The organism is Paenibacillus durus ATCC 35681 (assembly GCF_000993825.1).
Lineage (GTDB): Bacteria > Bacillota > Bacilli > Paenibacillales > Paenibacillaceae > Paenibacillus_AQ > Paenibacillus_AQ durus_B.
The window spans coordinates 806,604-921,946 of sequence record NZ_CP011114.1; the positions used below are offsets into that span (position 1 = coordinate 806,604).

The 115,343-nt window shown below is 50.3% G+C and carries 102 protein-coding genes and 4 pseudogenes (2 of these 106 cut by a window edge); 82 read left to right on the top strand and 24 right to left on the bottom strand.

The features are described from left to right. The 11 genes and pseudogenes from VK70_RS03655 to VK70_RS03700 form a co-directional block, all read left to right on the top strand. Nucleotides 1–313: the end of an ABC transporter permease gene (locus VK70_RS03655; protein ID WP_025694027.1), read on the top strand. It extends 617 nt beyond the left edge of the window; 313 of the gene's 930 nt are visible here — the last part of the coding sequence; the start codon falls outside the window, past its left edge; the stop codon is at nt 311–313. Nucleotides 314–378: 65 nt separating this feature from the next. After that, the gene (locus tag VK70_RS03660) at nt 379–612 is read left to right on the top strand and encodes a hypothetical protein (protein WP_025694026.1); all 234 of its coding nucleotides are present in this window, start codon (nt 379–381) and stop codon (nt 610–612) included. A gap of 24 nt (nt 613–636) precedes the next feature. Beyond that, a pseudogene (locus tag VK70_RS26980) lies at nt 637–753 on the top strand (2Fe-2S iron-sulfur cluster-binding protein); the annotation flags it as partial. Between the two features lie 48 nt (nt 754–801). After that, nucleotides 802–1,272 carry a 2-oxo-4-hydroxy-4-carboxy-5-ureidoimidazoline decarboxylase gene (gene uraD / locus VK70_RS03665; RefSeq protein WP_233277757.1) on the top strand — a complete coding sequence of 157 codons (471 nt, stop codon included), beginning with the start codon at nt 802–804 and terminating at the stop codon, nt 1,270–1,272. 194 nt (nt 1,273–1,466) lie between these two features. Next, a complete protein-coding gene (gene uraH / locus VK70_RS03670) occupies nt 1,467–1,844 on the top strand; it encodes a hydroxyisourate hydrolase (RefSeq protein WP_025694024.1) in 378 nt (125 codons plus the stop codon). A 55-nt stretch (nt 1,845–1,899) separates the two neighbouring features. Beyond that, nucleotides 1,900–3,294: an allantoinase gene (locus tag VK70_RS03675; RefSeq protein ID WP_025694023.1), complete on the top strand. Its 1,395-nt coding sequence runs from the start codon at nt 1,900–1,902 to the stop codon at nt 3,292–3,294. Then, nucleotides 3,291–4,580 (top strand): Zn-dependent hydrolase, encoded by a 1,290-nt coding sequence (locus tag VK70_RS03680; RefSeq protein WP_046722812.1) that lies wholly within the window; start codon nt 3,291–3,293, stop codon nt 4,578–4,580. Before VK70_RS03675 ends, VK70_RS03680 begins: the two co-directional genes overlap by 4 nt. Continuing rightward, a complete protein-coding gene (locus tag VK70_RS03685) occupies nt 4,577–5,803 on the top strand; it encodes a pyridoxal-phosphate-dependent aminotransferase family protein (RefSeq protein WP_025695111.1) in 1,227 nt (408 codons plus the stop codon). The genes VK70_RS03680 and VK70_RS03685 overlap by 4 nt, the downstream gene beginning before the upstream one ends. A 171-nt stretch (nt 5,804–5,974) precedes the next feature. Beyond that, nucleotides 5,975–7,804, top strand: a complete 1,830-nt coding sequence (locus tag VK70_RS03690) for an adenine deaminase (RefSeq protein WP_046722822.1) — start codon at nt 5,975–5,977, stop codon at nt 7,802–7,804. Between the two features lie 464 nt (nt 7,805–8,268). Continuing rightward, nucleotides 8,269–8,721, top strand: a complete 453-nt coding sequence (locus VK70_RS03695; protein WP_025694641.1) for an IDEAL domain-containing protein — start codon at nt 8,269–8,271, stop codon at nt 8,719–8,721. A gap of 213 nt (nt 8,722–8,934) precedes the next feature. Beyond that, entirely contained in the window at nt 8,935–9,891 is a 957-nt protein-coding gene (locus VK70_RS03700; protein WP_025694640.1) for a 3'-5' exoribonuclease YhaM family protein, read from the top strand. 96 nt (nt 9,892–9,987) lie between these two features. On the opposite strand, the gene VK70_RS03705 is transcribed toward VK70_RS03700, so the two are convergent. The 4 genes from VK70_RS03705 to VK70_RS03720 form a co-directional block, all read right to left on the bottom strand. Next, entirely contained in the window at nt 9,988–10,707 is a 720-nt protein-coding gene (locus VK70_RS03705; protein ID WP_233277758.1) for a 3'-5' exonuclease, read from the bottom strand. Nucleotides 10,708–10,793: 86 nt separating this feature from the next. Continuing rightward, entirely contained in the window at nt 10,794–11,696 is a 903-nt protein-coding gene (locus VK70_RS03710; RefSeq protein ID WP_025694638.1) for a copper amine oxidase N-terminal domain-containing protein, read from the bottom strand. A 144-nt stretch (nt 11,697–11,840) separates the two neighbouring features. After that, nucleotides 11,841–12,530 carry a PspA/IM30 family protein gene (locus VK70_RS03715; protein ID WP_025694637.1) on the bottom strand — a complete coding sequence of 230 codons (690 nt, stop codon included), beginning with the start codon at nt 12,528–12,530 and terminating at the stop codon, nt 11,841–11,843. Nucleotides 12,531–12,551: 21 nt separating this feature from the next. Then, nucleotides 12,552–12,770 (bottom strand): PspC domain-containing protein, encoded by a 219-nt coding sequence (locus VK70_RS03720; protein WP_025694636.1) that lies wholly within the window; start codon nt 12,768–12,770, stop codon nt 12,552–12,554. Nucleotides 12,771–13,024: 254 nt separating this feature from the next. Between VK70_RS03720 and moaA the strand changes: the two genes are divergently transcribed. Together moaA and VK70_RS03730 are read left to right on the top strand one after the other, a co-directional pair. Next, nucleotides 13,025–14,059 carry a GTP 3',8-cyclase MoaA gene (gene moaA, locus VK70_RS03725; RefSeq protein ID WP_025694635.1) on the top strand — a complete coding sequence of 345 codons (1,035 nt, stop codon included), beginning with the start codon at nt 13,025–13,027 and terminating at the stop codon, nt 14,057–14,059. Nucleotides 14,060–14,215: 156 nt separating this feature from the next. Continuing rightward, a complete protein-coding gene (locus tag VK70_RS03730; protein WP_025694634.1) occupies nt 14,216–14,920 on the top strand; it encodes a GntR family transcriptional regulator in 705 nt (234 codons plus the stop codon). Nucleotides 14,921–15,015: 95 nt separating this feature from the next. Here VK70_RS03730 and VK70_RS26270 read toward each other — a convergent pair whose 3' ends face one another. Next, on the bottom strand, nt 15,016–15,888 hold the full coding sequence (locus VK70_RS26270) for a LysR family transcriptional regulator (protein ID WP_144415172.1): 873 nt from the start codon (nt 15,886–15,888) through the stop codon (nt 15,016–15,018). Between the two features lie 448 nt (nt 15,889–16,336). On the opposite strand from VK70_RS26270, the gene VK70_RS03740 reads away from it, so the two are divergent. From VK70_RS03740 to VK70_RS03805, 14 genes are all read left to right on the top strand, one after another. Next, nucleotides 16,337–17,191 carry a carbohydrate ABC transporter permease gene (locus tag VK70_RS03740; RefSeq protein ID WP_036639115.1) on the top strand — a complete coding sequence of 285 codons (855 nt, stop codon included), beginning with the start codon at nt 16,337–16,339 and terminating at the stop codon, nt 17,189–17,191. Beyond that, entirely contained in the window at nt 17,191–18,024 is an 834-nt protein-coding gene (locus VK70_RS03745; protein ID WP_025694631.1) for a carbohydrate ABC transporter permease, read from the top strand. Before VK70_RS03740 ends, VK70_RS03745 begins: the two co-directional genes overlap by 1 nt. 85 nt (nt 18,025–18,109) lie before the next feature. After that, entirely contained in the window at nt 18,110–19,411 is a 1,302-nt protein-coding gene (locus VK70_RS03750) for an ABC transporter substrate-binding protein (protein ID WP_025694630.1), read from the top strand. Between the two features lie 205 nt (nt 19,412–19,616). Further along, a complete protein-coding gene (locus tag VK70_RS03755; RefSeq protein ID WP_025694629.1) occupies nt 19,617–20,309 on the top strand; it encodes a GntR family transcriptional regulator in 693 nt (230 codons plus the stop codon). Between the two features lie 34 nt (nt 20,310–20,343). Next, nucleotides 20,344–21,609, top strand: coding sequence for an FAD-dependent monooxygenase (locus VK70_RS03760; protein ID WP_036639112.1), 1,266 nt, complete (start codon nt 20,344–20,346; stop codon nt 21,607–21,609). A 22-nt stretch (nt 21,610–21,631) separates the two neighbouring features. Further along, nucleotides 21,632–22,447, top strand: coding sequence for a DUF3891 family protein (locus VK70_RS03765; RefSeq protein ID WP_025694627.1), 816 nt, complete (start codon nt 21,632–21,634; stop codon nt 22,445–22,447). Nucleotides 22,448–22,733: 286 nt separating this feature from the next. Next, a complete protein-coding gene (locus VK70_RS03770) occupies nt 22,734–23,105 on the top strand; it encodes a DsrE family protein (protein WP_025688393.1) in 372 nt (123 codons plus the stop codon). 12 nt (nt 23,106–23,117) lie between these two features. Continuing rightward, on the top strand, nt 23,118–23,813 hold the full coding sequence (locus tag VK70_RS03775; protein ID WP_025694626.1) for an isochorismatase family protein: 696 nt from the start codon (nt 23,118–23,120) through the stop codon (nt 23,811–23,813). Between the two features lie 54 nt (nt 23,814–23,867). Next, entirely contained in the window at nt 23,868–24,302 is a 435-nt protein-coding gene (locus tag VK70_RS03780; protein ID WP_025688391.1) for an SRPBCC family protein, read from the top strand. 21 nt (nt 24,303–24,323) lie between these two features. Then, a complete protein-coding gene (locus VK70_RS03785; RefSeq protein WP_025694625.1) occupies nt 24,324–25,196 on the top strand; it encodes an FAD binding domain-containing protein in 873 nt (290 codons plus the stop codon). 26 nt (nt 25,197–25,222) lie between these two features. After that, nucleotides 25,223–25,732: a (2Fe-2S)-binding protein gene (locus tag VK70_RS03790; RefSeq protein WP_046722824.1), complete on the top strand. Its 510-nt coding sequence runs from the start codon at nt 25,223–25,225 to the stop codon at nt 25,730–25,732. Nucleotide 25,733: 1 nt separating this feature from the next. Further along, a complete protein-coding gene (locus tag VK70_RS03795; protein WP_025694623.1) occupies nt 25,734–28,028 on the top strand; it encodes a xanthine dehydrogenase family protein molybdopterin-binding subunit in 2,295 nt (764 codons plus the stop codon). Nucleotides 28,029–28,038: 10 nt separating this feature from the next. Continuing rightward, nucleotides 28,039–30,312 (top strand): beta-glucosidase family protein, encoded by a 2,274-nt coding sequence (locus tag VK70_RS03800; protein WP_025694622.1) that lies wholly within the window; start codon nt 28,039–28,041, stop codon nt 30,310–30,312. A 17-nt stretch (nt 30,313–30,329) separates the two neighbouring features. Continuing rightward, on the top strand, nt 30,330–32,672 hold the full coding sequence (locus tag VK70_RS03805) for a xanthine dehydrogenase family protein molybdopterin-binding subunit (protein WP_025694621.1): 2,343 nt from the start codon (nt 30,330–30,332) through the stop codon (nt 32,670–32,672). Nucleotides 32,673–32,803: 131 nt separating this feature from the next. Here VK70_RS03805 and VK70_RS03810 read toward each other — a convergent pair whose 3' ends face one another. Further along, a complete protein-coding gene (locus tag VK70_RS03810) occupies nt 32,804–33,799 on the bottom strand; it encodes a LacI family DNA-binding transcriptional regulator (RefSeq protein WP_051505003.1) in 996 nt (331 codons plus the stop codon). 329 nt (nt 33,800–34,128) lie between these two features. Here VK70_RS03810 and VK70_RS03815 point away from each other — a divergent pair, with 329 nt between their 5' ends. The 4 genes from VK70_RS03815 to VK70_RS03830 all read left to right on the top strand — a co-directional run bounded on the left by VK70_RS03815 (nt 34,129) and on the right by VK70_RS03830 (nt 37,977). Continuing rightward, a complete protein-coding gene (locus VK70_RS03815) occupies nt 34,129–35,805 on the top strand; it encodes a glycoside hydrolase family 13 protein (protein WP_025694619.1) in 1,677 nt (558 codons plus the stop codon). A gap of 35 nt (nt 35,806–35,840) precedes the next feature. Next, nucleotides 35,841–36,698, top strand: coding sequence for a molybdate ABC transporter substrate-binding protein (modA, locus tag VK70_RS03820; protein ID WP_046722825.1), 858 nt, complete (start codon nt 35,841–35,843; stop codon nt 36,696–36,698). 163 nt (nt 36,699–36,861) lie between these two features. Further along, nucleotides 36,862–37,332: a MarR family winged helix-turn-helix transcriptional regulator gene (locus VK70_RS03825; RefSeq protein ID WP_025698982.1), complete on the top strand. Its 471-nt coding sequence runs from the start codon at nt 36,862–36,864 to the stop codon at nt 37,330–37,332. A gap of 69 nt (nt 37,333–37,401) precedes the next feature. Then, nucleotides 37,402–37,977 (top strand): NAD(P)H-dependent oxidoreductase, encoded by a 576-nt coding sequence (locus tag VK70_RS03830; RefSeq protein WP_025698980.1) that lies wholly within the window; start codon nt 37,402–37,404, stop codon nt 37,975–37,977. Between the two features lie 62 nt (nt 37,978–38,039). Here VK70_RS03830 and VK70_RS27720 read toward each other — a convergent pair. Then, a protein-coding gene (locus VK70_RS27720; RefSeq protein ID WP_144415158.1) for an IS630 family transposase occupies nt 38,040–39,180 on the bottom strand; the annotation gives its coding sequence in 2 pieces (ribosomal slippage) (nt 38,040–38,742 and nt 38,741–39,180; 1,143 coding nt in all). 181 nt (nt 39,181–39,361) lie between these two features. Here VK70_RS27720 and VK70_RS03845 point away from each other — a divergent pair. The 9 genes from VK70_RS03845 (at nt 39,362) to VK70_RS03885 (ending at nt 48,402) form a co-directional block, all read left to right on the top strand. Then, nucleotides 39,362–39,607 (top strand): hypothetical protein, encoded by a 246-nt coding sequence (locus VK70_RS03845; protein ID WP_233277760.1) that lies wholly within the window; start codon nt 39,362–39,364, stop codon nt 39,605–39,607. 118 nt (nt 39,608–39,725) lie between these two features. Continuing rightward, the gene (locus tag VK70_RS03850) at nt 39,726–40,520 is read left to right on the top strand and encodes a DeoR/GlpR family DNA-binding transcription regulator (RefSeq protein ID WP_201778743.1); all 795 of its coding nucleotides are present in this window, start codon (nt 39,726–39,728) and stop codon (nt 40,518–40,520) included. A gap of 27 nt (nt 40,521–40,547) precedes the next feature. Next, nucleotides 40,548–41,369 carry a Cof-type HAD-IIB family hydrolase gene (locus VK70_RS03855; protein WP_025694991.1) on the top strand — a complete coding sequence of 274 codons (822 nt, stop codon included), beginning with the start codon at nt 40,548–40,550 and terminating at the stop codon, nt 41,367–41,369. Between the two features lie 57 nt (nt 41,370–41,426). Then, nucleotides 41,427–42,056 carry a YfbR-like 5'-deoxynucleotidase gene (locus VK70_RS03860; RefSeq protein ID WP_025694990.1) on the top strand — a complete coding sequence of 210 codons (630 nt, stop codon included), beginning with the start codon at nt 41,427–41,429 and terminating at the stop codon, nt 42,054–42,056. 292 nt (nt 42,057–42,348) lie between these two features. Continuing rightward, nucleotides 42,349–43,368: a LacI family DNA-binding transcriptional regulator gene (locus VK70_RS03865; protein WP_025694989.1), complete on the top strand. Its 1,020-nt coding sequence runs from the start codon at nt 42,349–42,351 to the stop codon at nt 43,366–43,368. 75 nt (nt 43,369–43,443) lie between these two features. Then, entirely contained in the window at nt 43,444–44,793 is a 1,350-nt protein-coding gene (locus VK70_RS03870) for an ABC transporter substrate-binding protein (RefSeq protein ID WP_046722830.1), read from the top strand. 97 nt (nt 44,794–44,890) lie between these two features. Further along, nucleotides 44,891–46,198 (top strand): carbohydrate ABC transporter permease, encoded by a 1,308-nt coding sequence (locus tag VK70_RS03875; RefSeq protein ID WP_025694064.1) that lies wholly within the window; start codon nt 44,891–44,893, stop codon nt 46,196–46,198. Between the two features lie 11 nt (nt 46,199–46,209). After that, the gene (locus VK70_RS03880) at nt 46,210–47,037 is read left to right on the top strand and encodes a carbohydrate ABC transporter permease (protein WP_025694063.1); all 828 of its coding nucleotides are present in this window, start codon (nt 46,210–46,212) and stop codon (nt 47,035–47,037) included. Nucleotides 47,038–47,061: 24 nt separating this feature from the next. Next, on the top strand, nt 47,062–48,402 hold the full coding sequence (locus VK70_RS03885; RefSeq protein WP_025694062.1) for a sulfatase family protein: 1,341 nt from the start codon (nt 47,062–47,064) through the stop codon (nt 48,400–48,402). Between the two features lie 67 nt (nt 48,403–48,469). On the opposite strand, the gene VK70_RS03890 is transcribed toward VK70_RS03885, so the two are convergent. Then, entirely contained in the window at nt 48,470–49,333 is an 864-nt protein-coding gene (locus VK70_RS03890; RefSeq protein WP_025694061.1) for an AraC family transcriptional regulator, read from the bottom strand. A gap of 116 nt (nt 49,334–49,449) precedes the next feature. On the opposite strand from VK70_RS03890, the gene VK70_RS03895 reads away from it, so the two are divergent. Together VK70_RS03895 and VK70_RS03900 are read left to right on the top strand one after the other, a co-directional pair. Then, nucleotides 49,450–51,087, top strand: coding sequence for a glycoside hydrolase family 13 protein (locus tag VK70_RS03895; protein WP_282724603.1), 1,638 nt, complete (start codon nt 49,450–49,452; stop codon nt 51,085–51,087). 16 nt (nt 51,088–51,103) lie between these two features. After that, complete coding sequence (locus VK70_RS03900; RefSeq protein ID WP_025694059.1) at nt 51,104–52,552, top strand: sucrose-specific PTS transporter subunit IIBC; 1,449 nt, start codon at nt 51,104–51,106, stop codon at nt 52,550–52,552. 39 nt (nt 52,553–52,591) lie between these two features. Here VK70_RS03900 and VK70_RS03905 read toward each other — a convergent pair whose 3' ends face one another. From VK70_RS03905 to VK70_RS03925, 5 genes are all read right to left on the bottom strand, one after another. Then, entirely contained in the window at nt 52,592–53,746 is a 1,155-nt protein-coding gene (locus VK70_RS03905; protein WP_025694058.1) for an MFS transporter, read from the bottom strand. Beyond that, nucleotides 53,743–54,144, bottom strand: coding sequence for an STAS/SEC14 domain-containing protein (locus VK70_RS03910; protein WP_025694057.1), 402 nt, complete (start codon nt 54,142–54,144; stop codon nt 53,743–53,745). The genes VK70_RS03905 and VK70_RS03910 overlap by 4 nt, the downstream gene beginning before the upstream one ends. Nucleotides 54,145–54,273: 129 nt before the next feature. Continuing rightward, entirely contained in the window at nt 54,274–54,870 is a 597-nt protein-coding gene (locus tag VK70_RS03915; protein ID WP_025694056.1) for an NADPH-dependent F420 reductase, read from the bottom strand. 52 nt (nt 54,871–54,922) lie between these two features. Further along, complete coding sequence (locus VK70_RS03920; RefSeq protein ID WP_025694055.1) at nt 54,923–55,672, bottom strand: 3-oxoacyl-ACP reductase family protein; 750 nt, start codon at nt 55,670–55,672, stop codon at nt 54,923–54,925. Nucleotides 55,673–55,891: 219 nt separating this feature from the next. Continuing rightward, nucleotides 55,892–56,479 carry a TetR/AcrR family transcriptional regulator gene (locus tag VK70_RS03925; RefSeq protein WP_025694054.1) on the bottom strand — a complete coding sequence of 196 codons (588 nt, stop codon included), beginning with the start codon at nt 56,477–56,479 and terminating at the stop codon, nt 55,892–55,894. A 324-nt stretch (nt 56,480–56,803) separates the two neighbouring features. Here VK70_RS03925 and VK70_RS03930 point away from each other — a divergent pair, with 324 nt between their 5' ends. The 21 genes from VK70_RS03930 to sigK (VK70_RS04030) all read left to right on the top strand — a co-directional run bounded on the left by VK70_RS03930 (nt 56,804) and on the right by sigK (VK70_RS04030) (nt 81,093). Beyond that, nucleotides 56,804–57,544, top strand: a complete 741-nt coding sequence (locus VK70_RS03930) for an IclR family transcriptional regulator (protein WP_025694053.1) — start codon at nt 56,804–56,806, stop codon at nt 57,542–57,544. A gap of 317 nt (nt 57,545–57,861) precedes the next feature. Next, nucleotides 57,862–58,503: an ABC transporter permease gene (locus VK70_RS03935; RefSeq protein WP_025694052.1), complete on the top strand. Its 642-nt coding sequence runs from the start codon at nt 57,862–57,864 to the stop codon at nt 58,501–58,503. A 33-nt stretch (nt 58,504–58,536) separates the two neighbouring features. Further along, the gene (locus tag VK70_RS03940; protein WP_025694051.1) at nt 58,537–59,469 is read left to right on the top strand and encodes a glycine betaine ABC transporter substrate-binding protein; all 933 of its coding nucleotides are present in this window, start codon (nt 58,537–58,539) and stop codon (nt 59,467–59,469) included. Nucleotides 59,470–59,633: 164 nt separating this feature from the next. Next, nucleotides 59,634–60,602, top strand: a complete 969-nt coding sequence (locus VK70_RS03945) for an ABC transporter ATP-binding protein (RefSeq protein WP_233277762.1) — start codon at nt 59,634–59,636, stop codon at nt 60,600–60,602. Beyond that, the gene (locus tag VK70_RS03950; protein ID WP_046722832.1) at nt 60,583–61,260 is read left to right on the top strand and encodes an ABC transporter permease; all 678 of its coding nucleotides are present in this window, start codon (nt 60,583–60,585) and stop codon (nt 61,258–61,260) included. The genes VK70_RS03945 and VK70_RS03950 overlap by 20 nt, the downstream gene beginning before the upstream one ends. A 126-nt stretch (nt 61,261–61,386) precedes the next feature. Further along, a complete protein-coding gene (locus VK70_RS03955) occupies nt 61,387–63,051 on the top strand; it encodes a thiourocanate hydratase (RefSeq protein ID WP_025694048.1) in 1,665 nt (554 codons plus the stop codon). Nucleotides 63,052–63,441: 390 nt separating this feature from the next. Further along, nucleotides 63,442–64,548: a thiohydantoin desulfurase gene (locus tag VK70_RS03960; RefSeq protein WP_025694047.1), complete on the top strand. Its 1,107-nt coding sequence runs from the start codon at nt 63,442–63,444 to the stop codon at nt 64,546–64,548. Then, a complete protein-coding gene (locus VK70_RS03965; protein WP_046722834.1) occupies nt 64,541–66,082 on the top strand; it encodes an HAL/PAL/TAL family ammonia-lyase in 1,542 nt (513 codons plus the stop codon). The genes VK70_RS03960 and VK70_RS03965 overlap by 8 nt, the downstream gene beginning before the upstream one ends. Before the next feature lie 347 nt (nt 66,083–66,429). Then, nucleotides 66,430–67,797 carry an FAD-dependent oxidoreductase gene (locus VK70_RS03975; protein WP_046724067.1) on the top strand — a complete coding sequence of 456 codons (1,368 nt, stop codon included), beginning with the start codon at nt 66,430–66,432 and terminating at the stop codon, nt 67,795–67,797. Beyond that, on the top strand, nt 67,794–68,735 hold the full coding sequence (locus tag VK70_RS03980) for a carbohydrate ABC transporter permease (RefSeq protein WP_025700108.1): 942 nt from the start codon (nt 67,794–67,796) through the stop codon (nt 68,733–68,735). Before VK70_RS03975 ends, VK70_RS03980 begins: the two co-directional genes overlap by 4 nt. Before the next feature lie 39 nt (nt 68,736–68,774). Beyond that, nucleotides 68,775–69,611, top strand: coding sequence for a carbohydrate ABC transporter permease (locus VK70_RS03985; protein WP_025700106.1), 837 nt, complete (start codon nt 68,775–68,777; stop codon nt 69,609–69,611). A 139-nt stretch (nt 69,612–69,750) separates the two neighbouring features. Then, nucleotides 69,751–71,109, top strand: a complete 1,359-nt coding sequence (locus VK70_RS03990) for an ABC transporter substrate-binding protein (protein ID WP_025700104.1) — start codon at nt 69,751–69,753, stop codon at nt 71,107–71,109. Nucleotides 71,110–71,280: 171 nt separating this feature from the next. Then, nucleotides 71,281–73,029, top strand: coding sequence for a sensor histidine kinase (locus tag VK70_RS03995; RefSeq protein ID WP_046722837.1), 1,749 nt, complete (start codon nt 71,281–71,283; stop codon nt 73,027–73,029). After that, nucleotides 73,004–74,584, top strand: coding sequence for a helix-turn-helix domain-containing protein (locus VK70_RS04000; protein WP_025695469.1), 1,581 nt, complete (start codon nt 73,004–73,006; stop codon nt 74,582–74,584). The genes VK70_RS03995 and VK70_RS04000 overlap by 26 nt, the downstream gene beginning before the upstream one ends. Nucleotides 74,585–74,614: 30 nt before the next feature. After that, a complete protein-coding gene (locus tag VK70_RS04005; protein ID WP_046722838.1) occupies nt 74,615–76,708 on the top strand; it encodes a 3-keto-disaccharide hydrolase in 2,094 nt (697 codons plus the stop codon). Nucleotides 76,709–76,791: 83 nt separating this feature from the next. Then, entirely contained in the window at nt 76,792–77,541 is a 750-nt protein-coding gene (locus VK70_RS04010; protein ID WP_046722840.1) for a hypothetical protein, read from the top strand. Nucleotides 77,542–77,839: 298 nt separating this feature from the next. Next, nucleotides 77,840–78,508, top strand: coding sequence for a helix-turn-helix transcriptional regulator (locus VK70_RS04015; protein ID WP_025694479.1), 669 nt, complete (start codon nt 77,840–77,842; stop codon nt 78,506–78,508). A gap of 95 nt (nt 78,509–78,603) precedes the next feature. Beyond that, nucleotides 78,604–78,771 carry a tautomerase family protein gene (locus VK70_RS26990; protein ID WP_081754751.1) on the top strand — a complete coding sequence of 56 codons (168 nt, stop codon included), beginning with the start codon at nt 78,604–78,606 and terminating at the stop codon, nt 78,769–78,771. Between the two features lie 182 nt (nt 78,772–78,953). Then, nucleotides 78,954–79,652 carry an N-acyl homoserine lactonase family protein gene (locus VK70_RS04020; RefSeq protein ID WP_025694478.1) on the top strand — a complete coding sequence of 233 codons (699 nt, stop codon included), beginning with the start codon at nt 78,954–78,956 and terminating at the stop codon, nt 79,650–79,652. 34 nt (nt 79,653–79,686) lie between these two features. Next, nucleotides 79,687–80,235 carry a flavin reductase family protein gene (locus VK70_RS04025; RefSeq protein ID WP_025694477.1) on the top strand — a complete coding sequence of 183 codons (549 nt, stop codon included), beginning with the start codon at nt 79,687–79,689 and terminating at the stop codon, nt 80,233–80,235. A 156-nt stretch (nt 80,236–80,391) separates the two neighbouring features. Then, nucleotides 80,392–81,093: an RNA polymerase sporulation sigma factor SigK gene (gene sigK / locus VK70_RS04030; protein WP_025694476.1), complete on the top strand. Its 702-nt coding sequence runs from the start codon at nt 80,392–80,394 to the stop codon at nt 81,091–81,093. A gap of 200 nt (nt 81,094–81,293) precedes the next feature. On the opposite strand, the gene VK70_RS04035 is transcribed toward sigK (VK70_RS04030), so the two are convergent. Together VK70_RS04035 and VK70_RS04040 are read right to left on the bottom strand one after the other, a co-directional pair. Next, nucleotides 81,294–82,520, bottom strand: a complete 1,227-nt coding sequence (locus VK70_RS04035; protein ID WP_025694475.1) for a CynX/NimT family MFS transporter — start codon at nt 82,518–82,520, stop codon at nt 81,294–81,296. Nucleotides 82,521–82,661: 141 nt separating this feature from the next. After that, nucleotides 82,662–83,459, bottom strand: coding sequence for a dihydrodipicolinate synthase family protein (locus VK70_RS04040; protein WP_025694474.1), 798 nt, complete (start codon nt 83,457–83,459; stop codon nt 82,662–82,664). Nucleotides 83,460–83,727: 268 nt separating this feature from the next. On the opposite strand from VK70_RS04040, the gene VK70_RS04045 reads away from it, so the two are divergent. After that, nucleotides 83,728–84,642, top strand: a complete 915-nt coding sequence (locus VK70_RS04045) for a LysR family transcriptional regulator (protein ID WP_025694473.1) — start codon at nt 83,728–83,730, stop codon at nt 84,640–84,642. A gap of 73 nt (nt 84,643–84,715) precedes the next feature. Here the strand turns inward: VK70_RS04045 and pdxR are convergent, their stop codons facing one another. Further along, nucleotides 84,716–86,131: a MocR-like pyridoxine biosynthesis transcription factor PdxR gene (gene pdxR / locus VK70_RS04050; RefSeq protein WP_025694472.1), complete on the bottom strand. Its 1,416-nt coding sequence runs from the start codon at nt 86,129–86,131 to the stop codon at nt 84,716–84,718. Nucleotides 86,132–86,287: 156 nt separating this feature from the next. Between pdxR and VK70_RS04055 the strand changes: the two genes are divergently transcribed. Continuing rightward, on the top strand, nt 86,288–86,920 hold the full coding sequence (locus VK70_RS04055; protein WP_025694471.1) for an MOSC domain-containing protein: 633 nt from the start codon (nt 86,288–86,290) through the stop codon (nt 86,918–86,920). A gap of 54 nt (nt 86,921–86,974) precedes the next feature. On the opposite strand, the gene VK70_RS04060 is transcribed toward VK70_RS04055, so the two are convergent. Next, a complete protein-coding gene (locus VK70_RS04060; protein ID WP_025694470.1) occupies nt 86,975–88,369 on the bottom strand; it encodes an aminotransferase-like domain-containing protein in 1,395 nt (464 codons plus the stop codon). Between the two features lie 108 nt (nt 88,370–88,477). Between VK70_RS04060 and VK70_RS04065 the strand changes: the two genes are divergently transcribed. The 7 genes from VK70_RS04065 (at nt 88,478) to VK70_RS04095 (ending at nt 93,441) form a co-directional block, all read left to right on the top strand. Beyond that, the gene (locus tag VK70_RS04065) at nt 88,478–88,855 is read left to right on the top strand and encodes a RidA family protein (RefSeq protein ID WP_025694469.1); all 378 of its coding nucleotides are present in this window, start codon (nt 88,478–88,480) and stop codon (nt 88,853–88,855) included. A gap of 17 nt (nt 88,856–88,872) precedes the next feature. Continuing rightward, on the top strand, nt 88,873–89,646 hold the full coding sequence (locus VK70_RS04070; protein WP_025694468.1) for a PhzF family phenazine biosynthesis protein: 774 nt from the start codon (nt 88,873–88,875) through the stop codon (nt 89,644–89,646). Between the two features lie 93 nt (nt 89,647–89,739). Further along, a complete protein-coding gene (locus VK70_RS04075) occupies nt 89,740–90,621 on the top strand; it encodes a DMT family transporter (protein WP_025694467.1) in 882 nt (293 codons plus the stop codon). 49 nt (nt 90,622–90,670) lie between these two features. Beyond that, a complete protein-coding gene (locus VK70_RS04080; RefSeq protein ID WP_025694466.1) occupies nt 90,671–90,976 on the top strand; it encodes a YciI family protein in 306 nt (101 codons plus the stop codon). Between the two features lie 18 nt (nt 90,977–90,994). Then, a complete protein-coding gene (locus VK70_RS04085) occupies nt 90,995–91,690 on the top strand; it encodes an aspartate/glutamate racemase family protein (RefSeq protein ID WP_025694465.1) in 696 nt (231 codons plus the stop codon). A 172-nt stretch (nt 91,691–91,862) separates the two neighbouring features. Beyond that, entirely contained in the window at nt 91,863–92,276 is a 414-nt protein-coding gene (locus tag VK70_RS26995; protein ID WP_081754748.1) for a MerR family transcriptional regulator, read from the top strand. 181 nt (nt 92,277–92,457) lie between these two features. Beyond that, a complete protein-coding gene (locus VK70_RS04095) occupies nt 92,458–93,441 on the top strand; it encodes an SDR family NAD(P)-dependent oxidoreductase (RefSeq protein ID WP_025694463.1) in 984 nt (327 codons plus the stop codon). 258 nt (nt 93,442–93,699) lie between these two features. On the opposite strand, the gene VK70_RS04100 is transcribed toward VK70_RS04095, so the two are convergent. Continuing rightward, the gene (locus tag VK70_RS04100) at nt 93,700–94,296 is read right to left on the bottom strand and encodes a hypothetical protein (protein WP_025694462.1); all 597 of its coding nucleotides are present in this window, start codon (nt 94,294–94,296) and stop codon (nt 93,700–93,702) included. A gap of 574 nt (nt 94,297–94,870) precedes the next feature. Between VK70_RS04100 and VK70_RS04105 the strand changes: the two genes are divergently transcribed. Together VK70_RS04105 and VK70_RS04110 are read left to right on the top strand one after the other, a co-directional pair. Next, nucleotides 94,871–95,668 (top strand): SDR family NAD(P)-dependent oxidoreductase, encoded by a 798-nt coding sequence (locus VK70_RS04105; RefSeq protein ID WP_046722842.1) that lies wholly within the window; start codon nt 94,871–94,873, stop codon nt 95,666–95,668. A 275-nt stretch (nt 95,669–95,943) separates the two neighbouring features. Continuing rightward, on the top strand, nt 95,944–96,345 hold the full coding sequence (locus VK70_RS04110) for a VOC family protein (RefSeq protein WP_025696483.1): 402 nt from the start codon (nt 95,944–95,946) through the stop codon (nt 96,343–96,345). Nucleotides 96,346–96,730: 385 nt separating this feature from the next. On the opposite strand, the gene VK70_RS26275 is transcribed toward VK70_RS04110, so the two are convergent. The 5 genes from VK70_RS26275 to VK70_RS04140 form a co-directional block, all read right to left on the bottom strand. Beyond that, nucleotides 96,731–97,705, bottom strand: coding sequence for a polysaccharide deacetylase family protein (locus VK70_RS26275; protein ID WP_025696481.1), 975 nt, complete (start codon nt 97,703–97,705; stop codon nt 96,731–96,733). Between the two features lie 13 nt (nt 97,706–97,718). After that, nucleotides 97,719–100,217, bottom strand: coding sequence for a glycosyltransferase family 4 protein (locus VK70_RS26280; RefSeq protein ID WP_158454046.1), 2,499 nt, complete (start codon nt 100,215–100,217; stop codon nt 97,719–97,721). A gap of 177 nt (nt 100,218–100,394) precedes the next feature. Continuing rightward, nucleotides 100,395–102,155 (bottom strand): CgeB family protein, encoded by a 1,761-nt coding sequence (locus VK70_RS29310; protein ID WP_025696477.1) that lies wholly within the window; start codon nt 102,153–102,155, stop codon nt 100,395–100,397. Continuing rightward, nucleotides 102,148–103,458, bottom strand: a complete 1,311-nt coding sequence (locus VK70_RS04135) for a nucleotide sugar dehydrogenase (RefSeq protein ID WP_025696475.1) — start codon at nt 103,456–103,458, stop codon at nt 102,148–102,150. The genes VK70_RS29310 and VK70_RS04135 overlap by 8 nt, the downstream gene beginning before the upstream one ends. 193 nt (nt 103,459–103,651) lie before the next feature. Beyond that, nucleotides 103,652–103,993 (bottom strand): hypothetical protein, encoded by a 342-nt coding sequence (locus VK70_RS04140; RefSeq protein WP_025696473.1) that lies wholly within the window; start codon nt 103,991–103,993, stop codon nt 103,652–103,654. A 233-nt stretch (nt 103,994–104,226) separates the two neighbouring features. Between VK70_RS04140 and VK70_RS04145 the strand changes: the two genes are divergently transcribed. The 3 genes and pseudogenes from VK70_RS04145 to VK70_RS29640 form a co-directional block, all read left to right on the top strand. Continuing rightward, nucleotides 104,227–108,144, top strand: a complete 3,918-nt coding sequence (locus tag VK70_RS04145; protein WP_179945324.1) for a serine-rich family protein — start codon at nt 104,227–104,229, stop codon at nt 108,142–108,144. 266 nt (nt 108,145–108,410) lie between these two features. Continuing rightward, nucleotides 108,411–108,753: pseudogene (locus VK70_RS29635) on the top strand (transposase); the annotation flags it as partial. A 54-nt stretch (nt 108,754–108,807) separates the two neighbouring features. Further along, nucleotides 108,808–109,387 (top strand): annotated as a pseudogene (locus VK70_RS29640) (transposase); the annotation flags it as partial. 172 nt (nt 109,388–109,559) lie between these two features. Here the strand turns inward: VK70_RS29640 and VK70_RS04160 are convergent. Next, the gene (locus tag VK70_RS04160) at nt 109,560–109,847 is read right to left on the bottom strand and encodes a hypothetical protein (protein WP_025693970.1); all 288 of its coding nucleotides are present in this window, start codon (nt 109,845–109,847) and stop codon (nt 109,560–109,562) included. 281 nt (nt 109,848–110,128) lie between these two features. Here VK70_RS04160 and sigK (VK70_RS04165) point away from each other — a divergent pair. From sigK (VK70_RS04165) to VK70_RS04185, 5 genes and pseudogenes are all read left to right on the top strand, one after another. Next, nucleotides 110,129–110,644, top strand: a pseudogene (gene sigK / locus VK70_RS04165) (RNA polymerase sporulation sigma factor SigK); the annotation flags it as partial. Nucleotides 110,645–110,965: 321 nt separating this feature from the next. Next, nucleotides 110,966–111,673, top strand: a complete 708-nt coding sequence (locus tag VK70_RS04170) for a DNA alkylation repair protein (RefSeq protein ID WP_025699990.1) — start codon at nt 110,966–110,968, stop codon at nt 111,671–111,673. Nucleotides 111,674–111,966: 293 nt separating this feature from the next. After that, nucleotides 111,967–113,802, top strand: a complete 1,836-nt coding sequence (locus VK70_RS04175) for a sensor histidine kinase (protein WP_025699992.1) — start codon at nt 111,967–111,969, stop codon at nt 113,800–113,802. A gap of 10 nt (nt 113,803–113,812) precedes the next feature. After that, nucleotides 113,813–114,988: a response regulator gene (locus VK70_RS04180; RefSeq protein ID WP_025699994.1), complete on the top strand. Its 1,176-nt coding sequence runs from the start codon at nt 113,813–113,815 to the stop codon at nt 114,986–114,988. 235 nt (nt 114,989–115,223) lie between these two features. Next, nucleotides 115,224–115,343: the start of an extracellular solute-binding protein gene (locus VK70_RS04185; RefSeq protein ID WP_025699996.1), read on the top strand. 1,233 nt of this gene lie beyond the right edge of the window; 120 of the gene's 1,353 nt are visible here — the first part of the coding sequence; it begins with the start codon at nt 115,224–115,226; its stop codon lies off the right edge, out of view.

The following is a 115,343-nucleotide window of genomic DNA, read 5'->3' on the forward strand; positions in this document are numbered from 1 at the left end:
GGTTCTGACCGTTGCTCCGACCTGGAACGAAGGGCTGACGGCGGGCAGAGGCTGGATCGCGGTTGGTCTCGTTATTTTTGCCAGATGGAATCCGGTAAGGGCGCTGCTGTGCGCCTACTTCTTCGGAGCACTGGATTCGCTGGGCTTCCGGATGCAGCTGCTTGGCAGCGCCATTCCGCCGTACTTCTTGAAAATGATTCCTTATGTTGTAACCATCCTTGTCCTCATGTATTTGGGGTACCGCAACCGCAACAAGCCTTCCGGCACGCCGGAATCGCTAGGTGTTCCGTACATCCGGGAGCAGCGGTTCTAGGACGGTAAGATGGCTTTTAGACTGCGGACAACTGCAATGGGGTGAGCAAATGAAACCTTTTCACGATGAACCACTGGGTACGCCGGCCGCAGCAGCTGAGTATGGCCGAAGCGGTTCAGGAAGGCGCCTGTATCGGCAAGGAGATGCTTGCTCCATTGTACAAGGCGGTTGTCACGCAGTTTGAAGCCTATGGAGATCCTTTTGCAACCGTAGAATACAAGAAGAGGGCAGCGGGCGATCTTGCCGCTACCGAACTGTGGAAGGCATTGGAAGGAAACGCTGGAAAAAGCGGACATTAATGTAATGGGGAATGGGGGAGTTTTCCGAACCCAGCGCCCGAAGAGGTGGAAGAAGCGCTGTCTGGCAATTTATGCCGGTGCATAGGCTATGGTGGCATTATGCGGGCCGTAAACAAGGTGATTGAAAAAGGAGTGGGATAAACCATGGCAACCCCAGCTTCACCTATAACACTGTCTGAGATAAACGAAATGAGCAAGGAAGAGTTTGTGGCGACGCTTGGCGGTATTTTTGAGCATTCGCCATGGGTTGCCGAATCAGCCTACGCCTCCCGTCCCTTCGGATCGGTTGGAGAACTGCACGAAGCGATGACGGAGGCAGTCCGAAGCGCAGACCGGGAGAAGATTTTGTCGCTGCTGCGGGCCCATCCCGATCTGGCGACGAGGCTCCAGGTTACACCGCTGTCGGCGGCGGAGCAGAAAGGGGCAGGGCTTGACCGGCTGACCCCGGAGGAATTCGAATGGTTAAACGACCTGAACAAGAAATATACGGACAAATTCCAGTTTCCGTTCATTCTGGCAGTCCGGGGTAAAAACAAAGACGACATCATCGAATCCGTCAGTGAGCGGGTAAATCTATCGCCTGAGGAAGAATGGAACCGGGCCCTATTTGAAATTGGCAAAATTACGAAGTTTCGCTTGGAAGATCTCCTGTCGGAGTAAAAACATCCTTCAATTCAATCATTCTTGTTAACGGGGGTGCCAGCCATAATCATACTGAAGACTTCCAAAGGCCGATTATCGATTCGGAAGACAGAAATAGCCAGCATAATTATGAATATTCTCTACAAAAATTACGGGACACGCAATGATATATCGCACGTTCCGACCCACAATTTGTCCAGGGAGGTGGCTGCATGAGCGGACGTTTGACTACCCATGTGCTCGATCTGGTACGGGGGATTCCCGCTTCGGGAGTTTTCTTGCAGCTGAGGCGGCTGGAGAACGGGGAGAGTCTGCTGCTCCGCGAGGCGGCTACGAATGCGGACGGGAGGCTGGATGCTCCACTGCTGGAAGACGCGGAAATGAAGCCCGGCGAGTATGAGCTGCTGTTCCACGCGGGAGATTATTTTCGAAAAATGGATGCGGAAAGCTCGGAGACATCTTCGGCCCCTGAACCAATTGGATTTCTCGATCTGATTCCGATCCGTTTCCATATCGGCAGTGAGGGCGGTCATTATCATGTTCCGCTTCTGCTCGCTCCTGGAGGATACAGCACTTATCGCGGAAGCTGACAACCGGGTATAACTTATTGTAGAAGAAAACTAACGACGTCGGGAGGGAACCTATGTGAGCGATTCTTATGAACTGGTAATTAAAAATGGTCTGGCGGTACTCCCCGGGGAAGTCGTAAAGCTTGATATCGGCATTGCCGACGGCAAAATCGCCGCGCTGGAAGCCGGGATAGAAGCCGGTTCGGATACAACCGTCATTGATGCCGAAGGACAGTATGTGCTGCCTGGCATGATCGACATGCACGTCCATTTTAACGAGCCGTCGTTTGGGCACTGGGAAGGCTTTCCAACCGGGTCGGCGTCGCTGGCGGCGGGAGGCTGCACCACCTATGCCGATATGCCGCTGAACGGCAATCCGCCGACGGTGAATTTACCCGCTCTCGGTCTGAAAGCCGAAATGGCCGCCGGTCATTCTGCTGTCGATTATGTGCTGTGGGGCGGCCTTGTTCCGGGCAATCTGGATAATTTGGAGGAGCTCTGGTCGGCGGGCGTCACGGGCTTCAAAGCCTTTATATCGAATCCGGGCGGCGAAGGCGAAGGACGCTTTCGCGAGGTAGACGATGAGACCCTGTACCAAGGGATGAAAAAGATCGCTTCGTTCGGCGGCATTCTCGCACTGCATGCGGAGAGCAACGAGATGACGGCGATGCTCGGGGCGGAAGCGGTGCAAAGCGGACGGACAGGAGCTCGCGATTTTGCGGCTTCCCGGCCGGCGCAGGCAGAGCTGGAGGCCGTCGCCCGGGCGCTGCTGTACGGGGAGCGGACGGGATGCCGGCTGCATTTTGTCCATATCAGCACGGCCACTGCAATTGACATGATTCATGCAGCCAAATTGCGGGGCCAGGACGTATCGGCGGAAACCTGCCCGCACTATTTGATATTGACGGAAGACGATATGGAGAAAATGGGCCCGGTTGCCAAATGCGCGCCGCCGCTGCGGAGTGCCGAGGAGCAGGAAAAGCTGTGGAAGGCGCTGGCTGATGGGAAAATCGATCTCATTGCCTCCGACCATTCGCCCTGTCCTCCCGAGTTGAAGCTTGCCTCCGGACTGAGTTTCTTTGATGCCTGGGGCGGCATCTCCGGGGCTCAGAGCAGCATGGAACTGATGTTCCATGAAGGAGTGAACAAGCGGAAGCTTCCGGTAACGCTGGTTTCACAGCTGCTGTCGGGGCTTCCAGCGGAGCGTTTCGGGTTATCCGGCCGCAAAGGTTCAATTGCACTTGGCATGGACGCCGATCTGGCGGTGCTGCATCCGGATATGCCCTATACCCTTGCCGCTTCGGATTTGCTCTACCGCCACAAGCATAGCCCATATGCCGGAATGAATCTCTCCTGCAGGGTGACTTCCACCATCTGCCGCGGCAATCTGGTCTATACCCGTGAACAGGGCGTGATCTCTCCGGAAGGCGGGCAGTGGGTAAAAATCGGTGAAGGGCAGCTGGTATTATGAGTGCGTCTTATATTCAAGCTCCCGCCGCTGAAATGATGGAGCTGCTTGAAGAGTTGTCCGCGTTCAGCGCGCCGGGAGACGGAGTTACCCGGCTTCTGTATACGCCGGAATGGAAGAAGGCGCAGCAGCATTTGCTGAACCGGGCCGGGGAGAGCGGCCTGACGGCTTATGCAGACAGCGTCGGCAATGTCTATGGCAGATTGACCGGCACGCGCCTTGACGGCAAAGTCGTATTGACCGGTTCGCATATCGATACCGTTGTAAACGGCGGAAAATACGACGGGGCTTACGGTGTAGCAGCAGCCTTTACAGCGCTGCGCTACCTAAGCAGCGTGTACGGCCCGCCGCTTCGGACACTGGAAGCCGTCTCGTTCGCCGAAGAGGAAGGCAGCCGGTTTCCGCTGACCTTCTGGGGGTCGGGCAACGTGACCGGAGTGTATGACGGGAGCGAAGCAAAAGACTACCGCGACGGTGAAGGTGTGACGCTGCAAGAAGCGATGGAAGGCTGCCGCCTGGGCGATCAGAAGGCGGATACGCCCAGAAGCGACATCTCCGCTTATGTAGAGCTTCATATCGAGCAGGGGATCGTGCTTGAGCGGACGGGGATGCAGATCGGCGTTGTGTCGGCGATTGTCGGACAGCGGCGCTTCGCCGTGACCGTCAAAGGTACGGCCAATCATGCCGGAACGACACCGATGGGCCTGCGCAGCGACGCTCTTGCTGCGGCGGCCGAGATGATGCTGCAGATGGAGCGCCTTGCGGTGGAAGCGGGAGATCCGCTGGTAGCCACCACGGGGCGGCTGGTTGTAACCCCAAATACGCCAAATGTGATTCCCGGCGAAGTGGCGTTCACGCTGGACATCCGCCATAGCCGGGAAGATGAGCTGGAAGCGTTCTGCGCATCGGTTGTGTCCGCGTTTGAGGAAATAGCAGGGCGCCGAAACGTTGCCCTCGACATGGCGCTCCGTCTCAGCGCCTCGCCCGCGCCGATGGACGGGGGGCTGAGCGCCGAGCTTGAGGCTATATGTCTTCAGCAAGGCAGGACATACAGGTCGATGGTCAGCGGGGCGGGTCACGACGCCCAGCTCCTTGCGCCCCGCTGCAGGACGGCGATGATTTTTGTGCCTAGCCAAGGCGGCATCAGCCACTCCCCGGAGGAATATACTCCGCCGGAAGAGCTGGCTGCCGGTCTTGAGGTGCTGATCGCGCTATTATATAAGCTAGGATATGAAGAATCGGATGAAGACGGCCTTGTGCCGCAAAACACGAAGGAGAGATGGACATGAAGCGGTTCGAAGACTTGTCACCGTCACTGCGGTGCATTATGACTCCGGGACCGGTGGAGGTTGACCCGCGTGTGCTGCGGGCGATGTCTTATCCGGTGCTGGGCCAGTTCGACCCCGAGTTTACGGATATTATGAATGAAACGATGGGCATGCTGCGGGAGCTGTTCGCTACAAGCAATCAGTGGGCCTTTCCCGTGGACGGCACCTCCCGTTCGGGGATTGAGGCGGCCATGGTCAGCCTGATTTCTCCAGGGGACCGTGTGCTGATTCCGATTTACGGCCGTTTTGGGCATTTGCTGCATGAAATCGCCGACCGCTGCGGCGCGGAGGTGCATACGATTGAGAAGGAGTGGGGAAAGGTCTTCGCTCAGGAGGAGATCATTGCCGAGATGCGCAGGGTAAAGCCCGATGTGGTCGCAATGGTTCACGGCGAGACATCCACCGGCCGCCTGCAGCCGCTCGAAGGGATTGGGCAGGCTTGCCGGGAAATGGATGCCCTGCTGATTGTCGATGCGGTGGCAACGATCGGCGGCGTGCCGGTCGAGACGGACGCCTGGCAGCTTGATGCTGTCATCGGCGGCACGCAGAAATGCCTGTCTGTTCCATCGGGCATGGCCCCGATCACGTACAACAAACGCGCCGAAGACAAGATCATGTCGCGCAAACGGGTGGAGCGCGGACTACGCACAGCCGATGCCGGAGACGAGGATATCGCAGTCGTTCGCAGCAATTATTTTGATCTGGGGATGCTTCAAGACTACTGGAGTCCATTGCGGCTGAACCATCATACGGAAATGACCTCCATGCTGTACGCGCTGCGTGAAGGTCTGCGGCTCGTATTGGAAGAGGGGCTTGAGGAGCGATTTGCAAGGCACCGCCTGCATGAGCGTGCGCTTGTCACCGGGCTCGAGGCGATGGGACTTCAGCTTTACGGCGACCCCGGCTGCAAAATGCCGATGGTAACCTGCGTGGTGATTCCGGAAGGAATCAACGGGGAATCGGTACGCTCCATGCTGCTGGACAGCTTTGGCATCGAAATTGCCAGCTCTTTCGGACCGCTTAAAGGGAAAATCTGGCGGATTGGAACGATGGGCTTCAGCTGCCGCGGGAACAATGTGCTGCGGGTGCTGGGCGCGCTGGAGGCGGCGCTGCTCCGTCAAGGCCATCCGCTGCCTGCAGGACTTGGCGTTCAGGCGGCGCTTGATATCTACGACCAGGTATAGGATAATTTCGAGAAACGAACTAAGCAAGGCGTTCGGGAGGCACACCTGCCGGATGGAACCTCGGGAAAAACGGCTACCGGACCTGCGGGGAAGGCAGAGCCGTTTTTTCTTAAACTGCCGCTTGGCGAAGCTGCTGCGGTTAACTATTTTGTGCGAAGGGAGCGGGAAAATATGGTCTTTGCAAGAAAACCTCTCGCCGACTGCGTTCCGGCGCTTGTAGCTACGGCGCGCGGCGATATGCCGGCAACGCTGGTCATTACCGGCGGCAAACTGGTCAATGTGTGCTCCGGTGAAATACTGGAAGGCATATCCGTCGGCATTCAGGAAGGACGCATCGCCTATGTAGGCAAGGACGTATCGCATATGATCGGGGAGAATACCAAGGTCATTGATGCGGCGGGAAAATATATCGCTCCCGGCCTGCTCGACGGCCACTGCCATATCGAGAGCACGCAGCTGACTGTCACCGAATTCGCGCGCGCCGTTCTTCCACTCGGAACGACCGGCGGCTTCTTCGACGCTCATGAAATCGCCAATGTGTTCGGACTAAAAGGAATCAAGCTGATGCTGGACGAAATGCGGACGACGCCGCTTGCCGCCTATATGCAGGTCGCTTCCTGCGTTCCGTCGGCGGGTCCTGAATTCGAAACGACCGGGGCGGCCATCGGGCCGGAGGAAGTGGCGGAGGCGTTCACCTGGGGAGACGATGTCATCGCGCTCGGTGAAGTGATGAATTTTCCCGGCGTCGTCTACGGCGACGATAAAATGCTCGGAGAGATTCAGGCGACCCTTCGCGCCGGCGGTTATGTCGACGGGCATTTCACCTGGCCCGCGAGCGACTGGAGGCTGCCTGTATACGCGGCCGCCGGTGTAACCGGCGATCATGAGTGCGTGACCGCCGAGGATGTGATCGAGCGCGTACGGCTGGGCATGTACGCGAAGATGCGCCGCGGCTCCGCCTGGCATGATGTCGCCAAGACGATAACGGCGCATACCGAGCATGGCCTCGACCCGAGGCGGATGATGCTCGTCACCGACGACCGCAGCTCGGAATCGCTGCGGGACGAAGGCCATATGGACTTCGTAGTCCGGCATGCCATTGCCCAGGGGGTGAAACCGGTGACCGCCTTCCAGATGGCTACGATCAACACCGCCGAACGCTTTGGCGTTGCCCGCGATATCGGTTCCATTACTCCCGGCTCGATCGCCGACATCATTCTGCTGGATGGCAATCTCGCGGACGTCAACGTCGTGATGACGATTGCCGCCGGGACCGTAGTGGCCGAGAATGGAGCTATGACGGTATCCCTGCCTTCATTTGCCTATCCTCAGGAAGTGCTGGCTTCCGTTCATCTGCCTAAGCGTCCGACGGCTGGGGATTTTGTCATCAAGGCGCCGGTGGAGTCCGGTAATGTGAGCACCCGGGTGATCAAGGTGCTGGAAAACCATGTGGAGACAATGGAACGCATTCTGTCCCTCCCCGTATCGGAAGGGAACCTTCAGGTAGGGGACGGCTTATGCAAAATCGCCGTTCTGGAGCGCCACAAAGGAACGGGCAATATGGCGGTAGGCGTGGTGGAGGGAGTCGGGTTCCATGAACCCGCGGCCATTGCCATGACTGTGGCGCATGACAGCCATAATGTGCTTGTGATCGGCAGCGACGACGAGCTTATGGCGGGGGCGGTAAATGCCGTTGCCGACGCGCAGGGCGGAGTTGCGGTTATCACAGGGTCCGGCACGACTTTGTTCCCGCTCGCCATTGCCGGACTGATGTCCGCCGAGCCGTTTGAAGTCGCCGCCGCCCAGTCTGCTGCAATCAGCAAGGCGCTTTACGATGCAGGCTGCACCCTTAATTATGCCTTTATGACGCTATCGCTGCTCGCGCTTGCGGTTATTCCGACCCTTCGCCTTTCCGACAAAGGTCTGGTACGGATTACGCCGGAGGATGGCATTCAGCTGGTGCCGTTGTTCATCGAGGAGAGCGTTAACGCGCCTGTATAAAGCCTGGCTGGCCGGGCGGCTTGTCCCGGCACGCCACGGGCAGGCAATCTGACGGGCAGGCCGCTTGATACCATGCGCATAATGAGATTCTTTCGTGCATCGGCCAGACGCACTCACCATTTACAATGTAAATCCGCTGTCCAGAATGGAACAGCGGATTTTTGCTGCCGATTATAGTAAAGCGCCTTCTTTTAAATGGATTATCATTATAAAATTAATAATATTTTACATTTTTTATTTTGAAAATTTGAATTTTAAATGAAATTTTAGCGTTTAGGGGCTAAAAGCATTAACCAAATGGAATGGTGATGAAACATTTTTTCAGAAAAGATGCTAATATAATATTAATTAAGGGCAATCCATAGACGATATAACAATAAATGAATCATTCCTGATGTGATAGATCTACTGTTCTAAGCTTAACGCAAAGCCCAAAATAAATTTTTAGGATGGGGGAACAAGAGATGATTAGATTGGAAACGAATGAGATCGTGAGTATCGCCAAGAAGCAAATCGCCAGTATCTTTAAGATGGAGCCGCTTGAGCTGAAATTTGTCAATGATTTTCAAGGTGAGAAGAGTCTTTTAAATGATGACAAGCTGCATCTGACCAACCGTCACTATTGGGCAAAAGTAATGGACTGCGTTTTTAAAGATCAGGTTAGGCCGATTCTGATGTGTGAAGTGCTGTATTTTCTCCGCAATGAGTATCTGGAAAGCGACATCGACCTGGAGTTCTCGTTTGATTTTTCTGAAGGATCAATAGTTGAAGCCTGTGCCGTGGCAGAGGTTAACTTTAACGATAAGACGGACCTTGGAAAGAATGAAATCGCCGAGCTGATCGATTTTGCGCTGGCGCTGCAGGACAGACAATGGTTCGAAGAGCTTACCGAGAAGTATAAAGAGCTGAGCGCCTAAGCGCCGTGCACCGTATAGACCCTTGCCGATTATTACCGTCTGAAGCAGACCGCCTCTATCAATCCATAACGCCGATTGTGGATTGATAGAGGCGGTCTTTTTGCGTAATTTTTCATGAGGGGATACGGTTTTATTCCGTGGTTTGAAGGGATTGAAGCGGCCAGTGTCAAAGTTATTGTGGGAAGAAGGTTTAAGATAAGTAGGAGGCTCATCATGAAGCAAATCAACCAACTGGCACCGCAGGATGAATTCATCGGCTTTTATCTGATTAGGGAATTGACGGTCAAGCAAACGAATGGTAATCCGCCGAAGGATTATTTCGATATCGTGCTCAGTGATTCCAGCGGCCAACTGACCGCGAAGTATTGGGATGTGTCGACTGCGGACAAAGAGACTTTTTTTCCGATGGGTCTTGTCAAAGTTCAAGGTAACGCCCATTTATACCGGGAGAAGCTGCAAATCAAGATTAGCAAAATGCGTTTGGCTACGGAAAAGGATGGTGTGTCTTTAACGGATTTTATCCGCTCCGCGCCGATCCGTCCGGTCGATTTAATCTATACGATCAAGCAGGCGATGGGCTCCATAAGCGACCCGGAGATCCGGACCATTGTTGCGTATTGTGTGGGCAAGGTGGAGGAGAAGCTGATGCATTATCCGGCGGCCAAGACCCATCATCATGCCTATTTCGCCGGGCTTGCCTATCATATGGCGCGGATGCTGGAGATTGGCGACTTTTTGTGCAAGCAGCGGCCGTTCCTGAATCCCGATCTGCTGAAAGCGGGCATTATCCTGCACGATATCGCCAAACCGGAGGAGATGATCGCCGAGCTTGGCATTGTATCGGATTACAGTGTCCAGGGCAAGCTGCTCGGACATATCGCGATGGCTTCAAGCTGGATTACGGAAGCGGCCATACGCTCCAATATTGATCTTTCGTCCCCGAAGGTACTCGGGCTTCAGCATCTGGTGCTGTCGCATCACAACCTTGGCGAATGGGGGAGTCCGGTTCAGCCTCAGACGGCGGAAGCGGTGGCGCTCCATCATATCGATGCCATGGACGCCAAGCTTCAAATGGTTGAGGACGCGCTGGATACGACGCCGGAGAGTGAGGAGTGGACGCCGTTTATTCGCGGGCTAGAGAATAAAGCGGTTTATCGGATGAAGCTGTAAATCCAGGGCGGCAAAGAAAGCCGGGCGAACGCCATGATCTTGCGAACACCGGCCATAGAAGGGGAGGTATATCCTTAATAGGGGTATGCCTCCCCTTTATTTCTGGTCCGTTCTCTCTCGGGCGGCTGCCGTTTCAGTCGAGTTCGGAAGAAGAGCTTCGGCCAATTCCGCCGAGACGGCAGCGGACTTGTTTCCGGCTGCTTGTTGTACCTTGCTGCGGGATGGCTTGCGCGCGGGAATCGAGAAGGGAGTGTAGCCGCCAGTATGCAGCGTGCCAATCCGGCAGCCCAGATCTTCCGCCAGCGCCAGCAGGCCGGAATGCCCGGCTCGTTCCGCGAGCTTTACCAGGATGAGCGCCGCGGTGCGGGCGTCCTCGAGCGCGTCGTGATGCCGCAGGGGGATGCCGAAATATTCGGCCAGTATATTCAGCCGGTAGGAGCCGAGATCGGCCAGCATTTTTTTGGACAGCAAGTAGGTGCACCAATATTGAAACGACGGATAGGGCAGGGAGCACTGATCGAGTCCGTAACGGAGTACGCTCATGTCGAAGGAAGCGTTGTGCGCCACGATATTTTTTCCGTGAATAAGCGGTTCAATGATGGGCCACAGCTCGCGGAAGGGCGGCTGCCCGGCGACCATTTCGGGTGTTATCCCGTGGATGGCGATATTTCTGCGGTCGAAGCGCTGCTCCGGATTAATCAGCCATGCCTGCTCGGACACGATGATCCCGCCCTTCACTTCAACCAGTCCCAGCGCGCAGGCGCTGGCCCGTCCGGCATTCGCCGTCTCAAAATCGATTGCCACAAAATCCATCATACGAGCTCCTGTCTTTCCTTGGCGGTAGATTCATAGTATTCCTATCTATTAGTATAGCAAAGGTCACGCTTGAAAAAAGAGCGGATTTACTTCAACTCTTCCGGAATATCGACGATTTCCTCGTTCATAGTGACCTCCTTGGTGCCTAGCTCCGTCACCGTTCCGTCCGGGCCGATAAAGCCATAAGAGGCTGCGCCGATATGGGGCATGACATGAAAGTAGACGAGCCGGCTATTCAGTACGGGCCGGACGCCGCTCTCCTCGGACGCCATCGTTTCCTTGAAGAACAGGACGCTGTCCGTCTTTGCGCTGTCAGCCAGTTTTGCCGTCCACATCAGGTGGCTTCGTTCATTCACCACTTCATAATAAGAGACGACGTCGCCGCCTTCGATTAAGAACCTCTTATATTCGCCTTCCGGAAAATAGTAGGTGAAGTTCTGGCCCTCTAGAGAGGATGGAGCCGGTTTAAGATTCCGGATCATGCTTACGCGTGGCAGCTGCAGAGCCGCTCTGCGCGCCTCGGTCAGATTGCCGGACGCCAGGCGTTCCTTCAGTCTGTTGTCGGCCTTGGCCACATACACCGTGCGGGATTGGGAATTCCAGGTTACATAAGCGCCCGAGACTTCGGCGATAAAACGCAGAGGGACCAGGATGCGCCCTTTTTGCAGGGTAGCCGGCATGGAGAGCGTAATTTTACCGGAATCGGCGAAGGCCGTCTTCTGACCGGCAACCAAACTAATCACTTCACTGCCGCTCATAACCGTTACTGTCTTGGTCTGGTTATCCCAGCTTACCGATATTCCCGGAATCTGCCGCACAACGTTCAAAGGTACCATAGTCGTTCCATTCGCCAGATAGGCGGATGTTTCCTGCCCGACTGTACTGTTGTTCACGATCACTTCAATTTCTCCAGCCGCGAAGGATGTCCCGCCCGAAACTATGGATAAAGCAAGGATTGATGCGCAGCCCAGACTTGCCAGCTTCTTCATTAGATACATTCCTCCCTGAAAAAGAATTCTCTCAATCTTAGACGCAAAAGCGTCTAGTAAGTTACAGAATCTTACAATAAAAATGGGTACTCTCCCTGCTCAGCAAGGAAAGTACCCATTTTGTTCAGTAAATTCGATATAATCTTACTGCTCGCTGCCCTTCGTCCGCTCACGCAGGCGTTCCAGCTCGGCTGCGGCCTGTTCCTTCACGCGGGCGTCTACGCTGCCTTCTGTGTCAGCAGCAGGAGAGACATACCGGCCCGGCAGAGTCTGTCTCGCTTCCCATTCCTGGATTTTTTCTTCCATTCGCTCGAATCCCCGGGCGGCGGAATGTGTATTCAGGCCGGAGAAGGCGGCGCGGGAAGGGGCTGGGGTGACGCTATCTGGAACCTTGCGGAGACGCTCGGCCCGTTCAGCGAGCTCGGTCCTTTTGGCTTTCAGCCGGACCCGCTCTTCCTTGGCCGCTGCGATCTCGTACCCGAGTCCGGCCAGCACCTGCCGGGTCTCCTCCAGACCGGTGGCGCATTCCTTCTCGCTCTCCGTATAGGTGAGCTTGGCCATAACGGCCTGCTGTGCTTTAGCTTCGTCGCCGCTTTCCAGCGCCTTTAAGGCATCGCCTTCGCTAAGCTCCGCCAGCATGTGGTATTCCTTCTGCCGGCGTTCCAGCAGTCTGGCCGCCGCCTGCAAATCACGGCTACGCTGCTCCGCCTCGGCGATCTTGTCTTCAAGGTCGCGCAAATATTGTCCGGTCATCATGACCGGGTCCTCCAGCCGGTTCAGGCCCTCATGCAAGGCCGCCTTCGTTAATGTCGCAATTCTCTGCAATATGCTCATTGATCTCTCTCCCTTTTCTTTTTAGTAATAATGATGTCCATTCATGAAGCTCCCGGTCCGGTCGCTTGGAACGATGAGGCTGGCGATCAGATAAAAAAGAATGAACGTGCCGACGCTGCCTAAAGCGACGATTACGGCGACCAGCCGGATAAGGGTGGAGTTGATGCCCAGCCACTCAGCCAACCCTCCGCACAGGCCGCTGATTTTCTTGTCTCTTTCGGAACGGTAAAGTTTTTTCATAGTGTCATTTCTCCCTTTCGTCATATCCGTGATCTATGGCTTTATTCTATTATTTTCACGTACACCGCAAAACGGGCTGGGGACGGTTTTGCAATCTCGACCTAAGGCGGGGAAGGCTTCAGCAATTGGACGGGGGGATGGAGGAGAGTGTTCAAGTATTCAGTATATTTATTTAGCCATAAGCAATTGGTATTTTAAAAGTTATGCATAATGCTGTATAGTATAGAATCACAATATGATATTTATCATTGTATATGCAGATTCGGGAGGAGCTTATGATCAATGACCTGCTTCAACGCCCGCTTACAGATTTGAGAATTTCCGTCACGGATCGTTGTAATTTTCGCTGCGTATATTGTATGCCAAAGGAAATTTTCGGCCCGGATTATCCCTTTCTTCCCAAAGCGGAATTGCTCAATTTTGAAGAAATAACGAGGCTTGCGCAAATATTTGCGGCTCTAGGAGTGACCAAGATACGTCTCACTGGCGGCGAACCGCTGCTCAGAACCGATCTTCCGCTGTTATTAGACAAGCTTGCTTCCATAGAGGGTATTAAGGACATCGCTCTGACAACAAACGGCGTGTTGCTCCCTAAATATGCCGCGAGCTTGCAGGCTGCGGGACTGAGGCGCGTATCGGTAAGCCTTGACTCATTATCGGACGAGCGATTCGGTCATATTAACGGCAGAGGGGTCGGAGTCGAGCCGGTGCTTAAGGGAATTGAAGCGGCTTCACGGGCCGGGTTGAAAGTGAAGATCAACATGGTTGTTCAGAAAGGCGCCAATGATCAGGATATTGTTCCAATGGCGAAGTATTTCAAAGACGCTGGACATACGATCCGCTTCATTGAATATATGGACGTGGGAAACACCAACGGATGGAATCTTAACAAAGTCGTAACCAAACAGGAGATCATTGACAGGATTGACCGTCATGTGATGCCGCTTGAGGCTATTCCCGGCCAATACTACGGAGAAGTGGCTTCCCGTTACCGGTATAAAGGAACGGAGCAGGAAGTCGGTATTATTTCGGCGGTTTCGGATGCCTTTTGCGGAACATGCACAAGAGCAAGGATTTCAGCGAACGGCTCCTTGTATACGTGTCTCTTTGCCACGGAAGGAACCGACCTCCGGGAACTTTTGCGGTCCGATCTGTCGGATGAAGAACTGACGGCCAGGATAGCGTCCGTCTGGATTAACAGGGACAATCAGTACAGCGCGAAGCGAGGGCGGGATACGCATGAAGCAAGCGGCAAACAGAAGATTGAAATGTCCTATATCGGAGGATAGATGCTCATAAATCCCGGGCTTTTACGAGAAAACCAGAATCTGCTATCATAAAGGCAGGATGCTTCAATTATCGTCTTATACTCGCGCAGAAGCCGAACCCGCTCTTATGAATAAGGGCGGGTGAAGCTGTTCTTATCACCTGGAGGGAAGACTCTGATGGACTTAGCTAATAAGCTTATTAAAGAAACGACGACCATGGCTGTATACAGACGGTTGTATGATCTGGTGCTGAGCGGGAGATTTCCGCCGGGTGAATGGATCAGGGAACGCGAACTGAAGGAGATGCTCGGCGTAAGCAGTACACCGATTCGTGAAGCGATGCGCATGCTGGTGCAGGAGCGCATTCTGGAATCTGTTCCCCATCACGGTGTTCGAGTCAAGGAGCTGTCGCTGAAAGAGTTGAAGGATTTGTATGAGCTTCGCGCCGAACTGGAGGGAATGGCGGCCAGGCTTGCCGCCGAGCGGGGGAACAGCTCGCATTTCAAGCAGATGGAGAATCTCTTAAATCTGGAGCAGGCTCATCGCGAGAGTACCGGCCACGCCGTAGATGCCATTGAATTAAATAACCGGTTTCATGATCTTGTTGTGGAGGCCGGCGGAAATCTGGCGCTGAAGAACACCCTGCACCATTTGCGCGCAGGAATTAACTGGATACAGGTGATGGCGTGGAACCGGAATAAAGAACGCCATGCGCTTACCGACTACCAGCACCGGGGGATTTGGGAAGCGCTTGTTAATAGGGACCCCCAGCTAGCCCATGCCAGAATGCACGAGCATGTATGGGATACGATCAGCTTGATGCTAAATTCCCGGCAAGAAGAAGCAAGCGAGCAAGCGGAAGAATCGGATCAAGCCGATTGAACGAGTTAGACATGTCTTCAATACAAAAGGCCATGTTTCTACTTTGTAGAGGCATGGCCTTTTATAATACCTATTGTTACGTATATCTTGATCAGCTAGACAACCTCTTCGAAGGTCCAGTTCTCCTGATTCAAACGAATCCCTTTTTTCAATAAATTCTCTTTATTGCAGGTTAAATAATAGTTGATTTTATTCAGTTGAATATTCTCCGATAACGGAATGCTGACCATTTCGTTATTTTTGATTTCCTTCTCAAGAATCATGGGGGGAAGAATGCTGATTCCGTGCTGTTCATGGATCAGGCTTTTGATTACTTCGAACTGGTTCGAGTAAAGCTTCTTTTTAAAATTCAGCTCCGACAAATCCTTGATGCTGTTCTTGTAGGGTTCATAGAAGATGATATTCTCTTCTTTCATGCATGTGAAGTTCTCCAGCAAGGGCTGATTCGATAACGGGTGCTCGGCGGGGAGGATCAGGTTGAACTCCTCAGAGCCAAGCGGATAAGTCTGATAGCAGGTGCTCATCATCAAATCGGTTGTAAAAGCGACGTCTATTACATTATCAACCAATGCCTTCAAAATGTTGGAGGATTCCAGGGAGATCAAATGGATATTCAAATGCTCGTTCAGATTGGAAAGATCCTGAATGACATTATAGATGAGAGGGTGGCTGAGGGGAACCGAGCTTCCAATCGACAACGAGGTGGTGTGAGTAATCTCCTGCTTGGCCATCTTAAGCGTTTCAACAACGGATTGGGCATGAGGCAGAAACCTTTCTCCAGCACGCGTAAGCTGAACATTTCGCTTTCCTGACTTTCCTCTGGCAAAAAGCTCTTGACCGAGCTCATCCTCCAACTGATTGATGCGGTTGGTTACGGTTGGTTGAGGAACATAAAGATGCTTGGCCGCCTCTGTAAAATTACCGTAAGTACACACGATGATGAAAGTCTCCAGATGCACGATGTTCATGGTCAAGATTCCCCCCTGATAATACAAAATGGAAATTTTATCAACAAAATCCACACACTTCAAATCCTCCACGACTGCCTCGAAACCTTCTTCTATGTAACAATATATATCATATATAATATTTAGTCCACGATTTATTCATATTTTTAGCGGATAAAATGCTTATTGCGTCATAATAAGTGACATTTATCATAGTTTTATGTCAGGAAACCGTACCTAACATGCTTAATATTTATATGGAAATAAGAGATTTATATTTAACATTATATATAATGCATTTTATAATCCCCTTAACAAAGAATATTAAAATTTAAATCTATTTTACACAGACAGGAGGAGATTGAACATGGAAAATGACCGGGCTTCAATAAATATGCATCCTGTTCTCGAAAGATCTTCCAAGCTGGAAAGGGGATCAAGTGTGAAGAGATGGATAACCTCGCAATGGATGCAGCAAGCCTTTTTTATTGGTCCGGCAATATTATTCTACTCCATCGTCATTGCAATCCCGTTCTTTTTCGGCATTTATTATTCGATGACAAGCTGGGATGGTGTATCCGGCAATGCGGTTTGGGTCGGATTAAACAATTTTTCAACGATTTTTTTAAAGGATCCGGAATTTGGCCAGTCGTTCTGGTTCACCACCCGGTTTACCTTAACCGCAGTAATTCTGAACAATGTAATCGGATTTGCTCTGGCTTATCTGCTGTCGTTGCCGCTGAAAAGCCGGAGTGCGATCCGAACGATCTTTTTTCTGCCAAATGTGTTAGGTGGACTTGTTCTTGGATTTATCTGGCAGTTCATACTGGTACAAGGCTTTCCCGGCATTGGAAAACTCACGAACTTGTCTTTCTTTACTCTCCCCTGGCTGGGAACCGAAGCTACGGCATACTGGGCCCTTATCATCGTAAGCGTGTGGCAGGGAGCGGGTTACCTGATGGTTATCTATATTGCGGGCCTGGCGAACGTGCCAAAGGATCTGATTGAAGCTTCTGTAATTGACGGGGCGGGCAAGTGGCAAATTCTGAAGAATATTATCATTCCGCTGATTATGCCGACTGTGACGGTATGTTTGTTTATCTCCATTTCGTGGACATTCAAAATGTTTGACTTGAACTACTCTCTGACCAGCGGAGGGCCTTACGGTTCCACCGAATCCGTTGCAATGAACATTTATAATGAAGCATTCGGGAATAACCGTTATGGCTTAGGTACGGCAAAGGCGCTGATCTTCTTCGTGGCCGTCACCTTTATCACTTTGATTCAGGTCAAGCTTACGAAAAGCCGGGAGGTGGAAATGTAATGATCGGAAGATCGTATTCATTCAAATGGTTTGGCATCGAGCTGCTGGCATTCCTGCTGGCGCTGGTGTTTCTCTCTCCGTTCTATTTTGTCATCGTTAACTCGTTTAAAAGCTTCGCGGAGCTGCTCACGGACACAGCGGGTCTTCCGGGGGTCCTGCATGTTGAAAACTATCTGAATGCCTGGAAAGCATTGAACTACCCTCAGGCTTTTAAAAATACGCTAATTATTACCATTTTCAGTAATTTGGGCTTGATTATTATTTCTTCTATGGCTGCGTACCGCCTGGTCCGCAATAAGAGCCGGATGAATCGCATCTTGTTCTCCATGTTCATGCTGGCGATGGTCATTCCTTTTCAGTCGATTATGATTCCGATGGTGAAGATGTTTGGCTGGGTTAACCTGATGAACACTTTTACCGGAGTGGTGATTGCTTACATGGGGATGGGGGTTTCCTTTACGCTGTTTCTGTTCAGCAGCTTCATTATAGCGATACCCAAAGAAATTGAAGAATCGGCGGTTGTTGACGGCTGTACGCCTTACGGCACCTTCTTTCGAATCATCGTTCCGCTGCTGAAGCCGATGACCGTTACCGTTCTCGTGCTTAACAGCTTGTGGATTTGGAATGATTTCCTGCTGCCGATGCTTGTGCTGCAAAAACCTGGTCTTCAAACGATACAGACAGCCACCAGTTCCTTGTTCGGACAATACATGACCCAATGGGATTTAGCGCTTGCGGTACTGGTTATGGGGATGGTCCCTGTCATGATCCTGTTCTTTATGGCGCAGCGTCATGTCATCCAGGGCATTGCCGATGGAGCGGTAAAAGGATAACCGCTTGTAAAATGTGAGTGTCATCCGACACCTTCATATATGCATCGTAACGAGAAAAAACAATTACAGGAGGGTTTAACAGATTATGAAGCGTTCGTTCATCATTTCATGCGTCCTAGTGTTGATGTGTTGCTTGTTGGCCGCTTGCGGGGCCAATTCAAACAGCGGGGCCAATACCGGCGCCGATGCTGCCGGTAACGGGGAATCGAACGCGCAGAAGGAAGTTACGATTAAGCTGTTCCAGCAGAAGGTGGAAATAGCCGAACAGCTTAAAGTATTGAAGGCCGAGTACGAGAAGACCCATCCGGGTGTCAAGATTGAGATTGAGTCTGTTCTGTCCAGCCAATATGGCACAAAACTGAAGGCTAAACTGGCGGCGAATGAAATGCCGGATATTTTCAATAACGGTGGATACAGCGATATGGATGTGTGGGCCGATCATCTTGAGGATCTGACGGATCAGCCTTGGGTGAGTGATGCTGTCGATTCCGCCAAGGCGCCGATGATGAAAGACGGCAAGCTGTACGGCTTCCCGTTGTCGCTGGAAGGGTCCGGACTTGTCTACAATAAAGAAATGTTCGCCAAAGCCGGAATTACCGAGCTGCCGAAGACGCTGTCCGAACTGGAAGAAGCGAGCACCAAGCTTAAAGCGCAAGGCTTTACGCCGTTTGTAAATGACTACGCCAGCGTATGGGATCTCGGGATTACAATATTTGATTCCTTTATGGCCAAGGTGCCGGATACGGATAAATTTATCGCGGACCTCAATAGCGGGGCGGCAACGTTTGCAGGCAACGATGTGTTCAAGGGGCTGCCGAAATATCTCGATATTGCAATGAAGTATGGCAATGCCAATCCGTTGACCACGGACTACAACACGTCGATGACCTTGTTCGCCACCGGCCAGGGAGCCATGATTCCGGCGGGCAACTGGATTCAGCCGCTTATTGATAAAATCAATCCGAATATCCAGGCCGGACTAATGCCGATGCCGGTCAGCGATGATGCGGATTTTAACAAAAATGCGGTATTTACTTCGCCTACCATTTGGGTAGTGAATAAAAATTCACCGGTTAAGGAGCAGGCGAAGGAATTTTTGAACTGGCTCGTTACGTCCGATATTGGAAAACAATATGTAGCCAAGGAATTCAAGCTGGTTCCCGCTTTCAAGAGTATTAAGGCCGACCCGGCTGATGTGGGAAGTATCGGCGATGATCTGACGAAGTTTTCGGAGGAAGGAAATTCACTTCCGATGCAAGCGTCGAAAATGCCTGAAGGTCTATACACGGAAATTGCGCAGTCGATGCAGAAATACGTGGCCGGAAAATCGACTCCCGATCAAATGCTGGCCGAATTCCAGGCCTCCTGGAACAAGCTGAAAAAATAGTTTTATAAAACATAAGGCTGGAGCATCCAAGATTGTAAGGGATGCTCCAGCTCTATACCAGAAGATGAAAAAATGCCGGATTATATCTAACATTCATCAACTTTATCGGAACATAAGCAATTGATATTTAACAATATATATTATATATAATATAGTTTTTTTAGGGACAGGAAACCGAACCCGGACAGGCAAGGAGTGAATACAAATGACGCAGCAGCCCGACAAGCTAGTTAAAGAAACAACAACCATGGCCGTTTATAAAAGATTGTTTGACTACGTAATGAGCGGCCAGTTTGAACCGGGCATATGGATCAGGGAGCGCCAGCTCAAGGAGATGCTTGGTGTCAGCAGCACACCGATCAGGGAAGCGCTGAGAATGCTTGTACAGGAGCAGGTGCTTGAATTGGTTCCCCATCACGGCGTCCGTATCAAAGAATACTCTACGAAAGAAATTCAGGATTATTACGAGCTTCGAGCCGAGCTCGAAGGCCTGGCTGCGGAGCTCGCGGCCGAGCGGGGAAGCAAGCTTATGTTCGGCAAGATGGAGGAGATTCTCTACCTGCACCGGACCTTTGAGACGGAACGCTCGGATGAAGCGATTGTGCTAAATAACCAGTTCCATGATCTCATTGTGGAGGCCAGCGGAAATCTCTCATTAAAAAATACGCTCCAGCATTTAAGAGTGGGGATTAACTGGATTCAAGTCATGGCATGGAGCCGCAATAAGGACCGGCATTTCAGCACCTTCCATCAGCACCAGGGCATTCTGGATGCGTTGACGGCCCGGAACCCGAAGCTGGCCCGTTACCGGATGCAGGAGCATGTATGGGATTCCATTAAACTCATTATAGAGCCGCCAGGCACGCTGCAAATGGCAGGAGAACTTCGAAAAAGTTAAACGGATGGTACGGAAGGGAGAGGTGATTGCATCTATGGAGACGCCTAAGAACGAAGTGAAGACAGACGTATGCATTGTTGGAGCCGGTCCTGCCGGAATGCTGCTCGGCTTGCTGCTCGCCAAACAGGGAATTAACGTGATCGTACTGGAGAAGAATGCGGACTTTCACAGGGAATATCGCGGGGAAATTACCCAGCCGCGTTTTGTCCAGATGATGAAGCAGCTTAACCTGCTTGACTATATTGAGAGCCACGACCATGTGAAGATCAATGAAGTGGTTGTATTCCACGATCATAAGGAAATCATGCAGCTTTCCTTTGATACCTTAATTGACGAGGAGAGCTACTGTGCCAGACTGACCCAGCCGACAATGCTTGCAGCCCTCTTGGAGAAGGCCCGGCACTACCCGAACTTTAAGCTGCTGTTTAATACGAAAGTGAAAGACCTGATTAAAGACGGCGATAAAATCATCGGCGTTCATGCGGTGAGAACAGCAGGGGATTCTACAAACGCGGAGGAGCTGGCAGAGGAAGGGGATTTCGATATTCGCGCGGCGGTAACGGTTGCCGTGGACGGCCGGAATTCAACGATGGAAAAGCTCGCCGGCTTCGAACTGGACCTCGACTATTATGTGAATGACCTGCTGTGGTTCTCGTTTGAGAAGCCGGAGTCATGGGACTATAACATTTACCACTTCTACTTCCAAAAAAACTACAATTATCTCTTCCTTCCCAAGCTGGGCGGACTCATCCAATGCGGAATTTCGCTCACAAGGGGCGAGTTTCAGAAGATCAAGGAAGAAGGCATTGAAGCCTTCAAAAGCCGGATTCTCGAAGACCTGCCCATTCTTAAACCTTATGTGGAGCCGATGGAAGACTTCAAGTCCTTTGTTCTGTTGTTATGCAAAATGCGGTATGTCAAGGACTGGGCCAAGGACGGCTGCCTGCTGATCGGCGATGCCGCCCACTGCGTCACTCCCTGGGGAGCGGTTGGCAGCACACTGGCGATGGGGACCGCAATTATTGCGGCGGATGTGATTTATAAAGGGTTCCGTACCGGCGATCTGTCGCTCGAAACGCTGAAGCAGGTTCAAGCAAGACGAAAGGATGAAGTGAAGATGATCCAGAATCTTCAGGTAACCCTGGAAAGATTCCTGACCCGGGAACCTGTCAAGAAGGATCTGGCCCCTCATATTTTCAGCATTTGCACCAAGCTCCCGGACATCACGGATACGTACAAGCGCCTCTATACGCGGGAGAAGCCGCTGGATATTGATCCTTCGTTCGTTTTTACCGACTAATCGCCGAGAGGGAGAGGCATTTATGTTCATTACAAAATATGACGGGCATCTGCACATTGTCAATCAATACGATCACTCCGTTCAGGCTGGACAGGTTGCGCGCCGCTGGGGAAATGGGCAGTTCCGGCGTCCGGATCATTTTGAGTCGATGTGTCTCGCCGTTGAGAAGCACGACATCGGCTGGGTCGAGTCGGACACGAAGGTACTGTTCAACCCGGAAACCGGACAACCCGTTCCGTTCTTAAGCGTCAATCTGCTCCAGCATGTCGAGTTCTACGGCAAGGGATTTGAGCAGGTCAGGGATGAAGACCCGTATGCCGGACTGCTCGTGGGCATGCACTGGATCGGACTGTACACCAACCGGTTCGGGTATGATCCGTCGTTTACATTCAAAATTCCAGGTGAACTGGCTTCGCTTATTGACGAGAATACGATCAGACAGCAGAAGGAATGGGTCGATCTGAAGATGGCCCTGTGGAACCGCGCGGAGCGAAGAAGCCTGTTCGAAGATAACCTGTGGATGAACTATGAATTGGTACAGATGATGGACCGCTTGTCCCAGTACGTATCTATGCTGACTCAGGATACGAAGGAGAAGTGGGTTCTTGGTCCGGTTCGCCAGACGCTTGGTTCCGAGGGTGAAATGATTACGGTTCAGGGGCAGGGGAACGGCGTTGTTGCCGTCGATCCGTTCCCGTTCGATTCGGTTGTGGAAACGACCGTGCTGCGGCGCAAAATTCCCGATACCCGCTACGCTTCGCATGAGGAGCTTTACGAAGTGATGGAGAAGGCCGAGACCGAGGAGGTTGTCTGGAAGCTGGTTCCGGCTGAGACTTGATCATGGATTCCATACCGGATTACGCATATCGGCATTTTGTAAAATGCCCATCTATATAAGATGAACTTGAAAATGACATCAGGGTAAGGAGTTGCGAAGGGGAAGTTTGGAACTGTAGGAGCGACAGCGACCGCCTTTGTCTCCGGATTTCATCCGCGAAGAGCGGTTTAAATCAAGAAATCTGGAGACAACAGCGGCCGGAAGTCCAAACATTCCTCGTAGTTACGACTGATATGTGATGGAAAATCTTAAGTTCATCTTAAATAACTAACGGGAGGGAAATGACATGGCCAAAATTTTAATTCATCTTACGCATGGACCTGAAGCGCCGACTCAGGCCGATCGGGCGTTTCTTATCGCCAAGACCGCCATTCAGGAAGGACATTTCGTCTCCATGTTTCTTGCAGGGAGCGCCGTTCAGCTTCTGCGTGACGATATCCTGGACAGTGTGATCGGAGTGGGAGACGGCGTGACGACCGTACGTGAATCCTATGATGCAATTATTGGAGGCGGAGGGGCCATTTATCTCTCCCGGATATCCTGCGGCGCGCGGGGGATGACGGAGAAGGAGCTGAGTGGCAAGCAGGTCCAGCTTGCAGAACCGAATGTGCTGGTGCGTCTGACCGTCGATCATGACCGGGTTATTACCTACGGATAAGGAGGATTGCTCGTGGCGCGAATCTGGGACAACTATCTGGATGAACGGGACAAGAGGGTATATGCAAAGGCCGGTCTAGGCCATGCAATGGGCATCGGCAGCCGTCCGGCCCTGATTATTGTGGATGTGCAGTACGGATTCACCGGCGATTCACCGGAGAGTATCGAGGAATCCATTCAGAAATACCCGACGAGCTGCGGGGAAAGCAGCTGGGAAGCGATTACGCATATCAAGGAACTGCTGACGGCCGCAAGACAGGCCGGAATTCCGGTGTTCTTCACGATTATTGAGGGCAGCAGGTCCGCTCCGAATGACCGGATCGCCATTAAAGGCAACATTTTCGATCACCCCGAGCTGCTTGAAGGCGCAAAGGGAGCGCAGGTGGTCAGCGAGCTTGAGCCGCAATATGGCGAAATCGTCATCTCCAAAAAGAAGCCGAGCGCGTTCTTCGGAACGCCGCTGATATCATACCTGACGGCCCGCCATGTCGATTCGGTCATCGTGACGGGCTGTACGACAAGCGGCTGTGTGCGCGCTTCTGTCATTGATGCTTTTTCCAATAATTTTAAAGTCATTGTCCCGGAGGAATGCGCGTTTGACCGCGGCATTGCCTCTCATGCAATCAATCTCTTCGATATGCAGCAGAAATATGCGGATGTCGTGCCGGTAGCCGAAGTAATCGCGGAACTGAAACCATTGAGCGTTTAATAGGACAAGCAGCCGTTTAACCAAAAACTTGGGCAGCAGAAATGGAGGATACTTATGGAGGTTCAAGGTGAAGTAAAGGTGAAAGCGGGAAAAGAAGCGGTGTGGAAGGCGCTTAACGATCCTGACGTACTGAAAAAGGCCACGCCGGGCTGCAATTCGATTACGGAGACGGAGCCGGATACGTACAAGGCCGATATTACGATCGGCATTGCAGCGGTGCGCGGCAGCTATGAGGCGGAGATTAAAATTCTCGACAAGGATGAGCCGGAGAATTACCGCCTTGTTATGAAGGCGAACAGTCCGGCCGGATTCATCGAAGGCGACGCCCGCGTTGAGCTTCAGTCCGAGAGCGATTCGGTGACGATTATCAAATATGACGGAACGGCCCAGGTGGGCGGCCTGATTGCCGGAGTGGGCCAGCGCATTCTGTCCGGGATCGGCAAGATGATTGTAAAAGACTTCTTCAAGAAGCTGGCGAAGGAAGTGTAAGGAAGGGAGGAGCCGCACACAATGAAACCCGCAGCGTTCGATTATTATAGACCGGAAACATTGGATGAAGTCTTATCTCTACTGGATGAGTTCGGATATGACGCCAAAATTTTGGCGGGAGGGCAAAGCCTGATTCCGATGATGAATATGCGGCTGGCCAGACCGCCGGTGCTGATTGATATTAACGGCGTTCCGGGCATGACCGGAATTGAAGTCGGCGACAGCGAGATTGTCATCGGGGGGCTGACCCGTCATTACATGGTGGAGCACTCCGCAGAGATTCGGGATAGCTGCCCGATGCTCGCGGAAGGCATCAAGCTGATCGGGCACTCGCAGATTCGCTCCCGTGGAACGATTGGCGGCAGCATCGTACACGCGGACCCTACGGCGGAGCTTCCGGTTATGCTGACGGCACTCGGCGGGAAAGTGACCGTTGTGTCGAGCGAAGATGAGCGGGAATTGACTCCGGAGGAACTGTTCCTGACCTATATGACGACAACGATTGAACCTAATGAAATTGTCAAATCCGTGCATTTTCCCGTCATTGCGGAACGGACAGGCCATGCGATTGAAGAGTTTACCCTGCGCAGCGGCGACTTCGCTATCATAATCGCCGCAGCCTCCGTTACGCTGGATGAGGAAGGTCTGATAGAGAGCGCTACGCTCTGCATCGGCGGAGTGGACGGCGTTCCGGTCAAGCTGGACGATGTCACTGACGAGCTGATCGGCCAAGCTCCGAGCGATGAATTGTTCGCGGAGAGCTGCGCCCCAATCGTGGATATGGTCGAGCCGGAGAAGGATATACACGCCAGCGTCGAGTACCGCAAGGATTTATGCGTGGCGTTAAGCCGCCGAGTGCTGAAAAAAGCCGCAGACGAAGCAAAACTGGTCTGACAGGAAGAAAGGGAGGATGAGCGTCCATGACGGAAAAAACCGCAGAATCGAGCCGGTTGAAGACGATAACGTTGAAGGTCAACCAGAAGGAATATACGGTTGATGTGGAGCCTCGCATGCTGCTGTCCGATGTCCTGCGCGACGAACTGAGGCTTACGGGAACGCATGTAGGCTGTGAGCACGGCGTATGCGGAGCCTGTACGATTATGATGGACGGTCGGCCCGTCCGGTCCTGTCTCGTGTTCGGCGTTCAAGCGGATCAGGCGGACATCGTGACCGTTGAAGGACTGGAAAGCCAGGACGGGGAGCTTCATCCGCTGCAAAATGGCTTCTGGGAAAAGCACGGACTGCAATGCGGATTTTGCACGCCGGGCATGCTGATGACGGCTTGTCACCTGCTGGAGCATAATCCGGACCCGAGCCGTGAGGAAATCCGCGAAGCGATCTCCGGCAACTTGTGCCGCTGTACAGGATATCAGGGGATTGTCGATGCGGTGGAATACGCGGCTAAAGAAATGAGGGAAAGGGCGGAGTGACATGTCGATTGGGGCAAGTCTGAAACGGCTGGAGGATTATAATCTCGTAACGGGCAGAGGGCAATATGTCGGCGATCTGCAATTTCCGGATCAATGCGAAGCCGTGATCATCCGGTCCCCGCATGCGCATGCGATCATTCGTTCCATCGACGCGGAAGAGGCCCGTGGTCTTGACGGGGTGCTCCTGATTCTGACGGCGTCCGACCTGCCGGACGACCTGCGTCCGATCCCGATGCGGCTCTCTCCGGACCCGATCCTTGAAAAGGCTCTGCAATATCCGCTGGCAAAAGACCGCGTCCGTTACGTGGGCGACCCAGTGGCCGTTATTGTGGCGAAGAACCGCTATGTAGCCGAGGACGCTGCGGATTTCATCCATATCGAATATGAAGTGCTGCCTCCGGTTACGGATGCGGTTCAATCGCTGGAGCCGGGGGCGCCGATCCTTCATCCCGATGCGGGTACGAATGAAATGTACCTGATTCACGGCAGGAAGGGAGAGGCGGCGGAGCGGCTGAAGACGTGCGAGCATGTGCTGGAGGAGGAGCTTTACGTACAGCGGCACTCCGGCATTCCGATGGAAACGAGAGGGCTGCTTGCGCTATGCGATGAGGACGAGCGGCTGACGGTATACGGAGCCGCGAAGGTTGTCCATTTCAATCATCAGCTGATGGCCCGGCTGCTGAACAAGAATATAGACGAAATCCGGCTGGTTGAAACGGATTGCGGCGGCGGCTTCGGGCCGCGCGGCGAATTTTACCCGGAAGACTATTTAATTCCGTTCGCCGCCATACAGCTGAAGCGTCCGGTCAGGTGGATCGAGGACCGTCTGGAACATTTCAAAGCGACCAACCACTCCAGAGAACAGAAGCACCGGGTAACGGTCGGCTTTGACGGCGACGGACGGATTTATGCGCTGCGGGATGAAATCTTCTTCGACCAGGGCGGGTATATCCGCACGCATGGCACGACCGTGCCGTCTTTAACCCAGGCCATGTTCCCAGGGCCATACGATTTCAGCGACATTGAAATCGTAACGCATTTGGTATTGACCAACAAGACGCCGGTTGGAACGTACCGGGGGCCGGGACGTTTCGAGGGGACGTTTGTCCGCGAGCGGGTCATCGACATGGTCGCTGCGCATTTGAAGCTGGACCCCACCATAGTCAGGGAACGAAATTACATTCGTCCCGAACAGATGCCCTACAGCAACGGGCTGTCCGCACTCGGTCAAGTCATTGAATATGACAGCGGCGACTATGCCGAGACACTTGACCGCGCCCGGAAGTTCATGGGCTGGGAGCAGTTTGCCGGGAAGCAGTCCAGGGCCAGGCAGGAAGGTCGCTTTATCGGCCTCGGCTTTGCCTCCTTTGTGGAAAAGTCGGGCTTTGGCCCGTGGGAGTTTGCCGAGGTGGAGATGCGGCCGGACGGCCGGGTGATTTGCAAGACCGGTCTGACGGAGGTCGGTCAGGGGATTACAACGACACTGGCGCAAATTTGCAGCGATCAGCTTGGTATTCCTTACAGCGATGTCAGCGTCGTTCACGGCGATACCGCGCTTGTGGAGAAGGGCAACGGCTCATTCGCCACGCGCGGAGCGGTTGTTGGCGGATCGGCCGCCTGGCACGCGGCCGGATTGCTGAAAGAGAAGCTGCTGAAGGTTGCGGCCGAGCAGCTTAAGGTTCCGGTGGACATGCTCGCCCTCAAGGACGGGGGCGTGGTGTATGCCGAAGCGGGGCAGGCCGCTATGCCGCTGGAAGAATTACTGACGATTTGCTCGGACCTTGGCATTTCGCTGTGTGAGAAATACACGTTCCATATCGAGCATATGACTTATCCTTACGGCTGCCACGCTGCCGAAGTGGAGCTTGATCCCGACACAGGGGCGCTGCAAATTTTGAAATATTATATTGCCTATGATCTTGGCAAGGCGATCAACCCGATGCTTGTGGAGGGCCAGCTCATTGGCGGAATGGCCCAGGGACTCGGAGGCGCCATGTACGAGAATCTGAAATATGATGAAATCGGACAGCTTGTGTCCGGCAGCTTCATGGATTATCTGATTCCAACCTCAATGGAAGTGCCGGAGGTCACCACCGAGATTCTGGAGAACTATCCTTCGCCGCTGAACCCGCTAGGGGTAAAGGGCGCGGGAGAAGGCGGAACGGTAGCCGTAGCCCCCGCGATTGCCAATGCGATCGTAAACGCGCTGCAGGAATACGCTATTCCGTTTACGTCTCTGCCCCTTCGGCCCGAACGCATTCGCGAGGCACTCAAACAAATGAAGCCGGAGAGGTGATCCAAGCGAGATGAATTCACTGGCGGAAAAGTGGCTTGGGCAATTAACGTTGGATGAGAAAATCAGCTTGGTCGCGGGAAAAGATCTTTGGGGCACAAGCGCCGTTGAACGGCTCGGGATTCCATCGCTCTGCATGACTGATGGTCCTCATGGAGTGAGGAAGGAGCAGGATGGCACGCTGCTTGGCCTCAGCAAGCCGGCCACCTGTTTCCCGACTTCGTCCGGACTGGCCTCTTCCTGGAATGTGGAGCTGATGGAACAGATCGGCGTAAGCCTGGGAAAAGAATGCCGGCAACTGGGCGTTCAAATCTTGCTGGGACCCGGCATTAACATGAAGCGCTCGCCTCTGTGCGGCAGGAATTTCGAATATTATTCGGAAGATCCCTTCTTGGCGGGAGAAATGGCTGCGGCGTTCATCAGAGGGGTTCAGAGCCGGAACATCGGCACGTCATTGAAGCATTTTGCCTGCTACAATACCGAATTCGAGCGGATGACGATCAGTTCGGAAGTGGATGAACGAACGATGAGGGAGATCTATTTGGCTGCCTTTGAGCGTGTGGTCAAGAAAGCCGCGCCTTGGTCGATTATGAGCTCCTACAATAAAGTAAATGGAACCTATGCTTCGGAAAACCGGTTGCTGCTGACAGATATTCTTCGCGGGGAATGGAATTTTAGCGGGTTCGTGATGTCCGACTGGCTGGCGGTTAATGACCGGGTAAAAGCTCTTCAGGCCGGACTCGATTTGGAGATGCCAGGCCCTGCCCTGTCAAACGCCAAGCAGCTCAAAGAAGCCTTGCACTCGGGCGAGCTTACCGAGGAGACACTGGATGGGGCGGTTCTGAATGTACTGTCGGCCGTGGAGAAAAGCCTTCGGGGCACAGGGCCCGCTCCTGACAATCTTGACTGGAGCCTGGAGCAAGCCCACCGGCTTGCCCGGACAGCGGCCGAAGAGAGCATGGTGCTGCTCAAGAATGACAATCGTCTTCTGCCGCTTGAGCCATCCGGGCTGCCTTCAATCGCAATTATCGGAAGAAATGCGAAGTTCCCGTTAATTCAGGGGGGTGGAAGCTCCAGTATCAATCCGTCATTCTTGGAAATTCCTTTCGATGAGATTGTAAAAATACTGGACCCCGGGACGCAGATTATCTATGCGGATGGCTATGATGAGGATGGCGCGGACAACCAAGGGCTGATTTCTGAAGCGGTTCGTGCAGCTCTTCAGGCGGAGGTCGTCCTTCTGTTTGCGGGCAGCACGGAGCTTGAGGGAAACGACAGGGAGAACATGGATTTACCTGCCGGACATTCAGCGCTGCTGCAAGCTGTGGCATCTGTTCATAAATCCTGTGTTGTTGTGCTGAATAACGGGTCTGCCGTAGATATGCGCGGGTGGATCTCGGATGCGTCCGCCGTGCTTGAGGTATGGCTTCCCGGGCAGGCAGGCGGCAGTGCCTTGGCTCGTCTATTGTTCGGGGAGGCGAATCCTTCCGGTAAACTGGCGGAGACTTTTCCGGTGAAACTGTCAGACAATCCGTCTTATCTGAATTTTCCAGGCGACAACGGCAAGACGGTGTATGGCGAAGGATTATTTATCGGATACCGTTATTATGACCGCAAAGAGATTGAGCCGTTGTTTCCATTCGGGTATGGCTTGTCCTACACAAGCTTTGATTATACGGATCTTGAGGTTGTCCGGAAACCGGAAGAAGGCTGCTTCGCCGTGTCGGTCAAGGTAACGAATACCGGGAGCAGATGCGGGAAAGAAATTGTCCAGTTGTACGTATCCGACCCGGATTGCGAGCTGGTTCGCCCGGACCGGGAATTGAAGGGATTCGCTAAGGTTGAGCTCTCACCGGGTGAAACACAGACCGTTACACTGCAATTAGAAAAACGCGACTTCTCCTATTACCATCCGGCTGCCGGAGGCTGGACGGCCGACAGTGGAGACTTTGTTCTGTCCATTGGAGCTTCTTCGCGCGACATTCGCCTGTCCACGCGCGTTCATATTGAATTCATTCATATTGAATTCACTGGTAAGACCGAAATAACGCTTGACGCAAACAGCCTTCTGAAGCAGTGGCTTAAGACTGAGCGAGGCTTGCAGGCTGTCCGCTACTTGGCTGAGCATGTTGCGGAAGATGAGAACCTGAAAGAGACGATTCTGGCCGGGAAGCTGAGAGGCTTTTTCCTGGAGATGCCTTTGTGGAGATTTATCAAGCTTCTGTCCAAAGATGGAACGGCGGAGCGCTGGTCCGACCGGATGATGGAAGAGTTGTTCGGTCTATAGACTGTGGAGGTGAAGGAATGAAGTATATAGGTCAGTCCATGAAACGGAAAATTGATCCGCGATTGACCAGGGGACAGGGGCGATATATTGCCGATATTCATATGGACGGAGCGCTCAGCGCCGCTTTTCTGCGCAGCACGCATGCACATGCCCATATTACGGAAATCGACCTGGAGCAGGCGAGAAATCTGCCAGGGGTCGTAGCGGTATTCGGCCCGGATGAAGCGGCGGATCTCCCCTGCCTGCCTGTTGTATTTCCCAATCCCAATCTGATATCCGTTACCCAGCGGCCGCTTGACAGAACCGTTCACCATGTCGGCGAGCCGGTTGCCATGGTCATCGCGGCCTCCAGATATATAGCCGAAGACGCAGTAGGTCTGATCAAAATCAAATATGAGAAGCTCCCTGCCGTTTCCTTTCTGGAAGACGCCGCGCGTCCCGGAGCGCCACTCGCCCACCAGCATATGGAATCCAATCTGGCGATGCACATCAATCAGTCGATCGGCAATGCTCATGAAAAGATGAAGGAGGCCGATGTTATTGTCAGCCACCGGTTTGAAATCGGCCGGGTGAGCTGTCTGCCGATTGAGACGCGCGGGCTCCTCGCGAAGTGGAGCCATCACCAGCCGGAACCTATGCTGGAAGTGTACGCCGCGACGCAGAGCCAGCATGAAATGCGTAAAATTCTGTCGGAAACGTTCCGGATCTCGGAACACCAGGTCCGGGTCATTGCCCCGGATGTCGGAGGCGCTTTTGGCGCGAAGGCTCCGTTCTATGTGGAGGACATGCTCGTTCCGTGGGCCTCGCTTCAGGTGGGCGCTCCGGTGAGCTGGATCGAGGACCGGATGGAGCATATGATGAGCTGCATCCATGAGCGCGAACAGATTCACGAGGCGACGCTCGGCGTAACCCGGGAGGGTAAGATTGTAGCGGTAATCGATAAAGGTCTGGCGAGTACGGGCGCATACGTACCTTGGGGCGTGATTGTTCCCATCATTACCTCTTCGCTGATCCCCGGCCCGTACCGCGTGACCGACTATGCCTGCGAAATCGACGTCTTCTATACAAATACGGTTCCGCTCGCGCCGTACCGGGGAGCGGGAAGACCGCAGGCGGCCATGATTCTGAACCGCTTGCTGGATGAAGCGGCCCATGAGTTGAATATGGACCCGCTTGAAATTAAACGCCGCAATCTGATTCAGGCGGATGAATTTCCGTACCGCACCGGTCTACTGTCAAGAGACGGGAAGCCCCAGATTTACGATAGCGGCAATTTTCCCAAGCTTGTAGAAACCGTACAATTGGAAGGGGAGTACGCGCGGTGGCGCATGCTTCAGGAGGAGTACAGGAAGCAAGGCAGAAATGTCGGAATCGGAACGGTCGTCTGTATCGAGAACACCGGCTTCGGCAATTATGAAGGGGCGACCGTCCGCGTGGAGGATACGGGCGAAGTGACGGTGTTTACAGGCGCCGCCACCCAGGGGCAGGGGCATGAAACGTCTCTGGCCCAGGTTGCGGCGGAAGTGCTGGATGTCCCGCTTGAGAAGGTGATCGTCCGGGAAGGCGACACGAGCCTCTTTCCGTACGGCACCGGCACATTCGCCAGCAGGATTGCGACCATTGCGGGCAACGCAGTGTACAAGGCTGCCCAGAAGGTGAAGCAGCATGCGCTCCGGCTCGCTGCGCATGAGCTGAATGTACCGGAAAGCGCACTTGAATTGGCGGGCGGGTATATCCGCAAAAAAGACGAGCCCGGTATACACATTACACTGGGAGCCCTGTCCCATGCGGCGAAGGGGGGCGCTCCGGGGAAAACCTATGATCTTCCAACCGACCCGATGCTGGAGGCAACCGATTATTTTGCTCCCGAGGGTGCGGCCATTACGTCGATGTCCGATATGGCTGTCGTCGAGGTGGAACCCGAGACGCTGCAAATCAAGGTTTTGCATTATTTATCGGTTCACGACAGCGGCAAGCTGCTTAATCCGCTGATTGTGACCGGGCAGTATCAGGGCGGCATATCGAATGGAATCGGCAACGCCTTATATGAAGAAATTGTCTACGACCGGGAAGGGCAGCTTCTTACGAGCAGCCTGATGGATTATCTCGTCCCTTCTTCCACAGAAATTCCGGAAATGACGATTCATCATATTGAAACGCCGTCTCCGCTGAATCCGCTAGGAGTCAAAGGAGCAGGGGAAAGCGGGTCGATACCGGTTCTCGCCGTCATTCAGTCGGCCGTTCAGGATGCGCTGCGGCACACGGGCGTCAAAATTCATAAAATACCGGTTAAACCTTTGTATCTGAAGGAGCAATTGAGCAAAGCGGCGTTGGAACAAGGTGAAGTTGCCATTCAATAATGGGTCAAGTTTCCGTAAGCGCGAAACCGGCCGAAGGCAACTGAAATACCGGAATTTATAAAAACAGCAAGCTTCCGTGCCGCCGGAAGCTTGCTGTTTTGCCGGGAGCGGTCCATGCACTCCGCCTGTCTTTAGTTCGTGCTTTCGCGAATCGCCAGATAATGCGTGACATTGGAATGCTGCGGGATATCCGAAGCGCCCTTAATCATTTTGATCAGGTTGCGGGTAGCCGTCATGCCGATTTCCGCTGCGGAATACTCCACCGTAGAGAGCTTCGGACGGAAGATGGACGACAGATAGCTGCCGTCAAACCCGAATACAGCTATGTCCTCCGGAATTCGCATGCCTTGATCCAAGACATAATTCATCGCCCCGATCGCCATCCAGTCCGTTGAGCAGAATACCGCGCTTGGCATTTGGCCGGTTTCCGCCAGCTTGCGCATGGCGTTCATCCCGTCATCCACGGACAGCTTGCTCTTCACAACCCAGTCCTCGCGGAGCGGAAGTCCTGCATCGCTCATCGCCTGGCGAAATCCCTGGTAGCGGTCGTTTCCAATGCCCTCGTCGCCTATTCCACGGATCATCGCGATGCGGCGGTGCCCCTTTTGAATGAGATAGGTGACGGCTTCGTAGGAGGCGGTGATGTTATCCACATGAACGGAAGGGATGGATGGAATATTTGAGATTTGTCCGATTACAATGCAGGGAATTCCCGCCGCTTCAATCGTTTGGATATGCCTTCGTTCCAGCATAGAGCCGACAAAAATAATACCCAGCGACTCGATGTTCCCGAACCTTTTCAAATGATCCAGCTCGCTTTCAAGCGTTCCATCGGTCAGCCCGATGAGCAGCTCGTAGCCGTACAGCCGGGAAACCGACTCAATGCCCGCCACCATATCGTTAAGTACCGTCTGGCTGAACTGGGGGGCAATAACTCCGATCAGCGCGGAATCGGCCTTGGCGCCATCGCCTACGGGAGCGCCGGAGCGGTATTGGGTCTGCTTGATGGCTTCCATCACTCTTATCCGGACTTCCTCGTTTACCGGTTTGCTGTTATTAATGACTCTGGAGACGGTTGAGATGGAAACTCCAGCCATTTTTGCAATATCATGAATCGTTACCTTCATCTTAACACCACAACTCCGAACAATAAGATGTCCCATAGCGGGAAAATATTTTCCTAAATAAGCTATGTGATTCGATAAATGCAATCTTTTTCCTGAATGGATGACGGGATCAGCACAGAAAAGCGCAAAAAAATTTATAAGCCTATCGGCGATAGAATAGCTCAAGTGCGGTATTATCGCAGTGTTTTATAAGCTGGCTTATATATATATATGTATCATAACACGGCAGCATCCTATTTCCAATTGGACTTGACCAGGAAAAAACATTCGTTCTATACTGCAAATAGGAAAAATTTTTCCCTTAAAGCAGGTTGGAGGAGCTGACAGCAGTGGAACGAATTTGGTGGAAAGAAGCGGTGGCATATCAAATCTATCCCCGCAGTTTTATGGACGGCAACGGTGACGGAATCGGCGATTTGCGGGGAATTCTCGGCAAGCTGGATTATCTGAAAAACTTAGGGATCGACGTGATCTGGATCTGCCCGATCTACAAGTCGCCCAATGACGATAACGGGTACGATATTTCGGATTATCATGACATTATGGCCGAATTCGGTACGATGGAGGATTTCGACGAACTGCTGGAGCAGGTTCACCGCAGAGAGATGAAGCTCATCATGGATCTGGTCATTAACCACACCTCGGATGAGCATCCCTGGTTCATCGAATCGCGGTCAAGCAAGGACAACCCGAAACGGGACTACTATATTTGGGCCGATCCGAAAGACGGCGCGGAGCCGAACAACTGGGACAGCATCTTCGGCGGGTCCATCTGGGAATATGACATGGTTACGGACCAGTATTTTATGCACGTGTTCTCCAAGAGACAGCCGGACCTCAACTGGGAGAACCCCGATGTCCGCCAGGATTTATACGAAATGGTCAACTGGTGGCTTGATAAAGGCATTGACGGTTTCCGGATCGACGCCATCTCGCATATTAAGAAGCTGGCCGGTTTCCCCGACCTTCCGAACCCGGAAGGGTTGCGCTATGTGAGCGCTTTTGAAGGGCATATGAACCGGGAAGGCATCCATGATTTGCTCGAAGAACTGAAGCGGGAAACGTTCGATAAGTACGACATCATGACCGTCGGCGAAGCGAGCGGGGTTACGGCGGATGACGCGGATCAGTGGGTCAGCAAGGAAACAGGCAAGTTCAACATGGTGTTCCAATTCAATCATATGCATCTGTGGGACAAGAGCCTGGAGAGCGGCTTCGACCTGATCACCTTCAAGAAGGTACTGACCGAATGGCAAAAAGCGCTTGAAGGCACCGGCTGGAACGCTCTTTTTATGGAGAATCACGATAAGCCCCGCTCGGTGTCCACGTATGGCGATGACGGACCGCTGCGGGTACAGTCGGCTAAGGCGCTGGCTACGATGTATTTTCTGATGCAGGGCACTCCCTTCATTTATCAGGGGCAGGAGATCGGCATGACGAACGTGCGGTTCCCGTCTATCGACGATTATGACGATGTGCATATGAAGACCGTGTACCGTCTTGAAAGGGAAGAGGGCAAGACTCATGAAGAATTGATGGAGGTCATTTGGAAGAACGGGCGGGACAATTCCCGAACGCCTATGCAGTGGACTGCCGGGGAGCAGGCGGGATTTACAGCAGGAACGCCATGGATGAAGGTGAACCCGAATTACAAGGAAATCAATGTGGAAAGCGAGCTTGAGAATCCCGATTCGATCTACCATTATTACCGAAAAATGATCCATCTGCGCAAGAGCAATCCGGTCGCCGTGTATGGCGCATATGACCTGATCTTACCGGAGAACGAGCAAATTTATGCCTATACCCGGACGCTGGAGGATGACCAGCTGCTGATCATCACCAACCTGTTCGCGGAAGAGGCGCTGTTCCACCTGCCTAAAGCTGTGCGTTACAGCACCGCCGAGCTGCTGCTCTCCAATTATGAGGCTCCTGCGGGCGGCAGCATCCGGACGATCAACCTGAAGCCTTATGAGGCAAGGGTGTATCGTCTGGCTCAAAAACAGTAATTTGGTTAAAATAAGGCTGGAAAGGAGAGGATTCCATGACTTCCAGACAAAAGAACCTTAGGTTCGCCCGCATACTATGGCTATCGCTGTTCCTGCTGATTATCTCCGGCTGTGCCTCAATTAATACGCCTCCTGGCAATGAAGCTTCAGTATCGAGCCCGGCGCCTGCCGCATCGCCAGGGGCCGCGGCTGGGCAAACGGAGCTGCTCGTATCGGCGGCCGCCAGCCTTAAGGGTGCATTGAATGAGCTTGTTCCGAAATTTGAGGCGGCGCATCCCGATATTGCCGTGAATCTGAACCTTGCGGCTTCGGGCGCGCTTCAAAAGCAGATTGAGCAGGGCGCGCCTGCGGATTTATTTATCTCGGCAGGCAAGAAACAAATGAACGCCTTAGCGGACAAGAAGCTTACGAATCCCGAACTGACCCAAACCCTGCTCACGAATGATCTGGTGCTGATTGTGCCTGCCGATTCGGCGGCGGCGAACGTCTCAGCCCAGGATTTGACCGGCTCCGGATTCTCCAAGATTGCGGTCGGACAGCCGGAATCGGTGCCTGCCGGCATGTACACGCAGCAGTTCCTGCAGCATGCGGGCCTGTGGGATACGCTGATGCCTAAAATCGTATTTGCCAAGGATGTCAGACAGGTTCTGACCTACGTGGCGTCCGGCAATGTGCAGGCGGGCTTTGTGTATGGCAGCGACGCAACCGGCGAGCCGAAAGTGAAAGTCGCCATGCAGGTAGACCCTTCCGCTCACGACCCGATTGATTATCCGGCGGCTGTTCTGGCGGAAAGCGCGCATCCGGAACAAGCGGAAGTCTTCTACGATTACCTGTTTACGCAGGAAGCCGGAGAGGTGTTTGTCAAATACGGCTTTAAGCTGGCTGGAAAATAAAGCTTTATTTTTCGTATGACCCGTTCCTGTTGTAAAGCGGTCTGTTTCCGGTGTATCCGGGCAGATCGATTTTTTTCTTGATATTAGATGATCCGTCATCTATAATGAAATCAAATGATATATCATCTATTTTTACAAATAATGAATCAAAGGTGATTTTTATATGGAGAGGGGTAAGTATTCCAAAGCTGAGGCTGTCCGCTACGAAATACTAGCTGTACAGCGGCAGGGAAATAGGCTGCTCAATAACTTTCTGAAGGAAATCGGGCTAACAGCCTCGCAAGCAGAAGTGCTGCGTATATTGGATGAGTGGAAGACACTTTCTCTGAAAGATCTTGGGCATTTGTTGATATGTGAATCCGGCAGTCCTTCACGGCTTCTGGACCGAATGACTGCAGACGGCCTTGTTGAAAAAGTAGTTGATCCGAAAGATTCGCGGTATGTAATCCTTCAACTCACAGCTCAGGGATTGGAGAAAGCCAAACTAGTCGAAGGCATCGAGCAGCGGCTATACGAACAACTCATGCAGCTCTATTCCGAAGAGGAGCTTGAGACTATTAATTCTTTGTTGTTTCGGTTTTTAAAGGGGCAAGCTTTGGCGGACACTCTCAAAAGACGCGGATACGAACCATAATCAGTCGTTATATTTTTTTTCACATTAAATGATGTGTCATTTATTCACTGATGAGAAGGAGAATTTTATATGAACGTACTGATCATTTATGCGCACCCCAATCCAAAAAGCTTTAACTATGCCATCTTGGAAAAAGTACAGCAAGGACTGAAAGAGAAAGGCCATACATTCACTACTATTGATTTGTACCAAGAACAATTTAATCCCGTTCTGAAGTTCGACGAGAACTCCAAGAGAAGAGATTTAAAGAACGATCCGGAAATGGAACGTTATCGTACTCTTGTGGAGCAGGCAGATCATTTTATCTTTGTATACCCGGTCTGGTGGTATGGTACGCCTGCGATCTTAAAAGGTTTTTTTGACCGAGTGTTCGCAACCGGCTTTGCATACATCTATGAAGGATTGATGCCAAAGGGATTACTGACAGGAAAATCCGCATGGGTCATATACACGATCGACTCTCCTTCCTTGTTTGTAAGGCTTATAAAAGGAAGCGTCGAATGGAAAGTCATCAAGACATCCATTCTGAAGTTTTGCGGCATTCGTCCTGTGAAGAGAATGATGTTTGCGGGAATGAAGGGCAGCAGTATCCAGCGAAGAGAGAAGTGGTTGCAGCATGTCTACCATCAAGCGCGTCAACTTTAAGATTAGTAAATACGAAAATAATAAAAGAAAGTGGTGTTGTTCATGAAGGTGCTAGTACTTCATCAGTCTTTAAATTGTGGATATAAGCGTTTCAGTTTGATTCGGGCGTCTTCCGTGGTGAATTGCCAGTCTACTCCCTTTTGAGACGCATTGCGTCCCGCTTCCCATGCGGTAAGTTCATGGGCCAAATCTTCTAAAGAAGGAATCCGGCGTCCCAGACACTGGCGGGTCATGACACTGAGTTCGATTTCGGCCACATTAAGCCAACTACCGTGTTTTGGTGTGTAATGGATTTCCAGGCGTTTCGCCAGACGCAAAGCCACTTCCGGTTCGAATGCCTGGTACAGGGAGGCGATAGAATGCGTGTTCAGGTTATCCATCACGAGGCGCACTTTCGGAGCCTCCGGGTAATGAACATCCAACAGATCGCGGACTTGTTCCGCCCATTCCACCCGCGTGCGCTGTGGACGAACACTCACATGTCGCCAGCCCGCAAGTGGTTCCGTAAAAATGAAAATGCTGCACGTTCCATTGCGCACGTACTCCGCATCTTCTCGCAGCGGTTTAGCGGGTTTCATCGGAATGGGCACCCGGGTTTCATCCAGAAGCTGGTACGGTTTTTCGTCCATGCAGATGACGGGACAAGCCGGATCGTAAGGCAGTCGATACACTTCCAATACATCTTCCATGGTGGCAACGAACGCGGCATTTTGCTTTGGCGGAATGCACCAGCATTTACGAAGATGAGGCTTGAGCTCGTTTTTTTAAAATTTTATCTACCGTGTCATAGGAAAGACTTTCGATGTAGTTCAGTTCAACGGCTTTGTCGGCCAGCATCCGCAAGGACCAGCGGCTCTTTCCTTCGGGCGGTGGACTGCAACTGAGTGCAATGATTTGGGCTTCCAGTTCGCCTGTAACTTTGGGAGGATTCGGTGGGGTTAACCGCTTTTTTCGCTCAAGCGTGGCCTGAAGGCCTTGCTCGGCAAACCGTTTTCGAACGAGATGGACCGTGTTGGTATGCACGTTTGAGCGTTCGGCGATTTCCACATCCGAAAGTTTACCGCCTGGCCGATTTTCATCGGCCCACAGCAGAATTTGGGCTCGCCGCAACGCGCGCGCCGTCGACTTTCCTTGGCTACACATACGTTTCAGTTCCTCTTGTTGTTCAGCGTTTAGACTTACGATATAGTCTCGTTTTTTCATCGGCTCGACCTCTTTTACTTTGACTATATCATAGATTCCATGATTTAACTGCTTTTAGACTGATGAAGTACTAGATACATTAATTCGAGTATTTGTTGAAAGAGATGCTCTGGATGAAACCATTCGCTTCTATGAAGATTTGTATCAAGAAAAGTGTAGAGCTCGCGTTTTTTATGAGGAATTGAATTTAGAATTGGCGATGATTGCCCGGACGGTCATCATTGCAGGAGATGCGGAGTCTAGACGGCTATATGAGTCTGCAAGTGCAACGATTTTAGTTGATTCTATTCAAGAAGCGGCCGTTTATTTGCAGCAGCATGGAGCAGTCTGTTTGACGGAAGCCAAGCGGACCCCCAGAAGCTGGATTATGCTTGCCAAACACCCGGACGGCTTGATTGCGGAATATGTGCAAGTCGTTCCGGAGTAACCAAGGGCTTACCCGCTCCCTTTATAAGGCGATCTGTTCCGGTGTACCCGGGCAGGTCGTTTTTTTATTGAATTGAATCACTTAAAAACGCTTAACATTTTGCTTAATAATGCTTATAATGAAGATGAGAAGGGGGGAGTTTCCAATTTACCAGGAGGAACGCCTGCTGAAAATTTTGGATGAACTGAAGACCCGCACCCAACTGTCCAATGCGGATATTTGCGACCTGCTGGACATCTCCAGAGATACGGCGAGAAGGGATATTATCAAGCTGGTGGAGGAAGGCGCCGCCATAAGGACGCATGGAGGGATTGCTTTACCTTTTTTCAAAGAGGAAATCAAGGCCTACAAGGATCGCGCGACAGCCGCTTCCGAGCAGAAGCTTCACATCGCCAGGACGGCCTCCGCCTATATTGCAAACGGGGATGTCTGCTTTATGGATGTCTCGACCACGGTCCGGGAGCTGTGCGGGCTGGTTGGGGAGCACTTGACGGTATATACCCATTCGCTTGATAACGTCGAGGTCTTGGCGGGAAAGAGCGGCATTGACGTTCACCTGCTTGGCGGGAAATTTCATCATGACAACCGGTTTTTTTATGACCAGGCTGGGGCTTTGCAGCTGAACGAGGTTTATTTCGACAAGGCTTTTCTGGGGGCTGCGGCCATTATGGAAGACGGGATATACTTTGCCAACCGGGAGGATGCGCTGATCAAGAAGCTGGTTGCAGGGCGGGCCGGAAAAGTCTACGTGCTGGCGGATGCGAAGAAATTCAGTCTTACCGCTTCATTCAAGGGCATTGAATTCTCAGGCATAGATGTCTTGATTACCGACGGCGATCCGCCGGAGCATCTGCAATCTGTCATGAAGGAGAACGGGATCGAGATTATCCAAACGGCCGGGGAAGGAAAGTAGAAAATCATTGACGAGGAGCGATGCGCCATGATCAAAGCCATTTTCAGTGACATTGACGGAACTTTGCTGAATTCGCGGCATCAGATCACACCGGAGACCAAATCCGCCATACAAAAGGTGAAGGACCGGGATATTCCGTTTGTCCTCGTTTCGGCCCGGATGCCTAGCGGGATTCTGTCTTTGCAGCAAGAGCTTGAAATCAATGCGCCTGTTATTTGCTACAGCGGCGCTCTAGTCCTGGGCGGAAGCGACAGCGGGGGCCAAAGGGAAACCCTTCACAGCGTTGGAATGGGCAAGAGCAGCGTCGATCTTCTGCTTAGCATCGTAAGCGCGGACTTTCCGGGCATCAGCTTCAGTCTGTACAGCCATGACCAGTGGATTGTCGGCGACCGCTGCGACCCGTGGGTCATTCAGGAGCAGGAAATCATTAAGGTCGATCCGATTGAGCGCGAGCTGTCCTCTTATATTGAAGAAGATCATGAGATTCACAAAATACTATGTATGGGAAATCCGCAGGAGATTAACCGGCTGGCGCAAACGCTGAACAACGCGGTCCCCGGCATCAGCATTTATAAATCGAAAGACACCTACCTCGAAATCATGGATGAAATGGTGTCCAAATCATACGCGATCCGCGAGCTGGAGGAGGTGCTTCATATCTCCAACCGGGAGCTGATGGCGATCGGCGACAATTATAACGATATCGACATGATCCTGTACGCGGGACTGGGGATTGCGATGGGGAATGCGCCGGAGGAAGTGAAGCGGATTGCCGACAAGGTCACTTTAAGCAATGACGAGGACGGCTTGAAGGACGGAATTGAGAGATTTGTTTTAATATACCCTTAACATAAGAGATTTATAGTAGAAATAAGACCTTATGACAAAAAAAGGGTGGCTGAATCGATGGGAATTCATGCGTATTTCCGATCTTTGGGCGGGCTTGAGCGGATTATCCGCTGTCCGGGGAAATTCAAATTCGAGGAACACAGTGTGGCGGCCCACTCGTGGAAAGTGGTGCAGTATGCCAAGACGCTGGCGGATATCGAGGAACAGCACGGCGTGAAGATTGACTGGAAGAAGCTTTACGAGATTACGAGCAGCCATGATTATGGCGAAATCTTTATTGGCGACATCAAAACGCCGGTTAAACATTCCTCCCCGCAGCTTCGGGCGCTGATCCAGCAGGTGGAAGAGGGGATGGTGCACCATTTTATCGAGGAAAATATTCCGTCCGAATTCAAAAGCATCTTCTACAACCAGCTCCGCGAGGGCAAGGACGATTCGGTGGAAGGGCGCATTCTTGAAGTCGCCGACAAGCTGGACCAGGTGTACGAGGCGTTCGCCGAGCTGCAAAAGGGCAATACGGAGAAGGAATTTATCACGATGTACCGCAGCGCCCTCATGAAGATCAAGGACATCCCGCTGCACTGTGTCGGTTATTTTCTCGACCGCATCCTGCCGGATCTCGTTAACGAAGAAACAATGTCCCCTGTCGACATCAGGCGGATAACGGAAGAAGCATTGGCCAATTAGCAAAATGAAATAGAGAAATTTTGAGCAGAGAGCCTAACGCGTGGTTGGGCTCTTTTAATTCACACTTGACCCATTGGATTTATCGTGATATATTTTCTCCAATGAAAGTTTTAATTTCATAAACGAAGAGCCCACTGGACAAACCAACGGCCTGCCGACCTCTATCAAGAGCGAAGTAGGCCTTTTTCTATGTGCTGAAAGGGGTGGGATGGAATTTAACGCAATTTTAATACATGTAACTGAAGCAGCTTGATCAGAAAACTGAAAAGCTTTTCAGTGAAAGGTGATTGCAATGAAAGCAACGATCAAAGATGTGGCGAGCCTCGCCAGTGTATCCATCAGCACGGTATCCAGAGTATTGAATAACCCTGAAATGGTCGTTCCAAGAAAACGCCAGAGGGTGCTGGAGGCCATCCGTGAGCTGAACTATTCGCCGAATGCATTGGCCAGAGGGCTTATACATAAGCGGACCGGTACGCTCGGAGTGTTGATCCCGGATATTTCGAATCTTTTTTATTCTGCTGTGCTTAGGGGAATGGAGGATGCCGCAAACCGCTCGAATTCCAATCTCATTATTTGCAATACGGATACAAGCGCCGCACGCAGGAATTCCATCCTGAAGGTGCTGTACGAGAAGCAGATTGACGGCGTAATTTGGACAAGCGAGCCGCTTTCCCGTGATAGTTATGAAATGTTTGCAAAGCTCGATTTTCCGGTGGTGCTTGCGGCTACGCATAGTCTGGATTACAACATTCCTTCCGTAAAAGTGGACGATGAGCAGGCGGCTTACGATGCAACGGTGTATCTGATTGGGCGGGGGCATACCCGCATCGGCATGATCAGCGGTCCGAAGGCCGACCCCATCTCCGGTTATCCGCGAATCCAAGGCTTTCTCCGGGCATTAAGGGATCATCACCTCGAATTTGATGAATCGGTCTGCGTGGAATTCGGGAAATACCATTTTGAGGACAGCTATGAAGCGATGAAACGCCTTCACGGTAAATACCCGGAAATGACGGCTGTATTTGCTTCCAGTGATGAACGAGCGCTTGCTGCTATTTCTTACCTGCATGAGAATCAGATCCGGGTACCGGATGACATCTCGGTCATCGGATTTGACGGCACACGGATGGCGGGCATGAGCTTTCCCCGGCTGACGACGGTAGCCCAGCCGCTGTATGACATCGGTTATTTGGCGGTGGACAAGCTTTTGAAAGTGATCAATGGGGAGCCTATCGAGGAACTGCGAACCTGTGTGCCTCATGAAATTATTGAACGCAATTCCGTAATGGATTGTCCGCAGCTAATCTGAAGCTAATCTGAAAAGCTTTTCTATTTTGTAATAATTGTAACTTATTTATTAAATCCCATAAGGAGGAGTTAAACAATGAGAACAAAAGCAGGCAAATTAAGTATGGCGCTGATTCTGACCGGGGTACTGCTTGCGGGCTGCGGCAACTCCGGCAACAACGCTTCCGGCTCGGGCAGCGCAAGCACCGAACCCAGCGCGGCGCCTTCCGCCGCCGCTTCGGCGGCAGCCCCCGCGTCACCGGCAGCGGGCGAAAAAGTGAAAATCGTCTTCAGCCAGGGCGCAGACCAGACCGACGGCACTAAAAAACTGGTGGCGGCCTTTGAAGCAAAACATCCGGACATCGACGTCGAGGTCCGCGAGTTCCCGAATGATTCCTCGCAAATGCATGACCAGCTTCTGACGATTCTGAGTGGCCAATCCTCCGAGATCGATGTGCTGAATCTGGATGTAACGTGGCCCGCCGAATTTGCCCAAGCCGGATTTCTGCTGCCGCTGGACCGTTATATCGAGCAGGATGGCATTGATACGAATGAATACTTGAAGGGCGGTATTGAAGCGGGTTATTACAACGGCCAGCAGTGGGCGTTCCCGAGATACAACAATGCGGGTCTGCTGTACTACCGCACCGATCTGGTGAAGAAGGTTCCGGCAACCTGGGACGAGCTTCTGAAGCAGGCGGAGCAGTTGAAGGGTCAGGGCGGAACCAAGTACGGATTTGTGACACAAGGCAAGCAGTATGAAGGGTTGGCCGTTGGTTTCACCGAATTGGTTAACGCTTATGGCGGCAAAATCATTGACGATCAGGGCAATGTGGTCGTGAACAGCCCTGAGGCTTTGAAGGGACTCAAGAAGCTGATCGAGATCCAAACCTCGAAGGCGGTTCCTTCCAACCTGAATACTTTTACGGAAAAAGAAACCTTAACCGCGTTCATCGAAGGTAACGCTGTATTCGCCCGTCATTGGCCGGCCTTGTATGCGCAGGCTAACGATCCGAAAGTCTCCAAAATTGTCGGTAAAGTAGGCATTGCGCCGCTTCCGGCCGGTGATGCCCGTTCCGCGGCGGCGCTGGGCGGCTGGCTCGGGGCCATCAGCAAATACTCCCAGCATCCGAAGGAAGCGTGGGAATTCCTGAAGTTCCTGATCAGCGAAGAAGGGGAAAAAATTGTAGCCATCAACAATACGCAAACGCCAACCTACCTGAAGCTGTTCGATGATCCGGAAGTGCAGAAGGCCAGCCCGCTGTTTGCCAATCGCGATTTCGTGAACGGCCTTGGCAGCGCGGTACCGCGGACCATTACACCGCAATACGCCAAAATCTCCGGGCTGATTCAAGTGGAGGTCTCCAAAGCCATCGCCGGTCAGCAGACCGCCGAGCAAGCCCTGACTAACTTGGAAACACAAATTAAAGCTGTTGTAGCTCAATAGATAAGCGGTACGCCAAGACAGGCGGGTGAAGAGCCGTATTTACGGCTCCTCACTCGTTTTTGGGCGTAGTGCAACAAGAGTGAAGGGGTGTCATATCATGCCGCTTAAGAACAAAAGCAAATGGAGAGAAGGAAGAGCGGCATACGCCATGATTCTTCCCGCCGTGCTGATTATCGCCGCCGTTGCACTCTGGCCGCTGCTCCGTTCCTTCTGGATCAGCCTGTTCGATCTCCGGCTGAACGATCCGACCCGCAATGCCATTCACTACTCGTATTCGCTGAATGTCGAGCAGTATGCCGACCGGTTTCCCGGTCTGCTCCGTGCGGTGAAGCGGGAAGCCGGAAATGCCGGGGACGGAGGGGCGTCCGGATTGTCAGCCATCCAGAAGAAATTGGAGGAAGTCGGCCAAGGGCTAGAGGAGGACCCGGCATTTCGGGAAAGGCTCGCGCAGGTGAACGGGCTGCTGGATGCTTTTTCGCCGGTTCCGCAGGAGCTGCGGTTCATCCCGGTGGACAACGCGAAGTCCGAGCAGTTGAAGGCGGAGCTTCAAGAGATTCGAAAGGAGCTGGCGGGACTTAAGGCCGGTGGTTCTCTGGAACGTCCGGATGAGGTCATCGGGCTGACTAGCGCCCTGTTGGACACGTTCCAGGCTCCCAACTTTGTCGGATTATCACATTATAAAGAATTGATGTCCGGCGGGCGGCTGTGGGAGTCACTGAGCAATACCCTCTTATTTACCGTGTTTGCCGTAGCGCTGGAAATGCTGTTTGGTCTTCTGATTGCGCTGCTGCTGAACCGCACCTTTCGGGGGCGCGGGCTTGTGCGTGCAGCGGTGCTCATCCCGTGGGCCACGCCGACCGCCGTATCGGCCATGATCTGGCATTATTTGTACGACGGCCAGAACGGCATTGTCGCGAAGCTGCTCTACGAAGCCGGGCTGATTTCGGATATGGGGACGCTGCTGTCTTCCGGCTCCCGGGTGATGGGCTCGGTCATTATGGCGGATGTGTGGAAGACGGCTCCTTTCGTCGCTCTGCTGCTGCTGGCCGGTCTTCAGAACATTCCATCCTCCCTGTATGAAGCTGCCTGGGTGGATGGAGGCGGAAGGTGGAAGCAGTTTGTGCATGTCACCGTGCCGCTGCTGAAGCCCGCTTTTTTCGTCGCGCTGATGTTCCGTACGCTGGATGCGTTCCGCGTGTTTGATCTGATCTACGTCCTTACCGGCGGCGGCCCCGCCAATTCAACGGAATCGGTCTCCATTTACGCGTACAAAACGATGTTCAGCGAACTGGATTTCGGCAAAGGCTCGGCGCTTTCCGTCATCGTCTTTGTCTGTGTGCTGCTGATCAGCATGGCGTATGTCAAGTGGCTGGGCGCAGATGTTGTCGGCAGGCGCGCCGGGTAAGGAGGGAAAGCATGAGACCAAAGCCAGGACTGCTGTTTTATATCGCTATTGTAGCTTTTATAGGAATTGTGATTTTTCCGTTTCTGTGGGTGCTGCTTGCTTCATTAAAAGCCCCCCTGTATCTATATGGAGAGTACGCTTTCAGCATTAAGGTCCCGGCGTATACGCTGGAGAACTACATTTCCGTCTTTACGAACCATCCGTTCGGCAGATATCTGCTGAACAGCTTTGTCGTCGGCGTGCTGACGATGCTCCTTTCGATAAGCATTGCCGCCTTTGCGTCGTATGCGGTGGCAAGACTGCACTTTTTTGGCAAAACCTTTTTTCTCGGCATTCTGCTGGCCGTATCGATGCTGCCGCAAATCGCCACATTGTCGCCGCTGTTCCTGTTTATGCAATCCACGGGATTGCGCAATACGTACGCGGGGCTGGTTATCCCCTATACAACCTATGCGCTGCCGATTGCGATCTGGTATATGACTACATTTTTCAAGCAGATTCCGATTGAACTGGAGGAGGCGGCCAAGGTGGACGGCGCTTCGTTGCTGGGTATTTTTGGCCGGGTGCTGCTGCCACTGGTGTCGCCCGGGCTGTTCACGACGGCGATTATCGTGTTCGTGGACGCATGGCATGAGTTCCTGTTCGCGCTGACCATCAATACGAAGCAGTCGATGATGACGGTGCCAGTCGGCATTGCGATGTTCCAGGGGGAGTTTACGTTTCCGTGGGGAGAAATATCGGCAGCGACTGTGACGGTGACGGTTCCGGTAGTGCTGCTCGTGCTGCTGTTCCAGCGCCGGATTATCGCGGGCCTGACATCGGGAGCGGTGAAGCAATAATGTTATAAAAGGAGGATTATATTAATGAAGCGAAAAAATATTTTGCTGATGACCTCGCACGACACCGGCCGGTATTTGGGCTGCTATGGACAATCGGTTGAAACGCCTGCGATTGACGCTTTGGCCGAGGAAGGGGTGCGCTTCAGCAATTATTTCTGTCCGGCGCCGCAGTGCAGCCCGAGCCGGGGGAGCATCCTTACCGGTCTGTATCCGCAAAATCACGGCATGATCGGGCTAAGCCATCTCGGCTTCTCCATTGCCCCGGAGGTTACAACGCTGCCGATGAGCCTGAACGAAGCCGGATATGAGACGGCGCTGATCGGCTTCAGCCATGAAACGATCGGCGAAGCCGGAGGCGACCGCACTTCATCTACATACAAGCTGGGATATGAGACAGTTCTCCCGGTACCGGGCGATCGGGCCGCGGATGTCGCGGAGCGGGTCGTCTCTTTCCTGGAGGACAAAGCGGCCGGGCTGCGGGAACGGCCGTTTTTTGCTTCGGTCGGTTTCTTTGAAACCCACCGCGATTTCGACGAATACGCGCCGGTGGCTGATCCGGCGGATGAGATTGTTCCGCCGCCGTATCTGCCAGACACGGAGCGGGTACGTGAAGATTTTGCGCTGCTGCACGGCTCGGTGAAGACGCTCGATCACGGCATCGCCCGCATCCTGTCCCGGCTGGATGCATTGGGACTTGCGGAAGAGACGCTGGTGATCTATACGACCGATCACGGCATCGCCTTCCCCCGGGCCAAGGGCACCCTGATGGATGCGGGTCTGGAGACCGCGCTCATCATGCGTTGCCCGGGGACGCTGGGAGCAAGGCAGGTCAACGGCCATTTACTTTGCAATGTTGATCTGATGCCAACCTTGCTGGAGTTTGCCGGAGCTGCGGCGCCGCAGAACATCGATGGAGTCAGCTTTTACAGGCTGCTGGAGAATGCGGACGGGCCTTCGACACGCGACCATTTCTTCGCCGAACTGACCTGGCATGACGAGTATCACCCGATGCGGGGCGTCCGCACGGACCGGTACAAATATATCCGCAATTTCGAGGACGGTCCTGCCGTGTATTTGCCGCTCGACATTCATCTCAGCCCCTCCGGCCAAGAGGTGCGGGAACAATATTACAAGCCGAATGTGCCGGAAGAGCTGTACGACCTGGCGGAAGATCCGCTGGAGGAGCGGAACCTGGTCAGCGATCCGGCTTATCAAGACATACTGTTGGAGCTGCGCCGGAAGGTGGAGGCTTGGATGATCTCGGGCGCCGACCGGCTGCTGAGCGGCAAAGTCCCGGGAACCGCCGCGCCCGGCTGGCAGGAAGAATATGAGAACGGCAGCGCGTACCGCTCCAATCGGGGATAGAGGTTTGCATGAATTCGGACTGGAAGCAGGTCATCACGCATTGTGCGTTAACACCTGCTTCTTTTTGTTAATTATCATAAACCATTTTTCTATATTGCGACGGAGAATAGTGCTTGTACTCTCTAAATTTACGAATAAAGTAGCTGAAGTTTTCAAAACCCACCATCAAGGAAATCTCTAAAACTTTTAACTCGCTATTTTTTAGCAGTTTCGCTGCTTTTTCACACCGGTATTCATTAATATACGTAACTGGATTTTTCCCAACAGCTATTTGAAAGTATTTTGAGAAATAATTTTTATTCATTCCTACAAGCGAAGCTAAGTCCTCAAGAAAAATTTTATCATTGTAATGTTCCTCAATATATAGGATCACTTTTTTGGTTTTTTCTTGTTTGACTTTTGTATGAAGTCGATTTTTCAAGAAGAGTTTTCTTTCATATAAAAGATCAATGACTTCAAGGAGAATTACTTTAATACGCAAGGATGAGAGCTGGTTTTCCCCCTTTTTTATGGCAATGATATTTCGTAACTTTCCTGATAACTCCTCTTTTGATTCCTTATCTAAATGTATGGCACAAGGAAATTGCAAGGCTCCCGAGGTAATCGGCTTGATAATAGCTTGCTGGCATATGTCTGGATATTCAAAATTCAATAACTGGGGATGAAAAACAATTGCATGATGAATGGATGGACCGCTTGAGGTAACTTGATGCAAGTCTCCAGAATTGATAAAAACAAAATCTCCTTTGGAAACATGTATGTTTTCGGAATTGATCGTCACCTCCATTTCTCCCTCTTCAACATAAATAAATTCTAATTCTTCATGCCAGTGATACCCTACATAATAATCGGTTTTACGTACCTTACTGTATATATGCAACGGAAAAGACGGAGTGCCATGAATAGAATTTTCTTTTAAAGATGATTTCATTCTTATTTTCTCCTTAAAAGTGAGAATTGTGTTATAAATTTTGAAAATGTGCAAGAAAGTACTGCTAACATTCATTATACTGAAGACGTTTCCAATTGACAAAAAGGAGAGCAAAAATGAAAGAAATTCAAAAAAAATGGTGGCACAAAAGTGTTATTTATCAAATATATCCCCGTAGCTTCTACGACAGTACTGGCGATGGAGTTGGCGATTTACAAGGCATCATTCAAAAGTTAGACTATGTAAAATTATTAGGTGCCGACGTCATTTGGCTAAGTCCCGTTTATGCATCTCCCAACGTAGACAATGGCTACGATATTAGTGATTATTTCTCCATCTCATCGGAATTTGGAACTATGGAAGATATGAATAAATTGTTATTAGAAAGCAGCAAGCGCAGCATTAAAATTATTATGGATCTTGTTGTCAACCATACCTCAGACCAGCATCCGTGGTTTATAGAAGCAAAAAAATCAAAAGACAATCCGTACAGAGATTATTATATCTGGCGCGATCCGGTTAACGGCAAAGAACCCAACGAACTGAAATCGAATTTCGGTGGTTCAGCATGGGAATTTGATGAAACAACTAACCAATACTATTTGCATTTTTACAGCAAAGAACAGCCCGACTTGGACTGGGAAAACAAAAAAATGCGCAACAGCATCTGGGATATGATGAACTTTTGGATTAACAAGGGAATCGGCGGCTTCCGTATGGATGTGATTGATTTGATTGGAAAAGATCCCGATAAACAAATAAAAGAAAACGGGCCTAAACTTCATGATTATCTGCAGGAAATGAATCAAAAAACGTTTGGAACCAAAGATTTGTTAACGGTTGGAGAAGCGTGGGGCGCGACAACTGAAGACGGGAAACTGTACTCTGACCCCAAACGCAAGGAATTGAGCATGATCTTTCAGTTTGAACATATTCAGCTAGATAAAATTCCGGGCAAACAAAGATGGGATTTGAAAAAGCTGGAACTTGATGAACTAAAGCAAGTGTTAAGCAAGTGGCAATATGCTTTAAACGAAGAGGGTTGGAACAGCTTATTTTGGAACAATCACGACCTGCCCCGCATTGTATCGAGATGGGGGAATGACGGTGAATATAGGGTGGAGTCTGCCAAAATGTTGGCCACTTTATTACATGGAATGAAAGGAACCCCCTATATCTACCAGGGAGAAGAAATCGGCATGACAAATGCTGCTTTTGAGTCCATAGAAGATTATATGGATATTGAAACTCAAAATATTTATAAAGAACGAAAAGCAGCCGGTTTTAGCGAAGAAAACATTATGGAATCGCTCTATATGAAAGCAAGAGACAATGCCAGAACTCCAATGCAATGGTCGAATGCAGCAAATGCAGGATTTTCTTCAGGAAAACCATGGATGAAGCTTAATCCCAATTATCCTTCTGTTAATGTAGAAAGCGCTTTATATGATTCGGATTCTGTTTTTTATCATTATCAAAAATTAATCACGATTCGTAAACAAAATAACACACTTATATATGGTACCTATCGTCTTCTTGATTCGGATCCCAATATTTATGCTTACGAACGGATACTCGAAAACAAAAAACTGCTTATTGTATGCAATTTTTACGAGCCGGAAGCCACTTTTTCTTACTCTCCCGGAAGTCATTCAGTCGTAAACATTTTAATTAGCAACTACAGCCACTCGAGCAGCGATTTAAAAAACATCACATTGCGCCCGTATGAAGCCATTATATATGAAATCATCTGAGAGAGGGATCAGAATAATGACTAACCACAAATTCGAACGAGCTTCACAGCAAATTCTAGCTGCCGTTGGCGGATCTGAGAACATTATCAGTGCTGCGCATTGCGCGACCCGCCTTCGGTTGGTGTTAAAAGACGAATCCACTGTCAAGGCAGAAGAACTGTCAAATATTGATCTTGTAAAAGGCCACTTCAGCAATGGAGGACAATATCAGGTTATTATCGGTGCTGGTACGGTCAATGAAGTGTACCACGCTTTTGTTGAATTAGCAGGTATTAAAGAATCTAGTAAAGATGAGGTTAAAAAAGAAGCCGACAATAAAATGAATGTGGTCCAAAGACTGGTGAAATTGTTGTCCGACGTATTTGTCCCGATTATCCCGGCACTGGTAGCCGCCGGTTTATTGATGGGTATCAATAACGTTTTAACATCCAGCGGATTATTTTTCAAAGACAGGTCTTTAGTTGATGTATACCCGAACATAACCGATCTTGCGAACATGATCAATGTGTTTGCTAATGCAGCGTTTGTGTTCCTGCCGATATTAATAGGATTTTCCGCAACAAAAATGTTCGGAGGAAACCCTTATTTAGGAGCTGTCATGGGAATGATCATGGTGCACCCGGATCTTTTAAATGCATATGGATACGGGCAAGCTATTTTGAATAATAAAGTGCCGGTATGGAATGTTTTTGGACTTGAAATTGAAAAAGTGGGCTATCAAGGAACCGTGTTTCCTGTTTTAGCTGCTTCATTTATCCTGGCGCGAGTCGAGAAAAATTTACGTAAAATCGTTCCGTCTTTTCTTGATAACTTATTAACTCCGTTATTAACGGTATTTATCACAAGCTTTCTTACGTTTACTGTAGTTGGCGTTATAATGAGATCTGCCGGGAATCTTTTGGCTGATGGAATGGTTTGGCTGTATGATACACTTGGTTTCTTTGGTGGAGCCGTTTTTGGATTGATTTTATCTCCTTTGACATTAACGGGTATGCACCATAGTCTTCTTCCGATTGACATTCAGTTAATTGCTGCTGGCGGTTCGTTTTTACTGGCACTTGTTTCATGCAATAATGTTGCCCAGGGAGGCGCGACATTTGCGGCCATGCTGCTGACAAAAGACGAAAAAATGAAAAGCATTGCGGTTTCTTCCGGAATTTCCGCCCTGCTTGGCATTACGGAACCCGCAATGTTTGGCGTTAACCTGAAAATGAAATATCCATTTTATGCCGCTATGATCGGCTCAGCTTTTGGATGTGCCTTTGTAGCATTCAATCACATTTTAAACGCAGCCCCCGGACCAGCTGGACTGATCGGGTTTGTCAGTATTCAAGCTGGCAGTGTGCTGAACTTTTTAATTGCCGTCTTGATTTCTTTTGTATCGGGATTTGTAATAACGATCATTTTGTCAAAATCAAAAAAACTGAATACAGAATTAAAGCGGGTGAATAAAATCGCTTCTTAAGCATCGCGATTTTATTCACTCTACCAAACGACCATCTTGTTAAACGCTGCGGATGCCATACCATTTTATTTTCGCAACCATCCCGATTACCGCAAGCGCCAGAAACATTAAACCGCCCCAGATGATCTGATGTGTGCCCATATGCAACAAGAACTGGCCTCCTGAAGCCGTACCGATCGCAATGCCCAAATTCGAGAAAGAGACGAACAGGCTGTTGGCGAATTCCGGCGCTTCCGATGCTTCGGAGGCTAACCAGTTCTGATTGATAATAAAGCCCCCGGTATGAATGAATCCCCATACAATTACGATGATCATCATTGGAATGAAGTAAGCTCCGCCCCAGAATACGATCAGATACGTTAAGGCCAATACAGCAGGATACAGAACGGTCGTTTTGACAACATGCTTGCTAAGCAATCGCCCTGCCTGCAAATTTCCCAGCACACCGCTTGCTCCAAACAGAATTAGCATGGTGCTTATTAATTTCCCGCTCATCTTTGTAATTTGTCCGAGATATTCGGCAAAATAGCTGAATACCGCAAACATCGCCGAAATGGTCAAGCAGACGGTGGCAATGTTCAGCCATAGCTGGGGTTTAGCCAGTACGCCGAGCTGCTTTTTATAGGATAGTTTTGCCGTTACCGGCATGCTTGGAACCGAGATCAACAGACTGATTAGCGCGATCAGATTCAGAGCGGCGGAGAACAAGAATGAGGCTTCAAGTGAAAATTGATCCGCGATAAAAGAGGTGAACGGTACACCCAGAACCATTCCCACCGTACCTCCGGTAAATACATAGGCTGTCGCTTTACTCTTTTGTCCGCTTGGAAAAAAACTTGCTGCGGCTACGAAAGCCAGTGAGAAATAGACCGGGTGAAGAAAAGCGGGCAGGATACGGACGATCAGCAGAACCGAAAAGTTAGGAGCGACTGCGGACAGAAGATTGGCGATGGCAAAAAGGGCAAGCACGGAGGCCATGATCCGTTTTTTGTTAAACCCTGAGAACAGCAGCGTCATGAACGGGCCAAAAATCGCAATCGTGAGCGCAAACAAACTTACGAGCATACCGGTCTGCGAAGCGCTGATTTGATACTTCTCGCTAATTTGTATAAACGTGCCGATGACGCCAAATTCCGTGTTGACGATGCTGAACAGTCCGAACGCGATAATGGCAGAATACATATAAGCTCTCATCTGACTTTATGCCTCATTTCTGCCAGCCAGTTAACCGCAGCTTCCCTATGCTGAAAAAACTTCAACTCGTACGGGAACTCGTCGATGGTGCCGACAATCCGGTTTAGGCTTGATTTGGCGACGACTTTCTCCGGCCCAATGACGGCGCAGTATTGGATGTCCGATGCCCGTTTCACCCAGTTTTGGGAAACCCAGGCTTGATCCTCTTGACTAATGACCGACATCTTGCGGTTGTCATACAGCACTTTGCTGCCATTCATTTTTCCGGCTAATTCCACTACCTTATCCATAGCGGTACGAAACTGCTCGCCTTGGGCAAAAGCTTTCCATGTAAGTTCAACGATTTGCTGCGCTTCATTCCAGGAAATCTCGGCTTGAGGGGACTCATAATACATCATAGCTCTCACGCTCCATTTGATCATTTATTAAAAAATGTAACCTTCAGCAGTATGGGGGCCAAGGAACGCTCTGCCTGTGAGCCGCGCCAGATAGCCTGTTGTCCCTAAGGCCCCCGTATCTGATGGGACTTACGGCAATTTGATCAGGTTAAGTGTAGGGAGGGGGCCACCCGGAAACTGATGCAATTTGCCGCCGTCAGCGAGACCGCCCAGATCAATGGTGGCGAATCCGATTTTGTCATTCATGCGGGTGACTTCTGCCTTGGCGGCGGCATCGTCGCCGGATATGAAGATGACGCGGTGTCCGACAATTTGCGGGTCAGAGCCGAGCACAGCGGGAGTCAGTGTATTGAATCCTTTGACCACCCTTGCGCCGGGAACCAATTCCGAAACCACCTCACTCGACGTTTTGCCTCCAAGATCAGCCACGATGAATTCGGGAGTAATAATCGGGTTCATCGCGTCGATCACGATACGTCCGTTCCATGCCGGCAAATCGGCAACCGCTTCTTTCAGATGCTTCCAAGGCAGGGCAATAAACACAATATCGGCGGCTGCGGCCTCCTTAACGGTAACGGCTTTGCTCTTACCTCCAAGTTTGGCTACGAGCGGCGCAAGCGATTCCGGTCCGCGGCTGTTGCTCAGGAGCACCTCATAACCTGCTTTAACGACTTGTTTGGCAAATGCTTGCCCGATTTCACCTGCGCCAATAATTCCAATAGACATCGTAATTCTCCTCTCAAATTTGGGTTTTTATTTTTCAAGTTTGGACCAAGAATCAGACTGTGGTTCCGCCGTCTACATTAATGGTTGCGCCAGTCACAAAAGCGGCTCCCGGAGTGGCAAGATAAGCTACCATGTCGGCGATTTCCGCGCCCGTACCGTAGCGGCCGACCGGAATCATGCCGGAGACAACCGGGGCGTAAGGACCGTCAGCCGGGTTCATATCGGTGTCGGTCGGTCCCGGCTGCACGTTGTTGACGGTAATGCCGAGTGGAGCCAGGTCGCGGGCGAGACCCCGGGTAAGTCCGGCGACAGCCGCCTTCGACATCACATAAAGGCTGTTGCCCGGAAACGGATTGAAGTCGGCGTTGATGCTGCCGATATTGACGATGCGGCCGCCTTCGCCCATTTGAGGGGCTGCCGCCTGCACCGCCGCGAACACGGCGCGAACGTTGACGGCAACCATGCGGTCGAATTCTTCGATAGCGAATTGATCATAGGGCTTCAAGTTTGCGAGTCCGGCATTGTTCACGAGAATGTGAATGCCGCCGAAGGCTTTTACCGTTTCAGCAACCGCGCCTTTCACAGCGATGGCGTCTCCGCTATCTGCTTGAAGAGCTAGCGCGCGTCCGCCGGCCGCTTCAATTTCTTTTACCAATTCTTCCGCTTTTTGCTGCGCGCTTGCGTAGGTGAAAGCTACTGCCGCGCCGTCATTTGCCAGCCGTTTTACGATGGCTGCTCCAATACCTCGGGACCCTCCAGTTACCAGTGCCACTTTTCCAGATAAAGAATTTGTTGTTGTCATTATAAAAACCTCCTCAAGTTTTTTGTTTTGAAACGATCGGTTCAAAACTATGTGCTAAATATAACCTTGGGGGAAACGAGTTGTCAAGAGGGAAAATAAAAAAAGTGAAAAAATAAAAAAACATTCATCAAGGGAACGTGCATACCCATCAATTGTTCGATGAGGGCATGTTCCGATGATGAATGCCGCGTTTTAGATATAAGCGGGGTAAGGGGCGGTTTACGAGGGCCAAGCTTGCATCGTAAGTTCAATCACATCCTGCAATTCATCGCGGGTTGAGCCGTCCGCAGCCCGGATGGACATTCCTTCGGTGACGGTCATGATATAGCGGGCAAGCGCCGCCGGGTTAGAGCCTGCAGGCAGATCGCCGGCAGACTTCGCTTGTTCAAAGCGACGGCGCAAAGCCATTTCCGTCTCTACCCGGCGCGAAGTAAGCTCTTGACGAATCACTTCCGCGTCTTCTCCGCAAGCAATGGCTCCGCGAATGGTCAGACAACCCTTCGGGTAAGAAGGATTTGTTACGGAGTCGGCAGTAACATTCAAGAGCTTTTCGACAACGGCGCGGGCTGTCGGTTCGTTAAAAGCCGCGCTTGTCAGCTTCGGCGGACCTTCAAAGTAAAGATCAAGCGCCTGGTTAAATAATTGTTCCTTGCTGCCAAAAGTGGCATAAAGACTTGACCGGTTAATCTTCATCGCCTCGGTTAAATCCGAGAGGGAGGCGCCTTCATAACCTTTTTCCCAAAACACCTGAAGCGCACGCTCAAGTGCCTCGGTATTATCGAAGGTGCGCGGCCGTCCTGTTGCCATAATGATTTCCTCCTTATTGGATGCGGATGGACTCCGCTTATTATTCTGGAACGTTCGGTACATATATGAAAAATATCACGCGGCAGGATGGATGTCAACATACCCTCTCAAAACGGATTGGGCGCTGCTTGGCATGGCGGAAACAGAAGTTTGTGGCTTTTTCTAAAGCTCCAATGCCCCATGGATATTCACAACCTGTTCGCTGATTGATACAATAGTGATAATTTAACTCTAATTGCGGCCTCCGGATACGGGAGGTCTTTTTTTCAAAGTCGTCAGTATGATTGCAATGGACAATAGAGGAGTCGTTGGAAGGTGCAAAAAATGAACGGAACACAAACGCTCAGCCGCGCGCTGGATATCCTGTTCGCTTTGGCGGAAGCCGGCGATACGCTTACGGTCAGCGAGATTGCCGAGAAGGTCCTGGTACCGGAGAGTACCACGTATCGGCTTCTCCAGACGCTGGAGCAGAACGGCATAGTGGAGAGAAGGGGGAGAAGCCGGATCGCCCTGGGGCTGCGGATTCTGGATTTGGCAAGGAGCCTCAACCTGCAGTTTCAGCGGGACCTGCTGCCCCTGGCGCTGCCGATTATGGAGGAGCTGACGGAGAAGGTGCAGGAAACGTCGGTGCTGTTCGTGCGGACCGGCAATAATGCCGTGTGCATCCAGAATGTCAAAAGCAACAGCCTGATCCAGTTCTCCATCGAGAATGGACGCATTCTGCCGCTGCATTTGGGCGCTTCCGGTAAATGTATCCTAGCTTTTGAGAGTGACAAGGTCGCTCAGCGGATTTTTCAGACCATTGAGAGTGCCGAGGACAGAGCGCGTCTTGAGGCGGAGCTGGAAACGGCCCGGGCTCATCATTATATCATCACCAAGGGAGAGGTGGACCCCGATGTATTCGCCATCGCCGCCCCGATAACGGACGGTCATGCCCATGCGGTAGCCAGCCTGTCCGTGGCCGGTCCAAGCTTCCGCTGCAGCCCGGAACGGGAAGGGGTTATTATTGAAGCGGTGAAGCAGGCTGCGGCCGAATTGTCGCGGCGGATGGGGGCTGTACATTGATTTTTGGAATTCCGATGAAAATACTAGAATTAATAGTTGACAAAATGATGTAATGAATAATAATATTGAAATGCGGATTTCGATTATCATATGTTAATAAATACACATGCATCTCATGGTGTTGTGATTTATCTTCACCCTAATTCATATTAAATTGATTTGAATACTACATATTTGTGAGGTGTTCCACTTCTATGAAATTCATCCTGCCTCTTCGTGTAAAAATCCCGGGAACCGGGCGATGTCGACGCTCCGACGTCAAGCGGCAAGCGGCACCTTCTGCTTTCGCCATTTTATTTTAAAGGCGGTGACCCGGATTGATTGATCAGATACTCGAATATCTGTCCAAGAATCACGACGTCTATCTTAAAGCTGTGCTGACGCACATCGGCATCAGTCTTGCGGTTGTAACCATTGGCATATTGATCGCTGTTCCTTTAGGAGTGTTATGCGCCAAGTTTTTGAAGCTGTCCCAGCCGGTCCAGGGACTGTTTAACATTCTTCGTCTGATTCCGAGCCTCGCCGTTCTCGTCGTGATGATGCCGGTACTCGGAACAGGGCTGGCTCCCGCCATATTTGCGTTGACGCTGCTGGCTTTTCCGGCGATTTTGATCAACACAAGCATTGGCTTCACTGGGATCAGTCCTTCGGTTATCGAGGCGGCCAGAGGGATGGGGATGAGCCCGCGCAGGATTCTGTTCACGGTTGAATTTCCGCTTGCTTTTCCCATGATTATCACGGGAATAAGAACGGCTGCGGTGGAAGTGATTGCGAGCGCAGCGTTGGCCGCTTACATCGGCTCCGGCGGTCTTGGGGAGCTGATCATCATCGGACTCCGGCTGCCGAGTACAGCCATTTTACTTGTCGGAGGGGTATCGGTAGCGATCCTGTCCATAGCGGCGGACGTCATTCTAGCCATTACCCAGAAGAGACTTACGCGACATTTGTGGCTGAACTGATAAATATTTTTTAGTTGGGGAGAGAAAATCCATATGAAAAAATCCTTGAAGTCCATATTCACCACTTCGCTACTGGCTATCGTCGTCCTTTCTGCATTGCTCTCGCTCGCCGGCTGCTCCAAGGGAAACGCAAGCGGCCCGGCAATTACGGTAGGCTCCAAAGATTTCACGGAGTCACTGGTTCTTGCCGAGATTTACGCAAAGGCGCTCGAAGACAACGGATTTTCGGTGAAGAGAGAATTTAACATCAGCGGGCAAGGGCCTCACGAGGCGCTGCTGAAAGGCAGCATCGATTTATACCCGGAATATACCGGAACGGCGTTAACGGTTATTTTGAAGGAACCGGCATTGTTTGACGCCAAGCAAGTGTACGACAAGGTTGCCGCCGAGTACAAAGACAAGTTCAAGCTCGACGTGCTCGACCAGGCCAATATCAATGACTCGCAAGGTCTGGTTATCACCAAGAAAGCTTCGGATCAATTCGGCATCAAGACGATCTCCGATCTGCAGAAGAATGCGGACAAAATCAGATATGCTTCCAACGGTTCTTTTGACCAACGCGAGGATGGACTGCTCGGCCTGAAAAAAGTGTACGGCGAGTTCAACTTCAAATCCTCAAAGGTCTATGACGGCGGTATCAAGTATCAGGTGCTTAAAAATGACGAAGCCGATCTGGCCGTAGCGTACACGACAGAGGGCTCGCTGGTCGATCCGCAGTTCGTCGTGCTGGATGATGACAAACATCTGTGGCCTCCTTATTATGTGGCGCCAGTGGTCAGAGAGAGCGTAATAAAGGATTCGCCGAAGGTGGCGAACGTACTGAACGCCGTGTCGGCGAAGCTTGACAACCCTACGATTATCAAGCTCAACGCCGCCGTCGATATCGACAAGAAAGAGTATGAAGAAGTCGCAGGCGACTATTTCGAGACCATCAAAGCTGATGTGAAAGCGGCAGCGGACAAATAAGATTACGAACCCAATAGGAAATGAAAACCACGTATCGACCCGGGTAGTGGTTTTCATTTTTTCTTGGCGGTTGTTTAGGTAGAAAGGGGTTGATCCCGGTGAGCAGGATAGCGCTTGAATTTAAAAATATAAGAAAAAGGTTCCCCCATGCGGAGGCCGACTCCGTGTCAGGTGTCAGTCTTACCGTAAATGAGGGCGATTTTGTCACGATACTTGGAACGTCCGGCTCCGGGAAAACCACGCTGCTAAAAATGGTCAACCGGATCCATGAAAGCACTTCGGGCGAAATCCGCTTCTATGGCGAAAATATCAAAAAGCTGAAAGTGGAGGACTACCGGAGAAAAATCGGCTACGTCATCCAGCAAATCGGGCTGTTCCCGCACATGACCGTGGCGGACAACATCGCGACCGTGCCCAAAATTCTTCGCTGGAGCAAGGAGAAAATCAATGCCCGCGTGGACGAACTGCTGGAACTGGTGGGACTGCCGGGCGAGAGCTACCGGAAGAGGTATCCCTCACAGCTATCCGGCGGGCAGCAGCAGCGAATCGGGCTGGCGCGGGCCATGGCTGCCGATCCTCAGGTCATGCTGATGGATGAGCCGTTCGGCGCGATCGATGCGATCACAAGACAGAATTTGCAGGATGAACTGATCCGCATTCAGAAGAAACTGAACAAAACGATACTTTTTGTCACGCATGATATTCATGAAGCCTTTAAGCTCGGCAACAAAGTCATCATTATGGACCAGGGGAAAGTTCAGCAGTTTGACACGCCGTACAATATTCTTTTTCATCCGGCCAATGAGTTTGTTGCGCAGTTGGTAGCTTCCGAGAATATCATCAACCGGCTGAAGATTCTGAAAGCAGAAACCGCCGCGCAGCCGTTAACAAGAGCCCCGGATGATTCGGATATCTATATCGGCAGGGACGAGTTTCTCGACAGTGTGCTGTCCAAGTTTTTTGAAAGCGGCCGGAAATCGATCATTGTGACGGATGCGGACGGTAGGCCGGTCGGTGAAATCGTCTGGGATCAGTTAAACGGGCTGCTGCAATCCCAAGCTGACAGGGTGCAGACGGACAGCCCAAGCCGAAACGCTGAGAAGGTGAACATTCATGCTCCAATCCATCGCTGATTTTCTGGCCTACTTCGCCAAATATGGTGACAAAATGCTCGAAATGACGCTTCAGCATCTGCAAATCGTTACGCTTGTACTGCTTATTTCGCTCCTGATCGCCATGCCGCTAAGTCTAGCACTCTATCGTTCGCACAAGCTGTCAACGATTGTACTGGCTGTGCTTGGAGCGCTATACGCTATTCCCAGCCTTGCCTTCTTTGCGATCCTGATCCCGCTTCTCGGGCTTGGCATACCCACAGCCGTTACCGTGCTGGTCGTCTACACCCAATTTATTTTGGTGAGAAATATTTTGGCAGGTTTTAGATCGGTCGATCCGTTCTTGCTGGAGGCGGGGCGAGGGATGGGTCTTAGCGCTTCGCAGCTATTCTTCAAAGTGCAGCTGCCGCTCGCCATGCCTGCCTTGCTCGGCGGCCTCAGGCTGGCGGTTATTTCCTCTATCGGGATGGCGACGATCGCGGCCATGATTGGAGCGGGAGGTCTGGGTACGCTGCTGTTTGACGGTCTGCGTATGAATTTCGCATACAAGATTGTCTGGGGAACGATTCTGGCCTCGGCCCTGTCCCTGATCGCCAACCGGATTCTATTATTCTTTGAAAAACGGGCGATGAAACGGGCACGCGGTGAACAGCATTTGGGAAAAACGGAGGCGGCGTGAAAGCCGGGGGACAGTGAACTGAATGTGAGCGCTGCGGTTGATATAGACTGTAATCTGTTCTGGGACTGGCTGACGGGCAAATTTTTAAGCGCGGAGAGAAATTGAAACAGAAAGGATGGGATAGCCATGGGCAGAATTACGGCGGCAAGAGGAGGAGAACTTCGCTGCAAGGGGTGGCGGCAGGAAGCACTGCTGCGGATGCTGGAGAATGTACTGGAGAACGGCGAGAACCAGAAGGAGCTTATCGTCTATGCTTCATTGGGCAAAGCGGCTCGGAACTGGCCGTCCTATAGAGCCATCGTGGACACGCTGAAGAATCTGGAAGAGGATGAGACGCTGGTCATTCAATCGGGCAAGCCGATCGGCATCTTCCGCACGCACCGCCAGGCCCCGCTCGTTGTAATGGCGAACTGTAATCTGGTGGGCCGATGGGCGACCAGCGAGAACTTCTATGAATTGCAGGACAAGGGCCTGATCATCTGGGGAGGGCTGACCGCTGCCGCTTGGCAGTACATCGGTTCCCAAGGCGTTATTCAGGGAACGTATGAAATATTCCAGAGCATTGCCCGCCTGCATTTCGGCGGAAGCTTGCAGGGCCGTTTCATTCTGACCGCCGGCCTTGGCGGTATGGGCGGTTCTCAGCCGCTGGCCGGAACGATGGCGGGCGCGGCGATTTTATGCGTGGAGGTCGCGGAGGAACGGATAGACAAGCGCATTGCGGCGGGGTACTTGCAGCGCAAGACCGCAAGCCTGGACGAAGCGCTGGCCTGGATCGAAGAAGCGAAGAGCAGCGGAGCGGCGCTGTCGGTCGGCCTGCTCGGCAATGCGGCCGACGTCTATCCCGAGCTGCTGGCGCGCGGGGTGCAGCCGGATATTGTGACGGACCAGACCTCCGCGCATGATTTGCTCTACGGGTATATTCCGAGAGGCTATACCCCCGCTACTGCGGCGGCGGCCCGCAAGACGGACCCGGCCGGACTTCAGGATGCCGCTGGAGCGTCAATTGCGGCCGAGGTCGGAGCGATGCTGCAATTCAAGGAACGCGGCTCGGTCGTCTTCGACAACGGCAACAACATCCGTTCGCAGGCGGTGAAGTATGGCGTCGCCAATGCTTTTGACATCGACATTTTCACCGAAGCCTTCCTGCGGCCCTTGTTCGCCCGGGCCATCGGCCCGTTCCGCTGGATCGCCCTCAGCGGCGACCCGCAGGATATCCGGACCATTGATGAATATATTTTGCGCGAATTCAGCGACAACGAGATCGTGTCGAACTGGATCAGGCTGGCGAACGTTCACGTACCGGTCGAAGGACTGCCTGCCCGGATCGGCTGGTTCGGCCATCAGGACCGCAGCAGACTGGCGCTGGCCGTGAATGCGATGGTTCGCGAAGGTAAGCTGAGCGGTCCGGTGGCGTTCTCGCGCGACCATCTGGATGCGGCCGCCATGGCCCACCCGAACATTATGACCGAGCGGATGAAGGACGGCAGCGATGCGATTGCTGATTGGCCGCTGTTGAACGCGATGCTGAACTGCTCTTCCATGGCCGATCTGGTGGCCATTCATTCCGGCGGCGGTGGTTACGCGGGGTACATGACGAGCGCCGGCGTCACCATTGTCGCCGACGGCAAGGAGGAAAGCGACCTGCGGCTGCGGACCGCCCTTGATAACGATACCGGACTGGGCGTGCTGCGCTATGCGGATGCCGGATACGAGGAGTCGCTGGACGAGGTGGAACGCAAGGGAATCGCAAGAATCGATACCGGCAGGAACGAAGAGATTTTGGCGGACTAATCGTTGTATGGATGACAGTTGGCCTACGGATACATTTGCAAAAAATAACGGCGGCGAGCCGAAAAAAGCGCTATATAAGATGAACTTGAAAAATGTAATCAGAGCAAGGAGTAACGAAGGGGAAGTTTGGAACTGTAGGAGCGATAGCGATCGGCCGAAAGCTTTCCGAAGGAAAGCTCGCTTCGAAAGCATAAGCTGTCTCCGGATTTCACCCGCGGATAGCGGTTTAATTAAGAAATCTGGGGACAACAGCGGCCGGAAGTCCAAACGTTCCTCGTAGTTGCGACTGGTATCTGATGGGAAAATCTTAAGTTCAGCTTATATAGAATAGGCGCATGAATGCCTTTCGTGCCGCTGCGCCCGGCTTGCCGCAGAAGGAGACTGGGATAAATGAGAGAGTTAACGAGAGATGATGTAAACGCTGCGGTTAGAGGCGGTTCCGTATTTGCCAGCGGCGGGGGCGGCTGGGTGGACCACGGTCTGGAAATCGGTCACGCCGCGCTCAGCTTGGGCCGTCCGAAGCTGGTGTCGGTCGATGAGCTGCCGGAAGACGCCATTATTCTGACGTGCACAGCTATCGGTGCACCGGCGGGCCGGGACTGGCAGATGCTCGGCAAGGATTATATCAAGGCCGTGCAGCTCGTCATCGACCACTATGACGGCAAAATTGCCGGCGTCATGACGCCGCAGAACGGCATGTCCAGCACGATCAACGGCTGGCTGCCTGCGGCCGCGCTCGGCCTGGTCGTTGTGGACGCCACCGGGGACATCCGCGCCCATCCCACCGGCAAAATGGGCTCGCTCGGCCTCGCCTCGTCCATTGATTATGAGACGGTTCAGGCGGTTGCCGGCGGCAAGCCGGAGCTGGGCAGCTACATTGAGCTGGTTGTCAAAGGGACCCCGGCGCGGACCTCGAACGTTCTCCGGACGGCGTCGGACATGGCCGGCGGTTTCATCGCTGCGGCGCGCCACCCGCTCCCGGCAAAATATATCAAGGAGCATGCCGCGCTGGGCGGCATCTCGATTGCGATTGAGCTGGGACGGGCAATCCTTGAGGCCGAGCCGGACGGCGCGGAGGCGGTACTTGACACAATTGTGCGCCATACGAAGGGTAAGATTGTCGGCAAAGGTACGGTAACGAAGAAAAATGTGCACTATTCCGGCGCTTTTGATATCGGCACAATTGAAGTGGAAATTCCAGGGGATTCGCTGACCCTGCACGTGATGAACGAATATATGGCGGTGGACGACCGGTCGGGCACACGGCTGACTACCTTCCCCGATGTCATTACCACCATCGATTTGGCCACAGGCCGTCCGGTCAGTGTGGGGGATCTGAAGGAAGGGCAGGAGATTGCCGTGTTTGCCATCGATAAATCGAATGTTCCTCTTAGTTCCAGTGTCAAGGACCCGAGCGTCTATCCCGAAGTGGAAGAGGTGCTGGGGATCGACCTCCAGAGCTACGCCTTCAGTAAGGAGCAGCAGGTTCATGCCTGAGAGAAGCCGCCCGGTCTCCGGCGCTCTGGTGCTGGACGGAACCGGTCTTCGTGTGGCCGACGTGGACAGCGTTGCCCGGGACCGCCGGGAGGTTGTAATCGCGCCGAGCGCCTGGGAACGGCTGGAGAAGGCACGACAAGTGATCTTCGAGTTGGCGGAGGAAGGACTGCCCGTATACGGGTTGAACCGGGGCGTAGGCTGGAATAAGGACAAAGTCATTTCTCCTGGCTTGTATGAAAATTACAACCGCAGCCTGTTGTTGTCCCACAGCGCGGGAATCAAGCCCGAGACCCCGGAGGAGGTGGTGCGGGCGGCGATGCTCGCCCGGCTGAACGGTCTGCTCTCAGGAGCCACCGGCTCGCAGCCGGAAATCGCTGCGCGCTACGCCGACTTCCTCAACCTGGGGCTTCACCCCGTTATGCCGCTGCGCGGGTCAGTAGGCGCTGCGGATATCACCCTGATCGCCCACCTGGGCCTGGCGATGATCGGGGAAGGGGAGGCGCAGCTTGGCGGACGCCGCCTGCCGGCCATGCAGGCGCTCGCGGAGCTTGGATTGGCTCCGCTGCGGCTGGGGCCGAAGGACGGGCTGGCCATCGTCAGTTCCAATGCGCTCTCCGCCGGAAACGGCGCGCTGGCGCTGCATGATCTGGCCGGATTGCTGGAAGCTGCCGATACGGTGTACGCCCTGTCGCTGGAGGCGATTCGCGGCAATGTCAGCCCGCTGGACGAAGCCGTTCACCGCAAGCGTCCATTCCGGGGGCAGCTTGCAAGCGCGGCGAATGTCCGCAAAAATCTGGCCGGCAGCGGCCTGTGGGAGGCGTATAATCCGGACTCCTTGCAGGACCCGCTCAGCTTCCGCGATGCCTGCCAGATCCACGGCGCTGCCCGCGACGCGCTTGACTATACCCGGGAGCTGCTGGAGATTCATCTGAACAGCCCGGACGACAATCCGTGCGTGCTGGCGGAAGAGCGGCGCATATTATCCTGCGCCAATTTTGATCCCGTGGTTTGGACGCTCGGCTTCGAGATGCTCGGCAGCGCACTGCATCATGTCGCCAAAAGCTCCTGCTACCGCATCCTCAAGCTGGGCGACCCGGCCTTTACCGGCCTCAGCCGTTTTCTGACGCCGGATGCGGAACGCTCGATCGGCTTCGGCACCGTCCAGAAGACAGCCTCTTCGCTGGATGCGGAAATCCGCCATCTGAGCAATCCGGTCTCCGCCGATTACATGTCGCTGGCGGGAGATATCGAGGACCACGGAACCAATGCGCCGTTTGTCGTCTCCAAGACAAGGGAGATCATTGACCGGCTCACCTATATGCTGGCGATTGAAGCCATTCATGCCGCGCAGGCCGTTGACCTGCGCGGCGGAGTTAAGCTAGGACGGGGAACGGAGGTAGCCTACCGGCTGCTCCGCTCCGCTGTGCCGTTTCTGGATGCCGACCGCATCCAGACGGCGGATATCGAGGCGGCGTACCGGCTGATCAAGGACGGGGAGTGGGGAGTATTGGTGCGGCAGGCGATAGGCGAGTGACACTCGCAGATGCATCGACGTAAGTTCCCGTATTCCACGGCTTGTTGAAGACATAAGAAGCTAACCCACCGTAACTCCATAAGGAGATACGATGGGTTCTTTTTATTATGGGCTGACCTTGGTAAATAAAAGTTGCCATACCCCATACATGCTTCGCCGCAGGCAGATGACGCCTGCTTTTTTTGCGTCTTTTGCTTGGATAAGAATCCGGCTCAAGGTCAAAAAAATACACGCCAACCGGTATGAGAGCTATACCGTATTTTTGACCGCCGGTTGCTATAATGGGGTCGAATAGAAGCGGCGGACCCTGCTGGAAGCGGGGAATTCGCCGGGAAAGCGAGGCTCGTATGGATAACTACAGATTGAAAAGCAGGGAAATCCCGCTGAATACTTCCTATGAGGTGATCGTCGTCGGCGGCGGACCGGCAGGCTGCACCGCCGCGGCGTCGGCCGCACGGGAAGGGGCAAAGACGCTGCTGATCGAGGCCACCGGAAGTCTTGGCGGCATGGGGACGTCGGGGCTGGTCCCGGCATGGTGCCCGTTCTCGGATAGGGAGAAAATGGTCTATCGCGGGCTGGCGGAGAAGGTGTTCGAGACGCTGAAGGCCCAAATGCCCCATGTGAAACCGGAGGCGCTTGATTGGGTGCCGATCGAGCCGGAGAAGCTGAAGGTCGTCTACGACGATCTGGTGACGGAGGCGGGCGCCGACGTGCTGTTCCTCACCTCGCTGGCCGAGGTGGAGACGGACGGGCAGGGAAACGTGACGGCGATTGTCGCCCTGAACAAAGGCGGGCTGCAGGCGTTCCGGGCATCGGTGTATATCGATTGCACGGGCGACGGGGATGTCGCCGCTTGGGCGGGAGCGGAGTACCGGAAAGGCGACAGCGCCACCGGCGATCTCCAGCCGGCGACCCACTGCTTCATCCTCGGCAATGTGGACGAATACGCATATATGAATGGGCCGCTTCTCCATAAGGAGAACCCGCGAAGCCCAATTCATGAAGCGGTCGCCTCAGGCCGGTACCCCGACGTGCCGGACACCCATCTCTGCAACAATCTGATTGCGCCGCGCGCCGTCGGCTTCAACGCCGGCCATCTGTGGCAGGTGGACAATACGGATGCCCATTCCGTATCCAGGGCGCTGATCCGGGGGCGAAAGTTGGCCGCCGCCTACCGCCATATGCTGGCTGAGATCCACCCTGCTTCTTTTGGCAACGCTTACATTGCCAGCACCGGCACGCTGATGGGCACCCGCGAATCGCGGCGCATCATCGGGGACTATGTGCTGACGGTGGATGACTACGTCTCCCGCCGGAGCTTCGAGGACGAGATCTGCCGCAACAGCTATTTTATCGATGTGCACGGCACCGAGACGGAGGAGAAGAGCGAGGCGGGCTCGGCGCAGACGATTACGCTGTACGGGCCGGGCGAATCGCACGGCATTCCCTATCGCTGCCTGACGCCTCGCGGGCTGCGTAATGTGCTCGTGGCCGGGCGGTCCATCTCCTGCGAGCGCCGGGTGCTCGGCAGCGTCCGCGTCATGCCGGTCTGCCTCGCCATGGGCGAAGCCGCCGGATTGGCCGCAGCCCTCGCCGCCACGGTGGACGGTGATGTGCACGCGGTCGACGTCGGCCGGCTGCGGCAACGCCTGCGGGAAGAAGGGGCCTATCTGCCGGAAATGTCCGTCGCCGGAAGCAAGGGTGATGCGAGATGAGCCAGCATGCAACCGTACAGAAGCAGCTCGCCGCCAGGGAGAAGAGGACTTATTGGACCCGCCGGCGGCGCGAGCAGCTGGCCGGTTGGCTGTTCATCGCGCCCGAGGTCATCGGCATGCTCGTTCTCGCCGTATTCCCGCTGGTCTTTAGCCTGGGCCTCAGCCTGACCGAGTGGAACCTGGTCGGCGGCCTGTCCGCCATCAAATTTATCGGACTTGATAATTTTGCCGAGCTGTTCCGGGACGACCGGTTTCTTAAGGCGCTGAAGAATAACATCGGCTTCACTGCCGGCACCGTACCGGTCACGATGCTGTTGGGCGTTATTTTTGCAGCGATCATCCACAAGAAGCTATACTTCAAGAATTATTTCAAGGTAGCGTTCTTCGTTCCCTATATTTGTTCAACGGTTGCGATTTCTGCGGTGTGGTCGGCGCTCTATCATCCGTCCAAGGGACCGCTCAACCAGCTCCTGATGCAGCTTGGCGTCTCTGATCCGCCCCGTTGGCTGGTAGACACGAGCTGGTCGCTCGTTGCAATCATGGTGATCTATATCTGGCAGCTGCTCGGCTACCAGATCATCATTTTTATGGCGGGGATGACCAATATCCCGGATGAGCTCTACGAAGCCGCGACGATCGACGGCGCGACCGGCATCCAGCAGTTTCGGCGGATCACGCTGCCGCTGCTCGGGCCGACGACTTTTTTTCTGGCAATTACCAGCACCATCTCTTCGTTCAAGGTATTTGACATGATCAAGTTCCTCACCAATGGCGGACCCAATTATTCCAGCACGGTGATTGTATACCAGATTTACGAAGAAGGCTTCCAGCACTTCCGGATGGGTTACGCCTCCGCCATGTCCTGGGTACTGTTCCTGATCATCATGCTTGTAACTTCACTGACCTGGATCACCCAGAGCCGGAAGGTGCATTATTAAGTTTCGAAATGAAGTCTCGAAGAAAGGACATAAGCGCATATGACGATACGAAAAATCAAGCTTGGGCCTATCGTGCTGACGGTGCTGTTCGGCGCTCTATCGATCTTTTTTCTGCTGCCGCTGGTCTGGATGATGTCCGCCGCCGCCAAGACGGAGAAAGAGGTCTGGACGTTTCCGATTCAGTGGATTCCCGAGGATTGGAATTTTGCCCAAAATTTCAAGACCGTCTGGCTGGGGGATGTCTCCTTCGGCCTCTTCTATATGAACTCAGTCAAAATCGCCCTGATTTCCACGCTGGCTACGCTCATCGTCTCCGCCATGGCCGGTTATGCGCTCTCCAAGCTGAAATTTACGGGAAAAGGTCTCGTCTTCAGTGCGATGATGGCCTTTATGATGATCCCCGAGCAGGCGACGCTCGTTCCCCGCTATATCATGATCAAGGAAATGGGCCTGTATGATACGCACGCCGCGCTCATTCTGATGGGCATGTTCTCCAGTTACTTCACCTTTTTGCTCCGGCAGTTCATGATTGGGGTGCACAACGATCTATTGGAAGCGGCTGAGCTGGACGGCGCCGGATTCTACCGCATTTTCTGGAGCGTCATGCTTCCTCTGAGCCGTCCCATTCTGGCTACCGTCGGCATCATCAAGTTCATTTGGACGTGGAATGACTATCAGGGGCCGCTGATCATGCTGAATTCGACCAATCTGTATACGATTCCGCTCGGGATGCAGTTCTTCAAGGAAGAGTTCGGAACCACGATTTCAGTGATGATGATGGCTTCGCTCGCGGCTATTATCCCGCTGCTCGTGCTGTTCCTGGTGCTGCAGAAGCAGGTGATCCAGGGTATTTCCATCGGCGGGGTCAAGGGATGAGCGAAGGGTCCCGGCCTAGCGGGACTTTCGCCGCAGCAAAGTCAAAAATGTCTACGCCCGCACCACAAGACTGTACACGGTGTACACGGGGGCGGGGTAGTATAATTAAATTGCACCAATGAATGAAGGGGGAAATGGTATGAAGAAGCCTGCATTATGGCTGGCCGGCCTGCTGCTGACGTTCTCGGTTACCGCATGTTCCGGGGGAGGGAACACTCCGGCTGCAAGCGACAAAGGGACCGCCGCCGATCCGTCTGCGGCAACCCAGACGAGTACACCTGCGGAGAAAGAAAAGATTAAATTTTACACCTTTAAATCCAATAAACCGGAAGAGCCGACTTACCAGGCGGTTCAAGCCTACAACCAGTCGCAGGATAAGGTGGAGGTGGAATATATTTCGCTCGTCCAGAACAGCGACAGTACGGAGTTCCTGAAGAAGTTGGACGTTCTCGTTGCCGGCGGAGAAAATGTAGACGCTTTCATGACTGGGAATGAGGAAGAGTTGATGGAGCGGGCTTCGCGCGGAGTTGTGGAACCGCTTAACTCGTATTTTGAGGCCGAGGGCATCAAGCCGGAGGATGAATATTTCAAGGTGCTCAAGCTGGATAACAAAATCTACGGGCTGATGGGTTCTGCGACACAGTGGTTTACGGTCTTCAACAAGAAGCATCTGGATGAGGCCGGACTTAAGCTTCCGGAAATGGGCTGGACTTGGGACGACTTCCGCGATTACGCCAAAAAGCTGACGACCCCGGATCATTACGGGACCTATTTCCATACCTGGGGCGAATATGCGAACATTATCGCGTATACCGAGCATCCGAATCCGCAGCTGAGCGCCGACCTGAAGCCAATCTTCGACGATCCGTCCTTCAGTTATTTCTTCAACCTCCGCCGCGCCATGGAGAAGGAAGACAAGAGCGCCGAGCCTTACGCGGATGTGCTGGCCTCGAACTATCATGTGCTGCAGCAGTTTTTTGCCGGCAAAGCCAGTATGCTGGCCGTTCCGAGCTACGCGGTCCGGGCGGGTCTTAACCTGGAGAAATTCCCCCATGATTTTCAGATGGTGTACGCGCCGCTGCCGCGTTCCGTGAACGCGACCGATGTCGGGATGACGAATATTTCCGGCGGGGGCCTGGCGATCGGCGCCAAGTCGGAGCACAAGCAGGCGGCGTATGATTTCATCCGCTGGATGACCAAGGAATCCTACAAGTACACGCAGGAAATTCCGGCGCTGAAAAATGTCGACGGCAAGGCGCTCCTGGAACAATTTTTTAGCCAGAACAAAAACTTGATCGATACCGACTCGCTCGCGAAAACCCTGTTCGACAGCCGCAACAAAATACCGGAGGGCGCTTTCACCGTTCCTTACGGCAGCCAGCTCAAGACGATTGTTGAAAATTCCTTCGCCAGCTATATGCTCGACAATCGCAGTTTTGATGAAGTCAAGGCGGAAATGACGGCGGAAGTCGAAAAGGTAGTCGCCGCCAACCGGTAAATAGCCGAATATTGATAAGCTGCTTTGCTCCCCGATAAAGTAATGCAGGCAAGCTTCGAACATGCCATGCGGCATGATTTTGCAGGACTTTTTAACTGGAATGTCATACTGGCGCGCAATCAGGGGTTATAATGGCAGTAGAACGATTCTTTGGGAGAAGGATGACCCGTTATGCAATGGATGAGCCGTTTCTCCTATCATCGGAGGCTGCAGCTCTCGTTCCTGGCCCTGATTCTGCTGCCTTTTGCCGCCGTGACCTTTTGGTCTTACCAATCCGTGCGTCAGAACGTAAGCGACAAAATCCTTCGCAGTAACGAAGAGACGATCACCGTCATCGCCAATCAGATCGAAAAAACGATAGACAGCATTTCCTTCGCATCCCTCTATCTCTCCGAAACCTATGATCCCGAAGTCCTGAACAGTCTGCGCTACTTAACTAAAGCCGAGAGCTTCGGTGATTACAAGTCCTACATCCATCAAGCCAAATTGAAATCGATAGGCGGCATTCTGACGATACAGGCGCTCGACGCGGACCTTGAAATTATGATCGTCAACCGGAACAACCGGATTATTATGGGCAACCTGGACCGCCCCGTCTTCTCGAAATTGCCTGACCGCTTCCTGCAGGAGAGCGGCAGGCTGAACCTGGGAGAAGAGACGGTGCTTCAGTGGTTTCCCTACCGGGAAAGCGCCGCTGTTCCGGAATACTATTATGCCGCCCGTTTTATCTTCGATCCGCGCAACCATGAGAAGCTGGGCACTCTGTTCATCGGCATTCCCCGCCATTATTTTGAGAATCTGCTGGATACGGGCAACGCTTCCGTCGTTCTGTCGCTGGTCGATTCGGCAGGGGAGACGATCGCCGTACGCCGGGGAAGCGAGGCGGTGGACCGGAAAAAGCCGCTGCGTAGCGAGATACGGATCGAAAGGACCGGCTGGCTGCTGGCCAGCGAGCTTCCCCGCAGTTCGATCGACAGCCATATCAACCGGGAGTTTCTCGTGTCCGTCTCGGTATTTGGCGTGTTTTTTCTGGCCTTTCTGGTACTGTCCATGTTCTGGGCAGGGTATATGAACAAGCCGATCAGTCTGCTGCGCGCCAGCGTCAAGCAGTATGTCGGCGGCAACCGCGACGTGCGGATACCGGTCAAGGGCAAGGACGAGGTGGCAATGCTGTCGGCTGCTTTTAACCAGATGCTGGAGGATATCAACCAGCTGCTGCATCAGGTGGAAAGCGAGCAGGAAGAGAAGCGGAGACTTGAGCTTCGGGCGCTGTCGGCGCAGATCCGGCCGCATTTTCTGCTCAATACGCTGAATTCGATCAAGGTCAATCTGCTGATGGCTGGCGACACCACCCACGGGGCGATGATCGACGCGCTGATGAAGCTGCAGCGGGCCTACGTCCATGCCGATCAGCCTATTCAGCTTGCCGAAGAGTGCGCCATCCTTGGCAGCTATGTGCAGGTGATGCAGGTCCGCAACCGGCTGGACATCGCCTTTCAATACCGGCTGGAGCCGGGAACGGAAGAGCTGGAGCTGCCGAGGCTGCTGCTGCAGCCCGTCGTCGAGAACGCGATCGGCCACGGCTTCTCCGCCCGTCCCGAGCATCCCCGCATCGAGCTGGAATCGCGCCTAAGCGGCGGCATGCTTGAAATCACGATCTCCGACAACGGCCGGGGAATGGCCGAGGAGGCGATCAAGCGGCTGAGCCGCCGCCTGTCGGGCGCGGAGCCCGAGCTGCCGCAGCCGGAGAAGGGCGTGGGGCTGATTAACACGGCGCGGCGGCTGCAGGTGCTGTACGGTTACCGGTCGCGCCTGACGGCGGCAGCGAACCCGGACGGCGGCATGATTTTTACATTCTATATCCCGGTGACGGGCGGCAAGGAGGTTTCTTCATATGATGACGGTCATGTTGATCGATGACGATGTGCCTATGCTGGATTATGTGAAGCATTTGCTGGGCTGTCTCGATCTGGAGCTTGAGGTGGCCGCTGCGGCTTCCGGCAGCGAACAGGCGCTGGAGCTGTTTCATGACAGGCTGCCTGATCTGGCCATCGTCGATATCGGGCTTCCCGGTATGGACGGACTGGAGCTGGCGGAAGCGTTCCGAATGATGAAGCCGGAGGTGCGGCTTATTTTCCTGACCTGTTATGAAGATTTTCATTATTCCAAACGGGCGATTCAGCTCGAGGCCGACGATTATCTCATCAAGGATGAGCTTACGCCGGAGCAGCTCCGGAACAGCGTCGGCAAGGCGCTGGAGCGTTTCCGGAGACGCCGGGAGCTGCTGGAGCGCTACTCGTTCCAGCAGGCGATCGAGCGTAACCGGGAGGTGCTGAAGCAGAATTTCCTGAAGCAGTTGCTCTCCGAAGGCGGGGAATGGGACAATATTCTGCTGTTCGGCGAACGGCTCGGCATTTCCTGGAAGCTGCCCTATCTTCGCCACGGCTTCCTGCATATCGACGCCGCCTCCGTCGTCGGCCGCTACCGGTACCGAGACATGCCGCTTCTGCATTTTGCGGTCGGCAACATCGCGGCGGAGCTGTCGTCCTCTGGTCCGGCATCGATCACGGCGCTGATGGACGGAGAGGCGGACATTTATTTGCTGTGGAACACCAAAGACCGGAATGTCCCGGAAGATGAGCTGATCCGGTATATGATGTCTGTCCGGGAGAAGGCGGAGCAGTATCTGAAGGTTAGCGTGCGCGGCTTCTACGCGGCGGAGGCCGCTCCGGTCCGGCAGTTCGTTGAGACCTACAAGCGGCTGGCGGAGTACCGCGACCACAGCTTCTACGGCCCAGCCCTGCCGACCGCGATGCTGAAGCCGGACCGCACATTCCTTCAGGCGGCCGAATCGAAACCGGAGAAAGAGAAGGCGATGCTATTGCTGGCGCTGGAGGAAGACAATGCCGCCTGGATCGACCTGGCCGTGGGCAAGCTGATGCAGCATGCCGAAGCGGAGCATTGGGCGCCAAGGCTGCTTAAAGAAGCATACGCGGATTGCGTCCGCAAGATGGCGTCCGAGACGAACGGAACGGCGGAGGAAGCGTTCTTCGTCCACTTAAGCCGGTCCCTTCGGGCGGAGGAAGCGGCGCACCTGACGAAGCGGGAGCTGTGGAACCTGTGGCAGCATCAGGCGCTGACGCCGATCAGCGAGCTGGAGAAGGACATTCGGCTTCAGGCCATCGATGATTTACTGCGGGAGCATGTCGACCGGACGATCACGTCGGTGGACATGGCGGAGCATCTGCACCTGAACCCCAGCTATTTCTCCCGTTATTTCAAGCGGCTGGCCGGGATGAAATTTACGGATTATGTCAATCGCTACAAAATCTCCATTGCGATCTCCATGCTCCGCCGGGAGCACGAGACCGTTGAAAATGTGGCTTATACGCTCGGGTTCTCGGACCGGGCTTATTTCTCCAAGGTCTTCAAGAAGTACAGCGGCAAGAGCCCCAGTGAGTTCAAGAATGTATAGAACGGGGCTAGTAAATTAGGGGGAATAATTATGAAAGCGGTTACTTTGAGAAAATTATTACTGCTTCCGCTTATGGCAGCCCTGTTATTTGGTCCGGTCGGCCTCATGCCGGCGGGCCGGGCCGCAGCGGCGGGCACAACGTATTATGTGGACGCTTCGGCGGGAAGCGATGAGAACGGCGGTACGAGCGAGGAAAGTCCCTGGAAATCGCTCACCAAGGTCAATTCGACCGTGTTCGGCCCCGGCGACCATATTCTGCTCAAAGCCGGTTCGGTCTGGAACGATACCTATCTGGACCTGAAAGGATCGGGCATCGAAGGAACCCCAATCGTGGTCGACCAGTACGGAATCGGGCCCAAACCGCTGATTAACTTCGGCAATACAGCGGTGGGCGGAGAAGGGTTCGGCGTACGCCTCAAGAATGTATCGTATTGGGAAATTAACAATTTGGAAATAACGAGCGGGCAGCACGCGACCGACATGCGCCGAAGCGGCATTCTTGTCGTCGGTGAAGGGGCGGGCGCCGGCGCGTTCAAGCATATCTATATCAAGGGAAACGACATCCATGACGTATTCGGTACGGACCGGAGAACCGGAGGCATCAATGTTCACGCGCGCGGCGGTAATTCCGATCCCGAGAGCACCTGGGATGACGTGCGGATTGAGGACAATACGGTGATCAACGTAGCGGATACCGGCATTCAAGTGATGACGGATGCCTTCGCCAATACTTCCTGGGCCCATAAGCAGGACGCTTTTACCCATTTGATTATAAGCGGCAACTATGTAGAGAAGATTCACCGGGACGGGATTCTCGTCCGCGCCGGCGTCTCGCCGCTGATTGAGTACAACACGACGAACGAGATCGGCGTCAGCTGCGACGTCGATACATCGGTGGTCAATTATCTGGATAACATCAGTTATGTCGCCGCGCAGTGGGCTTATTACACTACCGGGGCCGTGTTTCAGCACAACGAAGCCTTCAACACTAAGGTTCTTCAAGGAGACGGCCAGGCTTGGGACTTCGACATCAAGGTGAACGACAGCATCTATCAATACAACTTCAGCCATCACAACGAAGGCGGCGCCCTGCTGGTTATGGACAGTACGAACAATAATATTTTTCGCTACAATATCAGCCAGAACGACTATGATGCCTTCGGCACGTTCAATTTAAGGCCGGGCGGCGGCAATCTGCACATCTACAACAATGTCATCTACCGCGACAATGGAATCGCATCGAGTCTGACCAAATCAAGCACGAGCGGAATGGCATATTACAGCAACAATATTTTCTATAACGCCTCTGGGGGAACGTACGTGAATAGCAGTTACGTGAAATACAGCCACAACTTGTTCTACGGCGCGAACTCGAACGTGCCGGATGACCCCGGCAAGGTTGTGGCCGACCCGCAGTTTTTGAACGGCGGCGGCGCGTCCGGCATCGACACCGCTTCGGCGTACAAACTGGCCGAAGGCTCGCCGGCCATCAATGCCGGTGCCGTTGTCTGGGGCAACGGCGGCGCCGACTTCTTCGGCAACCCGCTGTACAGCGGGGCGCCCGACATCGGCGTATACGAAGCCCCGGGAACGGCGGGCTCTACGGGGGCGTTGCTTGAGGACGGCTTCGAAGACGGAACGGCGGACGGCTGGTCCACGGCCGGAGGAAGCTGGGACATTGGGACCGAGGATTCGCTGGTCTACGCCCAAAATGGCCTTTACGGGGAATCGATCGCTTTCGCCGGCGAAGCCTCCTGGACCGACTACAGCCTTGAAGCGGATGTGAAGGTGAAGAAGCTCGGCGGCAATGCCGGCATTCTGTTCCGCTATCAGGATGCGAACAATTTTTATATGTTCCGGTTGAACGACACGGGCAGCACCGCTGATCTGTACAAGAAGACGGGAGGCAATCTCCAAATGCTAGTCAGTGTGCCGGTAACCGTAAATCCGAATCAGGTATATAGACTGAAGGCGACGGTTCAGGGCGCGTCCATTACCGGGGCCGTTGACGGCACGGATCTCATCTCCTGGACCGGCAGTGAAGCAGAACTCGCCTCAGGCAAAATCGGCCTACGCGTTCACTCCGGCATGGCATCGTTCGACAATGTGCGGGTGACAGAGTAGCGGCCGGTTATCCTGCTCGGTTAGCCGTCCGCCGCGGTCACGCATCCTGCAAGAACGCGGGGGCGAACAAGGAGGGATGAACGATGACCGTTAGAACGAGGGCGAGGGGCGGAAGCCGCAAATTCCCCCTGCGCTTGGCGGATGGAGGACGGCACCGGCTTCGGGCGCTGGCGGCACGGGCGCTGCTGCTTGTGATGCTGCTGACGCTGCTGGCGCCCGCCGCCTGTTCGCCGCCTGCCGAACTTACTGTTTCCGAAGTGGGCGGCGGGGTGATGGAGCCCGACCTCTTTACCCCCGTCGCGTGGGTAAACGGCGAACCTGTCGCGTACGGCGAGTTCCGGACCCGCATGCTGGAGCTGCGGGGCGAGGTTGCCGCCGAGACGGCGAAGGACGGAGCCGACCCGGGCGCCAAGGGCTTCTGGACCTCCGACACCAGAGGAGAGACGCCGCTTGGTCTGCTGAAAAAGAAGACGCTGGCCCTTCTGATCCGGGTCAAGGTCCAGCAGATTGCCGCCAAGGAAGCTGGAATCATAGAAGACATCGGGTATGAGGCGTTCTTGTCGCGGCTGGACGCGGAGAATCGGACGCGGAGCAGCCGGCTCCGGCGCGGCGAACCAGTCTATGGTCCGAAGCAGTACAGCGAAAAGGCCTATTACCTATATACACTGGCCAATCTGGAACTGGCGCTGCGGCAGCGGCTTGCCGAGGAAGACGGCAACCGCTCCGGCAGGCCGATGGACGACGAACGCTACAAAGCGTGGCTGAACCGGCAGGAGGCGAACGCCGTCGTCCGGGTCAATCCTTCCCTGTACGAAAAGCTGTCGGTCGAGTGACCGGAACGTTACGGCTCCCTAGACAAATCTGGGCAAGATTATTAAAGAATATGCAAATGACGAGATTGTACCTTAGAGAATATGCTTCAAGGATTAGAAATGGCGGTCACCATATTCCAACGGAAGATATGCTTCCAGCATGGGCAAATGATATTTCGGGTGCTTTAAATAACAGCAAGAAATAAAAGTTTTTGGGCCTTTAGTTCGCTGAATCAGTGAACAAGGGCTTTTTTTGCAGGAAGAATATAGTAAATGTCGAAGATAACGAGACAAAATAGCAGCTGTAATGGGGGAACATATGGTTACGAAAAAAACAGAGTTGAATGCCAAATACCGGTTGTGGGAAATAAAAGAAATTCTTGAGCAGCATTCCAATCCGAATACAATGCTGGCACTTTCCGAGATCGATGAGTTATTACGATTGCGGTATCCAAATCATAATGTGAAGAGAGACACCATTCAACGGGACATCAAATTTCTAAAAGAAATTGGCTTTCATATAAGGGGAGAAAAGAACGGAGCATGGAGATACCAGCTTTTAAGACGGGATCTAACCCTAGAACAGCTTCGGATTCTAATTGATGCCGTAACTTCTTCCCGTTCGTTATCCGTAAGAAAGACGAGGGAAATTGTAGATTTCCTGAAGATGATGGCCAGTGAAGAGGAGGCAAGTCATCTCGCTAATGAAATCTTTATAAATCATGCCGTAAAAACAGAGAATGAAGAGGTACAGAACTGGATTTTTGTACTGCATCATGCCATAGACCAGCGAAAGATCGTAAGCTTTACCTACGCAAAATACGGAACGGACAAGAAGCTTTCATTTCATAACAATAACAACCCATACATTGTTGAGCCTTATGAATTGGTCTGGAACAGCGACTATTATTATCTGAATTGGAAAAAGAGCGGGAGAGGACAACTTGAGGCATTACCGTATAGATCGTATCCACCATCTGGATGCTAGGGATCAAACTTTTAACCGGGTCGATTTTGATGTGTCCGTATATCTCGGGAGGCTATTTAACATGTATTCAGGAGAGGTGAAGGAAATCGTCCTGCATGTTCATAACCATCTTATCAATGGAAAGAATTATTAAAGGCTTTACGGATTTGGCATGTGAAGTTACAAAAGTTCCAAGAGAAACAGTGATTGTACTTATTGATGAGAAGTCTCCCGATAATATTGGAGTGAGTGGAATCCCTGTGTCTGAATTGATAAAAAAATAAAATTCCTATATTAAACAAACTTACTTACAAAACCGAATCTGTAAACTTTACTTCTGATTTTCTATAAATTACTATATATTTAATGTATGGAAAAAATCGGATCATAGATGTTTTTAACAATAGTTTGCGGATTCAGGTGATATTATGCATAAGTATATTTATTTGAAAGAGAGGGGCATATAGTGAAACTTTATATTTATCAATATGGATTTGTCTTAGATGAAGCAACTAAAATTCCGGTTTCTGGATTTTTAATTCAAACTGATGATGGCAAAAACATTTTAGTGGACACAGGATTCAGGAAAGATGACCCTTTTTCGGGGAATTTATTGGTAGAGGAAGAAGATACCGTTGAAAAGCGGCTTTTATCTATTGGTTTAACCCCAAGGGATATTCATTACGTAATATGTACACATCTGGATCCGGATCACTGTGGTTACCATGATCTTTTTTTCAATGCAACATTCCTGATACAAAAAGAGCACTATGAACTTGCTAAAAGCGGGACAAGTAGCCGACTTCAAATGTACAGGAAATATTGGGACTTGTCCCATCTTAATTATCAACTGATAGAGGGGGACTTCGAATTTGCCCCAGGTATTCATTTGATTCATACACCCGGTCATATTATTGGACATCAATCGGTTTTAGTGAAACTCCCTTCCTTCGGTGGTGTGATTATTACAGGGGATGCGGTCTTTCGTCAGGATGAATACATGTCTGAAAAAGCCAATGATTTTGATAAGGAATCCCACATGAAGACTAATAGTATTAAAAAACTGAAAATACTTGAAAAAGAACATGATGTAAATCTATTGGTATTTGGTCATGATCCTGTACAATGGCCATGCCTGAAAAAGTCGCCCGAGTATTACCAATAAAGTGCGAAATTTTTCTTGGAGGTAATGTATTGTGATGAAGAAAGTTGATGCAAAAGTTGCGCTCAGCCCTATACCATTGGTAGTGATTGGCTCGGAATTTGACGGTAAAGTTAATTATATTACTGTTGCCTACACAGGTTTGTTGGATAGTCAGACAATTTTGGTAAGCCTCGGTAAGATCCAGTACTCCAATAAAGGGCTAAAGGAAAACATGACCATGAGTATCAATATCCCTTCTGAAGAAATGGTAGCTAAAGCAGATTATGTAGGGCTTGTTTCCGGAGCGAAAGTTGACAAATCAAGTGTATTTGAAAGTTTTTATGGAGACTTGAAAGGTGCTCCTATGATTAAAGGGGCTTCCGCTTGCATGGAGTGTGAAGTGGTTGAAATTATTGAAATGCCTAATCATAATGTCTATGTATGCAAGGTTAAAAATACCTATTGGAATGAAAACAGTCTGATAGAGAATAATGTGGATATTTCATTGGCAAAACCATTACTTTTTGATATTTATCAAAGAAAATATCTAAAGGTCGGTGACGTTCTTGCCGATGCTTGGTCCATAGGTAAGTCTTTACTCTAAAAAAGGGAGTTAGTGCGAAGGATTTCGGATATAAAGCGCCAGTGTTTTTCCTCGTACAGGCACTTCTAGGCCCTCGCCCACATACAATGAAATGACCGTGAACCCGTAAGACTTACTGACCGGTTTCATTGTACAAGTGCGGGAGGTGTCGCCAAAGTGCCCGGATTTCTTAGCACCATTGCGCTGCTGATCAAAGAACTGACGCTGCTGGTATCGTATGTGAGGAACAACGCGTTTCCCCAACCGCTGACGGAGGAAGAGGAAAGCCGATACCTGGGGATGATGGCGGAGGGAGACGCCAGAGCCCGGAATTTGCTGATTGAACATAACTTGCGGCTCGTAGCCCATATCGTGAAGAAATTCGACAACACCGGCGAAGACATGGAGGATCTGATCTCCATCGGCACGATCGGGCTCATCAAGGCCATTGAGAGCTACCGGCCCAATAAAGGGACCAAACTGGCCACATTCGCCGCTCGCTGTATAGAAAACGAAATACTGATGCATCTTCGCTCGCTCAAGAAGACCCGCAAGGATGTATCCCTGCACGACCCCATTGGTACGGACAAAGAAGGAAACGAAATTACATTGATAGATATCCTGGGCTCCGATACGGACGACGTGATTAAAGAGGTGGATCTAAAGATCGAGAAGAGCAAGATCTACCGCAATCTGGATATTTTGGATGACCGGGAAAAAGAAGTCGTGGTCGGCCGCTTCGGTCTGGACACAGGGGGAGAGGAGCGGACGCAGCGGGAGATCGCGAAAGAGCTGGGTATTAGCCGCAGCTACGTGTCGCGGATCGAAAAGCGGGCGCTCATGAAGCTGTATCATGAGTTTTATAAGGCGAAGCGTTAGGGAAATGAAAGGAGACCTCCCGGTGGGCAGGTCTCTTTTTTTGCTTAACGGTTTTTTTTCGTTTTGCTGGCGGTACGCCTAGAAAGGAGGAGTGTAAGTGGAGGAAATAAAGCACAAATCAAAGGAAACTAAAAGACACCGTCAAATAATCAAAGAAAATTTCCTCTTTAGAATAGAAACGCTAGAGAGGAGATTTGTGGCTATTTAGAGGCTACATATTCATTTTTTCCTGCGCCTATACCCGTGATAAAGATGATAACAGAAGTTAAAACTAACATCAGTAGAGAAGTATTCCAATTATGTGTCACATCATGCAACCATCCAAATAAGACAGGGCCGATAGCAGACAAAAGATAACCTATTGATTGAGCCATACCGGATAATTCTGCTGCCTCATTCGTATTTTGAGTACGTAAACTAAAAAACATCATAGCTAAACTAAAGGCAAATCCCACTCCAATTCCAACCATAATAATCCATATTAGAATAAGGGTCGTGCTTCCGTATAAGATACCGAATAACCCTCCAATAAGCAAGACGACTGAAACCAGTACTAATGAATACTGCTTTTTTAAACGTCCAGCTAAAATAGAGACAATAAACGTAGTAGGAAGCATAGCAAATTGCATTAAAGACAACATCCAGCCAGCTTCATGAGTGTTCAGCCCTTTTTGTTTAAGAATTTCAGGAAGCCACGTAATCATGGTATAAAAGATTAAGGATTGAAAACCCATAAATAACGTGACATTCCATGCTAGTTTAGAATGCCATAAGTTAATAGATTTAACTTTCTTTTCAGTTTGTACAAATCTAATAGATTTATGTTGATTTTGTAATTGTGGTAACCAAAAGAAAAGTGTAAGAAGAGATAAGATTCCCCAGCATCCGAGAGCTCCTGACCATCCTAACCCTGATAATGAGGAAATGGGGATACTTATACCGGATCCAATAGCTCCACATAAATTCATAGAGACTATATAAATCCCTGTTATCATTCCTACATTTTGTGCAAAGTTATGTTTAATGAGACTGGGGAGTAATACATTACCAATGGCAATACATGAACCAATTAAGATTGTTCCTATAAATAAGGTTTTTACACCACCAAAAGAACGTATTCCAAATCCAATGGTTAATAAGATTAAAGAAATAAATAGGATAAACTCCGTACTAAAACGTTGGGCTAACTTAGGGGCAAAAGGGGATAAGAATGCAAAAGTAAGTAAAGGTACTGTAGTTATTGTCCCTGCTAGTATATTAGATATGCCTAAACTGTCACGTATAGAATTTATTAGTGGGCCCACTGATGTTAGTGGGGCTCTGAGATTGGCTCCCATTAGGATGATACCTATAATAAGTAATCCTATTCTAGGCTTTAGCTCCGGTTTCGGTTGTTCTAGTTGATTTGTTTTTTGTGAAATATCCATGATCGCTATAGATCCTCCGTATTTAATACTAAAGCTTGTTCCAAATAGTATCCGCAAGCAGAGAACATAAAATGTTGTTTTCTGCTTGACGGTTACTTTTAAACAGTTTAATTAAACTAAGCGAATCTTTGGACTTCCCCGTTAGTTAATAGGAGAACGACAAGCCCCTACTTTTATACCTAAAGAATTATAGTGATTTTTTATGTTTATTATGGCTTGACCACTTGTAACTTTATTAATTAATTGGTTTATCTTCCAAAGATCAACTGGTTTATTCATTATTAAGTCATTAAAAATTTGTTTGATTTCTTGTGGGTAAACATTTCCTACCATACTAGAAAGTCCATTACATCCATTCATTATCTTTTCTGTAAGATTTACATCTCCACCAGCGAACATGATGAAATCATTTGGTAAGTCAGTATTATGGTGACGTTTGGCATCACTCTCTTCTTTAAGTCCTACAAGGTTAGAGTGCTTCTGGTTAATAATAGTCTTTAATGATTCAGCACTTAGCTCAAATCCTGTTCGGAAAGGATTATTATAAAGGACAACGTTTTTGGTGGTATGTTGTAGCAGCTCATTGATATAAGAAATAGCCTGTTGTTGTGTCGGCTGAATATAAGGTGGAAACTGAATTAGAATAGAATTAAAAACAGATTCCTCAAGCTTTTTAACCAGTTTTATTGCATTTCTTGTTCTTGTAGCTGATACGCCAAACATCAGTTCAACATTTTCAAAATTTTGTTGATTAAAATAATCAATAATCTGGATACGCTCTTCAATGCTCATTGAATTTTGTTCGCCTGTCGTAGCAGACACAAGTAGTGAATCTATCCCGTTATCTGTTAAATGTTTAACAATGGGATTGAATCCTTCTAAATACAAGCTCTCATCATCACGAAAGGGAGTTGGAATAGCAACATTAAAATTTTTCAACAGTTATATCCTCCACAAAATTTTTACACAGTTTAAAGAATTTATACTTTTAGAATTAAAGACTTTACTTGGATTCCTGTGCAACTAATAGTCTAAGACAATTCAATCAATAGTGCGATTCAATTGTTTGTATAATAATCATAGGTTTAACCTATGATATAATGTATAATATCCTAGACTGTTTATAGGATTCCTTTAGAAATCATGTTAATGAATTTGCAAAATGAATATGTAGGCACTATTACCGTTTAAATCAGGAGGCTTTAGAATGGAGTTAAGACAACTTGAATATTTTTACGCTGTGTGCCAAGAACTACATTTTACAAGAGCAGCAGAAAAGGTAGGGATTTCTCAACCTTCTTTAAGCCAACAAATTCGTTTATTAGAACATGAAATTGGCACACCTTTATTTGATCGCATTGGTAAAAAGACGGCTCTTACAGAATCAGGGGAATTACTCTTAAAGTATACACGTAACATTTTTCATGAACTGGAACAGGCAAAAACCTCAATAAATGAACTAAATGGCCTTCAAAGAGGAACCATTTCTATAGGCACCTTGTTAACCGTTGAAAATTACCTCATTCCGCCCACATTACGTAGTTTCCATCATCTATATCCTGGTGTTAAGATCTCTGTGTTTGGATTACGTACTGGGGATATTCAAAAACAACTATTAGAAAATAAGTTGGATATAGGCATTGTTTTTTTACCTATGAAAGGAGACGAATTAGAAACCATTTCTTTATATAGAGAGGAAATGGCGTTTGCAGTGCCTGTTGGACACCCGTTAGAGAATCAGAATAAATTAGGTATAGAAGTCTTGCAAACAACACCTTCTATCTTACTTCCTGAGCAATATTTTATAAGACAGCTTATAAATAAAGCTTGTAAAGACCAAGGGTTTATTCCAGAACCGATCTTTGAAATTACAACCATGCAGTCTTTAATTAATATGGTTATAGATAGGGTCGGGGTAACTATATTACCGAGACCGTACTTAGAGTACCTTAACCATCCTCGTATCAGAATTATTCCCATTCTAAATGCTAATCTTGCTCGATATATAGGAATTATCTACAGGAAAGATAAATACCTGAGTGCTGCGACACGTATTTTTATTAATACCCTAAAAGAGGCTTCACTCCATTTAAATCAGAATTCTATGGAAGGCACTGATTAAACAGTCCACCCATTTTAAAGAAAGAAGCTACGAACCCTTTAGCACTCATAGGATTCGTAGCTTTTTAATACAACTAATTATCAGTAAACCAAGCTTTTTGGAGTAATTGAACTCCTTTATCTATTTTCTCTTCTGAAATTCCTCCAAAGCCCATCATGACCAATGATGAATTAACTTCGCTTTCATACAGTGCATAAAAAGTTGGATTATAAACTCTTACACCAACCTTTTTGGCTTCCTTCACTAATTCTTTTGTAGACCGATTCTTAACATTTACTAATAGATGTAGTCCTGCTTTTTGTCCAACAATCTCAATATGTCTACCCATATATTTGTTTAACGCATCCACAAGCGCTTGGTGTTTTTTTTGATATACTTTTCTCATTCTTCGAATATGACTTGTAAAATGACCTTCACTCATAAATATAGATAAGCCTTTTTGGACAATAGACGGTACAGACTGATAGTAATTAATATACATATGCTGATATACATCTGTTAAATTTGGGGGTAAGACAATATAACTGACCCTTACTGCAGGAGAAAAAGACTTAGAAAAAGTGCCCAAATAAATGACATTTTCTTTGGCATCTAAAGCTTTCAACGAAGGAATAGGTTGTCCCTGATACCGGAATTCACTGTCATAATCGTCTTCAATAATAAAGCTATGGTTTTTACTTGCCCATTCTAACAGTAACAATCGTTTTTTTATAGGAAGTACCATTCCATAAGGAAATTGATGAGAAGGTGTTATATAGGCTGCTTTCGCCTTGACCTTTTGAAGTTGTTCTATATCTATCCCATCTTCTTCAAGTCCAATAGGTTTGATTGCCCATCCATGGTTATTAAAAACGGATTGAGCTCCATCATAACTCGGATTTTCCATAGCGACTGAACGTTCTCCAGTAGAAAGTAACTGGATAATAAGGCTTATGGCATGCTGAGTGCCAGAACAAATAACAATTTGTTCTACAGAGCAATTTACTCCTCGTGATTGAAATAAATAATCTGCTAATTCCTTACGTAGACCAATATCTCCTTTTCTTTCTCCTGGATTTAATAATTGCTCAGGTTCATTTATTAAAGCTTTAGTTAAACAACGCTTCCAAGTATGAAGAGGAAAAGAATTCACATCAATATCTCCGTATTTAAAATCATAATAAAATGTTTCCTCCTTATTTTCCAAAGGTACCTTGGTTTTACGTCTGGTTTCTTGTAAAGGAGGAGAGAGAATAGGTTTCTCTAATGGAAGTACCGTCAAACCAATTCTCGCTGTACTTGCTACATATCCTTCTGCTATTAATTGCTGATAAGCACTTTCTACGGTATTTTTACTAATTCTTAATTGCCTCGACAAATATCGAATGGAAGGTAAAATGGATCCTTCGGGAATTTTACCCTCTTCTATTTTTTGTTTTATATATTGATATAACTGAACATAAAGAGGAACCTTGCTGTTCTTATCTAATAAAGGAATGAATTCTAACATATTTACCTCCTGCTGTCTGTACCTTATTATAAACCACTAACCTAAAAACTCTTATATCTAACCTCTCTCTGACCTCATTCGCTTTTTAAAAATTGTCCCTTTTATTAGAGTCAATACTCTCATACACTCTTTATATAAAAGAAATGAGGTAAATTTATGGATCGCAAAATCATTCATTTAGCTGTTGGAAAACCGAAGGAATACGATTGGAACAGAAAAAAAGAATTTTCCGCAATAGGAAAATCATTTGTACAAGCTGTTGAGTTAAAAAAGTCTGGTTTCATTGGTGATGATGTTGCAAACCACAAGTTTCACGGCGGCATTGATCGTGCAGTATGTTTATATCCATTTGAGCATTATTCCTATTGGGAGGACAAGTTCAATAAGAAACTGAATCCTCCAGCTTTTGGAGAGAATATCACAGCAACAGGAATGTTGGAAGAACAGGTTTATATAGGGGATATATATAGAATAGGGGAGACTGTTATTCAGGTAACACAGGGAAGAGTACCTTGTGACACTATCTCTAAATATAATGAAGAAAAGTCTTTTTTAAAAAAAGTCGTTGAAACATCTCTAACAGGTTACTTTTTTAGAGTGATAGAAGAAGGAATCATTAACTCCAATTCAAAAATAGAGCTTGTGGAAAGAGATAAAAACCAGATATCTGTATTTTTTGCTACAAAAGTTCTTTTTCATCAAAAAACGGACAAAGCAGCCATTGAAAAAATATTAGAAGTTGAGGCTCTTGCAGAGGACTGGAGGAAAAGATTTTTAAAGTTATTATAATTGCCCATTATTTAAAACTTTAGCTCTATAAAGCATTTAATTTCGGTTTTGAGCCTATGTTTCCAGATATTCTTTCAAAATAGCCAATCCTTTTTCAAGTTTACTCATACTGCCTGCGGCAGAAAGAGAGACCCGAAGGAATGGTTTATCCGTTGGATTTCTGACAATAAATCGGTCGGAGTGGTAGACTCTGATACCGGCTTGTTCTAATTCTTTTTCCACTTGGAAGGAAGGTTTAGTGCTTGGAATCGGCAGCCAGCGATAAAAACAATACGGTGTTCCTGGTGAAGGACACTCTGGAAAATATCGTTCAAAAATTGCACCTGCTTTTGCAGCAAGTTCACGTTTTTTTTCAACAATAGCATAGGCATTTCCATTTAAAAATAATTCTGTAATAATCTCTGCATCTAATGAAGAAGTCTTGATATTGGTATTGAATAGACCATGTAATATTTTCTCGCGGAAATTCTCGGCGAATGCAAGATAAGCAATACGGATGCCACTACAAAGAGTTTTACTTGTACTGCTTATATAGAGAGTTTGCTCAGGAACCAAACTGAACAGGGGTACTGTTTCATATTTCTTCAGGCCAGTAATCATGCAGGCGAAAATTTCATCTTCAATTAAAATCAGTTTGTGGCGCCTGATAACCTCGGCCAGTTCTCTTTTTCTGGACAATGAAATTTTAATGGTGGTCGGATTTGCGCAGCTTGGCATTAGATAAATGCCGTTAATTTTCTTCTGTTTACACTGTAGTTCCAATAAATCAGCCCGCATACCATTGTGATCTCCGGAAATAGGGACTAATTGAATGTTTAGTAGTTTAGCCAGTTCAACAAAATTGGAGTAGGTATATTCATCTGTGGCAATTTTATCTCCTGGTTCGAATAAGGAAATGAGTGCAACAGTTAAGGTGTTTTGGGCACCAGAGAAAATGGCAATGTGGTTGCTGTCAACATGGACACCCATTTGTTCCAGCCAGCGGATGGCCGCAGCCAGTTGGTGGGGATGGCCCGTCGGATATGAGTATTCATAAAGACTGTTTAGATAACCTTTTTCTACGACTGATTTTGTTGCCTGCGCCACCAGTTCATTGTATTGTTCAAAACCGCTTACCATCCCCATTTCAATACAACTAGGAGAAAGGTCAGCACCGGTAATTGTTATGGATTCATTTACGTGAGGGGAAACGAATGTACCCCTGCCGGTTGTACCGTATATCAACCCCTTTTTTTTACAGAGATTATACGCACGGGTAATGGTCGTAAAGTTTAAGTCAAGATAATCCGCAAGCTCACGTTGTGGCGGCAGTTTGGTTCCAGGAGCCAGGCTGCCATTTTTTATATCATGCTCTAACTGATCTGCTAAAGACGTAAAATAAGGTTGTTTCATCAGGGATTTATCAGGTTTCCAAGACATTGGGAAATTATCGAATGAATTAATTGGCACAGCGTTACCTCCAAAAACATTGTCGTACATACAATTGAATTATTGTATGCATAATAACATGACTTTATAATGAATACAAATTAAAAATTGTATGGAGGGAAGCGAATAATGAACAAAATTAGTACAACAGAAGCACCGGCAGCTATCGGCCCCTACTCACAAGGATATGTAGCTGGAAATTTTCTCTTTACTTCAGGTCAAGGAGGACTCAATCCTAAAGATGGTACGGTCGTTATAGGTGGAATTGAAGCTCAAGCGGAGCAGACGATGAAAAACCTCGGTGAATTGTTTAAGGAAGCTGGGACAGATTACACAAAAGTCGTTAAAACGACGTGTTTTCTTGCCGATATGTCTGACTTTGCTGCTTTTAATGCGGTATATGAAAAGTATTTTACGGAGAAACCGGCCAGAAGCTGTGTGGCTGTGAAATCCCTTCCTCTTGGTATATTGTGTGAGGTTGAAGCCATTGCTTATTTGGGAGAATAGAAAGGGAGGGTAAATCAATGAAACAGTATGTAGTTGATGCGTTCACAGATAAAGTTTTTGGAGGCAATCCGGCAGCGGTATGCGTTATGGATGAATGGCTTCCGGACGAGTTGATGCTGAAAATCACTGCTGAAAATAATCTTTCCGAAACCGCTTTTGCAGTGAAAGAAGGAGATGAATACCGGCTTAGATGGTTTACACCGGGTGGGGAAATTGACCTTTGCGGCCATGCAACATTGGCAACAGCGTATGTCATTGCTAACTATTATGAAAAAAATGGGGAGAGAATCACGTTTCAGACAATGAGCGGGGAGCTTGTTGTGTTAAAAAAGGATGATTTATTTGAAATAGACTTTCCATCATATGATTTGAAAAAGGTAGAAGTAACCGATGAAATGGCAGAGGCTATTGGTATAAGGCCGCTAGAGGCATACATGGGAAGAGACCTGGTTTGTATTCTGGAAACAGAAGAACAAGTCCGCAACGTAAATCCTGACCAAGATAAGGTAAAAAAACTGGATGGCCTATTATTGCATGTTACAGCTGAAGGAAAAGATTATAACTGTGTATCAAGATCATTTGCACCAAAATGTAGTGTACCTGAAGATCCTGTATGCGGTAGCGGACACTGTCATATCATTCCGTTCTGGGCAGATCGGCTAAATAAAAAATCAATAGTTGCTTATCAGGCATCAGCTCGTGGAGGAGTCCTATATTGTGATTATGAGGGAACACGTACGAAATTAAGCGGTAAGGCTGCTTTATATTCCATAGCAGAAATATATGTTTAAATTTTTGGAAATTTTGAGGTTTTAACCAAATTCCCGCGCGCTGCACGAATGACTGCTTCTCCAATCAATAGGGGAGTAGAAAGGATCAAAACAATGCAAAAAGGAATTTTATTATTAGTAGTGGCTACCTTTCTTTGGGCGGGCAACTACATATGTGGACGTTTTTTAGGTCCAGCGTTACCAGCAACATTATTGAATACAATACGCTGGGCAATTTCAACGCTTATACTTTGGGGATTATTGATGCTTAATAAGAAACAACTTCCGATCTTTATACGGTGGAAGGAATTTTTGGTGTTGGGGTTTTTAGGTGTATTCGGCTTTTCAACCTTAAATTATTTGGGGTTAAAATCCATTAGTGCCTCACAAGCGGGAATGATCTCAGCAGGTATTCCCATTACCATCTTAGTCTTCACCCCATTTTTTCTTAAAGAAAAAATTAAAACCAAAGCATGGATTGGAGCAATCATATCAATAATTGGTGTTATCCTGCTGATTCAAGGTAAACAAACGACATCTTCTGAAGGATCCATTCTTGGAGAAATTGAAATCCTTTTATCATGTGTAGCCTGGGGAATGTATACGGTTCTTGGTAAAAAGTATGGAAGAAAGATTGATGCGCTAACCTTGACTGCTGGAGCCGCCTTTTACGGTACGCTTCTTAGTGCAATTAGTTGTATTGGTACCGTTGATCCAAGTTTGATTCATATGACCAAAAATGCATGGATTGGTATTTTTTATGTGAGTACCTTTGCGTCAGTTATTGCATATTTTGCGTGGAACGCAGGTGTGAAAATCGTTGGTGCAGGTCGTGCAGCACCCTATATTAACTTCCTTCCGGTTTGGACGGTTTTATTTGGTGTTCTTCTATTACAGGAACAAATATCTGGCATCACATGGGTAGGAGGATTTATTACTATTTTTGGAGCTGTCTTAGCCAGTGGTCAAAGTAAGGCTGTAAAAAACGCAACATAAACTTAATTCTCAGACAAGCGGATGCTTCAAGGAAAGGGAGATTTGAATCATGCAATACATTATTACAGCTTATGACGGCACTGATGAAAGTGCAATGGAAAGAAGATTAATGGCAAGGGAAGAACATTTAGAATCGGTAGAAAGCAGATTTAAAGAAGGGCAGCATTTGTATGGTGGAGCTATCCTTGATGATGCAGGGAAAATGATAGGCTCAATGATGGTAGTGGACTATTCATCGAGAGAAGAACTGGATAATTGGCTGAAGATTGAACCTTATGTGGTCGGAAATGTATGGAAGAAAATAGAAATACAACCTTTTAGAGTGGCACCTATATTTATGAAACTTTATGAATGAAGATAGGGGACTGATAAGATGAACAAGGTTGGAATTGTTGGAGGGATAGGACCAGAATCAACAGTAGATTATTACCAATCGATCATTTCTAAATTTCAAGCAAAGATTGGTAGTAAAGAAGAATTACCGGAACTCTTTATTAACAGCATTAATATGTACAAGATGTATAATTTGCTTATGAATGGACAGACACAAGAATTAATTCATTACTTAACTGATGCTGTTCAAAAATTAGAAAGTGTTGGGGCTGATTTTGTAGTAATGTCTGGAAACACACCACATATTGTTTTTGAACAAATTCAACAACAAGTCCAAGTACCTATGATAAGCATTGTAGAAGAAACATATTTAAAAGCACAAGAATTGAACTTAGAAAAGATTGGTCTTATAGGAACCAAGTTTACGATGGAAAATGATTTTTATCAAAAACCATTTATTTTTCACAATATAGAGATGGTAGTGCCTAATCAATCGGAACAGGAATATATTCATGGAAAACTTGTTGAAGAATTATTCAATGGCATCGTGAACAACGAAACAAAAAAAGGATTTATAAACATCATCAATCAAATGATAAATAGAGACGGTATACAAGGGGTCATATTGGGCTGCACAGAAATCCCTATGTTAATCAAAAGTGAAGATTTAACTATCCATTCATTAAATACAACAGAAATCCACATTAATAAGATTGTTGATACCATTTTTAAATAACGATCGGTCATTAAGGGAATTCATTTCAGAGCAAAATAACCTGGGAATTTTATCAACGTTGTCTCAGCATAATTCACCTTGATCGAATAATAACAGCGGAACCGTGCAGGGATGCCGCGGTGTTATTGAACTAATGTGCAGAATTTTTAATTAATGAGAGGTGACGCTTCAAATGGATACTGATCAGGAACTAAGTATTGGTCAAGTTGCCGAGCGCACTGGGCTGAGCATCCCCTCGCTGCGATTCTACGAACGCGAAGGCCTGCTGTTGTCCACCCGGGTTGCACGCGACAACGGCGGCCGCCGTCGCTACAGCCCGGCCGATGTCGAGTGGCTCGGCATCTGTACCAAGCTCCGAGCTTCTGGAATGCCGATTGCCCAGATCAAACGGTTCGCGGAATTGGTCCGTCAGGGCCCTGGAAATGAGCACGAACGACTTAATATCCTCCGCGAACACCAACAACGAGTCGCCGTCCAAGTTGCCGAACTGAACGACTGTCTCGAACTCATCAACTGGAAAGTGGGCGTCTACGAACAGCACCTTGAGCAAGGAACCGCACAGCACCTCTGGACCGCCGGTAAATGAGAAACGATGGCGCTATGCGCTTTTGCGGTTATCTTCCCTTTTCAGCTCCCAAAATCGGCAGCTATACACTCGAGAACCCGAGATGATGACGAAAACCATTGGTTTTAGGACAGTACTTGACCTTAAGTGCACTACAGGTTGTATGGTGGATATGAGAATATCAGTAAGGAGATGAAACACCATGCAGCAACAAAATTATTCAAAAACTATGCAGCACAGAATTGGCTCCGGATTCGGCAATCGAAGCACCGCCGATGAGGTACTGCACGAAAGCAATCTCTCGGGACGTCTGGCTATCGTGACCGGTGGGTACTCGGGCTTAGGATTGGAGACCACACGGGCCCTCGCCAGCGCCGGAGCCCATGTCATCGTTCCGGCGCGTCGTCCCGCCTCTGCTGAACGGGCGCTCGCTGGCTTGAAAGGTGTTGAGGTAGCTGAGCTTGACCTTTCGGACCTCTCCAGCGTCCGGGCATTTAGCGATCGATTTCTGGCCAGTGGTAGAAGTATCGACATTGCTATCCTCAGCGCCGGGATCATGGCCTGCCCGGAGACTAGGGTGGGGCCTGACTGGGAGGCCCAGTTCGCCATCAACCACCTGGGCCATTTTACTCTGATCAACCTGCTGTGGCCAGCGCTCGTTGCCGAGGGGGGAGCGCGTGTGGTATCTGTATCCTCAGCTGGCCACCACCTATCGCCGATCCGTTGGGACGACGTGCAGTTCAAGCACAGTAGTTACGACAGGTTCCTTGCCTACGGGCAATCCAAGACCGCCAACATCCTGTTTGCCGTCGAGCTCGACAAGCGTGGTGCTGAGCACGGTGTACGGGCATTTTCGCTACACCCTGGCGCAATTCTGACGCCGCTGCAGCGCCATCTGACAAAGGATGATATGGTCGCGCTGGGTTGGATTGACGAAAACGGCAAACCGGCCGATCCAACATTCAAGACACCTCAGCAGGGCGCCGCTACCCAAGTGTGGGCGGCTACCTCTCCCAAACTTGCCGGCTTCGGTGGAATCTACTGCGAGGACTGTGACATCGCAGAACCGGCTCCTGACGACGGCACCCAAATCGGAGTCAAGGACTACGCGGTCGATCCTCAGCAAGCCGTGCGCCTATGGGAACTCTCTGCCGAGCTGACAGAGACCAATTTACCAACCGTATAATACTGCATCCGTAGAGGTAAGGGGGACGCTAATTGAATAATGCAGCTGCCCGTCTAGGACTATTTTTCACGTCTATAAGGCAGCTGCTTTTTTCTGTTCAGTCTATAATAATAATTTATTTTCTTTTAACACAAGCAGCTAACACAAGCAGCAGGTTCCCCGACGATTGAGGCGGAGCGCTACCCTCGGTGAACCGGACGGAACGCCCTTTGGTCCAGAGGGATCATCAGGCATAATAAAAGAGCCCTATAAGAGGACTCACAGTTCATCACCCAAAAAATAGCGATCTCCACCTGCATTTTTATAAGCTCTAATAACATTCAACATTGCCTGCTTTTGTTGCTTACTTAATTTAATATCCGTGCTGTACAAACCGGTTCCAGTTAAACGAATTATTGTCTTCTCTGCATTCGCCATTGCTCTAATCATTTTTAAGTCATCAGGGTAAACTGTACTTGAATAAACTTCTTGTACAGCATAAAGTGACATGCTTCCTCTAACATAATCATTGATATTATTTATGCTAAATAACTGGTCATCAGCTCTGATTTCGATCCAATTAGTGTCTATTTGATGGGCCCCTATATACTGCACTACAAATTCCAAATTCGACACTTTTCCATTGTCATTAGAAAAGTAAACATAAAAATCGCTCTTACCCTTGTTTTGCTCGGTTGTTTGAGCATAGTAGAACGAAACATCTTGTACCTCGTCCCTTTCTTCAACCAATCCGGATACCGCTTTTGCAATTTCCTCCGGTGATTTTGTAGGTTGCGGTTGATTGCTTTGCTCATTTGAACTACAAGCAGATAAAGACATGACGACAAGAACACAGAATATTAGTTTTTTAATCATCTTAGTTTCAAAGACCCCCCAACCGCAGTACCACTAGCAAAACTAATTGTCCACTCAGAAGCAGGAATTTTGTAGACTATCCAATCATGCTTTTCTACATATCAAGCCTTCCAAGAGATGTTAACCTACTAATTATATCCAAAAGATAGTTTTTTGGATAGACTAGGAGTATCTTAGTGCCTAAACGCGATCCAAAAACCTGTAATATGGATGTGCATATGAGCTGCAGCCGGCGTTGTTCTCTTTGCACCACAGTTTCGTACCTGGGCATAACACGGAAGTATCAGTGTGATTGGCTCCGGGTGGCGGCAATTTATCCGCCCCTGGCCCATTTTTCTCACTCAGACTCATGAATTCGCAACACCGTCCCGACCTGAATAACGCTCAATGAGTTTGGCAAGCTCGTACGTAACATAAATGGCTGCGAGAGGATTAGGCAATCATTTGGGAAGAATGGGATAACGGTCGCCTTTTCATATGTTGCATAATAAGGATGCCAAAGCTGATCCATAATAGTATTATGATTGCAATATATGTTAGGGGTCGGTATGCCAAGTGAAAGGGGAAGATTAAAATGGCTACACAGGGGAAATACACAGTTATTACCGGAGCAAGCGCTGGTATTGGTTACGCGACAGCTAAGGCTTTCGCAAAACGCAAGAAAAATATCATACTTGTTGCTCGCCGTGAACACAATCTGAACGAACTGAAAAGAGAAATTTTGCAGGAAATTCCTGAGCTGGATATTGTGATAAAAGCAGTGGATGTATCCGTCAATCAAAACGTCCATCAACTCTATCGAGAGTTAAATTCGTACGAAATCGAAACATGGATTAATAATGCAGGTTTCGGTAACTATGAGAGTGTGTCCGGTCAAGACTTGGACAAGATTGAAACCATGCTGCGCCTAAACGTGGAAGCCCTAACTATCTTTTCGTCCTTGTATGTACGTGATTATAAAGACGTGGATGGTACACAATTAATCAATATATCATCAGCTGGTGGATACACAATCGTGCCAACGGCCGTTACCTACTGTGCTACCAAGTTTTATGTCAGTGCATTTACTGAAGGATTGGCCCATGAACTGAAAGCCGCCAATGCAAAATTACAAGCTAAAGTATTGGCACCAGCGGCTACCAAAACCGAATTTGGACAAGTGGCCAACAATACGAGCGAGTATGACTATGACAACGTGTTTAGTAAATACCATACAAGCGATGAAATGGCCCATTTTCTCTTGCAGCTTTATGATAGCAACATGACTGTTGGTAGAGTTGACAGAGAAGACTTTGAATTCAAACTTAGTGAACCACTTTTTGATTATGCAGGCAATTCTAAGAATAACCAAAATGTTCGACTGAAAGATTAACACAGCACAGTTTTAAAGTGGTGGAGCAGGCAAATACGGATATCGAATTGTTGAGGGCGAGCATGGGTCATGCAATGGGTATATCTTGAATTTCTCCGGATAAAGGGACCAAGCTGGCCACGTTCGCAGCGCGGTTTAGGGATGGCGGGGAACAGAAGCATATAAAAACCTGATCGATATCTTTAGTAACATTAATGTGCCTACTTCCAAGGTAATATTTCTACAGGTTATACTATTGTTTAGCCATGTAAAAAGTAATAAAGGTGGTTTAATATATGGTTCTAGACTCAAATTCAAATACCTTGAAAATGTATGCTCGAATCTATGTCAATGATTTAAAACCTGCTCTTGCTCACGTTGAATTAATGACAGGTATGAAACTTGACTGGCACGAAGGAATACCTGAATTAGGTTTGGAATTGGTTGGTATTGCTGATCTACTGATAATTGCAGGTTCTAACGAATCACTTGCTCCTTTTCGTGAAACCCAAGCAACGTTTGTTGTAAAAGATATTGACTTCACTATAAGAGAGATTGAAAGCGTTGGAGCAGAAATCATAAACGGACCATTTGATGCACCAAATGGTCGTGGTTTTAATGCTAGGCACAAAAACGGAGCTGTTATCGAATATATTCAATGGACAGATGATCTTATCCATCGAGTATTAGGATCATAGAGTTGATTGACTAGCCGCAGGCCAGGGATGCTTTCCCTCGGCCCTCACTTTTGCGGCAGCATCAGAAGAAAGACAAGTAACTTTGAGCTGAACGTGCCAGTGGCAAATATAACCGTGTTAAACGCCAGTTTTTTTGTACCTATTTATAAATCAGCCTTACTTATCACCCTGGTACTTCGCTGTATTCAAAAAACGCTTTTTAATGAAGATCGCCCCTACTACTATTGCAATCAACATAAAGGCAGCTAAAGCTATCATAGCGTAAACATCAACATAACCGGCGATTGTTTCCCAAGCGTTCCCCGTAATTCTTCCGAGAAAGACTAACACGACATTCCAGATAAAAGTGCCGATAACTGTTAAGCTCAAGAAGGGATAAGCTGCATTATTTCTTGAGAAGTCTGTCGATTACCGGTATATAATCTTCACCCGGAGGTTCGTTCTTATGGCTTGCGTACCAATCTTTAAACGTGGAGACTTCAATTTCGGGATCGCTTGTCATATAGTGAAGCAACCTCTCGAAGGAAGAAATATCCGGATAGTCGGTTCCGTATATTTCACAGTATACAGTTCCACCCGAAGATTTATCACGGAACAGGGCCGAGGGATTCTCCGGTGTAGTAGCGGGTTTGGTTTTTTTGTTTATAAATGAGAAGCTGTGCAAAAAGAGGGTCATCTTTCTGAGCCCGTGGGTCTTCGCTAATTGGATTACTTTCACTAATTCATCATAAGATAACCAGTCCAGATCGAATTTGGATGTCTGAATTTCTCCGGTCTTCGAGATTATTTTGACATAGGTGACCGGAATCTCGATGGTGTTATAATAGGAAATTGTTTTATTCACGGTCGGGATTTGTTCCAGATTATTATTAGGGTGTTGATAAAAAACGGAGGAATCGATCGGTATGCCGATCTCCGATAAAGCGTACAGCGTGTTTTCGTTAATCGCGTAAGATCCCCCTCTGTGCGCAATCGGGTATGATCCTGTTTGCTCGGCGATGAAATTTTTCCCGTACTCCAAGATGTCAATCTGCTCGCGTAACGGATATTTATAGATCGGTTTACTGTAAAACGGCAGATTTCCGGACGGATGGGTATGCAGCTCTACTTCATGGCCCCTGAGATGGATGTTCCGGGCAAACTTTTGGAGAAGGGCAGAATCGTACTTAACATCGTATACATCCAGGAAAAAGTTTCCTTTGACCCGGTAACGATCCATCATATCCATAATTTTTCCGATTCCCGGCTGCTCGGGCAATCCCTCCCCGGTGATCAGTCTTGGTATTTTAAAGTATGCGTCTTCCGTATCAATCGTAATAAATATCGTAAGCTTCTTTTCCGGTTTGTCTGCTTGTTCCATTCGAATTCTCCCTTCATTCGGGATGCATGAGATAAGCGGGTTCGAAACCCGTTTTTTTTCGCCATGTGATCCGGCCTTCCCCGCCGTCATAGTAACGACCGTATATCAAATGATCCAAGCCTTGGCCGTATGGATTGTCATCGTCCAAGATCCATTTAACTATATCCAAATGGAGATGGAACATGATCCCGTCAACCAAATGATCGCCGTGTCCTAGTATTAGCGTGTATAGGGCGACATTCCCCGTCCGCCGCAAATGGATGAATCCGATAAGCCGTTCGTCTGTCACCACTTCTCCCTGTTTGTGACCCGGTGCAGCCATAAAGATTCCCCAAAAAATGGAGTAATGAAATGGACAATCCGGCATCTGAAAGTGATAATATTCTTGCGGCGGCCCTCCGATATCCTCCAATGTTTCGAGAAGAAATCCACTCCTCGGGCCTCCGCTGCGGATTTCCTTGGAATGAGTGATCGAGATGATATCAGGAGTAAACAGCCTTCTCACAAAGGGTTTTACATAGTACCCCTTATTTAATGACTTGCGAGCTGCATACTCTGCCGATCTTGTACTCTTGTAAGTTCGTTTGGTTTTTACAATGTAGTTTTCGTAGGTTTGATTTCTCAGATCCAACCAACCGGCAGGGGCTTCGATCGGCTGGCCGTGACCTACGTAGTCGTCTAAATAATCGACGATATAGTCTTCACGGTTTTCTTGTGCGTCACAAGTATGATTTTCAGGTCGATAACTTACGGTAACGACGGGCAAACTCGAATCGCTACCCGATATTTCCAAAGAAACTCCTTCCCTATTTCGCTGATTGCTTATTTCCGGTGGTCTTAATTCGTTATAGACGTCAACATAGCCGCGTAAAAGGTTGCGCCAGTCCCTTTCTTGTATCACCCATTCCCTCGCATTCCTTCCCAAGCAGGGATGCCGCTCGGCACTGGCTATCGCCTCCGCAAGCGACGCAGCATCCTCCGGCTGAAATATCAGGCCGGTGTTACCATCCGACACTATCTCTCGTAAGGCTGGTATATCGCTGACCATTACGGTTTTTCCCATCGCCATCGCTTCGAATGGCTTCAGCGGAGTCACCAGTTCGCAAACCTTCGCCCTCGTTCGCGGAAAGGGCAGGATATCCATGACCGAGTAAAACTTCCTAACCTGCTCATGGGGAACCGCACCGACAAATGAGACTTCTCTTTGCAGACCAAGTGTCACTGACAGTCTATGCAAATCGGGTAGGGCGGGTCCTCCTCCGACGATAATAAGCTTTATATCGCTGCGCTGCCCTTGCAGGATAGCTAGGGCGTGAAGCAGATAGTCTAGTCCCTCGTACTTCTCCAGGGTTCCGACAAATCCGATAACGAGTTTTCCCTCGAGCCCGAAGGTCTGTTGCAACTCGGGACATGGCGGCTGCGGTTGAAAATAGTTAACATTTACGCCGTTATAAACGACTGTTATTTTCTCCGAAGGGATGCCCAGATCAATCAGATGCTTCTTTAAACCATCGTTGATGACAACGACCCGATCAGCAAGTCGGCAGCAGGTCAATTCATAAGCTTCGTGCAGGCGGTACCGTTCCGAATGCTCAAACCCTCTCGTTTTTGAAGATTGTGTATAATGCCACATGCCTCTCACTTCATAAACGGACCGAATTCCGAACTTACGGGCGACCACAAGCGGAGGGAGAGCGTTTTGAAAATTCGATGCCGCATGTATAATGCCCGGCTTCAGATCCTCGAGCAATTTGGCGAACTGAAGGGCATATAACCGGAAATATTGGCTCATCGGCATCTTGTTCAATTCGGTATGGTTCGCATCGTATAGGCGATACAAGTCAACCCCGTTAAGGCAGGTATGAACTGAACCGCAATGGTCAGCCGGGGGCCATCCCAGTTTAGTAACTCCGACGGCATGCAGTCCTATTTCCTTCTGATGTTTAATAATTTCCGCATTTCTCACGGTGTAGCCGTTTATTGTGGGGAGAGATTTGTTCCATACGTGGACTATTGTAGAGCCATGAACGATACGGCACAAATCGTCATCCAATTCCCACTGTTTGTGCCAATGTCGGATTTCATCACGCGCATTTGCCAGTTCATTGTCATAGAGGCGACCATTTCGCTCATTAACCCGCTTCAGAAAAAACAGCCTCTCCGTGATGTTGCCGAGCCGATGATGGACGCTCGCAAGTCGCCTGTGCACTTGCACATTATTGGCGTCGATGCGATAAGCTTGTTTCGCATAGTTTAATGCAGTAATAAAATCATTGGATTGACAGCAGATTTTAGCCAGATAGAGGAGGATTTTCACCTTCTGAGGGTCCGCAAAATCATGCAATTTCCGCTGTACTTCTTCCAGTTCCCTCCGTTCGACCAGCCAGCGCATCCGCAAACATGCCCAAGCATGTTTTCCGGAGAACAGATCGGTTAACAGCTTATCAGTTTCAGGGGTGATTGGCAGATGTGAGCCGGAGCTCAATAGAGATTGGCTGACAAGCTTCCACATTGACCGCCTCTTGGCTTCCGGAACTTCACCCATAACGGATGCAATCTCAAGTAATCGGTTTGCGTCCCATTCATCCGAAGCGATTTCGGGATAATCATGCAACCTTGTTACCGGGTCAGACGGGTGTTCTCCATGTTCAGTCATCCTAATGGTTTCTCTCCTATCGTTAGTATCGACCTATACTGTGGTATATGCTAAATGATCGCCGCCGCAGGTTACGACCGTAGTTGTTTCGGTATCCGCCTCGTCTACGGATAAGGGAGACTCGTCGCTTTCCTTAACCATGCGGATGTAATTGAATTTATCCGCAGCGAACATTTTCATGCTGCTGCTCCGGCAGTCCGAAAAAAACTGTTCAAACCCCTCATCCGTCCTGCCGCGCAGTGAAATTTCAGATAAAACCTCCTTTTTCACGATCATTGCTTCCCCGCTTAGCCGGTCGACATACCGGTTCTCTTTATCCGGGGAAACGAGCATCAGTTGGTTCCGGGATTCCAGGTACATATAGCGGGCCTGCTTACCGACGATAGAGGCATCCGTATAATGAAAGGCATGCATCAGGTCGGTCAGGAAATGAGCGGCATAATAGTCTGTTCCATTCATCAGAGCGACGAAATCGCAATCGGTATGGCGGATCGCAAAGCGGATGCGCTCGTCATAAGGGGTCTTCCTGGAAAACAGATGCAGCGATACGTTTAGCTTGGATTGCAATTCCTTTTTCTGCTTTTGGGATACGCTGCTCTTGTCAAACAAAAGGATCAGCTCCTTATGTTCCCAGGCCTGTTTATGAAAACTCTTGAGCAGCCCATCCAGACATACATATTGATCCTGACAGGCGACGATTGCCACACCCTTATGTCCGGATGTCGCGATCCCGAGCGTTTTAAGAATTTGATCGAACCTGTGTCTGTACAAATGCTTCAGATGTACTTCCCGCAGCCCCAACAAACTGAGCCGCTCGCTGTAATGGGCGTTATGAAGCAGGTTGTTTAAGAGAGCATTCGACTCATATACCGATCCCGCGATTGGCACAATTCCGGGAAACATAGTTTCAATACCGAGGGAGTAAGTGCTAATCACATTCGTTCCTGCTGCAAGTATTTCGAAAACTCTTCTCGAATACATCGTCGGGCTGTCTTTCACCGAGTTTACGTTTAAAAATACCTTGTAAAGCTTATATGCCTCTACCATCTTGTCATAGGGCAATGCGCCTACAATATAAGGGCGATATCTTAAGGGAAACTTATAAACATTGTTGATTCTGTAATTGCGTTTTCGATCAAAGATATGCAGGTTAAAGCTCCGGGCCGGACCCAGAATCAACGACATATCCTTTAGCCTATGGGGGTATTTGGTTCGATACCAGGTCCCTGCGAAGGCCACGTTATCCTTTGAACGATAGCTGGTATTAACGGGATTATGGAGCACGGGCTGTGCGGCAAAAGGGAGGACTCCGACCCGGTCGTGGCCCAGATCCCGTCTATACCGCTTGATACAGTTTGCGTCGGTAGTAAATACGTAATCGAATAATTTGGCGGTAGAGATGAAGTGCTTGTAGTTTGGGGAATCCTCCTTGTTCCAAAACACGGTGGGTATTCCGTTTTTCCTGCAAAACCTGATTAATTTCCGTATTACCGCGTCCGGCTTTCCGCCGATATCGCAAAGCTGGCGACGCCATGAACCGTCGAGCCCCTTCCAGGCGGATTCCACCAATAAGAAATTCGGATTAAAACTTTGGATTTGTCGCCTCCAAGTTGAGGCATTCAGATGCATCAACGTGCATTCGTGTTTGAAGCATGCATAGCTGAACGGATCCATGATACAGGCCACACGGATGTCGGGCCGTCCGCAACTGCTTAACCTATACGGCTTGAGAAGTCTAATCCTGTCCAAGATCATTGCCCGCAATTGTTTCCGGTCCGCTCGGTTTTTAGTCATATCGAATAGACTCACCTAGTCTGTGCGGCATCGTAACGTGCGCAAGCGGTGTGCCGATTTTTTCACATAAGAATCCCGAAAGTCTAAGCCGATTAAGATCCACCAGATTTCGGGTATCGATGATCCGCCGTGATCGCATCAACCTTCCGATCAGGTCGAAATCAATATCTTTGAATATCGTATGGTCGGTAAGTAGGACGATGCAATCGGATCCCGTTACGGCTTCATTCAATGTGGGCACCTTATCCGTCATGTCTTGGTGGACATAGGGATCGTAAATTTTAAGCTGACAACCGTTTTTCCGAAGCTCGTTTATTACGACAAGGGAAGGACTCTCTCTGATGTCGTCTATATCCCCTTTAAATGCGACACCAAGCAGGGTAATGACAGGCTTATGGACATTCCTTACCATTTCACGGATCCGATTTGAGATCAGCTGAGGAACATTGTCGTTCGTTATCCGCGATAGCTCAATCAATCGGGCAGCCTTGGGCGCTTTTTCGAAAATAAACCATGGATCGACAGCGATACAGTGACCCCCAACACCGGGACCGGGTGAATGAATTTGAACTCTCGGATGCGAGTTAGCCAGTTGGATCGCTTCCCAAACGTTAAAACCAACCTCTTCCGCAATTCGTGCCAGTTCGTTCGCCAATGCGATATTAACGTCACGGTACGTATTCTCCATCAATTTGACCATTTCGGCGGTTATGGTATCGGTAATATGAATGGTCCCGTCTACTATTCGTTCGTATAGTTCCGCGCACTTTTGAGCAGAAAGCAGATTTATTCCTCCAACAATTCGGTCATTATGCTTCAGTTCGTGAAACAGCCTGCCCGGCATCACCCGCTCAGGAGAGTAGCAAACAAACAACTGTTCGCCGATGACCAGATGCGTTTGTTTGAGTACAGGGAGCAGTACCGATTCCACCGTTGTAGGGGGCACCGTAGATTCGAGAACGACCAAATCTCCTGCCTTCAAAATGGGGACAAGCATTTCCGCAGCCTTGACAACTTGCGACAAATTAGCCGTTTTTCCGGGTCCGACTGGCGTCGGCACGGCAATAATAAAGACATCCGCTTCCTGCGGCTGCATCGAAACCGTGAAAACCCCCGTATCGATTGCATCCTCCAAGGCTTTTTCCAAACCGGGTTCATGCAAATGAATTCGTTTTGAACGAATCATGTCGATCACAGTTGGATTGACATCGATTCCATGGACATTTATTCCAGAATTAGCAAACATAACGGCTGTCGGCAAGCCGATATAACCTAATCCTACTACACAAAGCTTCATAGACATCTCCCCCGTTCTTGGGTCTTCAGGAATAGAATATGAATGGGATTTTTCTTGGTAACGGCAGATATCATAGAAATATAAAAAAAGGCGTGAGCCCTGTGTATGACGATGCTTCGCGTTATATATGGCTGCGATAAAGTCGAACATGCGAATAAAAACCGGGAGTCCAATGGAACTCCCGGTCGGTCCTAAGGTTTTATTTAATTTGTAATTCTACAGCAGACGGATTTTTGTTGTTTCTGGATACTTTAATACCTGAGCCGCCTTTTTTTTGAATAATTTCAAAAATAACCTTTCCCGCTACTTTCGACACGTCTATTCTATAGACTTTCTGCGCTCCAGGCTCCAGAGTATCTATAAGTGTAAGTTTGTCATCAATATAAACGGGCAAAGTTTCTTTTGTGGACGATGCATTATCGTATGCATTCATATTGAATTGACGGCTGAATTGTTCATTGCTGTTTTTAACCTTCACATACAGACTATCGCTATCTTTCTTTGTAGGAATTAAACAGCGTGATACGTTTGTTTGTGTCATACAATCCTCCTTAATTACTCTTCTTTGTGAGAAGAATTAATAGCCTTAAGGATAGCTTTACGATTCTCGTTTCCGGATTCTAACAACACACTCAGTGTATTTGTGAGGTTAGAGATCAGGGTATCAATATTTTTTGAATTATGATTTCCCTTCAAGGCTTCCAGCATAGCAAGTGTAGATAGAGTCATAGCGATAGCTGTACTGGTATTATCAGAGTAGTTGATCACCGTATTGTGTCCGTTTGTAAAGGTATTGTGCCCAGCGTCCGCTTTCGCATCGGCGTCAGCATCCGCATCAGCGTCGGCATCGGCATCCGCATCAGCGTCGGCATCAGCGTCCGCATCAGCATCGGCGTTTGCGTCTGCGTCCGCTTTCGCATCGGCATCGGCGTCGGCATCAGCGTCAGCGTCGGCGTCGGCATCAGCATCCGCATCCGCATCAGCGTCCGCTTTCGCATCGGCGTCGGCATCCGCATCGGCGTCCGCATCAGCGTCCGCATCAGCATCGGCGTCCGCTTTCGCATCAGCGTCAGCATCCGCATCGGCATCCGCATCCGCATCGGCGTCAGCGTCAGCATCCGCATCGGCATCCGCATCAGCATCGGCGTCAGCATCCGCATCGGCGTCAGCTTTCGCATCAGCGTCAGCATCCGCATCGGCATCGGCGTCAGCATCCGCATCGGCGTCAGCGTCAGCGTCGGCATCAGCATCCGCATCGGCGTCGGCATCGGCGTCCGCTTTCGCGTCAGCATCGGCATCGGCGTCGGCATCCGCATCGGCGTCGGCATCGGCGTCAGCATCGGCGTCAGCGTCGGCATCGGCGTCAGCATCGGCGTCCGCATCGGCATCAGCGTCGGCATCGGCGTCGGCATCGGCGTCCGCATCCGCATCGGCGTCCGCTTTCGCGTCGGCATCGGCATCGGCATCAGCATCAGCGTCGGCATCGGCGTCGGCATCGGCGTCGGCATCAGCATCAGCATCAGCGTCGGCGTCAGCATCAGCGTCGGCATCGGCGTCGGCATCGGCGTCAGCGTCGGCATCGGCGTCGGCATCGGCGTCGGCATCGGCGTCAGCGTCGGCATCAGCGTCGGCGTCCGCATCAGCATCGGCGTCAGCATCCGCTTTCGCTTCGGCATCGGCGTCAGCATCGGCATCAGCGTCGGCATCGGCATCAGCGTCGGCATCGGCGTCGGCATCAGCATCAGCGTCAGCGTCCGCATCAGCATCAGCATCGGCGTCAGCGTCCGCATCAGCGTCAGCGTCCGCATCAGCGTCTGCATCAGCATCAGCGTCAGCATCGGCGTCGGCATCAGCGTCGGCGTCGGCATCAGCGTCGGCATCAGCGTCGGCGTCAGCATCGGCGTCGGCATCAGCGTCGGCATCAGCGTCTGCGTCGGCGTCAGCATCCGCATCCGCATCCGCTTTCGCGTCGGCATCAGCGTCGGCATCGGCATCGGCGTCGGCATCAGCGTCAGCGTCCGCATCAGCGTCGGCGTCCGCATCCGCATCGGCGTCAGCGTCGGCGTCAGCATCCGCATCGGCGTCAGCGTCGGCATCGGCATCGGCATCGGCGTCGGCATCAGCATCGGCATCAGCGTCGGCGTCCGCGTCAGCGTCGGCATCGGCGTCAGCATCGGCATCAGCGTCTGCGTCGGCATCGGCGTCCGCATCGGCATCAGCGTCCGCATCCGCGTCGGCATCAGCATCGGCGTCGGCATCAGCGTCTGCTTTCGCTTCCGCATCGGCATCGGCGTCCGCATCGGCATCCGCGTCGGCATCAGCGTCTGCATCCGCGTCGGCATCGGCATCGGCGTCGGCGTCAGCGTCGGCATCCGCATCAGCGTCAGCATCGGCGTCAGCATCGGCGTCAGCGTCTGCATCAGCGTCTGCATCAGCATCAGCGTCCGCTTTCGCTTCCGCATCGGCATCCGCGTCGGCATCGGCATCAGCGTCGGCATCGGCATCCGCGTCAGCGTCCGCGTCGGCATCAGCATCGGCGTCCGCATCAGCATCAGCGTCCGCTTTCGCTTCCGCATCAGCGTCCGCGTCGGCATCAGCGTCTGCGTCGGCATCGGCATCAGCGTCGGCGTCGGCATCAGCGTCGGCATCGGCGTCCGCATCAGCGTCGGCATCGGCATCAGCGTCGGCATCGGCATCGGCGTCCGCATCGGCGTCGGCATCGGCATCAGCGTCGGCATCGGCATCGGCGTCTGCATCAGCATCAGCGTCCGCGTCGGCATCGGCGTCGGCATCAGCGTCAGCGTCAGCATCGGCGTCCGCATCAGCGTCGGCATCGGCGTCGGCATCAGCATCGGCGTCCGCATCAGCGTCCGCTTTCGCATCGGCGTCGGCATCAGCATCGGCGTCCGCATCAGCGTCAGCGTCGGCATCGGCATCGGCGTCCGCATCGGCGTCCGCATCAGCGTCGGCATCAGCGTCGGCATCGGCATCAGCGTCAGCATCAGCATCAGCGTCGGCGTCGGCATCAGCGTCGGCATCAGCGTCGGCATCGGCGTCCGCTTTCGCGTCGGCATCAGCGTCGGCATCGGCATCAGCGTCGGCATCGGCGTCAGCGTCGGCATCAGCATCGGCGTCAGCGTCAGCGTCGGCATCGGCGTCGGCATCAGCATCGGCGTCAGCGTCGGCATCCGCTTTCGCATCGGCGTCGGCATCAGCATCGGCGTCAGCGTCAGCATCCGCTTTCGCATCGGCATCGGCGTCAGCGTCGGCATCGGCGTCAGCATCAGCGTCAGCATCCGCGTCGGCATCGGCGTCAGCGTCAGCATCGGCATCGGCGTCTGCTTTCGCATCGGCGTCGGCATCGGCGTCTGCTTTCGCATCAGCGTCGGCATCCGCGTCGGCATCGGCGTCGGCGTCAGCGTCGGCGTCAGCATCAGCATCCGCGTCCGCTTTCGCATCGGCATCGGCGTCCGCATCAGCATCCGCATCAGCATCCGCGTCCGCTTTCGCATCGGCATCAGCGTCGGCATCGGCATCAGCATCGGCATCGGCATCGGCGTCGGCATCCGCGTCCGCTTTCGCATCCGCATCAGCATCAGCGTCGGCGTCGGCATCAGCATCAGCGTCGGCGTCGGCGTCCGCTTTCGCATCGGCATCGGCGTCCGCATCAGCATCAGCGTCCGCTTTCGCATCGGCGTCGGCATCCGCATCGGCATCGGCATCGGCGTCGGCATCCGCGTCAGCGTCGGCATCCGCGTCCGCTTTCGCATCGGCATCGGCGTCAGCGTCGGCATCGGCGTCCGCATCCGCATCAGCGTCAGCATCCACATCAGCGTCGGCATCCGCTTTCGCATCGGCGTCGGCATCCGCGTCAGCGTCGGCATCAGCGTCAGCGTCAGCATCCGCTTTCGCATCGGCATCGGCATCGGCGTCAGCGTCGGCATCAGCGTCAGCATCGGCATCGGCGTCGGCATCGGCATCAGCATCAGCATCAGCATCGGCATCGGCGTCCGCTTTCGCGTCGGCATCGGCATCGGCATCGGCGTCAGCGTCGGCGTCGGCATCGGCATCGGCGTCCGCTTTCGCATCCGCGTCGGCATCGGCATCAGCATCAGCGTCAGCGTCCGCTTTCGCATCGGCGTCAGCGTCAGCGTCGGCATCAGCGTCAGCGTCCGCATCAGCATCAGCATCCGCATCAGCATCAGCTTTCGCATCGGCGTCCGCGTCAGCATCGGCGTCCGCGTCCGCTTTCGCATCGGCGTCAGCGTCGGCATCCGCGTCCGCATCGGCATCCGCGTCAGCGTCAGCATCGGCATCCGCGTCGGCATCGGCATCCGCGTCCGCTTTCGCATCGGCGTCCGCGTCAGCATCGGCATCGGCGTCCGCGTCGGCATCGGCGTCGGCATCAGCGTCAGCATCGGCGTCCGCTTTCGCATCAGCGTCGGCATCGGCATCAGCTTCCGCTTTCGCATCAGCGTCAGCATCCGCATCCGCATCGGCATCAGCGTCAGCATCGGCGTCGGCATCAGCGTCGGCATCGGCATCGGCATCAGCGTCAGCGTCAGCATCGGCATCGGCATCGGCGTCCGCTTTCGCGTCGGCATCAGCTTCCGCTTTCGCATCAGCGTCAGCATCAGCTTTCGCATCCGCATGCACTTTAGCTTTCGCTGTCGTTTCGGCATCCTCACCTAAGACGGCTTTTACATCGTCATCATTTTTTAATGATGTCTGATCCAATTTACTTTTACTTTCCTCATTTCGATCCAATATGTTGCCTCCTTTCTATTACGGAATTATTATATTTAGCGATGTCTCTACTAGTTCAGGGCGAAGTCATCAAAGTAGAGCGGATTTTGTTCAGTAAGGTGTGCTAGATTGACAAACTCTGACGACTGAAATTTGTGTTTCATTATAGTGGTAGTTCCGGTCTGCCCCCCTAATTATTTTTTTACGAGTTTAAATTTCATGTAATGAAGCTCATCAATGAAGCGGTAGATGAATTTCGCCGAGAAGAGCAGAAAGAAGTCTTCGAACTGAAGAAAACCCGATATGTCTGGTTGAAAAATGAGAGCAACCTGACGGAAGGTCAGAAGCAAATGATGCTCAAACTGAAAGATATGAATTTACAAACAGGCAAGCGTATCGGCTAAAACTGGCACTCCAAGACATGTGGACGTATCCTACCATCTATGCAGACTTGTATTTCAAACAATGGACTCAGTGGGCGGTTCGTTCCCAAGTGAGCCGATGGCGGCCGTTGCACGTTCGTTTCAACGATATGCAAACAGCATTTTACGCTTCCTCGACGTTTAAAAATAAATCCAGCCGTGGATACTGGGAAATAATGGACCCAGTATAAAGGACCTGGAGGTCATATTTCATATCCCCGATACATGGTATATTGATCGCTGTCAACTTGACGAGAAGCTAAAGCAATTAGATGTATACTTGAAGTTTCGCGACAGGGCTTTGTTTGTCTGTACGGGCTGTGGGGCAGAGGTCCAACCTGTAAAGGATATTGCGGATTATCCCGATTTACTTTCATGCAGGGCACCCGCGAACGATTTGTGGTCAATGTAACGGCATCTTAAGGGTTAACGAACCTTGGGCAATCAAACCCCGTGCGGGATTTACCTTACTGTTTGATGCATGGATTGTCGCCATGGCTAAGGATATGCCGATGAATGCGGTAAGGCGTATCATGAAGGAAACCGACAAGCGTCAATTTCATGTCGTACAAGAGGCCAATGAAGCGGTTGATGAGGTGCGGCGTACGGAGAGCAAACGGACGGAGGATTTAAAGAACACACGGTACATCTGGCTGAAAAACGAAGCCAATTTGACGAAAGCTCAAAAAGAAACGTTGGATAAACTGAAAGATTGTGAGCTGGATACGGTCAAAGCGTACCGAATGCGTCTGATTTTGCAGGAAATGTAAGGAACGGCTTCTTTTTGTTTTACAGAATGGAAACAGGGGCGATCCCTAAGTCATTTAGGATGACTTTTGGGACAGCCCCACCTTTTCACTAAGTAGGTTATTTAAATCTGTTGTCCACGTATAGGGTCGAAGTTCAGCGGATAAATGACTTTTTATTTAACAAAAACTATCATTTATCATTGTCAGCATCATCGTCAGTATCATCGCTATGTTCCTTCTCAGTCACAGCCTCGTTGTCATGTTCTTGCTTCTTGGCCAAAGCTTTTTCGTCACGTTCTTGCTTCTTAGCTAGAGCCTCGTTGTCACGTTCTTGCTTCTTAGTTAGAGCCTCGTTGTCACGTTCTTGCTTCTTAGCTAGAGCCTCTGCGTCACGTTCTTGTTTCTTGGCCAAAGCCTCTTCGTCACTTTCTTGTTCTTCATCCAAAGTCTCGTCGTTGTTATGTTCATAATCCGTCATAAGAATATCACTCCTTTTCATCCAATCTGCCATCATTGTATGTGAAAATAAATAAAATGAGACCAGAAATGTGTTGAATTTAAATCGGAATATTCCCATTTTTTCAATGGCCAGCCCGACCCCGAATTTGGACACTTGCCAACCAAACGTAAAGCGGACACACTATACGGCGATTCTGAACGCCAAGCCATATAGGCTCGTATACGGTTGTTATAAAACTCCAATGTAGTGATGATGAGCGGCGGTTGAACCGCCGGCTTTTTCCTTTTCGACCAACTGGCGCTGCAATAAATAGAAAATTCGACAACACCGGCGAAGACATGGAGGATCTGATCTCCATCGGCACGATCGGGCTCATCAAGGCCATTGAGAGCTACCGACCCAATAAAGGGACCAAACTGGCCACATTCGCCGCTCGCTGTATAGAAAACGAAATTCTGATGCATCTTCGTTCGCTCAAGAAGACCCGCAAGGACGTATCCCTGCAAGACCCCATTGGTACAGATAAAGAAGGCAACGAAATCACATTGATAGATATCCTCGGCTCGGAGATAGACGATGTGATCAAGGAAGTCGATCTCAAGATCGAGAAGAGCAAAATCTACCGCAATCTGGATATTTTGGATGACCGGGAAAAAGAAGTCGTGGTCGGCCGCTTCGGTCTGGACACGGGCGGCGAGGAACGTACGCAGCGGGAGATTGCGAAAGAGCTGGGGGTATCGCGGAGTTACGTGTCGCGGATCGAAAAGCGGACCCTCATGAAGCTGTATCATGAGTTTTATAAGGCGAAGCGGTAAAATCTAAATATGCTGTCACAAAGAAATTCCTTGCACTGATATGGGTTTGAATTTAGACATTAGGAGGTACCCTATGTCCAGGCTTTTTGCTTATGAAAAGACAGGCTTTAATTCTATTTCACTAGTGCCAATACTCTGACTTTGTCGATACTCTATTGTTGCCATCGTTTGTATAAACTCAATTGTAGGGTCAATTTTTTGTACAATGTCTAAAGGGATACTGAGCTTGCGACAGGGAAATCCGTGCAGTACACTTTCTTTATCCAGAACTACTTATGATTACTTTGATGAGAGTACTTCGAAAAAAGGAAGTGTTAAACAATGAATGTAGAAATGGTCATGCAGGAGCTTGAAGCGCTCGGCAAGGAACGAACCAAGAAAATATACAGCTCGAATGGCGCGCACGAACCGCTTTTTGGCGTGGCTACCGGCGCAATGAAGCCTATCTTCAAGAAAACCAAAATAAATCAGCCTCTGGCTGAGCAGCTTTACGCCACGGGGAATTACGACGCCATGTATTTTGCCGGCATCATAGCCGACCCCAATGCAATGACGGAAGCCGATTTTGACCGATGGATGGATGCGGCTTATTTTTATATGCTGTCCGATTATGTAGTTGCAGTAACCTTGGCCGAAGCGGATATTGCACAAGAAGTTGCCGATAAATGGATCGCGAGCGGTGAAGAGCTGAGAATGTCAGCGGGCTGGAGCTGTTACTGCTGGTTGCTCGGCAACCGACCGGACGATGAGTTTTCCGAAAGCAAACTTGCCGGTATGCTTGAGATGGTGAAAGATACGATTCATGATTCTCCAGAACGCACTAAATACGCAATGAACAACTTTTTATATACAGTGGCGGTATCCTATGTGCCTCTTCATGATAAAGCGTGTGAGACCGCAAGGACTGTAGGCCCAGTAGAAATCAATAAGGATAAGGCAAAAAGCAAATTTCTTCACGCTTCCGAAAATATTCAAAAGGCAGTCGATAAAGGGCAGGTTGGTTTTAAACGCAAGCATGTAAGATGTTGACCGTGACAAATACCTTATGAAAACGATAAATTAAATTAAGTCTCCCTATGTCGTTCATTATTGGATTATGAGTACAATGAAATGCAGGGGTAAATGCTATATTAGAGAGAGCCCTTCAAAGGGGGTTCGCCGGTGGACGCTTATTGCCGTTTGGAATGGGAAAAACTATAAATAAATGGTTGTGTTGAGGAAGCCGTGGGCTTCCTCTGTTCTATATTAGGGGGAAAGGGGCAAACAGTAGCCATGTTGATACAGACGCTCACAAGACACCTTGATACAGAGGATGAATGTCCATGAGACCATGGAATACACTAGGCGTTCGCATCTTCATCTGGTTTCTGTGCTGCACGGTTCTGCTGCTTCTCGTGCTCAGCGCCGTGTTTTATTCCAGAATGACAGAGCAGACAAGCATGAAAATCGGCGAGATCACTTCCAAAAGCCTGATTCAAACCGGTGATTATCTGAAGCTTCTCGCAGACAGCTATGACGGCTTGTCCAAATCCATTGTCAACAACCCGGATATTCAACGGTTTGCCGTTGCGGAAGAGGAGGAAGAGGCGCTGAATCTCATCCGGGAGCGAACCATTAATAATATTCTCGGTTCGATTTTTTACAGCCGGGATGATGTAACCGGAATTTATCTCATTACGGTTTCGGGTAAAATTTATGGATATAGCGAATTGTCTTTCATACCGGATCTGAATTATCAGCAAAAGGATTGGTACGCGAGAATCAGGCAGTCTGCCGGCAATATGGTCTGGTTCGGGATCCAGAAACAGTCGCTGTTCGATCAAAGCATGAAAGACGATGTCTTTTCATTCGGCCGACCGATTTATGAGTTATTTTCGCGTAATCCTATAGGCATCGTTCTCATTGAAACGAGACCTTCACAGATTAAGGAAGCGATGGCGAATCTTCAAGTTGGGGATAAAGGCCAATCCTTCGTGCTGTCGGCGACGAATGAATCAATAGCTTCCTCCGATCAGGCCAGAATGATTCCGCCCCTAACTGCAGCCGATGAAGCCGAGATGGAGAATGGCAAAGCGTATGTAAGAAGCAGCGATTCTGGAGACATGCTAGTAATGGCCAAACAGAACGAGCTGGGATGGAAGATCGTAAGCGTCATCCCCAAATCGGCCTTCAATCTGGAGCAGGGGCAGACGCTGAGGTTTTTAACGCTAGCGCTGGGTATTTTGCTGGTTATGTCCGTTGCTCTCGCTTCCTTCCTGTCAAGATCGATTTCTTCACCCATTAAGCGGGTGATAAACGAGATGAAGCGCGTGGAGATTGGCGACCTGGAAACGACAATTCGACTGAGATCATATGAGGAGATTAATTATCTCATTTCGTCTTTTAACCGGATGACCGGCCAAATTCGCGAGTTGATCGAACGTGTTCGCGTCGTTTCCGTCAATGAGAAGAATGCGCAAATTCAGGCGCTGCAGTCGCAAGTGAATCCCCATTTTCTTTATAATACGCTGGATATGATCTATTGGATGATTGATCGGTACGAGGATGAGAAGCTGAGCAATATTATTCTGTCTTTATCCAGGATGTTCCAATACAGCAGCGATTGGGAAAATTCACCAAATGTAACGCTTGGCGAGGAACTTGAGCAGGTTCAGCATTACTTGCGGATTATTCAAGCGAGAACGGGGTTCGATCTTTATGTATTCATCGATATTCCTGAGTCTCTGTATGGGATCCGGCTTCCCAAGATGACGCTTCAGCCGCTTATTGAAAATGCCGTAGTGCATGGTTTTGATAACTTGGACAAGCCCGGCAGGCTGACGGTATACACGGAGGTGAAAGGGCACACGGTCAATGTATCGATAGCAGATAACGGAGTCGGAATATCGGCCGGTAAGCTTAGTTTAATCGAAGAGGCTTTCGAGCGGATTAAGGCATTGGAAGAACGCGATGCCAATGATATTCAGTCTTCGGCCTATTCATCGGACATTCAGGAGCATCCGGAAGTGGGGATTGGCCTTGTGAATGTCCATCAGCGGCTTGTTATGAAGTTCGGATCCCAATTCGGCCTTCGGATTCAAAGCGCGGTGAACGAAGGAACGACTATTTGCGTATTGTTGCCTATGGAACCCGTTCGGAAGGATAATGATTCACTTTAGGGGGTGTAACATGAACATTCTGATCGTCGACGATGAAATGGAGATTCGGGAAGGGATGGAACGGAGAATAATGCGCACTTATCCCGATATGAACGTCATGACGGCAGATTCGGCGCAGAAAGCAATTGAAGTACTCCGCAATCAGCAGATTGATGTCGTCTTCCTGGATATTATGATGCCGGGCGTGAACGGATTGGAGCTGATGAGCAGCGTTCTGAAAATCTATACCCGAACCAAGTGGATTATCGTTTCCGCTTATTCGGAGTTCCAATTCGCTCAGGAAGCGTTGAGGCTGGGAGCCAAGGACTATATTGTCAAACCGATTGGAAGAGAACGGCTGATTGAAATTCTTCGCCATCTGAAGGAGGAATGGGCCCAGGAGAAGAACCGTTTATCCGATCAAGATGAAGTTCGTATCCATTTGAAGTTCTTGAGGGAGACCATTTTCCGGCGATGGGCGCAGGGATTTTCCGTTGAAGGCTTCGATATTACTGCGTTAGCGGAGCAATATCCGAAGTTTCATTTCCTTTTCATAAACCTGGAAAGAGAAGAGGACTCACTGGTCAAACTATTTGCTGTCGAGCGGATCATTTCCGAATGGATCGACAGACACGGACAAGGTCTGCTCACGAGTTTGGACAATAGCAGCCTAATGGGAATCATTGGGGTGAATCCCGATGTCGATTTCGAGCAGGCCAAGACAAAATTGGCTGCCGAACTTGACCGAACCTTGAAAGCGCATCTCTTTCATGCCAGCCCGTGCCTTACGAATTTCAGTGTCATTCCCGACATGGTCAAGCATTTGCAGCGAAAAGGAAAGCCTTCTGCGGTTCAGGAAAGCGCAAGCAAAAGCGAGGATGCGGTTGAACTCGCGATTCAATATATGAAAGAGAATTTTCATGAGAATCTTTCCTTGGAAAAAGTGGCTTCCATTGTCTATCTAAATCCGATTTATTTCAGCCAGTTGTTTAAACAGAAAACGGGTATCGGATATAAGAGTTATGTGATCCGGATTCGTATGGAACGGGCCAAGCAATTGCTGCAGAACCGAAATTTGCTCATTGCGGATGTGGCCGAGCAGGTCGGTTATTCGGATCTGGCCCACTTTACGTATATGTTTCGAAAGCAGTACGGTCTGACACCGAGTGATTATCGTCAGTCGCAGGATGACTTCGACCATGTATAGCGACGAATAGGATACGAACGGAAGCCGTCCTCAGTTTGGGGACGGTTTTTTTTGGCACACTAATTGCTGAAGGAAACAGCAAAATCAGTTATGTAAGATAAAATTACACCAATTAACAAGATTATCTTAAGAAATCTATGATTTTCCCTTAAGTTTCTCTATGTTTAGGAGCGAAGAAATCAACTTATAATTAACGATGTAACACAAGCTAACATTCACTTTCAGGGGGGTTACAATGGTTAAAATGAAAAGCATTCAGTTGTTTTTGGTCCTGATTCTGCTTACAGCGGTACTATCCGCTTGTGGGGGCGGCGGGAACAAAACGGAAAGCGCTGCGGGGGCCGGTCGGGGTGGA

Excerpts from the sequence above, each read along its gene's own strand:
- VK70_RS04100 (WP_025694462.1), bottom strand. The coding sequence starts at position 94,296 with ATGATTAAAAAACTAATATTCTGTGTTCTTGTCGTCATGTCTTTATCT.
- VK70_RS03980 (WP_025700108.1), top strand. The coding sequence starts at position 67,794 with ATGAGCCAGCATGCAACCGTACAGAAGCAGCTCGCCGCCAGGGAGAAG.
- VK70_RS04045 (WP_025694473.1), top strand. The coding sequence starts at position 83,728 with ATGGAGTTAAGACAACTTGAATATTTTTACGCTGTGTGCCAAGAACTA.
- VK70_RS03765 (WP_025694627.1), top strand. The coding sequence starts at position 21,632 with ATGTTCATTACAAAATATGACGGGCATCTGCACATTGTCAATCAATAC.
- VK70_RS03770 (WP_025688393.1), top strand. The coding sequence starts at position 22,734 with ATGGCCAAAATTTTAATTCATCTTACGCATGGACCTGAAGCGCCGACT.
- VK70_RS04095 (WP_025694463.1), top strand. The coding sequence starts at position 92,458 with ATGCAGCAACAAAATTATTCAAAAACTATGCAGCACAGAATTGGCTCC.
- VK70_RS03940 (WP_025694051.1), top strand. The coding sequence starts at position 58,537 with ATGAAAAAATCCTTGAAGTCCATATTCACCACTTCGCTACTGGCTATC.
- VK70_RS03830 (WP_025698980.1), top strand. The coding sequence starts at position 37,402 with ATGAACGTACTGATCATTTATGCGCACCCCAATCCAAAAAGCTTTAAC.
- VK70_RS26995 (WP_081754748.1), top strand. The coding sequence starts at position 91,863 with ATGGATACTGATCAGGAACTAAGTATTGGTCAAGTTGCCGAGCGCACT.
- VK70_RS03705 (WP_233277758.1), bottom strand. The coding sequence starts at position 10,707 with ATGATGGATTTTGTGGCAATCGATTTTGAGACGGCGAATGCCGGACGG.
- VK70_RS03745 (WP_025694631.1), top strand. The coding sequence starts at position 17,191 with ATGATCGGAAGATCGTATTCATTCAAATGGTTTGGCATCGAGCTGCTG.
- VK70_RS03695 (WP_025694641.1), top strand. The coding sequence starts at position 8,269 with ATGATTAGATTGGAAACGAATGAGATCGTGAGTATCGCCAAGAAGCAA.
- VK70_RS03985 (WP_025700106.1), top strand. The coding sequence starts at position 68,775 with ATGACGATACGAAAAATCAAGCTTGGGCCTATCGTGCTGACGGTGCTG.
- VK70_RS04105 (WP_046722842.1), top strand. The coding sequence starts at position 94,871 with ATGGCTACACAGGGGAAATACACAGTTATTACCGGAGCAAGCGCTGGT.
- VK70_RS04175 (WP_025699992.1), top strand. The coding sequence starts at position 111,967 with ATGAGACCATGGAATACACTAGGCGTTCGCATCTTCATCTGGTTTCTG.
- VK70_RS03785 (WP_025694625.1), top strand. The coding sequence starts at position 24,324 with ATGAAACCCGCAGCGTTCGATTATTATAGACCGGAAACATTGGATGAA.
- VK70_RS03955 (WP_025694048.1), top strand. The coding sequence starts at position 61,387 with ATGGGCAGAATTACGGCGGCAAGAGGAGGAGAACTTCGCTGCAAGGGG.
- uraD (WP_233277757.1), top strand. The coding sequence starts at position 802 with ATGAGCAAGGAAGAGTTTGTGGCGACGCTTGGCGGTATTTTTGAGCAT.
- VK70_RS04110 (WP_025696483.1), top strand. The coding sequence starts at position 95,944 with ATGGTTCTAGACTCAAATTCAAATACCTTGAAAATGTATGCTCGAATC.
- VK70_RS04035 (WP_025694475.1), bottom strand. The coding sequence starts at position 82,520 with ATGGATATTTCACAAAAAACAAATCAACTAGAACAACCGAAACCGGAG.
- VK70_RS03810 (WP_051505003.1), bottom strand. The coding sequence starts at position 33,799 with ATGAAGGTAACGATTCATGATATTGCAAAAATGGCTGGAGTTTCCATC.
- VK70_RS03795 (WP_025694623.1), top strand. The coding sequence starts at position 25,734 with ATGTCGATTGGGGCAAGTCTGAAACGGCTGGAGGATTATAATCTCGTA.
- VK70_RS03960 (WP_025694047.1), top strand. The coding sequence starts at position 63,442 with ATGAGAGAGTTAACGAGAGATGATGTAAACGCTGCGGTTAGAGGCGGT.
- VK70_RS03875 (WP_025694064.1), top strand. The coding sequence starts at position 44,891 with ATGCCGCTTAAGAACAAAAGCAAATGGAGAGAAGGAAGAGCGGCATAC.
- VK70_RS26275 (WP_025696481.1), bottom strand. The coding sequence starts at position 97,705 with ATGGAACAAGCAGACAAACCGGAAAAGAAGCTTACGATATTTATTACG.
- pdxR (WP_025694472.1), bottom strand. The coding sequence starts at position 86,131 with ATGTTAGAATTCATTCCTTTATTAGATAAGAACAGCAAGGTTCCTCTT.
- VK70_RS03920 (WP_025694055.1), bottom strand. The coding sequence starts at position 55,672 with ATGACAACAACAAATTCTTTATCTGGAAAAGTGGCACTGGTAACTGGA.
- VK70_RS03680 (WP_046722812.1), top strand. The coding sequence starts at position 3,291 with ATGAGTGCGTCTTATATTCAAGCTCCCGCCGCTGAAATGATGGAGCTG.
- VK70_RS03995 (WP_046722837.1), top strand. The coding sequence starts at position 71,281 with ATGCAATGGATGAGCCGTTTCTCCTATCATCGGAGGCTGCAGCTCTCG.
- VK70_RS03860 (WP_025694990.1), top strand. The coding sequence starts at position 41,427 with ATGGGAATTCATGCGTATTTCCGATCTTTGGGCGGGCTTGAGCGGATT.
- VK70_RS04180 (WP_025699994.1), top strand. The coding sequence starts at position 113,813 with ATGAACATTCTGATCGTCGACGATGAAATGGAGATTCGGGAAGGGATG.
- VK70_RS04065 (WP_025694469.1), top strand. The coding sequence starts at position 88,478 with ATGAACAAAATTAGTACAACAGAAGCACCGGCAGCTATCGGCCCCTAC.
- VK70_RS03895 (WP_282724603.1), top strand. The coding sequence starts at position 49,450 with ATGAAAGAAATTCAAAAAAAATGGTGGCACAAAAGTGTTATTTATCAA.
- VK70_RS03905 (WP_025694058.1), bottom strand. The coding sequence starts at position 53,746 with ATGAGAGCTTATATGTATTCTGCCATTATCGCGTTCGGACTGTTCAGC.
- VK70_RS03930 (WP_025694053.1), top strand. The coding sequence starts at position 56,804 with ATGAACGGAACACAAACGCTCAGCCGCGCGCTGGATATCCTGTTCGCT.
- VK70_RS03890 (WP_025694061.1), bottom strand. The coding sequence starts at position 49,333 with ATGAAATCATCTTTAAAAGAAAATTCTATTCATGGCACTCCGTCTTTT.
- VK70_RS03925 (WP_025694054.1), bottom strand. The coding sequence starts at position 56,479 with ATGGCAACAGGACGGCCGCGCACCTTCGATAATACCGAGGCACTTGAG.
- VK70_RS04005 (WP_046722838.1), top strand. The coding sequence starts at position 74,615 with ATGAAAGCGGTTACTTTGAGAAAATTATTACTGCTTCCGCTTATGGCA.
- VK70_RS03780 (WP_025688391.1), top strand. The coding sequence starts at position 23,868 with ATGGAGGTTCAAGGTGAAGTAAAGGTGAAAGCGGGAAAAGAAGCGGTG.
- VK70_RS03825 (WP_025698982.1), top strand. The coding sequence starts at position 36,862 with ATGGAGAGGGGTAAGTATTCCAAAGCTGAGGCTGTCCGCTACGAAATA.
- VK70_RS03685 (WP_025695111.1), top strand. The coding sequence starts at position 4,577 with ATGAAGCGGTTCGAAGACTTGTCACCGTCACTGCGGTGCATTATGACT.
- VK70_RS26270 (WP_144415172.1), bottom strand. The coding sequence starts at position 15,888 with ATGAACATCGTGCATCTGGAGACTTTCATCATCGTGTGTACTTACGGT.
- VK70_RS03950 (WP_046722832.1), top strand. The coding sequence starts at position 60,583 with ATGCTCCAATCCATCGCTGATTTTCTGGCCTACTTCGCCAAATATGGT.
- VK70_RS03915 (WP_025694056.1), bottom strand. The coding sequence starts at position 54,870 with ATGTCTATTGGAATTATTGGCGCAGGTGAAATCGGGCAAGCATTTGCC.
- VK70_RS04055 (WP_025694471.1), top strand. The coding sequence starts at position 86,288 with ATGGATCGCAAAATCATTCATTTAGCTGTTGGAAAACCGAAGGAATAC.
- VK70_RS03900 (WP_025694059.1), top strand. The coding sequence starts at position 51,104 with ATGACTAACCACAAATTCGAACGAGCTTCACAGCAAATTCTAGCTGCC.
- VK70_RS03850 (WP_201778743.1), top strand. The coding sequence starts at position 39,726 with ATGAAGATGAGAAGGGGGGAGTTTCCAATTTACCAGGAGGAACGCCTG.
- modA (WP_046722825.1), top strand. The coding sequence starts at position 35,841 with ATGACTTCCAGACAAAAGAACCTTAGGTTCGCCCGCATACTATGGCTA.
- VK70_RS04010 (WP_046722840.1), top strand. The coding sequence starts at position 76,792 with ATGACCGTTAGAACGAGGGCGAGGGGCGGAAGCCGCAAATTCCCCCTG.
- VK70_RS03755 (WP_025694629.1), top strand. The coding sequence starts at position 19,617 with ATGACGCAGCAGCCCGACAAGCTAGTTAAAGAAACAACAACCATGGCC.
- VK70_RS04140 (WP_025696473.1), bottom strand. The coding sequence starts at position 103,993 with ATGACACAAACAAACGTATCACGCTGTTTAATTCCTACAAAGAAAGAT.
- VK70_RS03800 (WP_025694622.1), top strand. The coding sequence starts at position 28,039 with ATGAATTCACTGGCGGAAAAGTGGCTTGGGCAATTAACGTTGGATGAG.
- moaA (WP_025694635.1), top strand. The coding sequence starts at position 13,025 with ATGCAGATTCGGGAGGAGCTTATGATCAATGACCTGCTTCAACGCCCG.
- VK70_RS03975 (WP_046724067.1), top strand. The coding sequence starts at position 66,430 with ATGGATAACTACAGATTGAAAAGCAGGGAAATCCCGCTGAATACTTCC.
- VK70_RS03690 (WP_046722822.1), top strand. The coding sequence starts at position 5,975 with ATGGTCTTTGCAAGAAAACCTCTCGCCGACTGCGTTCCGGCGCTTGTA.
- VK70_RS03710 (WP_025694638.1), bottom strand. The coding sequence starts at position 11,696 with ATGAAGAAGCTGGCAAGTCTGGGCTGCGCATCAATCCTTGCTTTATCC.
- VK70_RS03885 (WP_025694062.1), top strand. The coding sequence starts at position 47,062 with ATGAAGCGAAAAAATATTTTGCTGATGACCTCGCACGACACCGGCCGG.
- VK70_RS03720 (WP_025694636.1), bottom strand. The coding sequence starts at position 12,770 with ATGAAAAAACTTTACCGTTCCGAAAGAGACAAGAAAATCAGCGGCCTG.
- VK70_RS04080 (WP_025694466.1), top strand. The coding sequence starts at position 90,671 with ATGCAATACATTATTACAGCTTATGACGGCACTGATGAAAGTGCAATG.
- VK70_RS03715 (WP_025694637.1), bottom strand. The coding sequence starts at position 12,530 with ATGAGCATATTGCAGAGAATTGCGACATTAACGAAGGCGGCCTTGCAT.
- uraH (WP_025694024.1), top strand. The coding sequence starts at position 1,467 with ATGAGCGGACGTTTGACTACCCATGTGCTCGATCTGGTACGGGGGATT.
- VK70_RS04000 (WP_025695469.1), top strand. The coding sequence starts at position 73,004 with ATGATGACGGTCATGTTGATCGATGACGATGTGCCTATGCTGGATTAT.
- VK70_RS26990 (WP_081754751.1), top strand. The coding sequence starts at position 78,604 with ATGTTCATAACCATCTTATCAATGGAAAGAATTATTAAAGGCTTTACG.
- VK70_RS03760 (WP_036639112.1), top strand. The coding sequence starts at position 20,344 with ATGGAGACGCCTAAGAACGAAGTGAAGACAGACGTATGCATTGTTGGA.
- VK70_RS03910 (WP_025694057.1), bottom strand. The coding sequence starts at position 54,144 with ATGATGTATTATGAGTCCCCTCAAGCCGAGATTTCCTGGAATGAAGCG.
- VK70_RS03855 (WP_025694991.1), top strand. The coding sequence starts at position 40,548 with ATGATCAAAGCCATTTTCAGTGACATTGACGGAACTTTGCTGAATTCG.
- VK70_RS26280 (WP_158454046.1), bottom strand. The coding sequence starts at position 100,217 with ATGTGGAAGCTTGTCAGCCAATCTCTATTGAGCTCCGGCTCACATCTG.
- VK70_RS04075 (WP_025694467.1), top strand. The coding sequence starts at position 89,740 with ATGCAAAAAGGAATTTTATTATTAGTAGTGGCTACCTTTCTTTGGGCG.
- VK70_RS03965 (WP_046722834.1), top strand. The coding sequence starts at position 64,541 with ATGCCTGAGAGAAGCCGCCCGGTCTCCGGCGCTCTGGTGCTGGACGGA.
- VK70_RS03740 (WP_036639115.1), top strand. The coding sequence starts at position 16,337 with ATGCAGCAAGCCTTTTTTATTGGTCCGGCAATATTATTCTACTCCATC.
- VK70_RS29310 (WP_025696477.1), bottom strand. The coding sequence starts at position 102,155 with ATGACTAAAAACCGAGCGGACCGGAAACAATTGCGGGCAATGATCTTG.
- VK70_RS03805 (WP_025694621.1), top strand. The coding sequence starts at position 30,330 with ATGAAGTATATAGGTCAGTCCATGAAACGGAAAATTGATCCGCGATTG.
- VK70_RS03990 (WP_025700104.1), top strand. The coding sequence starts at position 69,751 with ATGAAGAAGCCTGCATTATGGCTGGCCGGCCTGCTGCTGACGTTCTCG.
- VK70_RS03870 (WP_046722830.1), top strand. The coding sequence starts at position 43,444 with ATGAGAACAAAAGCAGGCAAATTAAGTATGGCGCTGATTCTGACCGGG.
- VK70_RS03865 (WP_025694989.1), top strand. The coding sequence starts at position 42,349 with ATGAAAGCAACGATCAAAGATGTGGCGAGCCTCGCCAGTGTATCCATC.
- VK70_RS04070 (WP_025694468.1), top strand. The coding sequence starts at position 88,873 with ATGAAACAGTATGTAGTTGATGCGTTCACAGATAAAGTTTTTGGAGGC.
- VK70_RS04085 (WP_025694465.1), top strand. The coding sequence starts at position 90,995 with ATGAACAAGGTTGGAATTGTTGGAGGGATAGGACCAGAATCAACAGTA.
- VK70_RS03730 (WP_025694634.1), top strand. The coding sequence starts at position 14,216 with ATGGACTTAGCTAATAAGCTTATTAAAGAAACGACGACCATGGCTGTA.
- VK70_RS04160 (WP_025693970.1), bottom strand. The coding sequence starts at position 109,847 with ATGACGGATTATGAACATAACAACGACGAGACTTTGGATGAAGAACAA.
- VK70_RS04025 (WP_025694477.1), top strand. The coding sequence starts at position 79,687 with ATGAAGAAAGTTGATGCAAAAGTTGCGCTCAGCCCTATACCATTGGTA.
- VK70_RS03880 (WP_025694063.1), top strand. The coding sequence starts at position 46,210 with ATGAGACCAAAGCCAGGACTGCTGTTTTATATCGCTATTGTAGCTTTT.
- VK70_RS04015 (WP_025694479.1), top strand. The coding sequence starts at position 77,840 with ATGGTTACGAAAAAAACAGAGTTGAATGCCAAATACCGGTTGTGGGAA.
- VK70_RS04135 (WP_025696475.1), bottom strand. The coding sequence starts at position 103,458 with ATGTCTATGAAGCTTTGTGTAGTAGGATTAGGTTATATCGGCTTGCCG.
- VK70_RS03750 (WP_025694630.1), top strand. The coding sequence starts at position 18,110 with ATGAAGCGTTCGTTCATCATTTCATGCGTCCTAGTGTTGATGTGTTGC.
- VK70_RS03660 (WP_025694026.1), top strand. The coding sequence starts at position 379 with ATGAACCACTGGGTACGCCGGCCGCAGCAGCTGAGTATGGCCGAAGCG.
- VK70_RS04170 (WP_025699990.1), top strand. The coding sequence starts at position 110,966 with ATGAATGTAGAAATGGTCATGCAGGAGCTTGAAGCGCTCGGCAAGGAA.
- VK70_RS03790 (WP_046722824.1), top strand. The coding sequence starts at position 25,223 with ATGACGGAAAAAACCGCAGAATCGAGCCGGTTGAAGACGATAACGTTG.
- VK70_RS03700 (WP_025694640.1), top strand. The coding sequence starts at position 8,935 with ATGAAGCAAATCAACCAACTGGCACCGCAGGATGAATTCATCGGCTTT.